At 59.9% G+C, this 115,343-nt stretch carries 101 protein-coding genes and 3 pseudogenes (1 of these 104 cut by a window edge); 54 read left to right on the top strand and 50 right to left on the bottom strand.

From position 1 onward, the window contains the following. Positions 1-168: 168 nt before the first annotated feature. The 5 genes from M0D66_RS25420 (at position 169) to M0D66_RS25440 (ending at position 4,146) form a co-directional block, all read left to right on the top strand. Positions 169-822: a protein-L-isoaspartate O-methyltransferase gene (locus M0D66_RS25420; protein WP_093636283.1), complete on the top strand. Its 654-nt coding sequence runs from the start codon at positions 169-171 to the stop codon at positions 820-822. Between the two features lie 68 nt (positions 823-890). Then, positions 891-1,214, top strand: coding sequence for a rhodanese-like domain-containing protein (locus M0D66_RS25425; RefSeq protein WP_054042884.1), 324 nt, complete (start codon positions 891-893; stop codon positions 1,212-1,214). A gap of 461 nt (positions 1,215-1,675) precedes the next feature. Continuing rightward, positions 1,676-2,158, top strand: coding sequence for a DUF2844 domain-containing protein (locus M0D66_RS25430; RefSeq protein ID WP_266211855.1), 483 nt, complete (start codon positions 1,676-1,678; stop codon positions 2,156-2,158). A 25-nt stretch (positions 2,159-2,183) separates the two neighbouring features. Then, positions 2,184-3,506 carry a DUF3443 domain-containing protein gene (locus M0D66_RS25435; RefSeq protein WP_266211857.1) on the top strand — a complete coding sequence of 441 codons (1,323 nt, stop codon included), beginning with the start codon at positions 2,184-2,186 and terminating at the stop codon, positions 3,504-3,506. 187 nt (positions 3,507-3,693) lie between these two features. After that, the gene (locus M0D66_RS25440; protein WP_266211858.1) at positions 3,694-4,146 is read left to right on the top strand and encodes a DUF2844 domain-containing protein; all 453 of its coding nucleotides are present in this window, start codon (positions 3,694-3,696) and stop codon (positions 4,144-4,146) included. 175 nt (positions 4,147-4,321) lie between these two features. On the opposite strand, the gene M0D66_RS25445 is transcribed toward M0D66_RS25440, so the two are convergent. Then, positions 4,322-4,501, bottom strand: a complete 180-nt coding sequence (locus M0D66_RS25445) for a hypothetical protein (protein ID WP_266211859.1) — start codon at positions 4,499-4,501, stop codon at positions 4,322-4,324. 17 nt (positions 4,502-4,518) lie between these two features. On the opposite strand from M0D66_RS25445, the gene M0D66_RS25450 reads away from it, so the two are divergent. Further along, positions 4,519-5,619, top strand: coding sequence for a DUF3443 domain-containing protein (locus tag M0D66_RS25450; protein WP_266211860.1), 1,101 nt, complete (start codon positions 4,519-4,521; stop codon positions 5,617-5,619). Positions 5,620-5,756: 137 nt separating this feature from the next. On the opposite strand, the gene M0D66_RS25455 is transcribed toward M0D66_RS25450, so the two are convergent. After that, complete coding sequence (locus M0D66_RS25455; RefSeq protein ID WP_167378421.1) at positions 5,757-5,894, bottom strand: hypothetical protein; 138 nt, start codon at positions 5,892-5,894, stop codon at positions 5,757-5,759. A 207-nt stretch (positions 5,895-6,101) separates the two neighbouring features. On the opposite strand from M0D66_RS25455, the gene urtA reads away from it, so the two are divergent. The 13 genes from urtA to ureG all read left to right on the top strand — a co-directional run bounded on the left by urtA (position 6,102) and on the right by ureG (position 18,623). Further along, positions 6,102-7,400 carry an urea ABC transporter substrate-binding protein gene (urtA, locus tag M0D66_RS25460; RefSeq protein ID WP_171926778.1) on the top strand — a complete coding sequence of 433 codons (1,299 nt, stop codon included), beginning with the start codon at positions 6,102-6,104 and terminating at the stop codon, positions 7,398-7,400. A gap of 144 nt (positions 7,401-7,544) precedes the next feature. Next, positions 7,545-9,170: an urea ABC transporter permease subunit UrtB gene (gene urtB, locus M0D66_RS25465; protein WP_266211861.1), complete on the top strand. Its 1,626-nt coding sequence runs from the start codon at positions 7,545-7,547 to the stop codon at positions 9,168-9,170. Position 9,171: 1 nt separating this feature from the next. After that, complete coding sequence (gene urtC / locus M0D66_RS25470) at positions 9,172-10,356, top strand: urea ABC transporter permease subunit UrtC (RefSeq protein WP_266211862.1); 1,185 nt, start codon at positions 9,172-9,174, stop codon at positions 10,354-10,356. Then, positions 10,353-11,216, top strand: a complete 864-nt coding sequence (urtD, locus tag M0D66_RS25475) for an urea ABC transporter ATP-binding protein UrtD (RefSeq protein WP_093636302.1) — start codon at positions 10,353-10,355, stop codon at positions 11,214-11,216. The genes urtC and urtD overlap by 4 nt, the downstream gene beginning before the upstream one ends. A 56-nt stretch (positions 11,217-11,272) precedes the next feature. After that, complete coding sequence (urtE, locus tag M0D66_RS25480) at positions 11,273-11,965, top strand: urea ABC transporter ATP-binding subunit UrtE (RefSeq protein WP_074286084.1); 693 nt, start codon at positions 11,273-11,275, stop codon at positions 11,963-11,965. A 162-nt stretch (positions 11,966-12,127) separates the two neighbouring features. Then, positions 12,128-13,009, top strand: coding sequence for an urease accessory protein UreD (locus tag M0D66_RS25485; protein WP_266211865.1), 882 nt, complete (start codon positions 12,128-12,130; stop codon positions 13,007-13,009). 226 nt (positions 13,010-13,235) lie between these two features. Then, complete coding sequence (locus tag M0D66_RS25490) at positions 13,236-14,039, top strand: transporter substrate-binding domain-containing protein (RefSeq protein WP_266211866.1); 804 nt, start codon at positions 13,236-13,238, stop codon at positions 14,037-14,039. A gap of 171 nt (positions 14,040-14,210) precedes the next feature. After that, entirely contained in the window at positions 14,211-14,513 is a 303-nt protein-coding gene (gene ureA / locus M0D66_RS25495) for an urease subunit gamma (protein WP_054041799.1), read from the top strand. Positions 14,514-14,530: 17 nt separating this feature from the next. Then, positions 14,531-14,836 carry an urease subunit beta gene (locus M0D66_RS25500; protein ID WP_063495015.1) on the top strand — a complete coding sequence of 102 codons (306 nt, stop codon included), beginning with the start codon at positions 14,531-14,533 and terminating at the stop codon, positions 14,834-14,836. A gap of 55 nt (positions 14,837-14,891) precedes the next feature. Then, complete coding sequence (gene ureC / locus M0D66_RS25505) at positions 14,892-16,598, top strand: urease subunit alpha (protein WP_093636312.1); 1,707 nt, start codon at positions 14,892-14,894, stop codon at positions 16,596-16,598. Positions 16,599-16,601: 3 nt separating this feature from the next. Beyond that, entirely contained in the window at positions 16,602-17,291 is a 690-nt protein-coding gene (gene ureE / locus M0D66_RS25510) for an urease accessory protein UreE (RefSeq protein WP_266211870.1), read from the top strand. Then, the gene (locus M0D66_RS25515; RefSeq protein WP_266211950.1) at positions 17,278-17,958 is read left to right on the top strand and encodes an urease accessory protein UreF; all 681 of its coding nucleotides are present in this window, start codon (positions 17,278-17,280) and stop codon (positions 17,956-17,958) included. The genes ureE and M0D66_RS25515 overlap by 14 nt, the downstream gene beginning before the upstream one ends. 11 nt (positions 17,959-17,969) lie before the next feature. Further along, the gene (gene ureG, locus M0D66_RS25520) at positions 17,970-18,623 is read left to right on the top strand and encodes an urease accessory protein UreG (protein WP_054041789.1); all 654 of its coding nucleotides are present in this window, start codon (positions 17,970-17,972) and stop codon (positions 18,621-18,623) included. Positions 18,624-18,627: 4 nt separating this feature from the next. On the opposite strand, the gene M0D66_RS25525 is transcribed toward ureG, so the two are convergent. The 5 genes from M0D66_RS25525 to M0D66_RS25545 form a co-directional block, all read right to left on the bottom strand. After that, entirely contained in the window at positions 18,628-19,335 is a 708-nt protein-coding gene (locus tag M0D66_RS25525; protein ID WP_244864153.1) for a Fic family protein, read from the bottom strand. A gap of 170 nt (positions 19,336-19,505) precedes the next feature. Further along, complete coding sequence (gene waaA, locus M0D66_RS25530) at positions 19,506-20,822, bottom strand: lipid IV(A) 3-deoxy-D-manno-octulosonic acid transferase (RefSeq protein WP_211703026.1); 1,317 nt, start codon at positions 20,820-20,822, stop codon at positions 19,506-19,508. A gap of 76 nt (positions 20,823-20,898) precedes the next feature. Further along, positions 20,899-21,783: a Kdo hydroxylase family protein gene (locus M0D66_RS25535; RefSeq protein ID WP_211632217.1), complete on the bottom strand. Its 885-nt coding sequence runs from the start codon at positions 21,781-21,783 to the stop codon at positions 20,899-20,901. Between the two features lie 61 nt (positions 21,784-21,844). Then, the gene (waaC, locus tag M0D66_RS25540) at positions 21,845-22,846 is read right to left on the bottom strand and encodes a lipopolysaccharide heptosyltransferase I (RefSeq protein WP_266211872.1); all 1,002 of its coding nucleotides are present in this window, start codon (positions 22,844-22,846) and stop codon (positions 21,845-21,847) included. 162 nt (positions 22,847-23,008) lie between these two features. After that, the gene (locus M0D66_RS25545) at positions 23,009-24,403 is read right to left on the bottom strand and encodes a phosphomannomutase/phosphoglucomutase (protein WP_093636327.1); all 1,395 of its coding nucleotides are present in this window, start codon (positions 24,401-24,403) and stop codon (positions 23,009-23,011) included. Positions 24,404-24,707: 304 nt separating this feature from the next. Here M0D66_RS25545 and M0D66_RS25550 point away from each other — a divergent pair, with 304 nt between their 5' ends. Genes M0D66_RS25550 through galE form a run of 4 tightly spaced genes read left to right on the top strand, consistent with a single transcriptional unit; the run spans position 24,708 to position 29,032 of the window. Continuing rightward, entirely contained in the window at positions 24,708-25,970 is a 1,263-nt protein-coding gene (locus M0D66_RS25550) for an oligosaccharide flippase family protein (protein ID WP_266211874.1), read from the top strand. Next, complete coding sequence (locus M0D66_RS25555; RefSeq protein WP_266211875.1) at positions 25,967-26,797, top strand: glycosyltransferase; 831 nt, start codon at positions 25,967-25,969, stop codon at positions 26,795-26,797. The genes M0D66_RS25550 and M0D66_RS25555 overlap by 4 nt, the downstream gene beginning before the upstream one ends. A 51-nt stretch (positions 26,798-26,848) precedes the next feature. Beyond that, positions 26,849-27,997, top strand: a complete 1,149-nt coding sequence (locus M0D66_RS25560; RefSeq protein ID WP_266211876.1) for a glycosyltransferase family 4 protein — start codon at positions 26,849-26,851, stop codon at positions 27,995-27,997. A gap of 12 nt (positions 27,998-28,009) precedes the next feature. After that, positions 28,010-29,032, top strand: a complete 1,023-nt coding sequence (gene galE / locus M0D66_RS25565) for a UDP-glucose 4-epimerase GalE (RefSeq protein ID WP_266211877.1) — start codon at positions 28,010-28,012, stop codon at positions 29,030-29,032. Positions 29,033-29,393: 361 nt separating this feature from the next. On the opposite strand, the gene M0D66_RS25570 is transcribed toward galE, so the two are convergent. Next, positions 29,394-30,017, bottom strand: a complete 624-nt coding sequence (locus M0D66_RS25570; protein ID WP_200574715.1) for a hypothetical protein — start codon at positions 30,015-30,017, stop codon at positions 29,394-29,396. Between the two features lie 510 nt (positions 30,018-30,527). Between M0D66_RS25570 and M0D66_RS25575 the strand changes: the two genes are divergently transcribed. From M0D66_RS25575 to M0D66_RS25590, 5 genes and pseudogenes are all read left to right on the top strand, one after another. Continuing rightward, the gene (locus M0D66_RS25575) at positions 30,528-30,788 is read left to right on the top strand and encodes a hypothetical protein (protein ID WP_266211878.1); all 261 of its coding nucleotides are present in this window, start codon (positions 30,528-30,530) and stop codon (positions 30,786-30,788) included. Between the two features lie 1,431 nt (positions 30,789-32,219). After that, entirely contained in the window at positions 32,220-33,290 is a 1,071-nt protein-coding gene (locus M0D66_RS25580) for an integrase domain-containing protein (RefSeq protein WP_266211879.1), read from the top strand. A gap of 119 nt (positions 33,291-33,409) precedes the next feature. Then, complete coding sequence (locus M0D66_RS25585) at positions 33,410-33,721, top strand: hypothetical protein (RefSeq protein WP_266211881.1); 312 nt, start codon at positions 33,410-33,412, stop codon at positions 33,719-33,721. A 336-nt stretch (positions 33,722-34,057) separates the two neighbouring features. Then, positions 34,058-34,328, top strand: a pseudogene (locus tag M0D66_RS37985) (UDP-glucose 4-epimerase); the annotation flags it as partial. A gap of 170 nt (positions 34,329-34,498) precedes the next feature. Continuing rightward, positions 34,499-35,929: a mannose-1-phosphate guanylyltransferase/mannose-6-phosphate isomerase gene (locus M0D66_RS25590; protein WP_266211882.1), complete on the top strand. Its 1,431-nt coding sequence runs from the start codon at positions 34,499-34,501 to the stop codon at positions 35,927-35,929. A 39-nt stretch (positions 35,930-35,968) separates the two neighbouring features. Here the strand turns inward: M0D66_RS25590 and M0D66_RS25595 are convergent, their stop codons facing one another. Then, positions 35,969-37,519 carry a methyl-accepting chemotaxis protein gene (locus M0D66_RS25595; RefSeq protein ID WP_266211883.1) on the bottom strand — a complete coding sequence of 517 codons (1,551 nt, stop codon included), beginning with the start codon at positions 37,517-37,519 and terminating at the stop codon, positions 35,969-35,971. A gap of 269 nt (positions 37,520-37,788) precedes the next feature. On the opposite strand from M0D66_RS25595, the gene M0D66_RS25600 reads away from it, so the two are divergent. Together M0D66_RS25600 and M0D66_RS25605 are read left to right on the top strand one after the other, a co-directional pair. Further along, on the top strand, positions 37,789-38,889 hold the full coding sequence (locus M0D66_RS25600) for a glycosyltransferase (protein ID WP_200564260.1): 1,101 nt from the start codon (positions 37,789-37,791) through the stop codon (positions 38,887-38,889). A 1,878-nt stretch (positions 38,890-40,767) separates the two neighbouring features. Then, a pseudogene (locus M0D66_RS25605) lies at positions 40,768-41,176 on the top strand (glycosyl transferase); the annotation flags it as partial. 45 nt (positions 41,177-41,221) lie between these two features. Here the strand turns inward: M0D66_RS25605 and M0D66_RS25610 are convergent. The 3 genes from M0D66_RS25610 to M0D66_RS25620 all read right to left on the bottom strand — a co-directional run bounded on the left by M0D66_RS25610 (position 41,222) and on the right by M0D66_RS25620 (position 43,535). After that, positions 41,222-41,776: a nuclease-related domain-containing protein gene (locus tag M0D66_RS25610; protein WP_266211885.1), complete on the bottom strand. Its 555-nt coding sequence runs from the start codon at positions 41,774-41,776 to the stop codon at positions 41,222-41,224. Positions 41,777-41,995: 219 nt separating this feature from the next. Then, positions 41,996-42,604, bottom strand: a complete 609-nt coding sequence (locus M0D66_RS25615; RefSeq protein WP_266211889.1) for a hypothetical protein — start codon at positions 42,602-42,604, stop codon at positions 41,996-41,998. Positions 42,605-42,866: 262 nt separating this feature from the next. After that, complete coding sequence (locus M0D66_RS25620; RefSeq protein WP_266211890.1) at positions 42,867-43,535, bottom strand: nuclease-related domain-containing protein; 669 nt, start codon at positions 43,533-43,535, stop codon at positions 42,867-42,869. 379 nt (positions 43,536-43,914) lie between these two features. Between M0D66_RS25620 and M0D66_RS25625 the strand changes: the two are divergent. Continuing rightward, positions 43,915-44,391: pseudogene (locus tag M0D66_RS25625) on the top strand (glycosyl transferase); the annotation flags it as partial. Positions 44,392-44,466: 75 nt separating this feature from the next. Then, positions 44,467-45,468 carry a glycosyltransferase family 9 protein gene (locus M0D66_RS25630; RefSeq protein WP_266211891.1) on the top strand — a complete coding sequence of 334 codons (1,002 nt, stop codon included), beginning with the start codon at positions 44,467-44,469 and terminating at the stop codon, positions 45,466-45,468. A 71-nt stretch (positions 45,469-45,539) separates the two neighbouring features. Here the strand turns inward: M0D66_RS25630 and M0D66_RS25635 are convergent, their stop codons facing one another. From M0D66_RS25635 to M0D66_RS25645, 3 genes are read right to left on the bottom strand one after another with little or no spacing between them, the layout of a single operon-like run. Further along, entirely contained in the window at positions 45,540-47,426 is a 1,887-nt protein-coding gene (locus tag M0D66_RS25635; protein ID WP_266211892.1) for a nucleoside-diphosphate sugar epimerase/dehydratase, read from the bottom strand. Between the two features lie 11 nt (positions 47,427-47,437). Then, complete coding sequence (locus tag M0D66_RS25640) at positions 47,438-48,460, bottom strand: glycosyltransferase family 4 protein (protein WP_266211893.1); 1,023 nt, start codon at positions 48,458-48,460, stop codon at positions 47,438-47,440. A 10-nt stretch (positions 48,461-48,470) separates the two neighbouring features. Continuing rightward, a complete protein-coding gene (locus M0D66_RS25645) occupies positions 48,471-49,430 on the bottom strand; it encodes an NAD-dependent epimerase/dehydratase family protein (protein ID WP_266211894.1) in 960 nt (319 codons plus the stop codon). A 461-nt stretch (positions 49,431-49,891) separates the two neighbouring features. Here M0D66_RS25645 and M0D66_RS25650 point away from each other — a divergent pair, with 461 nt between their 5' ends. The 10 genes from M0D66_RS25650 (at position 49,892) to M0D66_RS25695 (ending at position 61,822) form a co-directional block, all read left to right on the top strand. Continuing rightward, positions 49,892-50,881, top strand: a complete 990-nt coding sequence (locus M0D66_RS25650) for a glycosyltransferase family 4 protein (RefSeq protein ID WP_266211895.1) — start codon at positions 49,892-49,894, stop codon at positions 50,879-50,881. 2 nt (positions 50,882-50,883) lie between these two features. Further along, a complete protein-coding gene (locus M0D66_RS25655) occupies positions 50,884-53,526 on the top strand; it encodes a glycosyltransferase family 4 protein (protein WP_266211896.1) in 2,643 nt (880 codons plus the stop codon). Next, the gene (locus tag M0D66_RS25660; RefSeq protein ID WP_266211897.1) at positions 53,523-54,515 is read left to right on the top strand and encodes a glycosyltransferase family A protein; all 993 of its coding nucleotides are present in this window, start codon (positions 53,523-53,525) and stop codon (positions 54,513-54,515) included. The genes M0D66_RS25655 and M0D66_RS25660 overlap by 4 nt, the downstream gene beginning before the upstream one ends. After that, positions 54,502-55,641 carry a glycosyltransferase family 4 protein gene (locus M0D66_RS25665; protein ID WP_266211898.1) on the top strand — a complete coding sequence of 380 codons (1,140 nt, stop codon included), beginning with the start codon at positions 54,502-54,504 and terminating at the stop codon, positions 55,639-55,641. Before M0D66_RS25660 ends, M0D66_RS25665 begins: the two co-directional genes overlap by 14 nt. A 31-nt stretch (positions 55,642-55,672) precedes the next feature. Next, positions 55,673-56,587, top strand: a complete 915-nt coding sequence (locus tag M0D66_RS25670) for an NAD-dependent epimerase/dehydratase family protein (protein ID WP_266211951.1) — start codon at positions 55,673-55,675, stop codon at positions 56,585-56,587. A 149-nt stretch (positions 56,588-56,736) separates the two neighbouring features. Further along, complete coding sequence (locus M0D66_RS25675; RefSeq protein ID WP_266211899.1) at positions 56,737-57,783, top strand: glycosyltransferase family 4 protein; 1,047 nt, start codon at positions 56,737-56,739, stop codon at positions 57,781-57,783. A gap of 194 nt (positions 57,784-57,977) precedes the next feature. Beyond that, the gene (locus M0D66_RS25680; protein WP_266211901.1) at positions 57,978-58,970 is read left to right on the top strand and encodes a glycosyl transferase family 1; all 993 of its coding nucleotides are present in this window, start codon (positions 57,978-57,980) and stop codon (positions 58,968-58,970) included. Beyond that, entirely contained in the window at positions 58,963-60,021 is a 1,059-nt protein-coding gene (locus M0D66_RS25685; RefSeq protein ID WP_266211902.1) for a glycosyltransferase, read from the top strand. The genes M0D66_RS25680 and M0D66_RS25685 overlap by 8 nt, the downstream gene beginning before the upstream one ends. Positions 60,022-60,034: 13 nt before the next feature. Next, positions 60,035-60,625 carry a histidine phosphatase family protein gene (locus M0D66_RS25690; RefSeq protein ID WP_266211903.1) on the top strand — a complete coding sequence of 197 codons (591 nt, stop codon included), beginning with the start codon at positions 60,035-60,037 and terminating at the stop codon, positions 60,623-60,625. A 342-nt stretch (positions 60,626-60,967) separates the two neighbouring features. Continuing rightward, positions 60,968-61,822 carry a class I SAM-dependent methyltransferase gene (locus M0D66_RS25695; RefSeq protein ID WP_266211904.1) on the top strand — a complete coding sequence of 285 codons (855 nt, stop codon included), beginning with the start codon at positions 60,968-60,970 and terminating at the stop codon, positions 61,820-61,822. A gap of 297 nt (positions 61,823-62,119) precedes the next feature. On the opposite strand, the gene M0D66_RS25700 is transcribed toward M0D66_RS25695, so the two are convergent. Beyond that, on the bottom strand, positions 62,120-62,641 hold the full coding sequence (locus M0D66_RS25700) for a hypothetical protein (protein WP_266211905.1): 522 nt from the start codon (positions 62,639-62,641) through the stop codon (positions 62,120-62,122). A gap of 108 nt (positions 62,642-62,749) precedes the next feature. On the opposite strand from M0D66_RS25700, the gene M0D66_RS25705 reads away from it, so the two are divergent. Continuing rightward, a complete protein-coding gene (locus M0D66_RS25705; protein ID WP_266211906.1) occupies positions 62,750-64,693 on the top strand; it encodes a hypothetical protein in 1,944 nt (647 codons plus the stop codon). A 32-nt stretch (positions 64,694-64,725) separates the two neighbouring features. Here M0D66_RS25705 and M0D66_RS25710 read toward each other — a convergent pair whose 3' ends face one another. From M0D66_RS25710 to M0D66_RS25770, 13 genes are all read right to left on the bottom strand, one after another. Beyond that, on the bottom strand, positions 64,726-65,859 hold the full coding sequence (locus M0D66_RS25710; RefSeq protein WP_266211907.1) for a glycosyltransferase: 1,134 nt from the start codon (positions 65,857-65,859) through the stop codon (positions 64,726-64,728). 63 nt (positions 65,860-65,922) lie between these two features. Continuing rightward, a complete protein-coding gene (locus M0D66_RS25715; RefSeq protein ID WP_266211908.1) occupies positions 65,923-67,149 on the bottom strand; it encodes a glycosyltransferase in 1,227 nt (408 codons plus the stop codon). Next, positions 67,142-68,263: a non-hydrolyzing UDP-N-acetylglucosamine 2-epimerase gene (wecB, locus tag M0D66_RS25720; protein WP_266211909.1), complete on the bottom strand. Its 1,122-nt coding sequence runs from the start codon at positions 68,261-68,263 to the stop codon at positions 67,142-67,144. The genes M0D66_RS25715 and wecB overlap by 8 nt, the downstream gene beginning before the upstream one ends. Continuing rightward, the gene (locus tag M0D66_RS25725; protein WP_266211910.1) at positions 68,260-69,828 is read right to left on the bottom strand and encodes a polysaccharide deacetylase family protein; all 1,569 of its coding nucleotides are present in this window, start codon (positions 69,826-69,828) and stop codon (positions 68,260-68,262) included. The genes wecB and M0D66_RS25725 overlap by 4 nt, the downstream gene beginning before the upstream one ends. Beyond that, positions 69,825-71,207 (bottom strand): phenylacetate--CoA ligase family protein, encoded by a 1,383-nt coding sequence (locus M0D66_RS25730; protein ID WP_266211911.1) that lies wholly within the window; start codon positions 71,205-71,207, stop codon positions 69,825-69,827. The genes M0D66_RS25725 and M0D66_RS25730 overlap by 4 nt, the downstream gene beginning before the upstream one ends. A 211-nt stretch (positions 71,208-71,418) precedes the next feature. Continuing rightward, entirely contained in the window at positions 71,419-72,177 is a 759-nt protein-coding gene (locus M0D66_RS25735; RefSeq protein ID WP_266211912.1) for an ABC transporter ATP-binding protein, read from the bottom strand. A gap of 4 nt (positions 72,178-72,181) precedes the next feature. Continuing rightward, positions 72,182-73,000 (bottom strand): ABC transporter permease, encoded by an 819-nt coding sequence (locus M0D66_RS25740; protein WP_266211913.1) that lies wholly within the window; start codon positions 72,998-73,000, stop codon positions 72,182-72,184. Position 73,001: 1 nt separating this feature from the next. Next, a complete protein-coding gene (locus M0D66_RS25745) occupies positions 73,002-74,417 on the bottom strand; it encodes a mannose-1-phosphate guanylyltransferase/mannose-6-phosphate isomerase (protein WP_266211915.1) in 1,416 nt (471 codons plus the stop codon). A gap of 246 nt (positions 74,418-74,663) precedes the next feature. After that, the gene (gene rfbD / locus M0D66_RS25750) at positions 74,664-75,590 is read right to left on the bottom strand and encodes a dTDP-4-dehydrorhamnose reductase (protein WP_266211916.1); all 927 of its coding nucleotides are present in this window, start codon (positions 75,588-75,590) and stop codon (positions 74,664-74,666) included. Positions 75,591-75,601: 11 nt separating this feature from the next. Continuing rightward, positions 75,602-76,153, bottom strand: a complete 552-nt coding sequence (rfbC, locus tag M0D66_RS25755) for a dTDP-4-dehydrorhamnose 3,5-epimerase (RefSeq protein WP_266211917.1) — start codon at positions 76,151-76,153, stop codon at positions 75,602-75,604. Then, complete coding sequence (gene rfbA, locus M0D66_RS25760) at positions 76,138-77,031, bottom strand: glucose-1-phosphate thymidylyltransferase RfbA (protein ID WP_093636425.1); 894 nt, start codon at positions 77,029-77,031, stop codon at positions 76,138-76,140. Before rfbA ends, rfbC begins: the two co-directional genes overlap by 16 nt. A gap of 10 nt (positions 77,032-77,041) precedes the next feature. Beyond that, positions 77,042-78,103, bottom strand: a complete 1,062-nt coding sequence (gene rfbB / locus M0D66_RS25765) for a dTDP-glucose 4,6-dehydratase (RefSeq protein ID WP_266211918.1) — start codon at positions 78,101-78,103, stop codon at positions 77,042-77,044. Between the two features lie 297 nt (positions 78,104-78,400). Further along, positions 78,401-79,312, bottom strand: a complete 912-nt coding sequence (locus tag M0D66_RS25770; protein ID WP_266211919.1) for a GDP-mannose 4,6-dehydratase — start codon at positions 79,310-79,312, stop codon at positions 78,401-78,403. A gap of 226 nt (positions 79,313-79,538) precedes the next feature. Between M0D66_RS25770 and M0D66_RS25775 the strand changes: the two genes are divergently transcribed. Next, the gene (locus tag M0D66_RS25775) at positions 79,539-80,453 is read left to right on the top strand and encodes a symmetrical bis(5'-nucleosyl)-tetraphosphatase (protein ID WP_266211920.1); all 915 of its coding nucleotides are present in this window, start codon (positions 79,539-79,541) and stop codon (positions 80,451-80,453) included. 9 nt (positions 80,454-80,462) lie between these two features. On the opposite strand, the gene M0D66_RS25780 is transcribed toward M0D66_RS25775, so the two are convergent. The 8 genes from M0D66_RS25780 to M0D66_RS25815 all read right to left on the bottom strand — a co-directional run bounded on the left by M0D66_RS25780 (position 80,463) and on the right by M0D66_RS25815 (position 87,493). Next, positions 80,463-81,332: a 1-acyl-sn-glycerol-3-phosphate acyltransferase gene (locus M0D66_RS25780; RefSeq protein WP_266211921.1), complete on the bottom strand. Its 870-nt coding sequence runs from the start codon at positions 81,330-81,332 to the stop codon at positions 80,463-80,465. A gap of 38 nt (positions 81,333-81,370) precedes the next feature. Further along, positions 81,371-82,651: a dihydroorotase gene (locus M0D66_RS25785; RefSeq protein WP_266211922.1), complete on the bottom strand. Its 1,281-nt coding sequence runs from the start codon at positions 82,649-82,651 to the stop codon at positions 81,371-81,373. 92 nt (positions 82,652-82,743) lie between these two features. Next, complete coding sequence (locus M0D66_RS25790; RefSeq protein WP_120346234.1) at positions 82,744-83,769, bottom strand: aspartate carbamoyltransferase catalytic subunit; 1,026 nt, start codon at positions 83,767-83,769, stop codon at positions 82,744-82,746. A gap of 71 nt (positions 83,770-83,840) precedes the next feature. Next, the gene (pyrR, locus tag M0D66_RS25795) at positions 83,841-84,371 is read right to left on the bottom strand and encodes a bifunctional pyr operon transcriptional regulator/uracil phosphoribosyltransferase PyrR (protein ID WP_266211924.1); all 531 of its coding nucleotides are present in this window, start codon (positions 84,369-84,371) and stop codon (positions 83,841-83,843) included. Further along, the gene (gene ruvX / locus M0D66_RS25800) at positions 84,358-84,798 is read right to left on the bottom strand and encodes a Holliday junction resolvase RuvX (RefSeq protein ID WP_266211925.1); all 441 of its coding nucleotides are present in this window, start codon (positions 84,796-84,798) and stop codon (positions 84,358-84,360) included. Before ruvX ends, pyrR begins: the two co-directional genes overlap by 14 nt. Beyond that, complete coding sequence (locus tag M0D66_RS25805) at positions 84,795-85,373, bottom strand: YqgE/AlgH family protein (protein WP_054041678.1); 579 nt, start codon at positions 85,371-85,373, stop codon at positions 84,795-84,797. The genes ruvX and M0D66_RS25805 overlap by 4 nt, the downstream gene beginning before the upstream one ends. Before the next feature lie 275 nt (positions 85,374-85,648). Further along, positions 85,649-87,058 (bottom strand): hypothetical protein, encoded by a 1,410-nt coding sequence (locus M0D66_RS25810; protein ID WP_266211926.1) that lies wholly within the window; start codon positions 87,056-87,058, stop codon positions 85,649-85,651. A gap of 264 nt (positions 87,059-87,322) precedes the next feature. Beyond that, positions 87,323-87,493, bottom strand: coding sequence for a rubredoxin (locus M0D66_RS25815; protein WP_007178992.1), 171 nt, complete (start codon positions 87,491-87,493; stop codon positions 87,323-87,325). Positions 87,494-87,791: 298 nt separating this feature from the next. Between M0D66_RS25815 and M0D66_RS25820 the strand changes: the two genes are divergently transcribed. Beyond that, positions 87,792-88,652, top strand: coding sequence for a hydroxymethylpyrimidine/phosphomethylpyrimidine kinase (locus M0D66_RS25820; protein ID WP_054041676.1), 861 nt, complete (start codon positions 87,792-87,794; stop codon positions 88,650-88,652). A 544-nt stretch (positions 88,653-89,196) separates the two neighbouring features. Then, positions 89,197-89,823, top strand: coding sequence for an adenylyl-sulfate kinase (gene cysC / locus M0D66_RS25825; protein ID WP_200566652.1), 627 nt, complete (start codon positions 89,197-89,199; stop codon positions 89,821-89,823). A 144-nt stretch (positions 89,824-89,967) separates the two neighbouring features. Here the strand turns inward: cysC and groL are convergent, their stop codons facing one another. Next, the gene (groL, locus tag M0D66_RS25830; RefSeq protein ID WP_054041672.1) at positions 89,968-91,608 is read right to left on the bottom strand and encodes a chaperonin GroEL; all 1,641 of its coding nucleotides are present in this window, start codon (positions 91,606-91,608) and stop codon (positions 89,968-89,970) included. 54 nt (positions 91,609-91,662) lie between these two features. Beyond that, positions 91,663-91,953 (bottom strand): co-chaperone GroES, encoded by a 291-nt coding sequence (gene groES / locus M0D66_RS25835; protein ID WP_007178996.1) that lies wholly within the window; start codon positions 91,951-91,953, stop codon positions 91,663-91,665. A gap of 488 nt (positions 91,954-92,441) precedes the next feature. On the opposite strand from groES, the gene M0D66_RS25840 reads away from it, so the two are divergent. After that, a complete protein-coding gene (locus M0D66_RS25840) occupies positions 92,442-92,723 on the top strand; it encodes a hypothetical protein (protein WP_266211934.1) in 282 nt (93 codons plus the stop codon). A 38-nt stretch (positions 92,724-92,761) separates the two neighbouring features. Beyond that, entirely contained in the window at positions 92,762-93,166 is a 405-nt protein-coding gene (locus M0D66_RS25845) for a DUF2471 domain-containing protein (protein ID WP_256456098.1), read from the top strand. Positions 93,167-93,305: 139 nt separating this feature from the next. Here the strand turns inward: M0D66_RS25845 and M0D66_RS25850 are convergent, their stop codons facing one another. From M0D66_RS25850 to M0D66_RS25880, 7 genes are all read right to left on the bottom strand, one after another. After that, complete coding sequence (locus tag M0D66_RS25850) at positions 93,306-94,436, bottom strand: porin (protein ID WP_093636465.1); 1,131 nt, start codon at positions 94,434-94,436, stop codon at positions 93,306-93,308. Between the two features lie 340 nt (positions 94,437-94,776). Further along, the gene (locus M0D66_RS25855) at positions 94,777-95,538 is read right to left on the bottom strand and encodes an IclR family transcriptional regulator (protein ID WP_200622035.1); all 762 of its coding nucleotides are present in this window, start codon (positions 95,536-95,538) and stop codon (positions 94,777-94,779) included. Positions 95,539-95,660: 122 nt separating this feature from the next. Continuing rightward, positions 95,661-96,413, bottom strand: coding sequence for an amino acid ABC transporter ATP-binding protein (locus M0D66_RS25860; RefSeq protein ID WP_093636471.1), 753 nt, complete (start codon positions 96,411-96,413; stop codon positions 95,661-95,663). Then, positions 96,410-97,060 carry an amino acid ABC transporter permease gene (locus M0D66_RS25865; protein WP_266211935.1) on the bottom strand — a complete coding sequence of 217 codons (651 nt, stop codon included), beginning with the start codon at positions 97,058-97,060 and terminating at the stop codon, positions 96,410-96,412. Before M0D66_RS25865 ends, M0D66_RS25860 begins: the two co-directional genes overlap by 4 nt. Before the next feature lie 21 nt (positions 97,061-97,081). Continuing rightward, a complete protein-coding gene (locus M0D66_RS25870) occupies positions 97,082-97,798 on the bottom strand; it encodes an amino acid ABC transporter permease (protein ID WP_200652341.1) in 717 nt (238 codons plus the stop codon). A gap of 40 nt (positions 97,799-97,838) precedes the next feature. Continuing rightward, positions 97,839-98,672, bottom strand: a complete 834-nt coding sequence (locus tag M0D66_RS25875) for a transporter substrate-binding domain-containing protein (RefSeq protein ID WP_200652340.1) — start codon at positions 98,670-98,672, stop codon at positions 97,839-97,841. Positions 98,673-98,984: 312 nt separating this feature from the next. Then, on the bottom strand, positions 98,985-99,890 hold the full coding sequence (locus M0D66_RS25880) for a LysR family transcriptional regulator (RefSeq protein ID WP_093636484.1): 906 nt from the start codon (positions 99,888-99,890) through the stop codon (positions 98,985-98,987). A 99-nt stretch (positions 99,891-99,989) separates the two neighbouring features. Here M0D66_RS25880 and M0D66_RS25885 point away from each other — a divergent pair, with 99 nt between their 5' ends. The 3 genes from M0D66_RS25885 (at position 99,990) to M0D66_RS25895 (ending at position 105,536) form a co-directional block, all read left to right on the top strand. After that, on the top strand, positions 99,990-103,577 hold the full coding sequence (locus M0D66_RS25885) for an indolepyruvate ferredoxin oxidoreductase family protein (protein WP_266211936.1): 3,588 nt from the start codon (positions 99,990-99,992) through the stop codon (positions 103,575-103,577). Between the two features lie 286 nt (positions 103,578-103,863). Continuing rightward, positions 103,864-104,451 carry a hypothetical protein gene (locus M0D66_RS25890; RefSeq protein WP_266211937.1) on the top strand — a complete coding sequence of 196 codons (588 nt, stop codon included), beginning with the start codon at positions 103,864-103,866 and terminating at the stop codon, positions 104,449-104,451. Positions 104,452-104,531: 80 nt separating this feature from the next. After that, a complete protein-coding gene (locus tag M0D66_RS25895) occupies positions 104,532-105,536 on the top strand; it encodes a hypothetical protein (protein WP_266211938.1) in 1,005 nt (334 codons plus the stop codon). A 58-nt stretch (positions 105,537-105,594) separates the two neighbouring features. On the opposite strand, the gene M0D66_RS25900 is transcribed toward M0D66_RS25895, so the two are convergent. Next, positions 105,595-106,674: a glycosyltransferase gene (locus M0D66_RS25900; RefSeq protein WP_211702984.1), complete on the bottom strand. Its 1,080-nt coding sequence runs from the start codon at positions 106,672-106,674 to the stop codon at positions 105,595-105,597. Beyond that, on the bottom strand, positions 106,674-107,927 hold the full coding sequence (locus M0D66_RS25905) for an oligosaccharide flippase family protein (protein ID WP_093636496.1): 1,254 nt from the start codon (positions 107,925-107,927) through the stop codon (positions 106,674-106,676). Before M0D66_RS25905 ends, M0D66_RS25900 begins: the two co-directional genes overlap by 1 nt. A 349-nt stretch (positions 107,928-108,276) precedes the next feature. On the opposite strand from M0D66_RS25905, the gene M0D66_RS25910 reads away from it, so the two are divergent. Continuing rightward, positions 108,277-109,467, top strand: coding sequence for a glycosyltransferase (locus M0D66_RS25910; protein ID WP_200622021.1), 1,191 nt, complete (start codon positions 108,277-108,279; stop codon positions 109,465-109,467). Between the two features lie 99 nt (positions 109,468-109,566). On the opposite strand, the gene M0D66_RS25915 is transcribed toward M0D66_RS25910, so the two are convergent. Then, positions 109,567-110,715, bottom strand: coding sequence for an acyltransferase (locus M0D66_RS25915; RefSeq protein WP_200652335.1), 1,149 nt, complete (start codon positions 110,713-110,715; stop codon positions 109,567-109,569). 282 nt (positions 110,716-110,997) lie between these two features. On the opposite strand from M0D66_RS25915, the gene M0D66_RS25920 reads away from it, so the two are divergent. Continuing rightward, the gene (locus M0D66_RS25920; protein WP_211708297.1) at positions 110,998-112,491 is read left to right on the top strand and encodes an O-antigen ligase; all 1,494 of its coding nucleotides are present in this window, start codon (positions 110,998-111,000) and stop codon (positions 112,489-112,491) included. Then, a complete protein-coding gene (locus M0D66_RS25925) occupies positions 112,488-113,705 on the top strand; it encodes a glycosyltransferase (protein ID WP_266211939.1) in 1,218 nt (405 codons plus the stop codon). Before M0D66_RS25920 ends, M0D66_RS25925 begins: the two co-directional genes overlap by 4 nt. 111 nt (positions 113,706-113,816) lie before the next feature. Here M0D66_RS25925 and M0D66_RS25930 read toward each other — a convergent pair whose 3' ends face one another. Further along, on the bottom strand, positions 113,817-115,343 hold the 3' portion of the coding sequence (locus M0D66_RS25930; protein WP_266211940.1) for a glycoside hydrolase N-terminal domain-containing protein. Its footprint extends 894 nt past the window's final position; the window shows 1,527 of its 2,421 coding nt (coding positions 895-2,421); its start codon lies off the right edge, out of view; it ends in the stop codon at positions 113,817-113,819.

The following is a 115,343-nucleotide window of genomic DNA, read 5'->3' on the forward strand; positions in this document are numbered from 1 at the left end:
GAGGCTATACCCCGGAGGCTATACCCCGGAGGCTATACCCCGGAGGCTATACCCCGGAGGCTATACCCCGCGGGCTGTACCCCGGCGTTACACCCGGAGTCGCCCCCCGAGGCCGCCGGCCAGTGGCAAAGAATCGCAAACTCGCCAAACCACACTGCCGAATCCACCATGAACATCGAGCAAGCGCGTTTCAACATGATCGAACAGCAGATCCGCCCCTGGGAAGTGCTCGACCAGGACGTGCTGAATCTGCTCTCGATCGTCAAGCGTGAAAACTTCGTCCCCACCGCCTACCGCGATCTGGCCTTCGTCGACTTCGAAGTGCCGCTGCCGGCCGGCCAGCACATGCTGGCGCCGCGCGTCGAAGCCCGCGTGCTGCAGGAACTGGCGGTGAAGAAACACGAAAGCGTGCTCGAAATCGGCGCCGGCTCAGGTTACATGGCCGCCCTGCTCGCGCACCGCGCACAGCACGTGCTGACGGTCGACATCGAACCGGAACTGGCTGAACTGGCGAAGAACAACCTCATCGCCAACGGCGTGCTGAACGCCGAAGTCGTCACGGGTGACGCCTCGCGCGGCTGGGCCAACGCCGCACCGTACGACGTGATCTGCGTCTCCGGCGGCCTGCCGGTGCTGCCACAGGAAATCCTCGAACACCTGAAGATCGGTGGCCGCCTTGCGGCGTTCGTCGGCACCGCGCCGGTCATGAAGGCGCAGATCATCACGCGTATCGACGAGAAGCAGTACCGCATTGCCGATGTGTTCGAAACTTATGTCGAACCGCTGATCAACGCCGTGCAGCCGCCGCGCTTCAAGTTTTAAATCGCACGTTTCGCACGTTTTTCCGGACGGCCGGCACGCCGCCGTCCTCTGAACTGGATGTCCTGCTGATGCAAAATCTGACCGCTCCCGCACTCGCTGAATGGCTCGCCGATCAATCGCGCCCTGCACCCGTGCTGCTCGACGTGCGCGAACCGTGGGAAATCCAGACGGCGTCGATCGCCGGCGCCGTGTCGATCCCGATGCGTGAGATTCCCGCGCGCAGCGAAGAGCTCGACGACGACGTGCAAATCGTCTGCGTGTGCCATCACGGCGCGCGCAGCGCCCAGGTCGCGATGTTCCTCGAATCGCGCGGCCATACCAACGTCTTCAATCTGCAAGGCGGGATCGACGCGTGGTCGCGTCAGGTCGATCCGACCGTTCCCACCTATTGATCGCACGGTAACGATGATCCGTCGGCGGGTGCCGGTCCATGCGGCCGCTCTCGCGCTTCATTGCGCGGCTCTCGCGTTTATTCCGATCGTTGACTGTGCTTCCGGAGGTGCCGACTGTGCCACATCCGAGTGTTGCGGCTAAAGGTGCCGCCGGCAAGCTCGGGCGACGGGCTATGCCGAATGCGGCGGCTCCTCAGTAAGCCGGTTCGCTTATTTTTTCCTTCTCCGATTGACCCTCTGCCTGCGCGCGACATTTCATTCGTTGCGCGTGCTGTCTGCTGCTTGTCGCTGCGTGCCGACGCATGTGACTCTTCGCACATCCTCAGGGCGCTGATCGCTTTCGACCTCCCTGACACCACCCGTTCATTGCGCTCCTTCCGGTCTGCGCCGCAGTATTTTCCTAAAGTTTCCTGAGCTCAACCCGGGCACCATGCTCCGACCATTTTTGGAGGAGCAAGGTGATGAAGGTTTTGAAGATCGCGATGCTGACGGCAACGCTGTTGCCGTCAGCATCGTATGCGGTTTTAGGCGGCGCGCCGAGCTCCAGTTCATCCTTGCCGGTGATGCTGCGTGCCACGCCGCAGTCTACCGACGCTGCAAGCACGGGCACCGGCGCAGCCAACACAACCGCCACTGCTCCCTACTCCGTGCGCGAGTCGCGCGACGCCGACGGCGTCACGATCCGCGAATACGTGCTGCCCAGCAATGTCGTGTTCGCGGTCACCTGGGAAGGGCCGATACGGCCGGATATGAAGGCGCTGCTCGGCAGCTATTTCCCCAACTACGTGAACGCCGGTGAAAGCCGTGTGCGCGGACCCGGCCCCATGGTCGAAGGCAATGACGACTTTCGCGTCGAGTCCGCCGGCCGCCTCGGCCACTTCTTCGGCGTCGCCTATCTCCCCCGCCTGAAACCCGCCGGCGTCCGCCCGGGCGATCTGAAATAAGACGGCCACCGAGTTACGGAAAAATATGAAAACTATTCACAAAACGTTCTGGGCGGCCATGACGGCTGCCAGCGTTCTACTTGCGGCATGCGGCGGTGGCAGCGGCGGAAGCAGCGGTGACGGCAGTTCCATCGGCTGGAACGCCACGCCTGACTGGATCACCCCGCCCAACGGCTCCGGTGGCACCAGCGGCTCGGGTAACGCTGGCTATACGAGCAACATCAAAACCGACAAGAACAATACGGTCACTGTCCGCGTCGACAATTCGATGGGCAGCATCAACATGCTGTATGCGTCGATCCAGGTGTGCGCGCCCGGCACGCAGGGCAAGGGGCAGTGCGTAACCGTCGACCGCATGCTGGTCGACACCGGCTCGACCGGCGTACGCATTGCTGCCAGCGCGCTGCAGTCGCTCAATTCACAGTTGCTCACGCAAGTCGGTGCTCCCGACGACAATACCGGCGCCTTCCCGATCGCTGAATGCATGACGTTTGCTTCCGGCTTCACATGGGGTTCGGTCAAGCGCGCTGACATCACGATCGGCAACCGGACGGCGAGCAACATTCCGATCCAGGTGACCGGCGACGGCGCTTTTAGCACGCCAGCGGACTGCGCTGCACGCGGTGGGGCAGACCTCAGCACCGCGAGAAGTCTCGGCGCCAACGGTATCCTGGGAATTGGACATGGCGTTCAAGACTCAAAGGACGCGCTGCAGAAGGCGGTACCTGGACTCTACTACTACTGCCCATCGGCGAATTCCTGCGTCAGTACACGCATGACTGTTGCCAAGGAGGTGATGAACCCGGTTGCGGCATTCGACGCCGACTACAACGGCACGGTCATCCGCTTGCCGGCGATTGCAGCGGGAGGCCAGGCGGGTGTCTCAGGTCAGTTGATATTCGGCGTCGGCACCCAGTCGAACAATACGCCGCCGGCCAATGCCAACATCTTTGCGCTCGACGAGTACGCCACTATGACGACCCAGTATCACGGCACCGTGCTTAACTGGAGCGCCATCGATAGCGGCACGAATGCGTACTTGTTCCCCGACGACACGATTCCCACGGCTTCCGAGTGGGAGTGGTACACGCCGTCGAGCCCGCTCAACCTGACGGCAACAATGGAGCCCACCGACGGTTCCACTCCGCCGGTTAGCGTGACCTTCCCGATCGACAACGCCCTGAATCTGATGGCAAGCGGTAACGCTGCGTACAACAACGTCGGTGCGTACTCCACGCACAGCCGCATGTTCCTCTGGGGCTTGCCGTTCTTCTATGGCCGCAGCGTGTATACGGTGATCGGAAACTCCAAGATCGGCAAACTGACTGGACCGCTCGTCGCGTTCTGACGATTGCGTCGTGTGTTGTTTGGGAGGCGGCGTTGCGAGACGCCTGCCTCTAGTTTTCCTACCCCCTGCCGCCGCGCGGACGTAGCCGAATCGCATCGGCGTTTCCTACTTATCGTTAGGACGTTTCACAGCCTCTCATTAATCGCCCGCAGGCAACATGCTCCGACCTGTTTTTTGGAGCAATGTGATGAGATTTGTAAAGATCGTGCTGGCCGTGTCGGCTCTTTTGCCGCTCGCGTCGTATGCGGCGTTGGGTGGGGCACCGGGTGCGGGTTCAGCCCCGAAGTCCTTGCTCCAATCGGCAGCGCCCACTTCCCCTTCTGCTTCAACCACGACCTATACCGTGCGCGAGTCACATGACACCGACGGCGTCAGGATTCGCGAATACGTGCTGCCTACCAATGTCGTATTTGCCGTCTCGTGGCAAGGGCCGGTGCGCCCCGACATGGTTGCGCTACTCGGTAGCTATTTTCCGAACGCTGTCGCCGCCGGTGCGGGCCGCGCGCGCGGCACCGGTCCGTTGATCGAACGCAATGGCGATTTTCAGATCGAGTCGGCAGGCAGGGCAGGAAACTTCTTCGGCAAGGCCCTTCTGCCGCGCCTCGTCCCCGCGAATGTTCGTGTTGACGATCTGCAGTAACACGGCACATCGATTTCACGGAACACAAGAAACATGACAACCCTCAATAAGAAACTTTGCTTCGCGTTGCTAACGGCTAGCTTGGCTCTATCAGCATGCGGTGGTGGCGGTGGCGACGACGGCAATTCGGACGCGACTAAAGACAACGATAAGCCGGCGACGCCGACGCCGAGTCCTACGCCTTCGCCGAGTCCGACTCCGACGCCAACTCCGGCTCCGACACCAACTCCGACACCAACTCCAACTCCGGCTCCGACACCGACACCGACACCAACACCAACACCAACACCAACACCCACACCGACTCCGACACCCACTCCGACTCCGACACCGACTCCGACACCGACACCGACACCGACCCCAGTCGCCGACGTGAACACCGTGCCGATTGTCGTCGATCGGACGATGGGCGAGACAAACATGCTCTATGTGAGCGCAACCATATGCATCCCCGGCTCGCAAGGCAGCACCCAATGCTCGACTGTCGATCACATGCTGCTCGACACCGGCTCGGTCGGCGTGCGCGTAATGGGAAGTGCGCTAGGCTCAACGCTCGCTTCCCGCTTGCCGGCGCAAACAGGGGCCTCTAACGATCCGACCGGAGGCGCTCCAATTGCCCAATGCGCGATTTTTATGGGTGGCTATACGTGGGGCTCGATCAAACGAGCCGACGTAACTATCGGAGGCAAAACCGCGGGCAATCTGCCGGTTCAGGTGATCGGCGACGGCGCATATGCCATGCCGTCGGAGTGCAATTCCCGCGGCATGATCGATCTCAATACGGCAGCCGCGCTCGGCGCGAACGGTGTGATAGGCATCGGCCATTCGGCGCGCGACTATCCGCTCGCGGCTCGGCAAGTGCTGTCGGCGACCTACTACTACTGTCCCTCGACGAGTTCGTGCACGAGTACGCGCGTACCGCTCGACACGCAAGTCATGAATCCTGTCGCCGACTTTACCTCCGATAACAACGGCACCATCATCCGTTTGCCGGCCTTGCCCGCAGACGGTCAAGCCACGGCGACAGGTGAACTCGTGTTCGGCGTCGGGACGCGTCAGAACAATGCGCTGCCATCGATGGCGAATATCGTGCCGGTGGATCAGAACGGTTTCTTCACGACCGTGTACAAGGGCAATACGCTCACTGGCGTGTTCGACAGTGGCACGAATGTGTATAACTTCCCGGATGCCACAATTCCCTACGCGGGCGTCTGGTACACGCCGTCTCCCGCCCTTAGCCTGTCCGCCGTCTTGAAGGCCACTAGCGGAGTCGGCACACCAGTCACTGTGCCGTTCTCGGTCGGCAATGGGCTCAGCTTGCGGGCAAATCTGAACGCGGCCTACGACAGTCTCGGCGCGAAATTTTCCGGAGGTTTCATGTGGGGTCTACCGTTCTTCTTCGGCCGTAGTGTGTATACCGTGCTCGAAGGCGCCAAGATCGGTACGCAGACTGGGCCGTTCGTCGCCTTCTGACAATCGGCTGCAGCACAGACGTCGTGTACAAAGAAGAGGCCGGCGCCGCGAGGCGCCGGCCTCTTTTCTTGCCACCACTCCCCCTGAAATCCCGCCGAATCCCACACCGCGATATCCACGCTCGCGTTCGATAAACCTCATGCGCTGCCCGTCACCACGCGCAGCGTGAGCAGAGCACGCCCATGCACAACGGCGCAGCGACCATGCACCGCAGACGCCCGCTGGCCGATCAACACGCTTCGTTGCGGCGCGGCACGCACCTGAACGAGGCGCACGCCCCGCTCCTGCACCAATTTTGCGCCGCGTTGCGCATAACTTAGGCGGCACATCACCGCCTCACAGCACGGCATCCGTGGACTTCAAGTCGAAATTACGACATGGCATGTGCCTTGCAGTACACAAGCGGCAAGTCATGCGGGATAAGCCCTGCTGGCTGAAATCGACGCCCATAAACATTCACCATCAATGGCAAGGGGAAATACATGAAACGTCGTAGTCTGTTGAAGTTCGGCTCCATGTCGGGCGCATTGGCGCTTGCAGGTCAGGTTCCGTTTGCTCAGGCGCAATCGGGCAGCGGTCCGATCAAAGTAGGCGTTCTACATTCCCTCTCCGGCACGATGGCGATCTCGGAGACATCGCTCAAAGACACCGCGCTGATGACCATCGCGGACATCAACAAGAACGGCGGCGTCATGGGCCGCCAACTGCAGCCGGTGGTCGTGGACCCGGCGTCGAACTGGCCGCTGTTCGCCGAAAAAGCGCGTCAGCTGATCACTCAGGAAAAATGCGCGGTCGTGTTCGGCTGCTGGACGTCGGTGTCGCGCAAGTCGGTGCTGCCGGTGTTCGAAGAACTGAACGGCCTGCTGTTCTACCCGGTGCAGTACGAAGGCGAAGAAATGTCGCGCAACGTGTTCTACACGGGCGCCGCGCCGAATCAGCAAGCGATTCCGGCAACCGAATACCTGATGAGCGCGGAAGGCGGCGGCGCCAAGCGCTTCTTCCTGCTGGGCACCGACTATGTGTACCCCCGCACGACCAACAAGATCCTGCGCGCGTTCCTCAAGTCGAAAGGCGTGCAGGAAGCCGATATCCAGGAGGTCTACACGCCGTTCGGCCACAGCGACTATCAGACCATCGTCGCGAACATCAAGACCTTCTCGCAGGGCGGCAAGACTGCGGTGATCTCGACCGTCAACGGCGACTCGAACGTGCCGTTCTACAAGGAACTGGGTAACCAGGGGCTGAAGGCGTCCGACGTGCCGGTCGTCGCATTCTCGGTCGGCGAAGAAGAACTGCGCGGCATCGATACGAAACCGCTGGTCGGCAATCTCGCGGCATGGAACTACTTCATGTCGCTTCGCAACCCGGCCAACGAGAAGTTCAAGAAGCAATGGGCGGCATGGGTCAAGGACAACAACCTGCCGGGCGGCACCAAGCGCGTGACGAATGACCCGATGGAAGCGACGTTCGTCGGCATCCATATGTGGAAGCAGGCCGTCGAAAAAGCGAAGAGCACGGACGTGGACAAAGTGCGCGTGGCGATGGTCGGCCAGACGTTTGCTGCGCCGTCGGGCTTCACGCTCGAAATGGACGGCAATCACCATCTGCACAAGCCGGTGATGATCGGCGAAGTGCGTGCCGACGGCCAGTTCAACGTGGTGTGGCGCACCAAGACCGCGGTTCGCGCGCAACCGTGGAGCCCGTTCATTGCCGGCAATTCGAGCAAGCCGGATGTGGTCAGTTCGATTCCCGCATTCCTGAAGCGCTCGCGAGTCGCCTGAGCCTGAGTCTGAACCTTCTGGGCAGAGCCGGAACTGAACCACGGCTCTGTCCGGCAGGACATTGCAAGACGCAAGACAACGGCGTGGCACCGGTGCATCACCTTGATGCCGCGCCGCCTCGCCGGTTTTTCTTCAAAGGCCATCATGGCGTTTTCATTTCCGAAATTCGCACGACGCAGCATCGGCGGCCTCGCGCTCGCGCTTATCGTTAGCGCGCCGCTTGCCGCCTTCGCGCTCACGCCGGCCGATGTCGCGCCGCTCGCCGGTGACGACTTCGATGCGAAATCCGCGGCAATCGACAAACTGATTGCCAACCACGACAAGGAATCGCTCGCGGTGCTCAAAGCCCTGTCCGAAGACAGCGCGCTCGCCGCCGATTCCGGCGCAGTGCTGCTGCAAGACGGCGACACGGCACGCGATGCCGTCACTGGTAAAACGGTCGCCGCGGGCGACGCGCAGCCGGTCACTCTGAACAACCTGCTGCGCTCGAAAGTAGCGGGCGCACTCTCGGGTCTGCAACTCGACTCGCCCGATGCCGCCACGCGCGACGCCGCCGTCACCGCACTGCTGCAAAACCCCGATCCGTCGATTAAACCGCTCGTCGACGCGGCTCGCGCGAAGGAAACCGACCCGGCGCTGAAGAAGCGCCTCGACACGCTGTGGGCAATGACCGCGTTGCACGACGCCGACCCGGCCAAGCGTCTCGAAGCCGTGCAACTGGTTGCCGCGCGGCACGATCTCGACATGAACGAACTGCTGCGCCCGCTCGTCGCGAAGAAGCCAGACGGCACCTTCAACGAAGCCGACGATCGCGTGCGCTCCGCCGCGCAAAGCGGCATCGACGAACTCGATTCGATCCAGCGCCGCAGCCAGATCGCGGGCACCTTGTTCGCAGGCTTGTCGCTCGGCAGCGTGCTGCTGCTCGCCGCATTGGGTCTCGCAATCACGTATGGGCTGATCGGCGTGATCAACATGGCGCACGGTGAATTCCTGATGATCGGCGCTTACGCCACCTACGTCGTGCAGAACCTGTTCCAGCGCTTTGCGCCCGGTGCGTTCGACTGGTATCCGCTGCTGGCCGTGCCGGCGTCTTTCGCTGCAGCAGGACTCGTCGGCATCGTGCTCGAACGGCTGGTGTTGAAGCATTTGTACGGCCGTCCACTCGAAACCTTGCTGACCACCTTCGGTGTCAGCCTGATTCTGATTCAGGCGACACGTATGGTGTTCGGCGCGCAGAACGTGCAGGTGATCAACCCGGCCTGGATGAGCGGTGGCGTGACCGTGCTGCCCAATCTGATCCTGCCGTACAACCGGCTGGCGATTCTGGCGTTCTCGCTGATTGTCGTTGGGATTGCGTGGGCTGTCCTGACTAAAACCCGCCTGGGTCTGTTCGTGCGAGCCGTCACGCAAAACCGGCGGATGGCAGCATGCGTCGGTGTGAAGACCGCGCGTGTCGATTCGTATGCGTTCGCGTTCGGTGCGGGCATTGCCGGCCTAGGTGGCTGTGCGCTGTCGCAGATCGGCAATGTGGGCCCGGATCTCGGCCAGAGCTACATCATCGATTCGTTCATGGCCGTCGTGCTCGGCGGTGTCGGCCAACTCGCCGGCACGGTGATCGGCGGCTTCGGCCTCGGGTTGATCAGCAAGGCGATCGAACCGTTCTGGGGCGCGGTGCTCGCCAAGATCGCAGTGCTCGTGCTGATCGTGCTGTTCATCCAGAAACGTCCGCAGGGCATGTTCGCCCTCAAGGGCCGTAGCGCGGAGGCATGAGATGACATCGGCTACCTCTTCGGCTCACGTCGGCTCAGCGAGCAATGGCGCTATTGCCGGACGCGAAGCGCAGTCCGGCTTCGCGCTCGGCTTGCCGCCGCGTCCCGCACTGCTGTCACGACGCGCGTGGCTCGCGCTAATCGCACTGATCATCGTGTTCGGTCTTGGCGTGCCGTTCGCTACGCTGGTGGTCCCGGAGACAAGCGCGTTCCATCTGTCCGCGTACGCGATGACGATCACCGGCAAGTTCATGTGCTACGCAATCGCCGCGCTGGCACTCGATCTCGTGTGGGGCTATTGCGGCATTCTGAGCCTGGGACACGCGTTGTTCTTTGCATTGGGCGGTTACGCGATCGGCATGTACCTGATGCGCTCGATCGGCCACGAAGGCAAATACGGCAGCGACCTGCCCGACTTCATGGTGTTTCTCGATTGGCATCAACTCCCGTGGTACTGGGAAGGCACGCAGCATCTCGGGTATGCGTTGCTGCTGGTAGTGCTGGTGCCGGCGGTGGTCGCATGGGTGTTCGGCTTCTTTACGTTCCGCTCGCGGGTGAAGGGCGTGTACCTGTCGATCATCACGCAGGCGATGACGTTTGCCGCCATGCTGCTGTTCTACCGCAATGAAACAGGTTTCGGTGGCAACAACGGCTTTACCGATTTCAAACGTATCGGTGGTTTTCCGATTACGCATCCGGGCACGCGCACCGCCCTTCTGCTGATCACGTTTGCAGTGTTGATCCTGGCTTTCATCGGCGCGCGGGCAATCGTCACGTCGAAGCTCGGCCGTGTGGTCACTGCGGTGCGTGATGGCGAAACGCGTTTGATGTTCCTCGGCTACAGCCCGCTCGCGTACAAGCTGTTCGTGTGGACCGTCTCCGCTGTTTTGTGCGGGATTGCTGGCGCCTTGTATGTGCCGCAGGTCGGCATCATCAACCCGGGCGAGATGTCGCCGGGCAACTCGATCGAGATGGCAATCTGGGTTGCGGTGGGTGGACGCGGCACGTTGATCGGACCGATCATCGGCGCGTTCGCGGTGAATGGCGCGAAGAGCTTCTTTACCGCGAACTTCCCTGAATACTGGCTGTTCTTTCTTGGTCTGATTTTCGTGCTGGTCCCGCTGTTGTTGCCGAACGGCATCATGGGGCTGATCGAAATGGTCACGCGCAAGAGGAACCGCTCATGAACGAAAACCCGATGGTTCCTGATCTTGCATTGCCCGAAGAGCCTGCTGAACGGTCGCTGAGCGGTGTCGCGAGCATGGGGCACGCGGTGGTGCCGGGCGAGATCGATATTTCGCACGGGACGATTCTGTACCTTGACGACGTGACCGTGAGTTTCGATGGATTTCGCGCATTGAATGCGCTGACGTTATCGATCAACGCGGGTGAATTGCGCTGCATCATCGGGCCGAATGGGGCCGGCAAGACGACGATGATGGATGTCATCACCGGGAAGACCGAGCCGGATTCCGGCAAGGTTTTTCTGGGGCAGTCGATTGATCTGACGCGGATGAATGAGCCTTCTATTGCGCGCGCCGGGATTGGGCGCAAGTTTCAGAAGCCTACTGTTTTTGAACAGCATCCGGTGTGGGAGAACCTTGAGTTGGCCATGAAGGCCGACAAGGGATGGTGGGCATCTCTGCGTGCGCGATTGGATCGTGAGGCGCAAGCGCGGATTGAAGAAACGCTGGCCTTGATTGGCTTGGAGAGCGAAGCGCGGCGGCTGGCCGGTGAGTTGTCGCACGGACAGAAACAGCGGCTCGAGATCGGCATGTTGCTGATGCAAAAACCGGCGTTGCTGTTGCTCGACGAGCCTGCAGCAGGCATGACCGATGACGAGACCATGCAATTGGCTGAACTGCTCAATCATTTGCGCGGGAGTTGTTCGATGATGGTTGTCGAACACGATATGGAGTTTGTCGCGGCGCTGTCGGGTGAGAAGGGCAAGGTCACGGTGATGGCCGAAGGGCGAGTGCTCGCCCACGGCACGCTTGACGAGGTGAAGAGAGATGAGACGGTGATCGAGTCTTATCTCGGGCGGTAACGGCCACAATCAAATCACGGCCGCAAAAAGCCACCAGAATTCAAGGATCGATCGACATGCTAGAAGTAGAAAACCTCAACCAGTACTACGGCGGCAGCCACATTCTTCGTGACGTGAAACTCACCGTGCCCGACGGCAAGCTCACCGTGCTGCTGGGTCGCAATGGCGTGGGCAAGACGACCTTGCTTCGATGCCTGATGGGCGTCGTCCAAACCAAGAGCGGCTCGATCGCCTGGCGCGGCGCACCGATCACCAAGCTGCCGACCTACTCGCGTGTAGAGAAAGGCCTCGCCTATGTTCCGCAAGGCCGTGACATCTTCCCGCGGCTGACCGTCGAAGAAAATCTGTTGGTCGGTGCAGCCAGCAAAAAAGCGCCGAAGAAAATCCCGGATCGTATCTACGAACTCTTCCCCGTCCTGAAGGACATGCGCAGCCGCCGCGGCGGCGACCTCTCCGGCGGTCAGCAACAACAACTCGCAATTGGCCGCGCGCTGATGAGCGATCCACAGTTGCTGATCCTCGATGAACCCACCGAAGGCATCCAGCCGTCGATCATTCAGGACATTGGCCGCACGCTGCGTCAACTGGTCGAAGAAATGGGCATGACCGTGCTGCTCGTCGAACAGTATTACGACTTCGCCAAAGAGATTGCCGATCGGTATTGGGTGATGAGCCGTGGTGAAATCGTCGCGGGCGGTGAAGGCGCCAACATGGATACGGATGGCGTGCGCGCATTGATTGCCGTCTGAGCTGCGCAAACAGCACAAACGGCGCAGCATGCTATTCTCGCCGCATCCTGTGGCAACGCGGCTCGTCGTTGCCTAACGCGTGCGGGCACGCTGCGCATTGACGCGTCTGTTGCTGCGTCCGCTACTGTGCCCAATGCAGCTCCCAGCCGCTCATTCATTCGCATGTCGCTTCACGAAAACCACGCTGCACTCGCCACCGCGCAACCCACCGCGCACTCACAATGGCGCGCGCGCCTCGAACTCGGCTTCGTCAAAGACGGCGAACGGACGACGCTCAAGCATCGGCTGCATGATGGTCCGTTGCGCGTGCAACGGCCGCTCTATCCGGAAGGCCATGCGATCTGCCACGCAGTAATCGTGCATCCGCCGGGTGGGATCGCGGGCGGCGATCAACTCGATATCGACGTGGATGTCGGCGACAGCGCGCACGCCGTCATCACCACGCCCGGCGCGACCAAGTGGTACAAGTCCAATGGCCGTGCGGCACGGCAGAATATTGCGGTGCGTGTCGGCCCGCAGGCGAAACTCGATTGGCTGCCGCAGAACAATATCGTTTTCGATCAAGCCAACGCGATGCTGGATTTTTCGCTGACGCTTGGCGAAGGCGCTACCGCGCTTGGATGGGACGCGACTCAGCTCGGGCGACAAGCTGCTGGTGAGCGATGGTCAAACGGGCAGTTGCGAGCCGTATCGCGGATCGTTGGCGCGAATGGCGAGGCACTGTGGCTCGAGCGTGCGAGCCTCAGCGCGGAAGATTCATTGCGGGATGCCGCGCAAGGGCTTGCCGGGTTTCCTGCGTATGGCACGCTCTGGGCGGTCGGGACGGCCTGCGATGATGCACTCGCTGAAGCGCTCACTGCCCAGCTGCCGTTTGATGATTCGTTGCGGGCGGCGGCTTCCTGTGTCACTGAAGGGGTTTTACTCGTGCGAGCGGTGTCGCGGTCAATGGAGACGCTGCAGCGTGCGCTGACTCAATGCTGGCTTCAGTTGCGCCCAGTCGTGCATGGTGTAGACGCGATGCCACTCCGAATCTGGTCAACCTAATCCGCTCATCAGCAAAGGCGCCTCGCAGCGCGAGCGCGCCTTTCACCTTCGTAAGACGTCGTAAGCACCAATCCGGCGCATCCGACTGCTCCAAGTCGGTGCGACGTCGCATCTTTCGCCCCGCCAAGCCATGCTGCACCGCCATGGCACATACCTTGCGTCGGATCCCCACGATGCTGCCGCGTCCTGACGGCAGCCGACCACCCGCCACCACCGCTCGCACAACATGACCCGATCGACCCTTCGCCCTGCGCGTCGCGCCTGGCTCGCCGCACTGCTGCTCTCGCCCGTCCTCGCCATCAATGCGCCCGCTGCCCACGCGGATACGCTCGACAACATCACCAAAGCCGGCGTGCTGAAAGTCGCAGTTCCCGAAGACTATCCGCCGTTCGGCTCGGTCGGCGCGGATATGAAGCCGCAAGGCTATGACATCGATACCGCCGCGATGCTCGCGAAGTCGATGAACGTGAAGCTCGAACTCGTGCCGGTCAATAGCGCGAACCGCATTCCGTATCTGCAAACGGGTAAGGTCGATCTGGTGATTTCGTCGCTCGGCAAAACGCCTGAGCGTGACAAGGTCATCGACTTTTCGACGGCCTATGCGCCGTATTACCAGGGCGTGTTCGGTCCCGCCGACATCAAGGTCACCGGCCCCGCTGATCTCACCGGCAGGACGGTCGGCGCCACGCGCGGCGCGCTCGAAGAAATCGGTCTCACGCAAATGGCGCCGAACGCGACCATCAAACGCTTCGAAGATAACAACGCGACCATCGCCGCGTTTCTCTCGGGCCAGGTGCAGTTGATCGCTGCCGGCAATATCGTCGCCGCCGCGATCAATGCGAAGAATCCGCCGCGCCGTCCGGAACCTAAGTTCGTTATAAAGGACTCACCATGTTTCGTCGGCATGAACAAAAATGAAAGCCGGCTGCAGGCGAAGGTCAACGCCGCCATCGCCCAAGCGAAGGCGGACGGCACGCTCAACACGATGTCGAAGAAGTGGTTCGGCGCGCCCTTGCCGACCAGTCTGTAAGCGGGTCGTCAATTCAGCTTGATATCTTTGTAAGCTGATCTGGCAGTAAGCTTGTCGCGGTTTGTTTCGCGTCGCATTTCGAGCGGCCGCGACGGCGCACAACGAAGCGCGACCTCGATCGCATCCAACGCCTGTCCTCGCTGGGACAGGCGTAACCCAACCTGATATCCGATGAAGCTGACACCTCGCGAGAAGGACAAGCTGCTGATCTTCACCGCCGCGCTGCTCGCCGAACGGCGCCGTGCTCGCGGCCTCAAACTGAACTACCCCGAAGCGATCGCTTTCATCACCGCCGCGCTGATGGAAGCGGCCCGTGACGGCAAGACCGTCGCCGAGGTCATGCACTACGGCACCACGCTGCTGACGCGCGCCGACGTGATGGAAGGCGTGCCGGAAATGATCCCCGACATCCAGGTCGAAGCCACGTTCCCCGACGGCACCAAGCTCGTCACCGTTCATCACCCGATCCCCTAATCACGCAAGGCAGCCCCATGATTCCCGGCGAACTCCTCATCGACGACGGCGAACACGAACTCAACGCGGGCCGCGCCACCGTCACGGTGCTCGTGTCGAATACCGGCGACCGTCCGGTGCAGATCGGCTCGCACTACCACTTCTATGAAGTGAACGAGGCGCTCTCCTTCGATCGTGAAGCGGCGCGCGGCTTCCGGCTCAACATCGCAGCGGGCACCGCCGTGCGCTTCGAGCCCGGCCAGGAACGCACCGTCGAGTTGGTCGAACTGGCGGGCGACCGCGTCGTCTACGGCTTCAACGGCAAGGTGATGGGCAAACTCTGATGCGCGACCCGCGCACGCTTGCTCTGACCACCCTGCTCATTTCCGGACCCACACCATGACATTACGCATCGGCCGCCGCGCATACGCGGAAATGTTCGGCCCCACCACTGGCGACCGCGTGCGCCTCGCCGATACCGAGTTGCTGATCGAAGTCGAACGCGACTTCACGACTTACGGCGAAGAAGTGAAATTCGGCGGCGGCAAAGTGATTCGCGACGGCATGGGCCAGTCGCAACGCGTGCATGCCGACGTGGTCGATACTGTCGTGACGAATGCTGTGATTCTCGATCACTGGGGCATCGTCAAGGCCGACATCGGTATCAAGAACGGCCGCATCGCCGCGATCGGCAAAGCGGGCAATCCCGACATTCAACCGAACGTGACGATCGCGATCGGCGCGTCCACCGAAGTGATCGCCGGCGAAGGTCTGATCGTGACGGCGGGTGGCATCGATACGCACATTCACTTCATCAGCCCGCAGCAGATCGAAGAAGCACTCGCGAGCGGCGTGACGACGATGCTCGGCGGCGGCACAGGTCCGGCAACGGGCACGAACGCGACGACTTGCACGCCGGGCCCGTGGCATCTCGAACGCATGCTGCAAGCGGCCGATGGTTATCCGATGAATCTCGGCTTTCTCGGTAAGGGCAATGTGAGTCAGCCGCAACCTGCTTTGGAGCAGATCGCTGCGGGCGCGATCGGTTTGAAGCTGCACGAAGACTGGGGCACGACACCGGCTGCGATCGACAACTGTCTTTCCGTCGCCGACGATACCGACACGCAGGTCGCGATCCACACGGATACGCTGAACGAAGCCGGTTTCGTGGAAGCGACCGTGGCCGCGTTCAAGGGCCGCACGATCCACACGTATCACACGGAAGGCGCAGGCGGCGGCCACGCACCGGACATCATCAAGGTGTGCGGCGAAGCGAATGTGCTGCCCTCCTCCACCAATCCGACGCGCCCGTACACCGTCAACACGCTCGAAGAGCATCTCGACATGCTGATGGTGTGCCATCACCTGGACCCGTCGATTGCGGAAGATATCGCGTTTGCCGAGTCGCGCATTCGCCGCGAGACCATTGCTGCCGAAGACATCCTGCATGACCTCGGCGCGTTGTCGATGCTGTCGTCGGATTCGCAGGCGATGGGGCGCGTGGGCGAAGTGATCATCCGCACGTGGCAGACCGCGCACAAGATGAAGGTGCAACGCGGCGCGCTGCCTGAAGATAACGCACGTCACGACAATTTCCGCGCGAAGCGTTACGTTGCCAAGTACACGATCAACCCGGCGATCACGCATGGTATCTCGCATGAAGTCGGCTCGATCGAGCCGGGCAAGTGGGCCGATCTGGTGTTCTGGGAGCCGGCGTTTTTTGGCATCAAGCCGTCGCTGATTCTGAAGGGCGGCATGATCGCGATGGCGCAGATGGGCGACCCGAACGCGTCGATTCCGACGCCGCAGCCGGTCCACTATCGCGAGATGTTCGCGACGCGTGGCGGTGCGTTGGGACGTACTTCACTGACCTTCGTTTCGCAGTTGGCTGCGGACGCGGGTGTCGGCGAACGCTATGGCCTGAACAAGCGTATCGTTGCTGTGAAGAACTGCCGCAAGATCACGAAGGCGGACATGATTCACAACGCGTGGCGTCCGGCAATTAGCGTCGATCCTGAGACGTATCAGGTTATCGCTGATGGTCAGTTGCTGACCTGCGAGCCGGCCACCGTGCTGCCGATGGCGCAGCGTTACTTCCTGTTCTAAACCATGCGCACTCTCGACAAACTGATTGCGCCGCATTTGAAGCTCGCACCTGTTCTGGTGAAGCGCGCGCCGACTTTGACGCTTGCTTTTGATGACCGCCGTAAGAGCCGTCTAGCGGCAACGCTGGATAACGGCGAAGAGATCGCGCTGCTGTTGCCGCGCGGTACTGTTCTGCGCGACGGCGATGTTCTGGTCGCTGATGATGGTGGTTTGGTGCGCGTAGTCGCTGCTCCCGAAGCCGTGTTGGTTGTCCGCGCGAAAGATGCACTGACTCTGACGCGCGCCGCTTATCACCTCGGCAATCGTCATACACCGGTCGAAGTCGGTGCGGATTATCTGAAGCTTGAATATGATCCGGTGCTGGCCGATATGCTGAAGCGCATCGGCGCAAGCGTGGATCAGGTGTCGATGCCGTTCCAGCCGGAATCGGGCGCGTACGGCGGTGGTCACAAGCATGGTCACGATGAGACCTTTGCTGAAGACTATGCGTTAGCTCAGCAGGTGTTCGGCGAGCATCATGGGCATGAGCATCCGCACGATCATGAGCATGGGCACAGCCACGCGCACGGTCACTCGCATGACCATGACCATGACCATGACCACGGCCACGACCATTCGCACGATCCCAAAGACGACGATCACGTCCACGACGAATCGTGCGGCCACGGGCATCATCACCATGCGCATCGCTGAACTCACAGCGCTGCTGCATCTCGCGTCGCCGGCATTACCGATCGGCGCGTTCAGCTACTCGCAGGGTCTCGAAGCGGCGATCGAAGCGCAACTCATCACCGATGCGGATTCCGCACGCGATTGGATCGCAAGCGGTTTAACCGACGTGCTCGCGCGTGGCGAATTGCCGTTTCTCGCACATCAAATGGAACGCTGGCGCGCGCATGACGCAGACGGCTTGCGCGAAGCAAACAGCGAGTTCCTGGCAAGCCGTGAGTCCGCTGAGCTACGACGCGAAACGGAACAGATGGGCTGGTCACTGCGTCAGTTGTGCGTCTCGCTCGAATGGGGCGGCGCAGACCGACGTATGACGCTGGCATCGCTCAAACCCTTGGCTCAACCCACGGCTTTCGCATTCGCCGCTTTCGCCCACGACGCAGCGCCTGACGTCGCTCTTGCCGCCTACGCATTCAGCTGGGTAGAAAACCAGGCTGCCGCCGCATTGAAGGCGGTGCCGCTCGGTCAACTCGCGGGCCAACGCATCATCGTCGCGCTACGCGAGCCGATCGATGCCGCCGTCACACGCGCCTTGGCTACTTCACCCGACAACATCAACACCTTCGCGCCGCAATTGGGCATTCTGTCGGCGCGTCACGAGTCGCAGTATTCGCGGCTCTTTCGCTCATAAAGAAAACCATCATGAACGCACCTCATCACCCCGCTCACTCGTCTGTCCGCACGAAGAAACTGCCGCCGCTGCGCGTGGGCGTCGGCGGCCCGGTCGGCTCGGGCAAGACCACGTTGCTCGAAATGCTCTGCAAGGCGATGCGCGAACAGTACGACCTCGTCGCGATCACCAACGACATCTATACGAAGGAAGATCAGCGTCTGTTGACCGTAGCGGGCGCGCTACCGGCCGAGCGGATCATGGGCGTGGAAACGGGCGGCTGTCCGCACACGGCGATTCGCGAAGACGCATCGATCAACCTCGAAGCCGTCGACCGCATGTTGACACGCTTCCCTGACGCAGACATCGTATTCATCGAATCGGGCGGCGATAATCTCGCGGCAACCTTCAGCCCGGAACTGTCGGACCTGACGATCTACGTGATCGACGTGGCAGGCGGCGAGAAGATTCCGCGCAAAGGCGGCCCAGGCATTACGAAGTCGGATCTGCTGGTGATCAACAAGACTGATCTCGCACCGATGGTCGGCGCGAATCTGGAGGTGATGGCTTCTGACGCGAAGAAGATGCGCGGCGAGCGCCCCTTCGTGATGTGCAATCTGAAGGCGCTCGACGGACTGGATGTGGTGGTGAAATTTATCGAGAAGAAGGGGTTGTTGAAGGCTTAAAGCCTCACTCACCCGGATGGCATTCCAGTAGGAATGCCATCATCTCCGTCGCGTCTTTCGACAGATAAAATCGCACCATCTTCTCGTTGAAGTCGCCGGCGCGCTGCGCTGGGACACTGATGGCGTCGATACCATTCGACATCAATACGCCGTTCATCATGAAACGTGACGTGCGTTTGTTGCCGTCGAAGAAGAACTGCTGCAACGCGCCAAACAGGAAGAACGCGCAACCCCGTTCAAATGCATTAGAAACCTGATCGGTCAGCGCGCGCGTGCCAGCGGCAAAAACCCGGTTGAGTTCAGGGGCACCCGCCAAGGTCGGTAGCGGTGTGTGCCGTCCTGCTTCACCTAACGCCACATCCGGCGTGTATCGCGTTTCCTCGCCTTCACCGCGGAATGCGCCGCCGCACCTTGATATCTCATCTGACGTGACAAGGCGGAGCAGGTCACAGAACGTCGCTTTGCCGAGCGTGAACCGGCCGTCCCGAACGATTGCAAGCAGGTGTTTGGACGCGCGGATCAGACCTAATATTTGCCCTTGGTCGGATATCTGCCGACCACCAACCGTTACACCATCCAACAGCGTTTTTACTTCCGTGAAGGTGAGTGGATTTCCCTCAAGTACGCCCGCATCCCACACGAATTCCGCAAGCATCCGATGAAAACGGAAGCACGCCCGGTTGATCGAATAAGTTGGGATATTTTGTGGCATCGCACCACGGTCCCATCGAAATCCGAGGTCTGTGAAAAGCGTCATCGCAGGCCGTAGTCAAGTTGCTCGCGTCACACAGCGCCGTTGGTCCAAGAGCCGACTCAGGCTATCCCTGTGGTCGGCGCGCGAAGCGATAACGCCAGCATCGCCTTGGCAGCGCTCTCGAACGACTACTCCGGCAACACCGCCATCAACACATCAACAGTCCGTGCCGTCGCGCCACGATGGCGCGCGGCAAACGCCGAAGCCGCGCCGCCCATCGCGAGCCGCCTCGCTTTGTCGCCGAACAGCTCGCGCAACGCCCGCGCCAGATCAGCCGGATCCTGCACCTGCACTGCTGCACCCGCCGCGACCGCATCCGCAGTCGCTTGCGTAAAGTTGAACACATGCGGCCCGATCAGCACCGGCACCCCAACCGCGCATGCCTCAATCAGATTCTGCCCGCCCAACGGTAGCAAACTCCCACCGATAAACGCCAAATCCGAGGCGGCATAGTAAGCGCCCAACTCGCCCATCGAATCGCCGAGCAGCACATTGACGTTGGAAGGCAAAGCAGGCACCCCACCGCCCACAGCTGAAGCAGCACCCGACGCCACCGTCGCAGCAGGCGCCCAAGCCGAGCGCCGTTCAAGACGCAAACCAGCCTTCTCAACCAGCCCCGCGACTTCATTAAACCGTTGCGGATGACGCGGCACCAGGATCAGCAACGCATCCTCGATACCCAGCGCCGCGAACGCCTGCAGCACCAGTTCCTCTTCGCCTTCACGCGTACTCGCCGCGACCCACACCGGCCGCGTGCCGATCGCCGCACGCCACGCATGGCCACGCGCCGCCAGTTCCGGCGGCGTGCTCATATCGAACTTCAGATTGCCAAGCACCGCGACATTACGTGCACCAAGTGCAGTAAGCCGCTCCGCATCCGAAGGACTCTGCGCCAGCACACGCGCAAACCCACCGAACACGCCTTTGGTCGCATGACCGAACTTGGCCGCACGCTTATACGAGCGTGCCGACATCCGCGCATTGGTGAGCACCAACGGCACATCCGCGCGACGACATTCGTCGATCAGCGTGGGCCACACCTCAGTTTCCATCACCAAACCAAGCGACGGCCGCCACGCCCGCAAAAACCGCCGCACCGCATGCGGCATGTCATACGGCAGATAACTGCGCAATACACGGTCGCCGAAAATCTGCTCACCGGTGGCACGGCCACTCGGCGTCATATGCGTAAGAAGAATTCGCGCATCGGGACGCGCCTTCATCAACGCATCGATCAGCGGTTGCGCTGCACGCGTCTCGCCCACCGACACCGCATGCACCCAGATCAACGGCGCATTGTCTTCCGGCAACCGGCCGCGCGAGTAACCGAACCGCTCTGCGATATGCTCACGATAGCCACGCTCCTTGCGCGAACGAATCAGCAAGCGCAGCACGGCAAGCGGCGCGACGATCCACCAGAGCGCGTTATAAATCGCTCTCAGCATCGGGACTCCGCACGCTCGAGCGCGAACCCGAAAGCAAGCGCGCGTTTCACCGCGCGATCGAACCAGACAGCGGCGCTCAAACGAGAGCCCTGCCCTTCAGGCGCTCGAGAATGCCGAGCGGTGCGCAGTCCGGCTGCACCATCGCCTTGACCGGCAGGAAGAAGGTCTGCTCCAGCATGAACTGGCCGGACATCACCGCATGTGAAGTCTGGTCGGAGAAACACACCCAGACGCTACCCGGCGGAAACGGCATGGTCTCCTGCGGGCTCGACTTCTGATACTCGAGATCGGCCTTCATGCCGTCGTGCAGATTCAGCATCAAATGGTCGTATTCGCTGCGCGGCGATTTGGTCACATGCAGCAGGTTCAGCAGCCACGCCGAACCCGGCATCTGCGGTTTGATGCGCGGCAGGAAGCGCTTGGCCATATCCTCGAACGGTTCGCCGACGCGCCACACGCGCGGCGCGCCGTGCGGATTCACGTTGGTGAACACGCGCAAAATGCGCTCGCCGTAATTCGGCCGCGACGGAAAGGCATCGACATGCAGACGGCTATCGTCCTTACGCCAGGACGTCTCGCGCCCTTCCACCTGATGCAGCCGCAAGCTCGTCGGCGCGACGCGCAACTTGCTGTTGTATTCGGGAAAGAGCCCATCGACGAGCGTGCGCGCATTGGCCTGATAACGCGCGATCAACGCGCGCACTGCCGATTGCGTGACCGCATCACCGGCCACCCCATGCAGCGCGCCGCCATTCGGCTCAAGACTGATGTTCTTGCGATTCGGATCGGCCAATGCAGGATCGAGCAAGGCCTGTTCGCCGCCTTCGATGGCAAAGCGCAGATTCGGGAAATACAGCACCTTGCCGCGTTCGACGCCGGCCAGCAGCGTCTCGCGCGGCACGGACAGATTGCGTCCGTGCCAGTCGGCGTTCGCTACTTCGATGATCTGGGTTTCGTTCATGGTCGCCCTTAAAAACGGATGGAGCGTAAGGCGAAGCACACCGCATTACAGCGTTACGACATTAGAGCAGGCCGAATCCGGCCAACGCGGATTTGACCTCTTGCAGCGTGGGCGGCTTGCCAGCGGTGCCGAGATTGACAACGTTCGGCGACCAGTAGCCGCCAGTGCGCCACGCGGTGGCGAAATTGTACAACTCGACCGTCGGACGCTTCAGCGCCGCCGCAATGTGAACTAGACCTGTGTCAACGCCGACTGTCGCGGCGGCGCCGTCGATGAGGCCGACCACCGCCGGCAACGAGAGCTTGGGCGGCACGATCGCCGCGCCGCCGAATTCCTTCGCCAGACGCTCGCTGGTGACGCGTTCTTCCTCGCTGCCCCACGGCAGCACGATCGACGCGCCGCGCCGCACCAAAGACTGCCCAAGCTCGATCCAGGCGGTGTCGGGCCACTGCTTGTCGGCGCGCGAGGTGGCGTGCACGAACACCACGTAAGGCACCGGCAGATTCAGATTCGCTTCCGACAACGCCAGCGCCGCGCGCCCGGTGTCGATGCCGAAGTCGATGTCGTCGGTGGGTTGCGGCTGCGGGTCGTCCAGCGCGGCGGCCACCAGCTGGCGCGTGCGCTCGACCACATGGGTGCGCGGCTCGATCGGCACGCGCTTGTCGTAGAAGAAGCGCACCGGCCATTCGTAGCCCGCGCCGTCGGTACGGTTGGCGAGGCCGACCAGCGGCCCGCGCGCCATGCTCGCGACCCACGCGGTCTTGATGAGCCCCTGGCAGTCGATCACGAGGTCGTAGTTCTCGGCGGCGAGCGCGCGGCGAAACGCGCCGATCTCGCGCCAGTTGTCGACCGAGAGGATGCGCTTGCGCCAGCGCCGCAGCGACACGGGAATCGCCCGCCGCACGCCGCTGACGAGCTCCACGAGCCCCACGAAGCTTTCCTCGACGAGCCAGTCGATCTGGGCCTCGGGATGGCGGCGTCGGATGTCGGCGATCACCGGCATGTTGTGAACGACGTCGCCCAATGACGACACCCTCACGATTAGTATCTTTTGCACGCTCAAGTGTGGGAAAACCGGCTATCCGGCCCGAAGATGCTGTGAAAGGACGGCAATTCTATCGCGACACGAGTAAATGGCATGAAAAAACGCGGCGCGGTAACTGAAACCCGCGCCGCGTTCGATGGCAACCGCGGTTCACGAAGAACCGCGCCGCCGCTAGAGCTTTTAGAACGGCAGCTTCGCGTCCGGCTTCTCGGCCATGATCACACGGCGGAAGTCTTCCTGGATGCGCTTGAGCGCTGCGTCGCTATCGGCTTCGAAACGCATGACCACCACCGGCGTGGTGTTCGACGAACGCGCCAGACCGAAGCCGTCCGGGTACTCGACACGCAAGCCGTCGATCTTCACCACATCGTCCGCGCCGGTGAACTTCGCGTTTTGCTGCAAACGCGCGATCAGCTCGAAGTTTTCACCTTCTTCGAGCTTCAATTGGAGTTCCGGCGTGGAATTCGAGTTCGGCAGCGAGTTCAGCAGCTTGCTCGGATCCGCCACACGCGTGAGGATTTCCAAAAGACGCGCGCCCGTGTACAGGCCGTCGTCGAAACCGTACCAGCGGTCCTTGAAGAACACGTGGCCGCTCATTTCGCCCGCCAGCGGTGCACCGGTTTCGCGCAGCTTCGCCTTGACCAGCGAGTGGCCGGTTTTCCACATTAGCGGTTCGCCGCCCTTCTCCTTGATCCACTTGCCCAGATTGCGCGTGCACTTCACGTCGTAAATGATCTGCGCGCCCTTGTTGCGCGACAGCACTTCTTCGGCGAACAGCATCAACTGGCGGTCCGGATAAATGATCTGGCCGTCTTTGGTGACGACACCGAGGCGGTCGCCGTCGCCGTCGAAGGCGAAACCGATTTCAGCATCCGTTTCCTTCAGCGCGCGAATCACGTCCTGGAGGTTTTCCGGGTGAGCCGGGTCCGGGTGGTGGTTCGGGAAGTTGCCGTCGATTTCGGTGAACAGTTCAACCAGTTCGCAGCCGAGCTTCTTGAAGAGCTTCGGCGCGAGGCCGCCTGCCACTCCGTTGCCGGTGTCGACGACGATCTTGATCGGGCGCGCGAGTTTGACGTCGCTGGTGATGCGATCCAGATAGGCGTCGGCGATGTCGTACTCGGTGTACGTACCGCTGCCCGCAGAGAAGTTTTCGTCGACGATGCGCTGATGCAGCGCGAGGATCTGTTCGCCGTAAATGGCCGCGCCGCGCAGGACCATCTTGAAGCCGTTGTAGTCAGGCGGATTGTGGCTGCCCGTCACGACGATGCACGAATCGACGCGGCGCTCGCCGCCGTCGAGCTGCAACGGCACGCTGGCCGCGAAGTAGCCGACCGGCGTCGGCACCATGCCGACGTTGACCACGTCGACGCCGGCCGCACGCAGACCGTCCGATAGCGCCTGGATCAGATCGGGACCCGACAGGCGGCCGTCACGCGCCACCACCACGGCGTCGCCGCCTTGCGCCCGCACTTCGCTGCCAAAAGCGAGACCGATCGAACGCGCTGCGTCAGTGTCGAGCGTCTTGCCGATCACACCGCGAATGTCATACGCCTTGAAAATGGATTTGGAGATCATGATGGCTCACTTGCGTGCAATGGAAAATTTTGACCGGCGTATAGCCGAGGGATCGGTAAAACTACCTGCTAAACCGAGCGATGCGCCCTTGCCGGAAGCGATCCGGTTCCAACTTATAATTGCGCCTTCCGGACATGCCCTAATAGACGCCCATTCTAATGCTTAGACGCCCTGCTTTTGCAATGTTGCCGCGACAGTCGGCCAGGTCGGCTGTTACACATTGCGCCCTGGCGCACGTTGCGTCCCCCGCACAACACCTGCAACACCTACAACGCGTGCAACCGCATGGGCGAGTGTCCACCGGATGCTGACGCTCAAACGCTTCGCCAATCCCGACGTCACCCGCGCCTTCACCAACATCGTCTGGCTCGGGCTGGAGCGGCTCACGCAGATCGGCGTGGCGATCGCGATCAGCGGCATGCTGGCGCGCTACTTCGGGCCTGACACCTTCGGTAAATGGCAGTACGCGAACACGCTGCTGCTGGTGCTGTCGCCGATCACCTGGGTGTCCGGGGCGGAAATTCTGGTTCCCACCATCGTCGGCCGGCCGCCAACCCAGCTGGGCACGGTGCTCGGCAGCGCCTTTGCGCTGCGCTTTTCGGTTTCCGTCGCGGCGCTGCTGCTCACGTGGCTCGGCATTGCGTTGCACTTCTTCGACCCGCTAGTGGGCGCCATGCTCGCCGGCCTTGCGGTGACGATGCTGTTTCGCGAACCGTTCGTCGGCGTGATCAATGCGTGGCTGCAAAGCATGACGTACAGCAAGCCGCAGTTGCTCACCAGCATGAGCACCGCGGTGCTGAAGGCCGGCGTCGTCTATCTGATGGTACGCGCCATAGCAACGCCCGCGCGCTTCGGCTGGCTGTGGGCCGCGGAATCGGCGCTCATTGGCGCGGTTCTCCTGATCTATTACACCCGCCGGCATGGCGGCAAGCTCGACTGGCACGTCGACCGTTCGCTCTTCAAGCACTTCGCTACCGCAGGCACCGTGTTCTGGATCGGGCTGATCTGTATGTATCTGTTCCTGAAACTGGACCGACTGATGCTCGAGCGGGCGATTTCCTTCGCCGACCTCGGACGCTATTCCGCCGCGCAACAGCTCAACGAAAACTGGATCACGCTCGCGCTGATGCTTGCGCAGACGATTGCGCCCGCCTTCATCTACCGCGTGCAGGACGCCGCACAATTGCGCCGCAACGTGTGGCGGCTAACGGCCATGACCGCCGCGCTGATGGTGAGCGGTGCGATCGTGCTGGATCTGCTGGCGGGGATCATCATCCGCCGCGTGTTCGGACCGGATTTTGAAGGCGCCATCGAGATTTTCCGCTGGGCCGTCTGGCTTTCCGTGCCGGCCGGCATCGAAGCGATCGGCAATCTGATCGTGCTGAAATATCAGGCCAAATTCGTGTTGCTCTCGAAGTGGCTGCTGGCGCTGGCCGTCGCGTTCGTGGTCAATCTGCTGGCGATTCCGCGGCTTGGCGCCTACGGTGCGCTGGTGGGTCTCGCAGCCGGTTATCTCGCCGCCGCGTCAGTTAATCTTTATTACATTCGTTTCAAATTGCGCCCATGACGAATTCATCCGCCGCCGCGCAAATGTCTCTCGACGACGTCGCCGTCCTGATGCCCGCGTACAACGGCCAGGCCGACGTCGATCTCACGCTGGCCTCGTTCAGCGAAAGCGCGCTGATCCACGTATTGATCGTCGACGACGGCAGCACGCCGCCGATCGTCGCGCCGGCGATCGCCAACATGAAGACCGAAGTGCTGCGCATGCCGCAGAACGGCGGCATCGAGCGCGCACTGCAGACCGGCATCGACGCCCTTGCGCAGCGCGGCTTTCGCTACGCAGCACGCATCGACGCCGGCGACCGCAGCGTGCCACAGCGCCTCGCCAAACAACGCGTCTTCATGGAATTGCATCCGCAAGTGGCCGGCCTCGGTATGTGGACGCAGGTCGTCACGCGGGAAGGCAAGCCGCTTTTCATGCTGACGCCGCCCGCAGAACCGAACGAGATCCGGCGTCTGCGCTTCTTCCGCTCATGCCTCGCGCATCCTTCGATGATGCTGCGCATTGACGCGGTTCGCGCGGTCGGCAACTACCGTGCGGCCTATCCTTCGGCCGAAGACCTCGATCTGTTCGTGCGCCTGATGGCGCGCTACGACTGCGCGAACCTGCCGGAACTCGGGCTCTATTACGAGCTGAACGAAGGCGGCATCAGCGCGACCAAACGGCGCCGCCAGGTCAGTTCGACGCTGCGACTGCAACTGCGCTACTTCAACGTCACCAACCTGTACGACTGGCTGGGTCTCGCCAAAAATCTGCTGCACTTCGTGACGCCTTACCGCGCCTTGCAACGGGTCAAACGCACGCTGCTCGCGCCGCGTGCGGGCCATTGATTCCGTTACGCCGTCATTCACCCTGTTATTCACCGTCGAGCCCGTTCCCGCATGAAGCCTGCCTTTAAATCGACGCCCGCGCTACGCATTACACTCGTCTGTAACACCGCCTGGGCAATCTATACGTATCGGCAAGGGCTGATCCGCATGCTGGTTGGGCGCGGCGTCGACGTGACGGTGCTCGCGCCGCGCGACCGCACGTTCGAGCTGCTCACCGCGATGGGGTGCCGCTGCATCGAATTGCCGGTGGCCTCCAAAGGCACCAGTCCGCGCGAGGACCTGCGCACACTTTTGTCGTTGTATCGTCTGTACAGAAGCATCCGCCCGCACGTTGTGTTCCACTACACGATCAAGCCGAACATTTACGGCTCGGTCGCCGCGAAACTGGCGGGTGTGCAGTCGGTGGCGGTGACGACCGGGCTCGGTTACGTCTTTATCCAGCAGAGCCGCGCTGCGCAAGTCGCCAAAAAACTGTACCGTTTCGCCTTCCGCTTCCCGCGCGAGATCTGGTTTCTGAATCGCGACGACCAGGCCGCGTTTGTCGAGCAGAATTTGTTGGTGCATCCTGAACGTGCGCGTCTTTTGCATGGCGAAGGCGTCGATCTCGAACAATTCACCTTCACGCCGCTGCCGGAGCGGGCGGAATTCAAATTTGTGCTGATCGGGCGGCTCTTGTGGGACAAGGGCGTGGCCGAATATGTCGAAGCCGCGCGGCGCTTGCGTGAACGTTATCCTCAGGCGCGGTTCCAATTGCTCGGTCCGGTCGGCGTCGACAACCCCAGCGCGATCACGCGCGAAGAAGTCGCCGCGTGGGAGCAGGAAGGCATCATCGAGTATCTTAACGAGGCGCACGACGTGCGGCCTTTTATCGCCGATGCGGACTGCGTCGTCCTGCCTTCCTATCGCGAAGGCGTGCCGCGCACGCTGATGGAAGCATCGGCGATGGGCCGGCCGATTGTTACGACGGACGTGCCCGGCTGCCGTGAAGTGGTGGCGGACGGCGTCAATGGATTGCTGTGCGAAGTGCGCAATGCCGCGAGTCTCGCGGAGAAGCTGGCGCAGATGCTCGACATGAGCGGCGCCGAGCGCCGTGCAATGGCGGAACGCGGCCGACAGAAAGTCGCGGAAGAATTCGACGAGCGCGTGGTCGTCGAAACGTATAAAGACCTGGTGCAGAAAATGACGGGCGTTTTACTTTAACGGAGCAACAGCATGACCACGAAGGGTACGATTCTGGTAACGGGCGGTGCAGGATTTATCGGCTCGCACACATGTGTCGAACTGCTCAACGGCGGTTACGACGTCGTGGTAATCGACAATCTCGTGAACAGCAACCGCGAATCGCTGCGGCGCGTGGAGAAAATCACCGGCAAGGCCGTGAGCTTCTACGAGGCCGACGCGCGAGATGAAGCGGCGCTCAATCGTATTTTCGACGCACACCCGATCACCGGCGCGATTCACTTTGCCGCGCTGAAGGCGGTGGGCGAATCGGTCGCCAAGCCGATCGAGTACTACAGCAATAACGTCGGCAGTTTGCTGGCGCTGCTCGGCGTGATGCGCGATCGCAAAGTGAAGCAGTTCGTGTTCAGTTCATCGGCGACGGTGTATGGCGTGCCGAAGAGCTCACCGATCGACGAATCGTTTCCGCTGTCGGCAACCAATCCTTATGGGCAGTCGAAGCTGATTGCCGAGCAGGTATTGCGTGATCTGGAATTGGCGGATGCGTCCTGGCGGATTGCGACGCTGCGCTATTTCAATCCGGTTGGCGCGCATGAGAGCGGGTTGATTGGCGAGGATCCGGCGGGTATTCCGAATAACCTGATGCCGTATGTGGCGCAGGTTGCTGTCGGCAAGCTCGAGAAGCTGCGGGTGTTCGGCGGCGACTATGAGACGCCGGATGGCACCGGCGTGCGGGACTATATCCACGTTGTTGATCTGGCGCGTGGGCATCTGGCGGCGCTGGATGCGCTGGTTAAGCGCGATGCCAGCTTTGTCGTAAATCTCGGGACGGGGCAAGGGTATAGCGTGATCGACGTCGTCAAGGCGTTCGAGAAGGCTTCGGGGCGCCCTGTGCCTTATGAGATTGTGGCGCGCCGGCCGGGCGATGTGGCTTCGTGTTTTGCGGATCCGGCGGCGGCTTTGAATGTACTCGGATGGCGCGCTGAGTTTGGGATCGAGAGGATGTGCGCGGATCACTGGCGGTGGCAGGAGAGGAATCCGCAAGGGTTTGCCTGATAACACTGCGGCAATGGTTTGAAGATCGACAGCGGAAAGGCGAATCGCCACGCAGGGATTCCGTCGCCGTCGATTGCAGTATTGGACCCAGCGGGCAAGACCACGATGGAGTGGTCGTCAAGCCAAACTCATCGACGCGGTGAATTCTCATCGCGCGGCTCGGACTCGCGTTAAACAAAGGGCGTGCATGTCCGTAGCGCCTGGGGGGTGACGCGACACCTCAAGTGTCGCGTCGAGCTTCATACGTCCGGACATGGGCGCAGGGCGGTACAGCGACGAAGTCAAACCGTTTCTTCAGCATGCCAGGTCCCGCCCTGACCAAAATGAAAACGGCCTATCGGCGCCTGTCCGGAGTCCGCAGTCAGTTCAGTATCGTGAGCCCCGGAATGGCCTCATCGCGTGCGCGACCGCCAGTCAGCGCATGGCACACCGCCGCCGTCGTGGTACCGAGCGCGTAGGCCGCCCTCCGCAAGCTGCCTCGATGCTCTGTAAGCGCGGCCATTACTATGGCCTCCGTGAGTACCGGAATCGCGAGAAGCGTGTTGTCGTGTACCAGCGCCCCGCCAGGCGCTCGCGTATGTCGCGACCGCGATGCGGTTTCTCTCGGAAACAGGCTTAGGATTGGAAGCAACCCGAGCTTGTTGATCCACACGACGAATTCACGCCAGTGCCTCAGTCTCTCGGCGACTGCTTGTTCCGGCAGGCCTTCGGTTGACCAGCGGGACCTCAGATAGTGAAGATGCTTGCTCTTGAGGTTCCACGGGGTTTCGGGCGTGAAGCCACCCGCGCGCAGAACCCGAAACCCTTCGAGCAGAACGGCAACTCTCCGACATTGCACTTCGGCCGGAACCGCGTAACAGCGGCCTGTTCGCACATCTAGCGAAGAATCAATTCTATTTCTGACGAGCTTGCGGAACTCCCGCTTGAATACGGCAGGCAGGGTGCTGCATGTGATCACATATCGGTAGTCGTAGACGGCTTGCATGCTGTTTTCCCTTGAATGAGAAATTGGGCGGTCGACGCCGTGTGAGACGGCGACCCATGAGCAGTGCGCGCAGGATGCGGCACCACCCGGCTAGGTTGTGTGCGCTGTTTATCAGGCCGCGCGCGCCGTTCGCTATGGATATGACAAGCCGTCGCACGATGCCGACGACCGGTAAGACAGCGCGCAGTTGGCCGCAAGGGACCCGCAAATCCTCAAGAGGACGGTGGCGGGATACATGCAGTCACGCGGGGGAGAGGAAACAGGAGACGGCCTATACGGCGGACAGCACAAAGCTGGCCACAGATGGCGCCACAAAAATGAAGTAGGAAGAACGGGCGAGCGCCCTCTCCGTCAAGCCGGCCCAAGAAAAACGCGGCGGCTGTGGCGGTTAAAGTCGATGCGTCGAAGACGCTGAGCAGCAGTATAAATTCTGAATGGCGGGTGCGGCAAGCCCGCGTACTTTACAGCGCAATGCTATGCTACTTGCACCATAACAGCGGGAGAATAACCATGGACATCGGGTTGCTGGCATTGGGCATCGGATTGATGATGATGGGAATTCACTGGTCGATGAAACGAGGCCTCCGTGAGGAGCGGGAACGGCGCATTGCTGGCTTACAGCGTCCCGCCCAGGCGCATGCCCGTGGGCTGCATTGCCCGCACTGCGGCCACGAAATTGACGATGCAGATTTCAGGCATGAGCCCGCGCCATTTGTACCGCCTTCGCGGCGAGATTCGCCCTATTTCCGGCGCGATGGCAATCCGACCTGAGTACTCCGTAGACGTAGCTATCGCAGCAGGTACCCACGAGACCTCTGGACGACTTTTCGAAAGAGACGCCCCGGTATGTGAGCGCGGCTTGCCCAGTTACTCCATAGCGTTTCGCCAGAAAGACTTCTGACTCCTGGTCCGGTCCAAGAGTCCGGGAGCCGTTCGCACAGTTTTCCACTCCCAGGAGTGCTCGCGCGCGCGAGTTTGCTCTCTTCATTCTAACTCCGGGACCTGCGTCATTGCACTTCGCGCCTTACTGAATGAGAGCGGCGGGTTATCACCTTTTGCAGACGATCTTTAGCGGCCATAGAGATATTCCACGCTACCCTCTGGCGTCCGCTCCATTCCTATGATTTAATAACTTTTACAGGTATTGCCGTGCGACATGCACCGTTCGCTCACGTCACGAGCATCGACAACTACACCCTCTGTTTCAGGGGGTCTGGGGGAGGTTTTCCCCGATTTTTTGCAACACGCTCGTCAGCCCATGCTGGCATGCTCATTTCTGCAGCCGTAGGTCGAGGTGCGAAAGCCGAACCCGTTCGGCACCACTTGACGCTTCACAGACACATTTGAAGCGTCGACAAAGGAGCGTTCCGCGAGAAGTTCGGAAACGCTCACTGTTTGACTTGAGGGTTCCAAGCGAACCTCGCCAAGGTAAGTTTTGCGGTTTCGCTGCCAATCAAAGTTTATCGTTCACGATCCTTCGCTTCGATGCCAACTATCGCCACGCTGTTGAACTAGCTTTTCTCAACACGATTCGGCTTTAAGTTCAGCAAGCCATCCAACTTGACTGCGCGCATCAATATCCGGCCGACTCTTTAAAACTGTTCAAGTTAGATTCCTTTAGCCGCCCGCCATACGCCGCGCACAACGCGGCCTATGACTTCGCCTGGTTACCGCGCCAAGCACGGCGGCCACAGCGAAACTCTGATACAGAGTTTCACATTCGCCACATATGGTCTGCCTCGCACCAGTTAATGCTGCGCGAGGATTAGTCAACCGACCTCCTGTCCATTAGTAGCTAAAGCTAACGGAACCTAGGAGCGTGTCAAACGCCGACTTCGGCACTCAACCAGCCCAAGAGGCAGGTGTCTTACGGCACCTGGAAGCAACTCGCTTTCGCGCCTGTCGCTCACTCAGCAGCGACAGCGTCCTGTCCGGGCATCCATCTCCCCACCACTTGCAAACCGAAGGGCTCTATCCGTCACGGATCCCCAAGCTCAACGCCTCACCCGCCCTTCCAGCTCCTATCACGAACACATCCAACGCACGCGCCCGGCTCCTTCGCGCCCCCAGTCCGCCGGCACGTTATTGACGACATCGCACGACGATGAAGATAAGTCACGAACTGATCGTGACAGGGGCCCGTTCGCGCATCCCGCACACGCGAACGTAAGTTTTCTTGCGGACCACAAGGAGGCAAACGCGATGGGCATGATGTCACAAGCGATACACAGTGCAGCGGTCAGTAGCAAAAAGGCAGGTGGAAGCTATGGGACGCAGCAGAACAGACGTTTTGATACCACCGGTCTTCTGCGCTTTGCGAGGCAAGTCGGGGAACTACACGCTTCAATTGATCAACTGCCAACATGGGTAATTCATGCTTACGCCCAGTACTGCATGGCGCAGGGAAAGGCTGCCGGCACTCTGGCAAACATATTTTCGGCAATCCGGGTAACGTCCGGGACCGCGGGATGCGATATCGACGAAGCATGCGGCAACAGGAAACTCCGTTTGACACGAAGAGTGCGCAAAGGCACAAAGCGCGCCCAAACCGTCAGCGAAATTCAGGAACTGCTAGCGAGAGCGAGGCGTACAGACATTGGACTGATGCACCTGATCTCGCTTGCGCTGCATCTTGGCCTCCGGCGTAAAGAGGCGTTGATGTGCCCGCGTGACCTGCAAATGTGGCTTGACGCGCTCATGCGTGGCGAGAGCAGCATTCCGCTCATGAGAGGCGCGAAAAACGCGAGGCCAAGAGACGTGCGGATAGTCCAGAGCAACCGGAAAGATACGATCGAGGCAATCAGGTCAGCCTTGGCCTACTGCCAAGAGCACGATTTCGAGCTGATCTCTGGTAGCGGAAAAACGCTCAAGTCTGCGATGAACCGACTGAAAGCGCTACTTCGTCGTGCTGGGATGGTCGGCCAGGTAAGTTTCCACTCTCTCCGCTACACGTATGCGCTGACAGCCGCTTCCGAAATGCTGGACTCCGGGATCGCACCATACGAGGTACTGGTCCAACTCAGCGAATCGATGGGCCACGGACCTACTCGCACCCAGATGATTCTCGAACACTATTGTCAACCTATCAAAATCAGGTTCGAAGGCCATATTTCCCTTCCCCAGGACGAAGCTCACCGACGGCGCCCTGCGAATAAGCTCCCTCGCGCTGCTGCGCGCAAGGAGGCCAAGCTCCGACACAGCGCCCTTAGCGGCTATCCCGTTGGCCGATCGAATCTCGGGTGCGAACCGCATGATTCGCGTCCGAAGAGCTGACTACGGCTCGAATTCTAGCTAGCGCATACAACCACGACCATGGAGTTCTTTATATGCAGGAATCCTCACTTAAAGATCAGGTAATGCATTGCATCGATAAAATTGGAAGCAATAGCACCATGAGCACGATCATGCTGGACGCGTGGCTGTCGCTCGAACGGTTTCTCGTCCAGTGCGACAAACTTCCCTCTCGACTCGAAGACATCGACGCAGCGACATTGTCCGGCTTCGTAGAGCGCCAATCGTCGCAATGTATAAACGTCGAACTATTTTTGATGATGCTCGCGGGGATCAGGATGATTCTGCTGGAATCAGGTTGTGCCATGGAACAGCTCGCGCCATTGAGCGTGCACGTAAAGCGACAACGACTTGCCAACGATAAAAATGGCAATTACCGCTTCGTGAAGGTACTCGCCGCGGCAGTACGATAACTCGTGGCAACCCGCCATCTCTCGCCTCGATCAATCGTTAGAGTTTCGCAATGGAACCGCAGGCCGTCTTGCGGCCGGATGCTGGCGAGCTCCGCACCAGATCAACGTCAGGAAACAGGGACCAAGCATGTCGACTCGACATTTCGCCGGCCAGCGCCCGGATACTTTCGGAGGGCCCCAACACGCAAAAACCGAAACGATTACCAAGACCAACCGTTTTTCAATAAGGCCGGGCAACATAGTCCAATGGCTCTACGAGATTTCCTGATCCACTTATGTACATCCCCGCGAATGTATGATCTCGCCCCACGATCCCCGTTTGGAACGTGGCAGTTACGTGGGTATCTGGGCAGGCTCGATGCGATGGTCAAGCGCGGTGCCAGTTTGTCGCGGATCTTGGGACGGGCCAGGAGTATAGCGTTATCAACTTCGTGAAAACCTTCGGGCGACCTATGCCCTATGAAATTTTGGTTCGCAGGCCGAGCGACGTGGCTTCGTGTTTTGGCGATCCCGCGACGGCATTTGATATGCTCGGCTGGTGCGCGGGGGCTGGAATCGAACGGATGGTGCGAATCGCTGGCGGCGGCAGGTGGGGAATCCGCAGGGACCGCCTGCGTGTCGATCGAAACTCTGCGGTGGTGCGCTCTTGCAGTTGACATGCAAAGCGCGCGGGGCGCGTCGCCATTCTTGAGCAAAACCGTGACTCAATGCTTCGTCTTATGCTTGCGCTAAGATGGACATCTACAAAAAATAAACTCGACAGGAGGAAGTGAGACCATGAATATTCACCCAGTGATTCTTTGCGGCGGAAGCGGTACCCGACTTTGGCCGATGTCGCGAGGCGGATACCCGAAGCAGTACCTCAGGTTGACCGGCGAGAACACGCTGGTTCAACAAACTGTATTGCGCCTGCGCGGGATCAGGAACGTTGCGGCTCCCACCGTCGTCACGAACAATGACCAGCGCTTTCTGGTCGCTGAACAGTTGCGACAGGTGGATATTGCGCCGGCGTCGATCGTACTGGAGCCTGTCAGCCGTAACACCGCGCCTGCCATTGCAGTTGCCGCACTGGCAGCGATGCGCGAGTCCGCAGAAGCCATCCTGCTTGTTCTGCCATCGGATCATGTGATTACCGGAGAGGCGGCGTTCGTCGAGGCAGCCGAAGCCGCGGCTGAGATCGCCAAAGACGGTTATCTGGTCACCTTCGGCATTGCACCAACTGAGCCGCACACCGGCTATGGCTACATCCGTGCGGGTGCGCAGCTTGACGGCGACACCCATGCGTTCGCAGTGGACGCATTCGTCGAAAAACCGGATGAGGCCACGGCGCAGCGTTTCCTTCGTGAAGGAGGCTACTTCTGGAACAGCGGCATGTTCATGCTGCAGGCCTCTACCTTCATGGAAGAGCTACGCCGTTACGCGCCAGAAATAGCTGCACAGGCAGAACTTGCACTCGCAGGCGCGCAGCTCGACAACGACTTCACGCGTCTCGACGCGAAAGCCTTCGCCGCCTGCCCGAACGTGTCGATCGACCACGCCGTGATGGAGAAAACAAAACGCGCTGCGGTCATTGCCACCACGAACCTCGGTTGGAACGACATCGGGTCGTGGACTGCGCTTGCTGACATTGCAGAACACGATGCCCACGGCAATGCATTTCTCGGCGACGTCCTCACCGAAGCGATGAGCAACTCATACGTGCGCGCGGAGCATCGACTGGTGGCCGCCATCGGTCTCGACAATGTCGTCATCATCGAAACCGCTGACGCGGTACTGGTCGCCAATCGGGACCAGGTGCAGGACGTCAAGAAAATCGTTGCCCAGTTAAATGCGGCTGGCCGCCACGAATCAGTCACGCATCGTCGTGTGGCACGCCCCTGGGGCTCGTACGAAGGCATTGACGGCGGCGGTCGCTTCCAGGTGAAACGTATCGTGGTCCGCCCTGGCGCGCAGCTAAGCCTGCAAATGCATCATCACCGTGCCGAGCACTGGGTCGTTGTGAAGGGCACAGCACTCGTTACAAACGGTGACAACGAGATCATCCTGACAGAGAACCAGTCGACCTATATCCCACTTGGAATCACGCACCGCCTGAAGAACCCGGGCAAGATCCCACTCGAATTAATCGAAGTGCAATCCGGCGCCTATCTCGGCGAAGATGACATTGTGCGATTCGAAGACACATATGGGCGGGCGGAAAAGGCATAAGTGCCCAGATCCGGGGCCGGCCCACGGAGACCGAGCGCGCTAATCCGCCACCTGAAACACCGCGACTGCATCACGCAACGCAATTGCGTGCTCTTCCAGCGATTTGGCCGCCGCAGCAGCCTCTTCGACCAGCGCGGCATTGTGCTGCGTGACTTCGTCGATCTGCGAGACCGCCTTGTTGACCTGCTCGATGCCGTCACTCTGTTCGAGCGCTGACGCCTCGATCTCATTCATGACGCCGGTGACGCGCTGCACCGCGTCCATGGCTTCGTGAATCGTCTTCTGTGCGTCGGACACGAGCGATGCCCCCTGTTCTACCTTGGCGGCCGATTCGCCGATCAATTCCTTGATTTCCTTCGCCGCCGAGCCGGAGCGCTGCGCGAGGCTACGCACTTCCGAGGCCACCACCGCAAAGCCGCGCCCCTGCTCGCCCGCACGGGCTGCCTCGACGGCCGCGTTCAAGGCGAGGATGTTGGTCTGAAACGCAATCCCCTCGATCATGCCGATGATCTCAGCCACCTTGCGCGACGATTCGCTGATTCCATCCATCGTCTCAGTGACACGCGACACTACGGCGCCACCGCGCGTTACCGTGTCTAACGCACCCTGCGCCAACCGGTTTGCCTGCTTAGCGTTATCCGCATTCTGCTTCACCGTCGCCGAGAGCTGCTCCATGCTCGCCGCGGTCTGTTGAAGCGCCGCTGCCTGCTGCTCGGTCCGCGACGACAGATCGGCATTGCCTGCTGCAATCTCGTTGGCACCTTGCGTAATCGCCGTCGTACTGCCGCGCACCTTTGCCACCGTCTCAACGAGACCGTCACGCATCTTCGTCAATGCGCCGAGTAGTTGACCCATCTCGTTGCGTGACCTGCTTTTGATGGCGATCGTCAGATCGCCTGCGGCAATGCGCTCAAAGTGTTTAATGGTCACATTGACCGGCTTGATCACTGCCGCCGACAAGCCGACCCGCGCTATCACACCGATCACAATAGAAATCGCGCCGATCCCCGCAAACAGCAGCGTCGCCAGCTGGAACCGCTGGGCGCCCGTCTCGGCCTGCTTGTGCTGACTGTCCGTCTGCAAGCGCTGCAGCGCGTCGATGGCCTTCGAATAGGTCGTGTAGAAGGCGTTCGCGGTTTCGCCCTGGATGTTGCGGAAGGTATTGAAGTCGAAGTCGTTCAGCGCCTTGAACGCGGGCTCGATCGCCTTGTCGACGAGCGCGCTGCGCGCCTGCTCGACGTTCTGCGCGAGCTTCTTCTCGTCCTCGCTTGCGAACGGGCCGGTCATGTAATCGGCGAAGTCCTTGTTCGACTCGACCAGCACCTTATGCGCGGCCGGCAACAGGTCGTCGGTCTGCTTGCCGACGCTAAAGAGCGTCTGATAGGAGCCGAGCGCAAGCTGCACTTGCAGCAGCTTCTCCGAGCTCGCCTTCAGATGCGACAGCGCCGCGGCGCTGTGCTGGGTTTCGTCGAGGCTGCTATTTGCCAGTTTGAGCGCGCCGTAGCCGACGCCGATCACGGTCAGCAGGAAAGCGACGAACACGCTGATCACTAGCGTCAGGCCGCCACGAATGGTGATGTTGTTAAGCATTGGTTCTCCGGAACGTCTCATTGATCGGCGGCAAACCCCGTGATGCGTCGGCGATCGTCTTTTTCGCCGGCAACCAACACTTCACCGCATCTAGGTTAACGGTCCTCGCGAGACCCCGCCGCATAGGTGGAATCCATGACAGGCTTGGCTTTTCGGGCGGTCAAAGCTTCACTATCTGGGATTTTTCGCCGGTATGGCACGAGCGCTGCTTTTCTGGGCACCATGCGTTTCGTTTGTATAATTCGGCGTCTTCGCTCAGGCTCACTTTCATGCTTAGTTTTGCGCTCGGCTTTCTCGTTTCATTGCTGATCACGCTGTTGATCGTGCGCTATGCGCATTTGCATGAAAAATTCTCGACCGATACCGATCTGACCGGCGTGCAGAAATTCCACGTGCGCCCGGTGCCGCGCATCGGCGGGGCCGGGATTCTGGTCGGGCTAATCGTATCCGCCGTGCAGTTGCATCATGCGTATCCGGCTGTGTCGGGCGGCATCCTGGGGCTGATCGCATGCGGCATGCCGGCATTCGGTTCGGGCCTCGTCGAGGATCTGACCAAGCGCGTCTCGCCGCTCGCGCGACTCGTCTGCACGATGGCAGCCGCCGCTCTGGCCTACTTCCTGCTGAATATCGCCGTGACACGAATCAGCGTGCCGCCGCTCGACTTCCTTCTCTCGTACGCGGTGATCTCCTGCGCGGTCACCGTGCTGGCTGTCGCGGCGCTCGCCAACGCGATCAATATCATCGACGGCTTCAATGGCCTCGCATCGATGGTCGCGTTCATGATGTTCGCCTCGCTCGCTTATGTGGCGTTCCAGGTGTCCGATCCGATCGTGCTGTCGGCGTCGTTCATGATGATGGGCGCGGTGCTCGGCTTCTTCATCTGGAATTTCCCGGCGGGGCTGATTTTCCTCGGCGACGGCGGTGCGTATTTCATCGGCTTCATGCTCGCCGAACTGTCGATCATGCTGGTGATGCGTAATCGCGATGTGTCTGCTTGGTATCCGGTGCTGCTTTTCATGTACCCGATCTTCGAGACCTGCTTCTCGATCTACCGGAAGAAGTTTATTCGCGGGATGTCGCCAGGGATTCCGGACGGCGTGCATCTGCATATGCTGGTTTATAAGCGGCTGATGCGCTGGGCGGTGGGTGCGCGGACTGCGCGGGAGTTGACCCGGCGGAACTCGCTGACGTCGCCTTATCTCTGGCTACTGTGTCTGATTGCGGTTGTGCCGGCGACTTTGTTCTGGCGGCATACGCTGCATTTGTTTTGTTTTGTGGTGGTGTTTGCGGTGGCGTATGTCTGGCTGTATGTGAGTATTGTGCGGTTCAAGTCGCCTAAGTGGATGGTGGTGAGGAAGGGGCGGCGGTGAGCGCCGCCCCTTCCTCACCATATCGGCAGCATTAGGTCGGCTCAGCCTTGTCTGCGCGCGCGAGCTTCCTGTATGAGTCGCCGGTAATCAACGAGGGCTTCGGGGCGCGTGCCTGCGTGTTGCAGGACCACGTCGGCGATCGTGCGAATAAGCGGGCGCCCTGTCCCGGTGCGGATAAACTATTGCTGGCGCATCCGCAGGCGTCGATACAGTTCGCTACGCTCAGGTAATGCCGCTGGAAGCATGGTAGCCAACGCTACCGCTTCATGGAAAAGTGACCAAGCCCTTCAACGGCCCACAGCCCCGGCGGAAGGAGATTGCGCAGAAACCGAGGCTTCGCCGCGCTCCGCTTTATTGGCGAGGCGTGTATGAACCGCTGCCCGAAAACCGGCGTAAGCGTGACCGCATCGCCGGACTCACCGTGTGGGACCACACCAGTCCAATGCTTCGTTTCAACCACCAAGAACAATGCTCGATTCTGTCGGCCACATCTTCACATGTCCGCTGCTGCGTGGACCAGCGATTGATGACCACCGGCAAATGCTTGCTGTCTAAGTTCCACGTGTTTGCGTAGCGTATCCGCCTCTCAAACCCACCGATATGTCCGCCACACGGAGACATTGAGTTTCGGGCGGCACAGGATTCTTCCGGAGTAAGCCAATCATAAGTCCTGGTAACCGCAGCCTGGACAAGCCGGCAGAATTCCCTCCGGAATTCATGTTGCAGCCGGTCGCAGGCAATCACGTACCGGTAGCCGTGGAGAGCGGGTGCGGTTGGGGACCGCGTCGATCACCTCCGACAGATTCAAGGCCGAGATCTGCGATGATCTTGTCCCGCGTGATTGCCGAACTTGCGAATCAGACACCTGAGGGGACTATCGGATGTCAATGGCTACATACGCGGCACTTATGCGGACACGCGGCCGGTTTTGACGGTGCTGCACCCACAAGCATTGTCCGCAACGCGGTGAGACGTCGCTGCTGAGCAGGAACGAGATAAAACTGCTCACCGATGTCTGCAATGCGAGCGAGCCAATATGCTGGGCCGAAGTATTCCGAAGCATCGTCCGCGCGACTGTTGACGAAGTAACGGACCACCATTTCGAGATGCGCTATTTCCGCGTCAGCGAGCGCTGCCGGCCGCTTCAATCGATGTTGTTCATGCGCAATCGTTGCTTTCGGCTTCATCGGAGGGCGCCCTCCGACTGGCCCGAAGCCGGATAAAGCAACCCACAGCCAGACGCACCTCGATCTCGAGTGAAAACCCGGCCAGACGGTAAAGCTGCGACGCGCCCAGAATTGCGGATGTTGTGGCGAACGCCATCAGGAGGGTTGTCGCGAACGTCCTTATGACCGCCTCTGCGTTCCGCGCAACCCTCGCTCACGCCGGGACCGCGGCAATACAGTGTTTTGGAGTGCATGGCTCAATGAAATCGCTTTCGGTGATTTCATCTTGCCGAGATCAATGAGAAGTCAAGACAGCGCGGTGGTTAGACCGTCGCACGGAATATGAAGAACTGCAATTTGGCATCGAGCCCGGAAAACCGTAGCCCGGTCGAGCGTGCAGCCACAGTAAACAACGAATCTCGACGTCGCCACCTACCGGGTGTCCACGGCCGGGCGCCCGTAACACGCGTCCCGACCGTCTGAAAAAATGCTGGAGGCGTGAGTCGTGTCACAGCGGTCAGTTTGACGGCGAGGCGCGCCGTATGCCGCAGAAAGTGCGTGAGCGCTGCTGCGGCCATCGTGGAGGGGACTGGACGCACGTTGACCTACGGCGCAAAGGCTTGCGCAAAGATGGCAGCGGAGTCGTCCACGCGAGTTCCTCCAGCAGTCGCGTGAGCGACTGCCCGGTGTGGCGGCATCGCTCACGAGTACCGAACTGTCGATCATGCTGGTCGCGCGCAATCGCGGCATGTCCGCGTGGCATCCTGTGCTGTTCTTCGTGTGTCCGGTGTCGTCGAGACGTGCTTCTCGATCGACCGGAAGAAGTTTATTTGCCAGATGTCGTCAGGGATTCCTGACAGCGTCATCTGCATACGCTGGTTGTAGCGCCTGATGCGCTAGGCAGTGAGCTCGCGGACTGCGCGTGAGATCAGGCGGGGCTCGCTGACGTCGGCCTATCTCTGATTACTCTGCCTGATTGCGGTTGTGCCGGCGACGTCGTTCTGGCGACATACGCTCGCAATTGTTTTATGGGGGTGTTTGCGGTTGCGAATGTCTGGCCGTATGTGAGTATTGTGCGGTTCAGGTCACCTAAATGGATGATGGTGGGAAAGGAGAAGCGGCGAGCGCGGTTTATCCCTCCCCATATCAGCAGCGTTAGGTCCGGCTCAGCCTTGTCCGCGGGCGCGGGCCTCCTGTATGCGTTCCCGGTGCTCGGCCAGAGCTTCCGGACGCGTGTCTGCATGTTGCAGGATCACGTCGGCGATCGTGCGAATGGGCAGGCGCCCCGTCCCGGTGCGCGCAAACTGTTGCTGACGTACCCTCAGGTGCCGGTAAAGTTCGCTACGCTCGAGCAGCGCCGCTGGAAGCGTGGGAGCCACCATTGCCGCTTCATGCGAAAAGACACCTAGTCCTTCAACGATCCACAGGCGAGGTGGGAGCAAGTCGCGCAGAAACCGCACCTTTGCCGCGTTCTGCCGGAGTGGCGACGTGCGCACGAGCCGCTGACCATCAGCCGTCGTCAGCGTCAGCGTCTCATCGGTTTCGCCACGTGTCACGACACCGCTCCAATGCTTCGTTTCGATCACGAAAATTCCGAAGGGCGTGATCGCCAGATGATCTATTTCAGCGGTCGGAAACGTGCTTCCCGGCGCGTGGATCAGGATAAGACCGTCCAGTACTAACCAGTCGTCGCCACACAGGCGCGCGAGGTGCCACCGCAATTCGGCCTACACCTGCCTCTCGCCCTCCTGCCCGCGGTCCCGGGAAGAGGGCGTCCGCCCTTTCGAAGGGTCGGCATCGGGCAAAAGCTTATCGTTGAAGCTTACATACGCGCAGAACAACGCGGCCATCAGCCCGAAGACTGTTTGAATCAGCATGCTGGTTTCTCCTTTATTGACGTAGGTGAAACCAGCGTATCGAGTGCCAGAAGAAGTCAAGCGTCAGGTCAGGATTGTGAGCCCCGGAACAAGCTGCCTGTCTTGTGGACGACCTTCTCTGAGGGCCTCACATACGGAATGTGTCGTTGTCCCCAGCGCGCGAGCCGCCTTGCGCAGGTTGCCTCGGTGCTCCATGATGGCCTCCACGGCCTTATCACGTGTGAGCACCGGAATGTCTGGTCGCGAATAGGTAGCCGCATGCGAGCATCGGAGATATTCATTATGGACATTCGATGCACCTGTGATAAGAGTCGTATTGAGCAGGGCAATGAGCACGCGCTTTCTGATCCACAATAAAAACTGGCGCCAATGCTCGAGTCTCTCGGCCACCTCCTGAAATGTCATCTGCTGCACGGACCAAAGACTGATGAGAAACCGCAAATACTTGCTGGAGAAGTTTAGCGGCGTTTGTAACGCACATCCGCCGGCGCGCAGCCCCTCGAATCCCGCCAATACCTCTGCCACCCGCCGACATTGTGTTTCTGCCGGCACCGGCTCCTTGGCACCAGTGCGCCGATCATACGTCGAGGTGACTCGACCTCGGGCGAGCCTGCGGAATTCCCGCCTGAATTCAAGTGGCAGACTGCTGCAGGCAATCACGGCGAGATCCATAGCGTGGCTTCGTGCTATGACATGAAGCTCGCGATTCTCGATCATTCATTTGGGCATACTATTCAAAAATCACAAGCCGAAAAAGTCACGGAGAACCGCCCACGCCTCGTCTCGAACTACCGCACGTTGGCTACGGATATCGTCTTAGCTCTTGATCGCGCCTGCCCCCAAAGCATTAATGACATGCCGCAGAAGCTGGGTGAAGATCATGAAGCGTCACCAGGTTGCCTAATGACCGAAGCCAGTAAAGCAACATTTCGCCCTATTTATAGCTCTTGCCCCAATCCGCACATCGCAACTGTAAATATTTGCCGATTCTCTCGGAATCAAGGTATCGGCGATGGCTGTCGCGAAAGCGATTCAACCGCGTACGCATAAAATGATGGAACTCAGACGCTTGCAGAATTGTTTCCGGCAACGTGGGATCAAGCACACAGTGCGATGCGGCGAATACTGCAATGCATTCGACCGGGCAGCCGTATTCGGCCAGTAGGCCACGCAAATGCCGGAGAGCGGGCTTCGCCCTGCGTAATGGAGACGTCCGCACCGAAACAACACCAGGCTTTTCATGCACAAGGAGTTCGTCCTCGCTTATCGTACGCCTCACGGTCCCTGTCCAATCGTATCGATCAATGACAAACGCTCCAAACTCAGTCACAGCGAGACAGTCGATCCACGTCATCGGGTTGCGCGTGCCTGGTGCGTGCTCAATTATGACGCCGCGGCGTATAACGAACGCACGGTCGGACATTGCCCGCACCACTGCTGCCACGTTTTTTGTTAACGGAAGAGACAAACGGCGTTGACGCTCCACCCAGCCATCGCAGCCGCCGGTCGGCCCAGTGAAATCCCCAGCCGGTTCCTGCGGGCAGGCGATACTACGGGGTGTATCTGTACCCACAAGAGAAAACAGTGCCTCATTCTGTTTCATTTGCATTTCCTTTGTTGACTGCAGAGGGAACGGACAAGTTCATCTACCATCCGCAAGAATTATCAGCATATTATTTAGGATAACTTATAGTTTCATACGGATCGGTGAGGTGATTTAAGTCGTGATATCTTCAATAGCTGCAATTCGGCGCTCGAGAGAAGCTTCTCTCCGGACAGCCATGATCACCCCACACGGACCGACGAAGCGTCTCAACGCCTGCTAGCGCTCCAGTCTCGCGTCCGCCCGTCGGGTTGCGAAGTTCGACGGTGCCCGACCAAGACTGTCGGTTGACTGACGCAGGCAGGCATATGGTCATATCACAGGGCAGTATCTCGATGAGTTGAGCATGCCACGCTCAACAAGAAGTCAAGGGAACGCCTCTGTGTTGATTCTCCTTGGCGACGGCTGGGCGTATTCCATCGGCATCATGCTTGCCGAGCTGTCGGAAATGCTGGTGATCCGCAATCGCGATGTGTCGGCGTGGTATCCGGTGCTGCTTGTCATGTACCCGATCTTCGAGACCTGCTTCTCGATCTACCGGAAGAAGTTCATTCGCGGGATGTCGCCTGGAATTCCCGACGGCGTGCATCTGCACACGCTGGTTTATAAGCGCTTGATGCGTTGGGCAGTGGGTGCGCGTACCGCTCGTGAGCTGACGCGGCGGAACTCGCTGACGTCGCCGTATCTGTGGTTGCTATGCCTGATCGCAGTCGTACCGGCGACGTTGTTCTGGCGGCATACGCTGCATCTGTTCTGCTTTGTGGTGGTGTTTGCGGCGACTTATGTGTGGCTCTATATGAGCATCGTGCGGTTCAAGTCACCGAGGTGGATGGTGGTAAGGAAAGGGAAGCGATAGTCGAAGGACATATCTGCCTGAACGCAGTCTGCACGAATATCATCAGTTGCATCCATGAATCGCCAGGGGTCCGCAATGAACCGGACTTTTGGCGTTATCCCGACCGACATGATATCTATTTCGTCCGTCAAGCGAATCGCCTTGATGCTTCTCTCCGGCCAGCAGCTTTTGATAGCTGATGCCGCGCCACAAAAAGTCAAAAAATTACTCTGGTATTACGACTGGGCCACTATCGGTGACTCCATTATGGATCTGTCACAGAGGCTTCTGATCGACCCGCGCATATCCATCGATCTATGCATGCCACACGGTCCGGTGGAGCTTTTTGTGAGGGATACCCGGTTCCGACGCGTGTCCCGTTCGCTGGACGATTGCGATGCGCGGTATGACATGGTGATCGTCCAAAGCCTCACAACGAAAACCATCTTAAAGAAGATTCAATACCATCCGTTCACGCCGTGGTTTTCGATTATGGGGCACCACAGGGGCGAGAATTTTTCGAGGATTCAGCTTTCGTACGAACGGATTACGCGCGTGTTCAAACCGACGCACGAATCCGGCCCGATCGCACCCACGTTGACGATCTCCGACCGGGATGCCGGAAGCGCAGAAGTGTTTACGATTGCGGTCGCAGTGGGCGGCGGCGACAGGCGACGCACGTACGAAAACTGGGCGATGCTTATCAAGCAGATTTTGTCGAGCTGGCCTCAGCAGGTCCCGAGCCCGAGGTTCATTCTGCTCGGCACGGGTGAAATGGCGCTCGATACTGTACGAGCAGTCCGTGACGACATTGCTTGCGGCCATGTCGAGTCGCACGTAGACCTGCCGAATATCGCTGCGGCAGCCGAGTTGATCAAGCAGAGTTCCTTTTTTATCGGCGCGGATGGGGGGCTTATGCATATCGCCGCAGCACTCGGAAAGCCCGGTGTTGCGATCTTCTGTCAAATCAAGCCAGAGTGGCGACTCCATGCCCAATCGACGATACGGACCGTTTCCGCTGAGCAGGATATCGACAGCGTTCCGATCGAGAGAATCGCCAGCGAGGTGACTGAATATTGTCGCGAGTTGCTGCGGTAAACGAGGCTGAAACGGACGGCGCGCTCTGGGGGCATCCGCGGAACACGGCACCCCCAAAAGGCACGTACGATCTAGGATGCCCGCGTGACTTGCGTGACGCTACCGACACTGCGCAAAGCCGGTGCGGCGGCCGGTTGATATTCCGGCACCCAGCGACGCAGATCGCGGCGCACTTCATCGTCGCTCGGCACGCGATGCTGCATTAGCCAGGGCAGAAGGTTGTCAATGAAGCTGTCCGGCACTTCACGCGCCCGCGCGATGCGCAACTTCGGATGCGGCGTACGGGTAGTAGTTTCGTCGTCCGCCAGCAATTCTTCGTACAGCTTTTCGCCGGGGCGCAGGCCGGTGAACACCACACGAATCTGCTCTTCCGTAAAGCCATAAAGACGGATCAGATCATGCGCGAGGTCGGCGATCCGCACCGGCTTACCCATGTCGAGAATGAAGATTTCACCGCCGTGCCCCATGCTGGACGCCTGCAGCACAAGTTGCGACGCTTCCGGAATCGTCATGAAAAAGCGCGTGATTTCCGGGTGCGTAACCGTCACCGGGCCGCCGCGCGCAATCTGTTCCTGAAACTTCGGGATCACACTGCCGGCGCTGCCGAGCACATTGCCGAATCGAACGGTTTCAAACTGCGTACGTTTTGCGCCCTGCTGCAACGCTGAACAAGCCATTTCCGCAAGACGCTTGCTCGCGCCCATGACATTGGTCGGATTAACGGCCTTGTCGGTGGAAATCAAAACGAAATGGGCAACATCGTGGCGAATCGCTGCGCGCCCCACGCGATACGTGCCGAGCACGTTGTTGCGCACGGCCTGCCAGGTGTTCACCTCTTCCATCAGCGGCACGTGCTTGTAGGCCGCGGCGTGGAAAACGATATGCGGGCAGTAACGGCCCATCACCTGATCGAGAAGCAAGGAATCTTTCGCGTCGCCGATGATCGGCACTACCGATACTTCGGGATATTTATCGCGCAGCTCTTCGTTGAGGCGGTAGATCGAGAACTCGGAGACGTCGAACGCCACCAGTTGGACCGGCCCGTAGCGCAGAATTTGGCGGCACAGTTCGGAGCCGATCGAGCCGCCCGCGCCAGTCACCATCACGACACGGTTTTTAAGGAGCGCTTCGACGTGCTGCGTGTCGATCATGACCGGATCGCGGCCAAGCAGGTCTTCGAGATCGATCTGCCGTACGCGCGACAAGAAAGCCTGGCCTTGGGTAAGCGGCGTGAGCGCCGGCAGCGTCATGGCGCGTACGCCTGCGCGCACGCACAACGTGGCAATACGGCGATGCGCTTCCACCGAAGCCGAAGGCACCGCAATGATGACGTGCTCGACCTTCATTTCAGCCGTGATCTTGTGCAGATCGCTGATAGCGCCGAGCACACGGTAGCCGTAAATTTCGCGACCCTGTTTGACCGGGTCGTCGTCCAGCAGACCAGCGAGGCGCCATTCTCCGGAACGTTTCAGCTCTCGCACCAGATTCGCGCCGGCATTACCCGCGCCGAGCACCAGCACAGGCTTGCCCTGCCCCACTAGGCCACCGTAGCGATAGAACTCCTTGGCAGCGCGATACAACGCGCGCGAGCCGCCCATTGACAGGAAAAGCAACATGGGCGAAACGATCAGGACAGAGCGTGGCACGACCGGAGCCGGCTGCAACAGCGCCGAGCCAATGACGACCACTACCGCACCGACCCCAATCGCCTTGGCGATTCTCACGAGGTCGGGCAGGCTGGCGAAGACCCACATACCCCGATACAGCCCGTAGCTGCGGAACATCACGGCGTAGATCAGCAGCACCCACACCAATGCATGGAGTCCGCTCGACCAGAACGGGGCGGGCACGGGTCCGTTGAAACGGATTACGTAGGCCAGCAGCCAGGCCAGCGCCACCGCACACAAGTCGAACGCAAACGCACTGAACGAAAGCCATCGGGCTTTGAATCTTTTCATTGCGCAGAACCTCAAGATTGCCCGGAACGGGACACATGGCGCCGCCAGTAGCGATCAATGAAAAGCCCGGCGAGCACGAGCACAGCAGCCCATGCGACGACGACAAGCCATTGATAAACCACAGCAATACCTAGTGCCCATAAAGCAAGCATTATGCCCGCGACCATGAACAAATACCAAATTCGGGCCGTTGATGCGTGCCCGAAACCGCCCTGCACCAGTCTTTGATAGTAGTGTTCCCGGTGCGCCTGCCAAAACTTTTCACCACGGAGCAGCCGTTTAAGCAGAGTAACCGACGCATCACCGATAAAGGGAGAAAAACTTACCGCCGGGAACCAGATTGGCCACACGCCTTCGCGCCAACCCCAGTACCCGAGGGCACCAGCCAGGAAACCCAAGGGGATCGAACCCGCATCGCCGAGAAAAATTCGGGCGGGATGAAAATTGAACAGCAGAAACCCCGCTGCCGCCCCCGCCACCACCAGACAAGCCAGCGCCAGCGCGGCGTCCGGATGGGTTGAAATGGACGCCGCGATTGCGTAGCCGCCAAAGCCGAACAGGGCCATACCACCGGCAAGACCGTCCGAACCGTCCATGAAATTGTACAAATTGACCAGCCAGATGAGTAAGAACGCCAGGGCTGCCAGGGCCCACCAAGGCGCTGCGGCCGGGTAGACGACGATCAGCGCAACCACGGCCGCTGCGTGGCCGCCGAACCGAACTCGGGCGGGCAACCCGCGGCGGTCGTCGATTTGCGACAACGCGGCCAGCAGCGCCGCCAGCAGTGCGGGCAACCATATGACGGGCGCCGCGAGCCAGATCAGGATCACGACCACCGGCACGATGCCCCAGCCGCCTACGCGTGGCGTTGGGCGCGTATGCAGAGAACGGTCGTTGGGGATGTCGGTGGCGAGGCGCCAGGCGAGGCTCGTGTGCAGTAGAAACCATAGGATCCCCGCGCATGCGCACAGCGCTAATACGCCCCAAAGGAGCAGGTGCACGAAAGGAGCGGTAAGGAACAAAGCGATCGGCATTGAGGATGGTTTAGTGCGTTGAGCGATACCAGGCCGCCGTCTCCAGCAGGCCATGTTCGACGGTATAAGGCGGGTACCAGCCGAGGCGCTCGCGGATGTGAGAACTGTCGAGACGCAGCTCGCCGATCAAGCGGTCGACCTGGGCCGAGCGGCCGGTCAGGCGGCCGGCAAGGCTTAGCAAGCCGACGGGAACGGGTATCAGGCGCGCTGGTGCATGCAGTTGCGTGGCAAGTGCCCGGGCCAGATCTGAGACGCTGAGATCGCGGCCGTCGGTGACGTGGAAGGTCTCGCCAGCGGCGCGCGGGTCGGTTGTGCAGTGCACGAGCGCGTCGGCCAGGTTATCGACGAACAGGAGGCTGCGACGGGCTGCAATTGAGCCGAGGGGCAGCGGAACGCCGTTAGCAATGGCACTCATCAGCTGCAGGAAGTTGGCGCGCACGCCGGGGCCGTAGACCAGCGGCGGACGCACGATCACGATTTCGAGGCCCGATTCACGGCCGTAGTCGATCAGCGCCCGCTCGGCTTCGAGCTTGGAGATGCCGTAGGGGTCGACAGGGGCAGGCTCGTCGGACTCCCTCAACGGACGGCCCGCACCCACTTCGGCGATCGCCTTAATGCTGCTGACAAACACAAACCGACGCGCGCCAGCCGCGCGGGCCGCTTCCGCGCAACGCAGCGTCCCGCCGACGTTCGTCCCGCGATAGGTCGAAAGTGGATCAGAGCTGTCGTCACGCATGACGTGCACGCGCGCCGCAAGATGGATCGCGACGTCGCAGCGGAAGCCAATCGGCCAGCGAGCCTGAATGTCAGTGAAGTCGCTCGTCTGGAGCACCCACTCCCGGACACCCGGCGCCGTACTCTGGGCGCGGCGGACGAGCCCCAGCACCGAATCGCCCCGCTCCAGCAAAGCCCGCGATACGGCGCATCCAACGAAACCATTCGCACCGGTGACAAGTACAGTTAGCGACATAGATATCGGGTGTGTTTTCGCATGTCAGGGTTGGATCGTCCGTGCCCGAGGGACGCGTATTGTATGCGGAACACGGCTTAACCCGCGGATTGTGACGGGTTTTGCGCTAAAATTGCGAATTTTGGTGCGCCGCGCAATTTGGAAACAAACGGAAACCGTCCTTTCCACCCGTTCCCGAAGCAAGTACCATCCCGTAGCATCTGCGCTATCGGCGCCGGCCAGCACCTGCTTGGCACGCATACACCAAATTTAGACCCTAGCGCACATGATTCCCTGCACATATAAACGACTCGATGCCGGCCGATCGCACGTTCTTCCAAGCGTCGCCAGAGCACGCAGCTGCAGGCAACGCGGCGTAACCCTACGCAAATAGCCGCTCGCAGGCTTTCTCGCAAAGGCGCCCTTGGCGGCTGCGATGTTACGAACCGTTTACGCATGAGCGAAGTATTTAGGTTGCCACAATGAAAGTTCTTTTCGCCACCTACCCAATGGCCTTCCACACCCCGGGCGGTGGGGAAATACAACTGCTTGCCTACGAAAAGCACTTGCCGCAGCACGGGGTGGGAGTGACGCTGTTCGATCAATGGAAGCCACGCTTCCTCGAACACGACTTGGTGCACTTCTTCTCGTGTGTCGGTGGTTCGGTGCACCTCTGCCACTTCGTCAAGCAACTCGGCCTGCCGCTCGTGGTGTCATCGAGCCTATGGGTCACCGAAGAGACGAAGCATTTGTATCCCTGTGATGAAATTCGTCATCAATTTCTCCTCGCGGACCGGGTTATCGCTAACTCGAAAATCGAGTGCGAAACACTTGCGCGCACATTGGACTTGCCACGCGAGAAGTTCGTCTCCGTGTTGAACGGCGTCGACGACCTGTTCTTTGATCCGGTACCCCCCCACCGATTCCGGGACATCTTCAATATTACCGGCTCATTTGTTCTCAACGTCGGCAATATCGAACCGCGGAAAAATCAACTCGCCCTGATTCAGGCAATGAAACAGATGCCCGAACTGCAGCTTGTGCTCATCGGCCATGAGCGGGATCCGGCTTACGCGCAGGCCTGTCGTGAAGAGGGGGGCGACCAGGTGCGATTTCTTGGCCCGATCACCCACACCGATCCGCTATTGCGCTCCGCATATGCCGCATGCGAGGTCTTTTGCCTGCCGAGCACACTGGAAACGCCTGGCCTCGCGGCCCTCGAGGCCTATGCCGTCGGCGCGCATATTGCGATCACCGAGGTCGGATCGACGCGCGAGTATTTCGGGCATGCTTCCAACGTCCAATTCCTAGATCCCGCCAGCGTGTCCACCATTGTGGAAGCGATCAGAAGCGCGCGAGCTGAAAAAGACCGCGCGCCGTCGTCCCTATTGAACGACGCCCGAAGCCTGTCCTGGCGAAACATTACGAGCAATCTCGCCAACGCGTATACAACACTTTTGTCCGGGAAATGAAGATGGTGAACCCGCACGCCAATGTGCGTATCCAGCAAGAAATCGTCGAACAGTTGTTGACGCCCTCAGATAAGGCGATCAACGACACCGGGGCTCGACTGCCCAATGCCCTCCTGGGCTTGTGGGCCTCGCTCGGCTACGGATATCAGAAAATGTATCCGCTGAATGATATGAAGTCGGTGAACGATTTCATTTTCTGGTGGCTGCACTATGGCCAAAATGAGCATCCCGGGTTTAGGGCGCACATCAATCACTATCTGGTCGATGTGCTGCACGCCGACTCTCACGTCGTCCAGGGCGACAACCTGAAGCAGTCGACGTCCGCCCTGATGGATCTGATCTACAGCAAGCGCGACGACCTGAAAATACTCTACCCAATCGACGGCGAACGGCAGAAAGAGTCGTTGCTTGAATGGTGGTACACATTTGGATTCAGGGAATACAAGATTCCGAATTTCGGGCTTTCTCTGGATCTGATCGGCGCGCTGTCAGAAGTCGATCTGTTCGGAGATTTCGGCTACGGTGAGCAGTTCACGCGGGCGACTCGCTATCTCTATCAGTACGTCGGTGCATGGCGGCAGAAGCATGATCTGCAGAACATTCCGGGCGCGATACAGCTGATCCAATACATCCTCAGCGAAGTCGTTAGCAGCCCGGATGAAATCAACATTTTTTTTCTCCCCGCAGCAATCGACAACCTCGCAGAGCTGACGAACGATTTCACAGACTTCGAAACAGACGGGTTCAAACAGTACTGCTTCCGTTTTTGCACCTGGGGATTGGCCGCTCCGACCCAAACAATGGGCGAATGGTGGACGGCGTCCGGAAAGGAGCAGTGCACGAAATTCATCGGCGCGCTAAGAGGCCAGCCGGGCGGCGCCCAAGGCTACCTGAAACGGCACAACATGGCAGCGGGCCGGGCGGTAGCGAGGCTGCTTGAATCCGTCCGGGCAGCGGCTACACGCGCACATGCCAACAATCATCTGACCGCCGTCCCGACCGCCGACGACGCACCGGCGTCGGGCAAAAGCGCAAGCGATGATGCCGCGAACGCCGTCCTGCTCGAGACCTGGATGAAGGCGTTGGCCGAACCCGCAGGGTTTGGATCATTCGGCTACGGTGAGCAATTTACCGGGTTCACTCGCCATCTTTATTCCCAGGTCGAGGCATGGCGGCGCATCTACGACATCAACGTTCTCCCCGGCGCAGCAGGGCTCCTCAAGCATGCTGCCCTCGACTTGGAAAATGGCCCAGACGATCTTCTTCTGATCTTCACACCCGATGCGATCGAAATGCTGGCGTCATTGTCGAACGGGTTCAGCGACTTCAATACCACCGGTTTCAAGCAGTATTGTTTCGATCTGTCGAAGTGGGGCGAGCCCGTCGAAGATATCGAACTGGAAGCATGGTGGAAGGCGTTCGGCTATCCAGAATCCAGCCGTTTCATTCGCGCCCTTGCTTGCCTCAACCCAATGGGTCCCGCCGCCAGATATCTGCCGGGAGAGCGTGAATCCAGCGGTAGCGCGGCTGAGGGATCTTCCGTTGCGATGATCGGTTATCCACACGGTGCGTTTGGCATCGGGGAAGACGCTCGCCTTGTCGGCAAGGCGCTAGAGATCGCTGGGCTCAAGAGCGAAACGTACATGTCGGCGCGAAAGATCATTTCGGCGTCGCCTGAGTTTGAAAAATTCCCGCCTGTATCGAAGTACCAGGGCTCCGACGTCACGATCTTCTGCATGCCGGCTTTCGATACGCTCGCGCTGTTGCATGACTTCGGACCTTATCCGTTTACCACCGGCTATCGGATTGGTTTGTGGCAATGGGAACTGCAGGAATTCCCGACCGAAGCCTTCGCCGCATTTAGTCTCGTCGACGAGATCTGGACGATCTCCCATCACGCCGCCAGCTCGTTCAGAAAGAAAACGACCAAGCCCGTCCACGTAATTCCGCTGCCGGTATCTTCCGATTTGGTCACGCCGATTTCGCGCACAAGATTCGGTATTCCGGAAGACGCCTTCCTGTTCGGCTTTGCGTTCGACGGCGCTTCCTTCATTGCACGAAAAAATCCGCTTGCGCTGATCGAAGCATTCCAGCGGGCGTTCCCGAAGACAGACCGAAGTGTCTGTCTAATGGTCAAGGCGATGAATACGCAGAACGAAAGTATTTGGAAGGAGTGCCTGTATCGCGCGGACACTGACGCACGGATCGTCATCATCGACGAGGTTCTGTCACGCGGTGAAGCCAATGGCCTGCTGAATGCGTGCGACTGCATCGTCTCGCTGCATCGGGCCGAAGGCTTCGGTCGCGTAATGGCTGAAGCGCTTTACCTGGGCAAACCGGTCATTACTTCACGCTATTCAGGCCCGCTCGACTTTGTGTCGGACGACACAGCCTATCTAGTCGACGGCGAGCTGGTCGACATCAAGGCAGACGACTATCCGTTCTGGAAGGGGAACCAGTGGTTCCAGCCTGAGATTCAATTAGCAGCAGAGGAAATGCTCAAGGTTAGACAGAACCGCGAAGAGCGGGAAGCCAAAGCTGTGGCAGGTCGCGTGAGTATCCGGGAGAACTACTCTCTCGAAGCGTGCGCGCGGTTTTTGAGCGAACGGTTCCAAACTATTACAGGTGCTGGAGATCAACAGTGATATCCAAAAACAAAGCGTCGGTCATCATTCCGACCAAAAATCCGGGCGACATCATTAAGAAGGTGTTGCCAGTCGCGCTGTCGCAAAAGGCCGATTTTGCGTACGAAGTGCTTGTCATCGACTCCGGCTCCACGGACGGAACAGTCGAGTATTTGAAGGGAATCAAAGCTCCCAATTTCAGACTCGTTGAGATTCCGCCGGCTGACTTCGGGCATGGCAAGACCCGCAATCTCGGCGCTGAACTGACCGACGGTGACTACATTCTGTTCTTGACGCACGACGCCCAGCCAGTTAAAGACACGTGGCTCGCGGAGATGGTGCGCGTGGCGGATCAGGATCCGCTGATCGCAGGAGTGTTCGGCCGGCATATCGCCTACGCGGGAGAGAACGTATTCGTTGCGCGCGAACTGGACCTGCACTTCTCCGGCTTCCAAACCAATCCGATCACCTGGATGGACGACAAGGCCAGGTACGAAAATGACATCGGATATCGTCAATTCCTGCACTTCTTCTCGGACAACAACTCGCTACTCAGAAGAAGCGTTTGGCTCGTCCACAAATATCCCGACGTCGATTTTGCGGAAGATCAACAGTGGGCCAAAACCATCATTGAGGACGGTTGGAAGAAAGGCTATTCCCATGAAGGTGTGGTCTACCATTCGCACCACTACAAAGTCATGGAACGGCTGCGCCGCAGCTTCGACGAAAGCTACGCGTTCAAGCGCTACTTTGGATACGACCTCTGCTCCAGCAAAGGAAAGCTTTGGCGCGACTGGAAATACCTGACGTCTCGCGACATGGATTATTGCTTCAAGGACCGGGTGTGGAAGCGGGCCCCGGTGAATTGCGTGATCCAGCCGTTCGACAACTTCGCACGACTTCTCGGGCAATACCTCGGAAATCACGGCGATTCCATCAATTCCGCATGGCGGCATTTCCTGTCGCGCGATACAAGACTGTTTAAGGGGAGCAGCAATGGACGTAATTAAACACTTCGAATTTGTGACACCGGCTCCGTTTTCGACCCAGTCTTCGCACGGAGAAGCTAGGCCTAAGACGATTAACTGGTTCATCCCGCCGCTGGGCAAAGGCTCCGGCGGCCATTTGAACATCTTCCGGTTTGCGCGGAACCTGGAAGATCTGGGTTACGAGAACCGGTTTGTCGTCGTTGCGGAATCGCTGGTGCCGGAAGACAAACGGCTGACCAAAGAGGAAATCAAGGAAAAAATCACCGAATGGTTCATGCCGCTCAAGGCGGAGTGTTTCCGTGGCACCGCGGATCTGCCACCGGCCGAATATGCAATGGCTACGGGCTGGCAAACGGCGTACTACGTCGACGCGCTCAAGGACAAATGCCACAAGTGCTATTTCATTCAGGACTATGAGCCGTGGTTCTATTCGCGCGGAGCTGAGTATTTCTTGGCTGAAAACACCTACAAGCTCGGCTTTTCGGCAATCACGGCCGGTCAGTGGCTGGAAGGTTTGATGCGCAAAGATTACGGCATGGACGCCCATGCCGTTGGCTTCTCCTACGACAAGGAACTGTACCATCGCCCAGAGAAAGCTCCGGCATCGAACACCCTGTCGCCGAAAAAACAGCGCGTGTTCTTCTACGCCCGCCCGCCTACACCGCGCCGCGCGTTCGACCTCGGTGTGCTAGTGCTGGACGCCGTCACGAAGCGTATGCCGAACGTCGAAGTAGTCATGGCGGGCTGGGATCTGAGCCAGTACGAGTTCCCGTTCGAGGTGATCGATCACGGGATCATGGCGCTAAGCGATCTGCCCGCGCTTTATGCGACATGCGACGCCGCGCTTGTGCTGTCGTTCAGCAATCTGTCGCTATTGCCGCTGGAATTGATGGCCTGCGGCGTCCCGGTTGTCAGCAATGATGGCGCGTGGGTCGAATGGTTGCTCGACCAGGAGAACGCCTGTCTGTCTGAACCGACTATCCAGGGTTTGGCTGACGCGATCATCAAACTGCTCGGCGATGACGACGTGCGCGAGCAGCACGCGGTGAGAGGCCTGGAATTTGCTCAGAGCACGTCATGGATCAACGAGGCCCGCCGGTTCGACGCGGTCCTTGCGAAGATGGCCAATCGCGCGCCGGCCAAGTGATACGCGCTCAACGCGTTGATTGGAGTTACACATGAGATGCTTGGTATTGGGCGGTAACGGTTTCATTGGGACGCACCTCGTGCGCGCGTTGAAGCTCGCGGGCGTGCGCCCGCGGGTGCTCGACCGAGCGGGTAGTCTAAGAGGTGAAGAGCAAAGCGGTGTGGAGTATCTGTTTGGCGATTTCTCCGACCCGAGCATCGTTGCAGAAGCACTAATTGATGTGGATGTCGTCGCGCATCTGGTGAGCACGACTGTCCCCGGCAGTGCGAGCGCGGATCCTATCAGCGACATTTCCGGAAACCTGATTGGCTCCGTCAAATTCCTCGAACAGATGCGGTTGAGCGGCGTGCGTCGGATCGTGTACCTATCGTCGGGCGGAACGGTGTACGGAAACACGGATGAGGAAAGCTTACACGAGGAAAGCTCAACCAATCCGATTTCATCGTACGGCACAGTCAAACTCGCAGTCGAAAAGTATCTGGGTGTGTACGGCAGCCAATATGGCGTTCGCGCGACCATTCTACGCGTGTCGAACCCCTACGGACCGAACTCACGCCATATCGGCTTGCAAGGTGTCATTCCAACATTCTTCAGCCGCCTGATCGAAAAACAACCGATTCGTATATGGGGAACCGGCGAGAATATTCGCGACTACATCTATATCTCGGATCTGTCCAACGCAATCCTGAAAGCGATCGAGCAGGACAAGCCTGGGGTTTATAACGTAGGCAGCGGGATCGGCATCTCGATCAAGGAAATTATCGATATCGTAAGCGAGGTCTCCTCAATCCGTCCCGAGATCGAGTTCCTGCCCGACCGCCCATTCGACGTAAAGCGGGTTGTGCTCGACGTATCCAAGTTTTCAAAGACCTTCGATTGGGCGCCCACCGTCGAACTTCACGAGGGCTGTCGCATGTATTGGAATTGGCTCAATGGACCCGGCTGAGCGAATTATCCGTACATAGCCAAGTTGGCCGATCCGCTATTCGGCGTCACCTGGCCCCTGTTTTTATACGGCGCGGCGCACCGTCCGGTATTCGCGCGGTCTTTCCGCAAAAAATAAGATTGAGTAGTTCGCTACTGGAATATGTTGCTATGAGACTGATGATTTGCGCTCCTGATATATTTGCTGGCGATGCCGTCGGCAATCATTGTCTTGGCTTGGCGCGCGTCGCCGAGCGTCTCGGATATGCCGTCGAGGTCTATGCTCAGCGCTTTGACGATCCGACACGGGTTCAGCCCCTCGATCAACTGTTCGAACGCATTACCGATGACGATCTGCTACTCGTCAGCTATTCGATCGTCGATCCTTACCTTGATCGACTGCGTGCCCTTCCCGGCAAGAAAATATGCTATTTCCATGGAGTAACACCCCCGGAGTTGCTCCGGGAGTTTGAACCGGTGACGGCAGACCTGTGTGCGGCATCGATACTGCAATTCGCCGATCTGAAGTCGTTCGATTCGATAGTTGCGAACTCGGCGTTCACGGCCTCAAGCCTACCGCCTGAAATGAACACGTCATCTCTGCGTGTTATCCCGCCTGTGTTTGGAGACATGCCGGCTTTCCAGGCTCCCAAAATCCAGCGTTCTGCCAGCACGCAAACGAACAATATTTTGACCATTGGGCGCGTAGTGCCTCACAAACGCATCGAGGACGCGATAGATATCGTCGCGGACCTTCGTGCGGGCGGCATTGACGCCTCTCTGTCAGTCGTTGGAAGCGCGACGAATCTTCCATATGTGCAATTCCTCGTTGCACGAGCCGCAGAGCGCGGATTGTCCGAACATTTCGATCTGGCGGGTGCCGTCGACAATGAGACGCTCATTGCCTATTTTCGTCGTGCCTCCGCGCTCATTTCGGTAAGCGCGCATGAAGGCTTCTGCGTCCCCATTCTCGAAGGTATGCATATGGGTTTGGCGTCCTTCGCGCGAGAAGGCACCGCGGGTGCAGAAGTCTGCGTTCCCGCAGCAAGACTTGCACTCGACAATGCGACGGCCGCGCAAAGCATTTCACGTTTCCTGACGGAAAGCGACATGCTGGACAACCTGATCTCAGCGGGATCGAAGCGTGCCGCGGAAATTTTGCAAAGCACCCGAGACGAAGGCTGGCGGGAAGTATTCAGAGCCTCAATCCGCCACTGAAAATGATCAGATTAAACGTGCACGGCACTGCGGAGGTGCAGAAAAGGTCGCTTAGCAATATGGCGTAAAATTTCACTCACTTGCCAGCGCCGGACTGGAGACCACCTCGTGTTGGTAACTGCCGGATGCGCACTATGCGCCGACCAATACGCAAGAACATCGTCGCGATTCTCGACGAACGAAGGAGCCCTCCATTGACAGACTTCAAGATTCTCCTAACCACTCACAGCACGGCGTTTCTGACCAGCGGCGGGGGAGAGTCGGAACTCGTGCAGGTCGCGGAGCTGCTCAATAACGCCGGTGTGCAAGCGGACATCTACGGGATACGCAGCAGGCCTCTCCGCTTCTATGATGCCGTGATGCACTTCTCGCTCCATGCCGATGGAGAAGCTTTAATTCGAGAAACAACCCAGTTCGGGAAGAAGCTCCTTCTCTGGCCCAACGTCTGGTGGTTGAGCCCTCCCCCGGCTGACGAAATCAGACGGATCGAGGCGATTGCCCGGCAAGCGCATCGTCTGATGTTCAAGTCTCAGACTGAGCTGGAACATTTCGTTGCGTACATCCAGGTCGACATGCGTAAGTGCGCGGTCATTGCATCCGGGGTATCCGACCGGTTTTTGCTGCCGCCGGACATGGATCTACTTCCAACAGTCTGCGACGTTACCGATTACGTGTTGTGTCTGGGACTAATCGAGCCGGTCAAGAATCAACTCGAGCTCATCAGAGCGCTCAATCAGCTCGGACGCAACGGTCTGATGGCTGGCGGTTTCCGAGATGAAGCCTATTACCAGCAATGTGTGCGTGAAGCGCATAGGGGAATTCATTTTCTTCCGTTTCTTCAACCCTGCAGTGCGCTGTTGAGATCCGCGGTGGCCAACGCCGCACTCGTTGCGGAGCCAAGCTTTGACCCTCCAGGACGTTCCTGCCTCGAGGGCGCGCTAATGAGAAAGCAGTTGGTCATCGCCGATGGACTCTGGCAACGCGAACACTTCGGCGACAATGTCTGGTACACAGCCTCGACTAATGCAAAGGACATTTCCTTCGCGATACAGGCCGCATTAGACGATCCCGAGAAAGACGGAAGAATCGAGGCCAATTACAGCCTTGTTTACGCACGAAATTCCGCGAACACGGTATCAACAGATTTAATCAGACATTTGATCAATGCTGGACTTGAAAATGACTAGAATCCCCCGTCTGCTTGTTGTTCAGCGACGGTCCATGACCGACGGGAGAATGACGTCGCGCACCATTGGCGCGAGGTTCGCGCCACTGCTGTCGTATATGCAGCGACATCGATTGATCGAATGGGAACTGATCTCCGAGGAAGATATCGGGCTTAGCCATCTTCGCCGATTTGATGTGGTGTTGTTCAACAAGCACGTGTCCAGCCTTTCGTTAAAGATCATGCGAATGGCAAACGAGCTTAAGCTTCACACGATCTACGATCTGGACGACTGGCTTCTCGATTTGCCATCGTGGAGCGTCCTCGAAATGAACGAGGACGTCCTCTACAACGTGCTGGCGATGATCCGCGAAGCAAGTGTAGCCACGGCTTCAAATAAGTTACTGCAGGAGAGAATGCAGCGTGTTCGGCATTCAGAGGTCTTGATCGTTCCGAATGGCTTCGATCACGAAGCCTTCGATTTATCACCAGCCCTCTGGGCTGAGAAAAAGCCTCTGAAATTAATGTTTTCCAATCTTGATGGTATAAAACTCGTCAAGTTCAGGAAAAACTTTTTCGCCGAGCTTTGCGAGTTTTTGCTCGACAACCAATCTATATCGATCGATTTTTGGGGTGATCCGTTCCCAGAATTGCATAGCATTCCCAAGGTTACGCACCGGGGAAACCTGGAAAACCTCGAATACAAGCGGACCATCCGTGACGAGGGATATGTTTTCGCGATCGTGCCCTTGGGTGCAGAGGAAGACCCCGACACGCTGTTTTTCAACTCGTGCAAATCGCCCATCAAATATGTCGACTATGGGAGTCTCGGCATACCCGGAATTTATTCAGACTGCCCGACCTACCGGGAGACGGTCAAGCATTGCGTAACCGGTTATCTGGCGTCCAATGAAAGAAATAGCTGGAGAAAAGCTTTTGAGGAAATGCTGCACAATCAAACGCTTCGTCAATCGATTCGTGTCAATTCTTATGCGGACGTATTGAGTCATTTCAGCGCCCAACACATCTGCGAGACGATGTTGAAGGCATTGCCCACATCTCTGTCATCCTGAAGCTCGAGGCTCTATGGATTTGCTTTTAATTCGCCACGGCCAATCGGCCGGTAACGTCGCCGGACTGCTGAATTCAACTGAACAGGACGGTCTGACAGATCATGGTCTACTGCAGGCCTCCAATCTTCGATCCACGATGGACGAGCTGGGACTTAAAGCTGACCGCGTGTATTCCAGTCCTTGGAAGCGTGCGCTGCAAACCACTGAGGTGCTTTTCCACGACAAATGTTCATGGACCTTGGACCCCCGCCTCGGGGAGACCAATCCCGGACGGTTCGCAACATGGAAGGCAACGGAATTCCGCGAGAAGTACCCTGAATTCGGTAAGCGCCTCTCGGACCGCTACGAGGGTGGAGAATCACACTTGGAATTAGCCGCACGATCAATCAACTGGCTAGAGGAAGAATTTCTGTCTGTAGCAGACACCGCCGGCTTGCTGGTCGCCGTATGTCATGCGGGTCCTATTTCCGTTATCTCCCAATACCTTTTAAGCATACCGCTGTCGTTATTTCCGAGCGTACTCGTGCCCAATGCGTCGCTCACCCTGTTTAGACGTAACGAACACTCTCAAGGATTTCATCTCCAAATCGCGGGTTTATCGTGAATATTTCAGGCGTGTCGCTTGGCATTACCGAGATCCTTTTCAGCAGAGGTAACAACGCTATAGGACGGAAGCCGCTGCAGTCGCTGTAGTGGTCTCACTCCAGGCCACAGAAAAAAATCCGACGCTGCAATTCCGCAAAAGACGCCAATGCGTCCGCAGAAGATACCGGTCAATGCAAAGGGCTAGCTAGATGCGCTGATCGGTGCCCGAGAGTGCAAAATTGTTCATCCCAGTGAAGGTACGCCTATCTCGCTCGCCAACTACTGATTCTGACCGGGACTCACCCGATAACAACTGGTAAGATTTCGCCTATCCTATCCATCTACTGAAAAGAGTCTCGCAATGAACGCTCCCAAGGAACGAGATGTTGCATACTTCGACGGCCTTTCTGCCTATCTTCAAGGCGGAATTGAACAGGTTAAAGGATGGATTGAGCCAATTTCTGCCGTCTACATCGCGCATCTCTCGCTTGAGCAAGTACGATTCGGTCTTGTCGGCAACGTGGCTGAAATTGGGGTGCATCATGGACGCCTTTTTTTGCTTCTTGCGAACGCTACCACCTCCAGCGAAACGGCTTACGCCATCGACGTGTTCGGCGATCAGGAAAAGAACGTCGATCAATCGGGGCATGGCGACCGGGAAGTATTTGAACAGAATGTTCGGCATTTCGCCCCGACCGCAAATGTGAACATCATTCAGGAATCGAGTCTCGATCTGGGCAAGACGGGATTCATGGACAGCAAAATCAGAATGTTCTCGATTGACGGCGGCCACACTGCAGCTATCACGTGCAATGACCTGCAAGTTGCCGAGAAATGTCTAGTCGACGGTGGGATCGTGATCCTCGACGACGTTCTGAACCCGCACTGGCTTGGCGTTGTCAGTGGGTTGGCGGACTACGTCAGAACTGGCGGAAAGCTTGTGCCCTTCGCCGTATCGCCGAACAAGGTCTATTTGACGACCAATACTGATCACGCGCAGAAATATCGTGACTTCATGACTCGTGCATTCCCGCTATCGCGGGAGAAGGCCGATATCGAGTTCTTCGGACACAGCGTGGACTATTACGGATACCACGCCTACTACGAGCCGAACGGCGCTACCGGCGTGCGCCGTCAACGCGACGATCTTCAGCGAGAAGTCGAAAGCCTTAGGGCAAACCTCGATGAGGCGAACAAGAGGCTGGCAGTAATTTGAGCGAAATCCGCAGATCGTGACTTCAAAACGCGATCACTCGCAATATAGGGCCGGCTTCACAATGAAGAGCGCGTCATAACAGGGTTTGCCCCATTACTCTGATCGACGTGCCATGTTCCAAAGTCTTGCTAGGCACGGCCATCGTCAGAATCAACATTGCCGGCGTGTGACAGTAATCTGAACTCCTACTGAACAGTCGAGGCTCTAACCGGAGTTCCCGCCGGCCACGACGTATGCGGAACTACCGCCGCAATCGGCGAAGGTGTCACGACCTGCTCCTCGGACAGCGCATCGCTATCAATGCTCCTCGGCACCGTTTGCATAACATGCGTATTCTGTCTGCTCGAAGTCCCCATCCACCGTCGCGCACAGATCTTCCCGTTCGGAAGAGGGATTCTCAGAATATGTGAGAACCAAGACCGCTGGTGCGCTCCCGCTTTCTGACTCCGTCGACGACAAGTTGGATGCATTGGTCGAACCGGCCGCCGTGCTCCCTGCTCTGCAAGTCATGAAAGTTAATCCAAGCATGGTTGGCATCATCGTACGCGCTGCGTAACTGGACTTGCAGCTCTTGTCGCGGCAATCTATGCCGTGAGTAAGAAAGTGCACGTCGTCGCTACCCCACCCGCGCAAGTCACCGCAGCTCGCGACGGCAGCATTGATGGCGGCCACGACTTCCAGATTGCAATCGATCTTCTCGCTCACAATGCCACCAAAATGAAGCGCCTGATTACAAACGAATTGACTCTGGCGGATGTCGATCAGGCGTCCCGGCTCGCAGCCGACAAAACGAGCAACTCGATCACGGTACAGATGCATGTAACGCCCCCTTAGTAGTCTGTTTAAATGGCACTTGCTTTCCTTTGACCCGAGAATCCAAAAGCGACGATCAGCAGTGGTACCATCCCGCCATTCTGCGGGTGAAAAATGAAAGAAAAGCTGATTCCTCTCTTTTTGCTCTTTGGCCTTCTCTCGTGTGCTGCAGCCTCCGCAGCACCAGCATGCCGTTCAAGTCCCATTATTTCGGGATTCGTGTCGGACGTCTTCTACCAGGACCCCGAGAAGCTGGTCAAAGGATTCAAAGGCACGCCAATCAATACGATCGCGACGACGCTGGCTTGGTCCGTTGTCGAGCCGAAGCGCGGTCAGGTTGACCTGTCGATGTACTATGCGCAGCTGGACGCCCTTACAAGGGACGGGTACTGCCTGATCCTGCTGGTCGACACCTCCGGGCGCGTGATGCGATCCGAGGTGGCGCGCATGCTGGTCAAGGACGTCAACACGCTGCCGCCGACCAGTCAGCCGAACTGGATAGGGTCCCTTAACTCGGCGCCCAAATCGGTCGACTTCTTTGGCGCGCCCGCCGGGCCGCTCGACTTTGAGGACCGGGAATCTCAAAGAGCGGTGGAAGACCTGTATCGGGTTGTGTTGCCTCGCCTGAAGACGAGATACGGCGACTCAATCTATGCGATCGCGCCATGCGTGACAACTGAGTGCGAGGTTAAGTATTCACAGACGGGCTTCGCGTGGCAGTCTTACAGCCGTCACTCCCAGGCTGCATTCCGCGGGCGACTTGCCCGCAAAGGCATCACGCCAGCAGATATGCCGATGATGAATTACCCGAATCAGCTAGCCGGCGGAGCACCGCGTGTGCAGCCCCTTTACCCGGACATGCAATCGTTCCGCGAGGATTCGCTGCGCGATTATGTGTGCTCGCTGACTTCGATTATTCGGCGTACGGCGCTCAAAAGCATCGGGTACTTTGGCCAGACGTTCGCGTTTCCGGACGGCATCTACGCGACAGGTGTTATAGAAAAGACACGCGACTGCTTCGACATCGCCGCGATCGACTACAACTTTTACAACGGTTACGGCATTGAACTGAAGCCGGAGATACCGGCATTCCTGACCGACTACGCTCTTTCGCTCGGCTACCGTCAGGTGCTCGTCGGCCTGTACATGGAACGCTTTCGCGATCCGAAAACCAGCGTCGTCGATCCGACTGCCTATAAGGAACTTCGCGAGTCGTTCGCGCGTATCCGACCTGACGCTCGAATTGTCGGCACTGAGATTGGCAACCTCACTCAGGACGAATTCCGTAACGTTATCGGGATCGGCAGCCAAGTGCGCGCCATCACACAGCCGAAGCCGGGGGCAAACAAGGCGAAGCGCGTCGCGATTTACGCCTCAATGGCCAACTCATATCTGTGGGAAGGCGAATGGTCGAACGGCCGCCAGATCATGCAGGACGATCTGCTCGCCACCTACAGCTATCTGCGCTCGATGCCGGGCATCACAGTCGACATCGTTTCGGACGAGTCAATCCGCAAAAGCGGGTTGTCCGGCTACGCGCTGGTAGTTCTCCCGCACGTGTCGGCAATGCCTGATTCGGCCAGGAAAGCAATCGTGAAATATGAGGTGGCTGGCGGGAAAGTAGTAGCCGACATGCGCCCCGATGAGTATCGTCCGGACGGTTCGAATCAATCCGACATGGCGCTAAGGAATGTGCTGGGAATTGGTGCCGCGCAGGCCGTCTCCGGAGATATCAATCTCACCGGAAATCTGGTAATTGAAAGGCAAGCCCAGTATGTGAATGGTTTCCTGATGGCACCTTTGAAAGGATACCGGATCACTTATCCATCGCGATCAGGCAACGGAGAAGGTCTGATTTTGAGGGGAGAAAATACTGTCGTTTTCGGCTTTCTCCCCCTCCTTGTGGAAGGCAAGCAGCGCCTGTGGGCCAGAGATCAGTTCAAGTCGGAAGTGCTTCGACTGATTACAGGAGCGTCGACCTCATGGCTAGATGAAGCGAGTTCTGCCGGTTCGGGGTACGGCGGCAGACTGAGCCGTCGGCTCTTCCAGCGCGGATGACCGCAGCCCCACGACTCATCCGCCACCCACCTTCAAGCGTTTGCGACCACGTCCCGATAGAGCTTGACGTAGGCATCCCCGAGCGCTGGAGCGGAAAAAAGACGCTCATACCTCTGTCGAGCTTCGCGCCCCAATGTCGCGGCGAGCGTTGCGTCGGTGCCAAGTGTTTCGATTGCGGTAGCGAGTCGTTCGGGATCCTCCGGTGGCACAACATAGCCTGTTACCCCGTCGTCGTTGACATATGATGTGCCGGACCCCACTTCGCAGCAAATCAACGGCTTGCTGAACATAGCTGCTTCCACCAACACCATTCCGAACGCTTCGGAGCGCAAATGTGAAGACAACACGAGTGCGCGGCATCCGTCGAGCAAAGCGACCTTCTCCTCGTGCGACACCTGACCAGCAAAAATGACGTTAGCTGTACCCAGGCGATTGGCAAGCACCTTGAGCGCTTCGGACTCTGGCCCCGATCCCGCGATGACGATTTTGGCCGCTGTGCGACTGGCGGCTTCAATCAATGTATGTAGGCCCTTGTAGTAGCGCAGCACACCGAGCGCGAGGAAGTAAGGCTCATCGGCCACGCCAAGTCGAGTGAGAATCGATGACTGACTCCGAGCCTCGAGCGCTTCATCTCGGTAATCGAGCATGCCGAGAGGAATGGTCTTAAGCCGCGACGGGTCGACAATCTCCGTTAAGGCCGGGCTCGACCTAGCGTAAGCCGGCGAAGTTGCGACGACGGCTGACATCGAGCGCAGCATGAAGCGCATCAGCGGCGCATACACGACACCCAGCAACTGCTGGCGGACGATATCTGAGTGATAGGTCATTACGGCAGGCTTGCACGTTCCGCCGAGCAACTGCAAGACATCCGCAAATGGCCAAGGAAAATGAAAATGCAAAACATCGGCCCACTCGGCCATGGCCCGGAATTGCCGCAATGCATCGAGCCCTCCTAAATCGCAGGACGCCGGCGCTGCCCATGACAAGGAGCGAGTAACCATCGCTTCGGGCAAATCGATTTCCTTCGGGTCGGGCGTAGGCGACAATGTGAAGATACGCGTTTCGGCGCCGCGCTCACGTGTAGCAAGGCAAATCTGTCGTATTGCTTCTTGTAGGCCGCCGGGCGGGTCAGGAAAGTAAGTGCGATAGATGTGGAGAACTTTCACGCATCGACCTCGCACGCAAAATCCAACATCCCGCCGACCTCGCTAGCCGATACAAAAAAGTACTTAAACACGCTCAACGCCTTCTTCTTCGAGGTGAAAAATAATCGCGAGCATTTTTTCAAGCCGCCGCTCCCAAGTGTTCTCTCCCACCGCCGATGCCGCCTCGTCCGCGGTCAGCCGTCCCCGCGCGAGTTGCAGGTCGATTCCACGAATGAACGCATCGACATTTCCGCCAACCTCCAGTCCGGCAAGCGGCGCTTTGGCAAAGTCTAGCGGGGTCGATACCACGCGCAGTCCCGCAGCTAGGTATTCGTAGAACTTCATTGGAAACATCGAACGGGTGTATTCGTTCAACAATGTCGGCAACAGGCCAACGTTCATTCCTCGCAAATAATCGGGAAGCTGCTGGTAGCTGCGATAACCGAGAAAATGGACGTTCGGAAGCTCTGATAGCTGCGGCACAAACGCACTACGTTGCCCCTCGCGTTCTTCGCCGATGAAGATCCAATGCCAATTCGGCCGAGCTCGCGCAGCATCAAGGATGAGCTGGAAATCCACCTTGAAATCCGAGAGGACACCGTGATAGATAATCCGCGGCTCTGGAATCTCGGCGACATCCGCGGGAATATTGCCGGGCTGAGTCGCACGCCCGAAGTGATCCGCGTCGGCGACATTGGGGAAAAAGTACGTGTTCGGGTTGTGCAACAAACATCTTTCTTTTAATGCAGCTGCAGTGGTGAACACAGCCTCACTCTGATCCAGTAGCTCGCGCTCCGCTCGCTCGAACGCAACAACGTCCACACCGGGGATAGCGGTGAGATCGTCGACGCAATGATAGACGAGTGGTCCTCGCTCAAATTCCGCGACAGCCTCCAGCATGAAAGGGTGATAGGTCCAGACGACCGGTTCGGAGAATTTGTGTGCACGGGCAAACCGCGAAATACTCCATCGCAGGATAGCCTGATTGAATTTACGCACGATCGGCAGATGATGCTTCGACGGCAGCATCAACGGCGACAAAACCCATAGCCCCGCTTCGCCTCGCGGCGGCCCTATGACGACCGAGCGAAGACCGCTCCATAACCGACGCCAGATCCGCTTCCAGTCGCGCGCGCTGCCCAGCTTCGGGGACCGCAAGCCGACACTCTCAACATACAAAACGCGCCACCCACGCTGCGCGAGGATACGTGCGGTATGTTGCTTGTTTGTCCAATACGGTTCGCTCCAATCCGCCGTCGAAAACAGAATGCAGTCGCGCGGTTTCAGCACCGCATCTTTTGATTCAGCCACTAAACACCTCTACCGCGCGCCCTAACAGACTGTCCGCGATACGCTTTGATGCGAGTCCGTCGCCATAAGGGTTCGGACGGTTACGCAGCGCTTGACGCCGCTCCGGATCATCGAGCCATGAGGTGACGGCACGCTCGATACCCTCGACAGACTGCCCCGCCAGCGTCGCAAAGCCAGCATCGACGCCCTCCCTGCGCTCAGTGTGGTTACGCATGACGACGACCGGCACGCCGAACGTCGGCGCCTCTTCCTGAATACCGCCAGAATCGCTGACAACCAGCACGCTGCGACTGATCAGATGGAGACTAGTCGGATAGTCGACGGGCTCAATCATGGCGAGGTTCGGAATACCGTCGAGCTCTCGCAGAACAGGACCACGCACGGCAGGGTTCAAATGCACGGGGAACACCCATCGGTAATCGCTATACCGCTGGCTGAGATCGCGTAGCACTTTGCAGATGCCGCTCAGGACTTCGCCAAAATTCTCCCGCCGGTGGCACGTGACTAGGATGTGCGAGGCCTGCGCCCCCGTCCACGCCGGCAGAGGGCTCTGTGTCGGCGTGTGCTCCCAGCTCTTTCGTACAGCGAGGATCGAATCGACCACCGAATTGCCGGTGACGACAATACGCTCCGCAGGAATACCCTCACTGGCAAGGTTGTCCCGCGCCAGCGCGGTTGGCGCGAAATGCAGCGTGGCAATTCGACTGAGCAGGCTACGGTTGGCTTCTTCGGGAAATGGGCTCGCCAGATCACCGGTGCGTAGTCCGGCTTCGACATGACCGATTCGAATACCTCGATGAAATGCAGCGAGCGCTGCACAAAACGCCGTCGTCGTGTCGCCTTGTACCAGCACCCAGTCGGGCTGAACGTGAGCGAGCGTTTCGTCGAGCGCGCTCAACAGTCTCGCCGACAGTGCGTTAAGCGATTGACCGGGCCGCATCGTATCCAGCTCGACATCGGGCACGATATTGAAGAAGTCCAGCGCCTGGTCAAGCATTTCCCTATGCTGCCCCGTAGAGCATACGATTGTCTCCATTTCGGCTCGCAATGCCGTGACGATAGGGGCTAGTTTGATGACTTCGGGGCGAGTCCCCATCACGACCATGACTTTCATCGCTGCGCCACCCCAAGTTCAAGCGGCATGCGCTCACCGGCTAGTTCGACACACAGGGGAAACGGCGCCGCAGCGTTCGACAGATTCCATGATCGCAGCGCGCCGTTTTCCATCACCACCTGAGTAAGCGATTTGTATCGGAGAAAATCCATCGCGGTTTCCTCAGTCATGAAAAGCGGCTTCGCGGCGCGGCTCTTCATATACGCGACGAATTGTTCGTGCACGGCGATGCGCGCCGGTTCATCGGACCAGCCGTAGCTATAGCGGCTCGAGAACGGATGATCCAAGTAACCGAAAAGCGTATTTGTCTCGAACGCCAGGTCGAAGGCCTGCTTGAAGATAGCCAGCGGATCGCCTTGCGCGAGAACACAGTCTCCGTGCAGCATGCATTGCTGGCTGTGTCCAACGAAGCCCGCGGGCAAGTCAGCAAGCGCACCGCCACGGCCAATCACAAACTCGGGATCGTTGCGGATGATGCCGCCGATACAGCCGTCGTAGCCTGCGTCCGACAGGGCCTGCAACGCGTAAGGCGGCGTCTGGTGAAACGGGGACACTGCATAGCGAGGACGTTGACCGATCACGTCCTGAATCAATGCAGCCGAGGTAAGCCCTTCCTGCAGCGCGGCCTCGTAGCTACCGCCCCAGTTGGGCGCGTGTGTCGCCGTGTGGGAAAGCACGGCGCCGCCGTCTGCCAGCAGCTCACGGAGAATCGGGAAATGCTCAGGATTGCCCAGATTTTGCGTGTGGACAGCCAACGTGAACGGCACACCGAGGTGTCGGTACGTTTGCCACAGCGGCCGAGCCGATTGCACGTCCTCGTCACAATCAAGGCGTGAGGTAATGGCCGCGTCCGCTCCCCAAGGAATCTCACTAAGCACAGGATGACACGGCAGTTGCGACGTTCGATAGGCCGACAGAAAGTTCTCTACGACGCGCCACTCGAACGAGTCGCAGGGTCCGACCTTCCGGTTGAACCACAATACGCTGCTCGACCCAACATCCCATAGCGCCGCGTAAGAAAAACTCCGCTCGCCGTCAATGTGTACGGCCGCCAATTCAGTCTCGAGCGGGACCTGAGCCACCCCGGCAACGCTCCAAATTGAAGCGTCCGCGCGAATGGCGCCGAAGCCGAGGTTGTTCCACTCGTCAGTAAAGTCGAACCGTTCAAATGGTCGATGCCAGGGCTGCGCGCCCAACGTCTTTGCCAAAGGCGTGTATTGCACGGCAGCAGCGCTCTCGCGCCACTCGCGCGACGGAGCCGGTTCGCTGCGAGCAGCCGTTTGCAGGGCAGCCGGACCGTCGCTCACCTGATAGTCCAACAATCCCGCGAGCGCCTGCGGCATGCTGCCGAACACAATCAGTTTGCGGGGCCGGTCCTGCAGCCAGCGGGCCAGTTCCTCGCCCAGCGCATCAGATACATCTACGGCGATGATGGTGTCCGCCATCATCCCGATTGAGCTTCTGGATATACGTAGCACTTGCGCCGCACTGACGGAACGCTGAACCGCCGCCATGACATAGCGCCCCGCTTCAGCGGAATCGTTGGGAAACAGAACACCTATCATGAAGTCACCACGTGGCGAAATTTTGCTCTCCGGCCAACACGCACCAGATCGTCATGGCCGACGAAGGCCACTGCGAACGCGTCTTGCCAGAAAGCCTGCAGTTTTTTGGATATTTCTTCGGCATTGCCCCATGGCTCCAAGACAAGCCGAAGCGTTGGAGGTGCTGTGCGAAGATCGATCTGAAACTCCTGAATACCGCCAACACGGTGATCCAGAATGTCCTGAATGTGATGAGTGGGGTGATCGACACCATTGATCGGCACCACATCATGGATACGCCCCACAACGTCGGTCAGACAGAAACCATTGTTTGTTTCCTCGACGCGCGCAAGATCGCCGGTCGCGTACCGGATGAGCGGCATCAGCTTGTTGCGAAAGCCGGTGAACACTAACTCGTGGGCACCGTCAGGGTTATTGGGGGCCTGGCGGCTTTCCGGCCAGCCCTCCGAATCGAGAATCTGGAAGCCGCCTTCGTACCCGTCTAGCTCGTAAGCCATGACACCGAGCTCGGCGAGCCCGTAACGATTGATCACGCGACAGTTCAAGGCCGAGGCGATCATCTCGCGCTGATGCGGCTCCAGCAATTCGCCGCTCGACTCAAAGATCTCGAACGCCTTGCCGCCGCTGTACACGCGCTGTACGTAGCACGCGAGCGCATACATCGTCGATGGGTGCGAGTGGGCGAGATAGGGTTTGCGCCGCTTGAGCGTGCGCCACATTTCTTCGAGACCCGTGTCATCGATGCGATCGAAGAAAATGTTGCTGCGATTCATCGCAAAACACTTGAAGTCTTCTCGCGACGGCCAGTTCGGGATAGCGTCACCGGGGAAGCGGCATGCGAAGTGCAGTTCCGACCGTTGGCGAGACTTGCCGATCCGTTCACGCGCATAAGTCGTGACCGCCGACGAGTAGTCGGCCGCTACCTGGTCGTAGTAGATGGTAGTCGCAAGTCCGGTGGAACCACCCGTCTTGCACGCGTGTACGCGGATGTGCTCGAGAGGCTGCGACACCAGCCGCGGCGCGTGCTCGCGAATGATGTCCTTTGTCAGATAAGGAAGCTCTTCGATATAACGCGTATCTCGCCTGATCTTCGTGGGATCGAACTGCCGCGCGGCAAACAAATCACGATAGTACGGAACGTTCGCGCCGGCGAATTCGAGCATTGTCGCGAGTCGCTCCGACGCGATTCGCCGTCGCTCGGCAAGCGGCAATTTGTAATACGTTCGGAGTTCGTCAATCTTCGGGCGCACGACTCGCGTCTCCTGACGCTCCGCGATCGGATATGCGACGTAGCCGCTTGCAACTCCCTTGAGGGCGCGAAGCGGTTGCCTTGCAAACAGGAGCTCGCTATAGCGCAAGAAAGGATGATCAGCTCGCATGAGATGGAACACGTAAGTGAGTAGTCGAATGTCGATGACGGCACTAGTCGCGGGGCACGGCGTACCATGAGAGCAATACGCCGCATAATCAGCTCTGCCCACGTACGCGTTCTGCGACGACACATGGGCACGCGGCGGGTTCAGCGGAACGCCCCGGCACACGACCCATTTTCATCAACACAAGGTGTGCCTCACGCAGACGCCCAAGCCATCACAAACTGGACCCGACTCCCACGACCGGCTCAGGTGCAACAACCGGCTCATCCGCAACAATCTTGCCATGCTCAAGCGATAGTTTGCGATTGCACACACGGGCGATAAGTCCGGGATCATGCGTTGCCAGCACTAGGATCGACGACTGACCGACCAGGCTCTCCAAGCGTTGCGCGGCCTTGGCGGCGAATGCGGCGTCGCCAACGCTCAGCCACTCGTCCATGATCAAGATGTCCGCTTCGACGGTCGTGGAGATCGCAAACGCAAGGCGCAGCATCATCCCGCTTGAGTAAGTGCGAACAGGCAGGTTGAGGTAGTCGCCCAACTCGCTGAAATCTGCGATTTCCTCGATCTTCGAACGGATGTTCGCGGGCTTCAGCCCATCGAGAATGCCGCGCAAATAGATGTTCTCAAAACCTGTCGCATCGGGATCCAGCCCCATCGACACGTCGAGGAGCGAAGCAATCTTGCCATGCACGTGCAATTCGCCACGCACGGGAGAATAGACGCCTGACAGCGTGCGCAACAGAGTCGTCTTCCCCGATCCGTTATGACCCAACAAACCGACCCGTTCACCGTGCTCGAAGGTGAAACTCAAGTCATCGAGCGCTCTGACCACAGCATGTCTACCGGCGTCCTGACCTATGCGTCCGCCAGTTGTCAGATTCAGCACCGCCTTTTTCAACGATCGATGAGAGTTGTCATAGATCGGAAATTCAACGGAAATTTTCTGAGCAACAATTGATGAAGAACTCACAATATCAAAGCCAATAAGGAACGCGATTACGGAAGCGACGCATGAGAAGCTGCGAAAACACAAAGCCCACGACGAGCAGCCCTATGGACCATGCCCACGATTGCCACAGTATCGGGCGACCAATCAGCGGTGCCCGGATAGTCTCGATCAAGTGATAAAGCGGGTTGTACTCGGCGACCCAAGCACGCTCTTTCAAAATCTCGGGCGACCACATGACTGGCGTAAAGAAGAACACCACCTGGATAAGGTTCGCAACAATCGGGGGGATATCTCTAAAACGCGCGCACAAGACGCCAAGCATCACGCCGAGCCAGACACCTTGCAACAGCAACAGCACGAGCCCCGGCAGAACCAGCAGGCACTCCCAACCAGGCCACTGTCCGAAAGCGATGAGCATGACCACGACGACCGGCAAGCTATGGAGCAAGATGACAAAGTTGCGCCAGGCAATTCTGCAAACGTGAATCGTCAGTGGCAGCCGCACCTGTTTGATCAGACCCGCAGATCCAATGAAGGCAATACAGCCCTCGTTCGCAACAGCCGCCAAATACTGCCAGACGACCAGCCCAACAGCCAGGTAGGGCAAATAATGCTTGTACTCTTGCTTCAGCAGCGTCGCATACAACGCGCCCAGCACAACTACCATGATCACGGTACTCAGCGTAAACCAGAAGGGACCGATCACAGAGCGACGATAACGTTGCCGGATGTCATGCCAACCGAGCGTTCCCCATATTCGAACGGACTTCATTCCGACCGATATGTCGTTGTGCTCATTGTGGCGTGTCAGATCTTCTTTATCGTTTATGAAACTAATTTCCATCTCAAGTACGTCCGTAAATGTCTTCAAAGCGGACGATGTCGTCTTCGCCAAGATATTCGCCGCTCTGCACTTCGATCATCACGAGCTCGACCACGCCCGGGTTCTCGAGGCGATGTTTGTGACCCGCCGGGATGTAGGTCGACTCGTTGGTCGAAACGAACAACTCCTTCTCTCCGTTCACGACCTTGGCCATGCCGCTGACCACGACCCAATGCTCGTTGCGGTGATGATGCATCTGCAAGCTAAGACTTCCACCCGGCTTGACCTCGATGCGTTTGATCTTGAAGCGAGGGCCCTCTTCAAGCACCGAATACGTTCCCCAGGGCCGATGCACCGTGCGATGCACCTTGTACGTTTCGTGACCGCGCGACTTGAGTTCGGCAAAAATCTGCTTCACGTCCTGCGCCCGGTCTTTGTCCGCGATGAGCAGCGCGTCCGGTGTATCGATTACGATCAGGTTCTCGACGCCCACTGCGCCAATCAGCCGGTCGCCGCCACGCAGATAGCAGTTCTTAACGTCGAGCAGCAGCGCTTCACCTTCCACGCGATTACCGCTGCCGTCCGCCGGCGAGAGATCGCTGAGCGCCGTCCACGAACCGACGTCCGTCCAGCCGATGTCGCAGCGAACCACCGCCCCGTCCTCGCACTTCTCCATCACCGCATAGTCGAACGACACGTCCGGCACCGCGCCGAAGGAGCCCGGCTCGAGACGAACCTGCGCGCCATCCTTACCCGCGGCGGAAGGCGACTTCTCCATGCACTCGGCAGCAGTGCTGAGAATCTCAGGGCAATGCTGCTTCATTTCCTTCAGGATCGTGGCCGCGGTGAAGCAGAACATGCCCGAGTTCCAGACGAACTTGCCCGAGGCGAGATACTCGCGGGCCTTCTCGAGCGATGGTTTCTCGACGAAGCGCACCACCTTGTCGCCATCCGCCTCGATGTAGCCGTAGCCGGTTTCAGGCGTTTCCGGATGCACGCCGAAGGTCACCACCTTGCCCGCCAGCGCCAGCTTCTGCGCAGCCGCGACAGCCTGGCCGAACGCCTGCTGGTCGGTAATCAGGTGATCGGCGGCCAGCACCAGCATGACCGTTTGGTCGCCGTGCACTTTCGCCGTATGCAACGCCGCCGTGGCAACCGCAGCAGCCGTGTTGCGGCCAAACGGTTCGAGAATGAACGAGGTTGCACAGCCTTTCGCGTTCACTTCGCGGAAATCGTCCTCGGTCTTGAAGAACAGATCGCGGTTCGTTACCGTGAGCACTTCCTTCACGCCCGGCAGTGCCACCGCGCGCAAGAACGCCTTTTGCAGCAAGCTTTCGCCATCCGCAAGGCGGATGAACGGTTTCGGGTGCGACTCGCGCGAGACCGGCCATAGTCTCGAACCCGCCCCGCCACAAAGAATGATCGGTAACAAACTCACAGAGTCCTCTCAGTACCGTATTTATTACGGAAGTGCCATGACCACGAATAGTCAGCACAACCCAGAAAATCAATGGGCTGTGCGACGATCTGCGCGCCCTGAACGTTGACGTGCCAGGCCCACATTCGGGGCCGGCGCGAGCCTTCCAGACTGACCGATATTCTACCCCCGCCCCCTTTCACGATCGTCAGACAGCTAAGGCGCTACGCCGCCAGGCGAGCTTCGAGCGAGGGCGCGTGCTATGCGTTAAGAACGGGCTGCAGGCGACCGAGGAAAAGCGTCGGTCAGGCACAGCTTCAAGGCATCGCGCCAATGCGGCGCGGCAAGCCCGAACACCTGTGCCAGCTTCTCGTTCGACATGCGTGAATTGGACGGACGCTTTGCCGGTGTCGGATAGTCGGAAGCCGGAATCGGCAGCGCCTTCGGCCGGTTCGGCAGGTCCGCGAGCTCGAAAATGGCCGATGCGAAGCCGTGCCACGAAGTCGCATCGCCGGCGCACAGGTGATAGATGCCCGAGCGCTCGCTCCACCACGTGGCGCCGTCTTCCGCGGCAAAAGCCTGTGCGCTCAGATGCGCACTGAGCGTCGCGATCGTGTTGCTCCAGGTCGGCGCGCCGAACTGGTCGGCAACCACCTTCAACTCGGGCCGATCGGCGCCGAGACGCAGCATGGTGAGCAGAAAATTCTTGCCGCGGGTGCCGTACACCCAGCTCGTACGCAGCACCAGGTGATTCACGCCAGTCGCGGCGATGGCCCGCTCGCCAGCGAGCTTGGTGCGGCCGTAGGCGTTCTGAGGGTCGGTGGGATCGTCTTCGACGTAGGCGCCGTCTTTCTCACCGTTGAACACGTAATCGGTCGAGTAGTGAATCAACGCTGCACCGAGCTTTTTCGCTTCTTCAGCCAGCACGCCCGGCGCTTCGCCGTTGATGCGCATGGCGAGATCGAATTCCTCTTCTGCCTTGTCGACCGCGGTGTAGGCCGCCGGGTTGACGATCAGCGTAGGCCGCACGTCGCGAACAACCGCACGGACCTGGTCCAGATTGGACAGGTCCAGCGTGGCGCGATCAACCGCGACCACGTTGCCGAGCCCTTGCAGCGTACGCGCGAGCTCGAAGCCTACCTGGCCGTTTACACCGGTGACGAGAATCGTCCGCCTGGCATCATGTGCGCTCATGCGGCAACCCCTTAGGCGTAGACTTCAGCATCGGCGAGGCGCTTGCCTGCCGCATCCTTCGCAGCCAGCAACGGCTCGAAATCGATCTGCCATTCGATGCCGACCGACGGGTCATTCCAAACAATACTGCGCTCGTGTTCCGGAAACCAGTAGTCGGTAGTTTTGTAGAGGAACTGCGCAGATTCGGACAACACCACGAAGCCATGTGCAAAGCCAGGTGGAACCCACATCTGCCGATGATTTTCAACCGACAGCATCGCACCCACCCACTTGCCGAAATTCGGCGAACTCTTGCGGATGTCGACAGCAACGTCGAACACTTCCCCTTCAACCACGCGCACGAGCTTGCCCTGCGCGTGCTGAATCTGATAGTGAAGGCCGCGCAGAACGCCTTTCGCCGAACGTGAATGGTTGTCCTGCACGAACGTCACGTCTTTCTCCACGTGCTCCGCGAACTCCACCGCATTGAAGCTTTCGTAGAAATAGCCCCGGGCATCGCCGAACACTTTCGGCTCGATAATCTTGACTTCAGGCAGCGCCGTAGCGGTTACTTGGATGGCCATGCAACGTGGTCCGTAAGAAGGTTTTGCAGATACTTGCCGTACGCGTTTTTCGCCAGCGGCTTGGCCAGCGCGAGCAGTTGTTCACCGTCGATCCATGCCTGCCGGTAAGCAATCTCTTCCGGACACGCAACCACCAGACCCTGGCGCTTCTGCAGCGTCGCGATGAACGTCGCCGCTTCGATCAGCGAATCATGCGTGCCCGTGTCGAGCCACGCATAGCCACGGCCCATGATCTCGACATTGAGCGCGGCGTTGGCCAGATAACGCGAGTTGACGTCCGTAATTTCGAGCTCGCCGCGCGGCGACGGCTTGATGTCTGCCGCGATATCGCAGACCTGCTTGTCGTAGAAGTACAAGCCAGTAACGGCGTAATGCGAGCGCGGCTTGGCCGGCTTCTCTTCGATTGACAACGCGCGGAACTGCTTGTCGAATTCGACGACGCCATACCGCTCCGGATCGTGCACGTGATAGGCGAAGACAGTAGCGCCCTCGTCTTTCTCGTTCGCGCGTTCCAGCTGCTTCGCGAGATCGTGACCGTAGAAGATGTTGTCGCCGAGAATCAGCGCCGACGGATCGTTGCCCACAAAGTCGCGGCCGATGATGAACGCCTGCGCGAGACCGTCCGGCGAAGGCTGAACCGCGTACTGGATGTTCATGCCCCACTGGCTGCCGTCGCCGAGCATGGCTTCGAAACGCGGCGTATCTTGCGGCGTTGAGATGATCAGCACGTCGCGAATCCCCGCCACCATCAGCGTGGACAGCGGGTAGTAGATCATCGGTTTGTCGTAGACCGGCAGCAACTGCTTGGAGACGACATGCGTAATCGGATACAGGCGCGTGCCCGATCCGCCCGCGAGAATAATGCCTTTGCGCGCCATTGCCGTGCCCTTACGCGCGTTGCGCGTAGTTGGTCTCAACCCACTTCCGATACTCACCCGAAGCGACTTCGTCAGACCACACCTGATTGTCCAGGTACCACTGGACCGTCTTGGCGAGGCCTGTCTCGAACGTCTCCGCCGGCTTCCAGCCGAGTTCGCGCTCGAGCTTGCGGGCGTCGATCGCATAACGGCGGTCGTGGCCGGGACGATCCTTCACATAGGTGATCTGGTCGCGGTACGAGGCGCCTGCCTTCGGACGCAACTGGTCGAGCAGGTCGCACAGCGTATGCACGACGTCGAGGTTCTTCTTTTCGTTCCAGCCGCCAATGTTGTATGTCTCGCCCGGCGTGCCGCGCGCGAGTACTTCGCGGATCGCGCTGCAATGGTCGCCGACATACAACCAGTCGCGCACATTCTGACCGTCGCCGTACACCGGCAGCGCCTTGCCGCTGAGCGCGTTGGCGATCATCAGCGGAATCAGCTTTTCGGGGAACTGGTACGGGCCGTAGTTGTTCGAGCAGTTCGTGGTGAGCACCGGCAGGCCATACGTGTGATGGTAGGCGCGCACCAGATGGTCGGAACCCGCCTTGGTGGCCGAATAGGGGCTATTCGGCGCGTACGGCGTGGTTTCGGAAAATTGCGGATCGGTAGCGGACAGCGAACCGAACACTTCGTCGGTCGAGACATGCAGGAAACGGAACGCGGCCTTGTCGGCCTCGCCGAGCGTATTCCAGTACTGACGGGTGGCTTCGAGCAGCGTGAAGGTGCCGACCACGTTGGTCTGCACGAAATCAGCCGGGCCGTGAATCGAGCGATCCACATGGCTTTCAGCGGCAAAGTGCAGCACGGCGCGTGGCTTGTACTCGGCAAAGAGCGCATCCATCGCGGCACGATCGCAGATATCGGCCCGCGCGAACACATGGCGGGGATTGCCCTGTTGCGATTTGAGCGTACCCAGATTGCCGGCGTAGGTCAGTTTGTCTACGTTCAGCACCGCTTCGTCCGACGCATCGAGCCAGTCGAGCACGAAATTGGCGCCGATAAAGCCGGCACCGCCCGTTACCAGGATCATGAATTTCCCTTCTAGATGTTGGCGGCAAATCGGCATCGTTTCGCCGATCTACGCACCCCGCGTGGTGGAGTCCGAGTTTTTTCAACGCCCGGCGCCGCCCCTCACACTGCGGGCAGGCGCTCAGACGCCAATCTTATAAAGCCCTGATTATAAAGCCGCGCGGGGCAAAAACTAGAACCCTAACAACTTGAAACAGCTTGACAAGTTTGGTTTCCATTCCCACCAAGGGCATGGATTGGCGCGAGGCAGCGGCACAAGATAACGGCAGATACCCGCAGATACCGCTGGTTGCGCCAATTAAGCGGCCAACATCCAGCGTAGCGTATCCATGAAAGGAATCGCCTCGACCTTCGGCACCAGCGAGTGCAGCTTGGCGGGCGACCCGGCCAGCATCTTCACGTCGGTTTGTCGCACGAACGCCGGATTGATCCGGATTTCGAGTTCATGCCCGGTCAGATCGCTCGCAGCAGAGAGAATGTCCCGCAGCGTATAAGGGGTGCCGGTACAGACGTTGACCGTTTCAGCAGCGGCCTCCGAGTCGAGCAAAGCCTCATAGGCGTTCGCCACGTAGCGCACGTCTGAGAAATCACGCGCCACGTCGATATTGCCGAGCTCGATCGTCGGCTCGCGGCGCGCGAAATGCTCGACGATCTTCGGCACAAGGAAGTTCGAGGCCTGGCCACGGCCCGTGTAGTTGAACGGCCGCACGATCAGGATGGGCAGGCGGTCGAACCAGGTCCGCACCATCGTTTCCATGGCCGCCTTGCTGGCGGCGTAGTGGTTCACCGGGGTGACGGGGAAGGTTTCGTCGATGGCGTCGCTGGTGACATTGCCGTAGACATTCGCGCTGCTCGCGATCAACAGCTTGCGCGGCGTATGGCCGACGGCCGCACAGGCCTCCAGCAGATTCAGCGTGCCGATCACGTTGACGCGGTAAAAGTCGAGCGGATCGTTATGGCCCACGAAGCTGATCGCCGCCAGATGCACGATATAGTCGGGCCGCGCGGTTTCGATCACGCGCCGGCAGGCGTCGGGCGACGTAATGTCGAGCCTGAGGCGCGTCGGCGTTTCAGGCTCGTCGCGCCCAGCCACTGTTTCGATCACGGTATGGCCGCGGCCGAGCAGATTGTCGACCAGATAGCGGCCCGTGAAGCCACTCGCCCCGGTGACGAGCGTTCGGATAGGTTGATTCGCATGAATAGACGACATGCTTTCTCCGTTCACGAGGGTCATCCTGTTGTAGTGCAATATCGCGCGCGGCCCTTGCGGTGCGCCTGACAACGCCCCTGGGAATGCCACTTGCTTGCGGCTCCCGGCGGGGCTTGCCACGATATCCGTGCTTCAAACGGGCTATTATGTCACGCTAATTTGCTGCACCGCCCAACGCGGCCCGCCTTGTTCGTAACCGCGTGTATCGAACTGCACCGACTTTCCGATGACATCCTCCACCGCTTCCACCGTCGCCTCCCCTGCTGCGTTTAGTGCCGGATCCGCTGCCGTTTCAGAGCCGCACCTGCTACCGCTCGCTTTCGGTGACCTGCAGGGCTGCCGCACGCCATTCCAGCAATTGCTGGCCAAAGCCGCGCCGCCCGAAGGCACGCCGCTGTGGTTCGCGGGCGACCTGATCAACCGCGGCTCCGAATCGCTCGCCACGCTGCGCGACATCATTGCGCTGGGGGACCGTGCGGTGCCGGTGCTGGGTAACCATGACCTGCATCTGCTGTCGGTGTCGGCGGGGATTCGCAAATCGAAGAAAGGCGACACGATCGACGACATTCTCGCCGCACCGGATGCCGCCGATCTGCTCGACTGGGTCCGCCACCGTCCGATCGCGCATTTCGATAACGGCATGCTGATGGTGCATGCGGGCGTGCTGCCGCAATGGGATGCCACCATGACGATGGAACTCGCCGACGAATTGCAGCGGGCGCTGCGCGCACCGAACTGGAAGGAAACGCTCGCTGGGCTCTATGGCAACGAGCCGAATCGCTGGACGCCCGGCATCAAGGGCATCGAGCGGCTGCGCCTGACGTGCAGTGCGTTGACGCGCATCCGCTTCTGCAATGCCGAAGGCGTAATGGATTTCAGCAGCAGCGCTGGCCTGAATTCGGCGCCGCCGGGCAGCATGCCGTGGTTCGATGTGCCGTCGCGCAAGACCGCGGACATCACCGTGGTGTTCGGCCATTGGGCCGCGCTCGGCTTGACCCTGCGCGACAACCTGATCGGGCTGGATTCCGGCTGCGTTTGGGGGGAGAAGCTCTCGGCCGTGCGCCTTGCGCAGAATCCCGCGGAGCGCACGCTCACGCAGGTCGACTGCGAAACTTGCCGCGTAGCAGGCGGGGGTAATTAAGCTGCGCTGCTACGCCGACCGGCCAGATTGATCGACGGGATCGATCAGCGCCGGCAAAACGTTGGAAGCATCCGAGGCGTTGTGCGTGTTGTGAGCGTCTGCTGAAGAAATCGACGCCGCGATCGCAGCACCCGACCTCGTCATGCCGCCCTGCATCTCTAGCAGCGCCGCAGCAATCACCCCTTCCGCCTCCGCCGCCAGCATGCGCCGATCCGCACCCGGCGCAAGCGGCGCGCCGACATACACGTGCGCGGTCAACGGCCCGCCGCTCAACAGCATGTTCAGCGAATCAGCCAGCGTCAGATCGTCGATATACGCGGGCGCGGTGGATTGCCGGCCCTGCGCATCTTCGTACATGATGCACAGTGGCTGCACCGGCACCGAGGCCGACACGGCGGCCTGGAACATATTCGCGTGAAATGGCAGCAGCGCCAGACCGTTCGTCGTCGTCCCTTCAGGAAACACGCACATCAGCTCGCCCGCGCTCAGGCGGTCGGACAGTTCGTGCATGATCCGCTTCGCGTCGCTGCGCTTCTCGCGCTGGATGAACACGGTGTCGAGTTGCTGCGCCAGCCAGCCGACCACCGGCCACTGACGGATCTCAGCCTTCGAGACAAACGGCGTAGGCCGCCACGCATTGATCACGTAGATGTCGATCCACGAGATGTGATTGGCGACCACCAACGCGCCGCGGTCGAGCCGCGCGCTGTCGTTATGCACGACGAGCCGCATCCCGCATAGACGCAGCATTTTCAGTGACCATTCGCGGTTGAGCGTCTGCCGCCCCTCCGCACCGACCTTGGAAAAGCGCGTCGCAACGATCCACATGCCATGCAGCAGATGGGCGACGAGACGGGCCTTGCGTAACGCGAGCTTCATTTGTCGGAGCTTTCCGTAACTGGGCAATGCCGCGAATATTAGCGCTGTTCGAACGCAACGTGACCGGACACGATCGTCGCCCGCACGCGCGCCGGCAGTTCATAGCCGAGGAACGGCGTGTTGTGCCCCTGGCTCTTCAACGCACGCGGCTCGACGCGCCAATACGCGTTGCGGTCGAACACGCAAAGATCGGCGACAGCGCCCACGGCGATGCGGCCAGCCGCCTCCAGCTTCAGCACGTCGGCCGGCGCCGTGGTGATGCGGTTCAGCGCCTTGGCCAACGGCACGCCCGCTTCGTCGGCCCATTTGACTGTTAGCGACAGGAACAGCTCCAGGCCCGTTGCACCCGGCGTGGCTTCGGCGAATGGCAGCAGCTTTTCGTCGTCGTCGACCGGCGTGTGGTCGGAGCAGATCGCGTCGATCGTACCGTCAACGAGGCCCGCGCGGATCGCTTCGCGATCGCGTTGCTGGCGCAGCGGCGGATCGAGGCGGAACTGCGCGTCGAAGTAGCCGATATCGAGGTCGATCAGATGCACGTGGTTCACGGTGACGTCGCACGACACCGGCAAATCCTCGGCCTTGGCTGCGCGCATCAGCGCAATGCCCGCCGCCGACGACACGTGCGACAGATGCACCCGTGCGCCGGTCACGCGGACCAGTTCGAAAATCGTGTGCAGCGCGATCGTCTCAGCTGACACCGGCACGCCGGACAAACCGAGCCGCGACGCCAACGCGCCGCTTGCGGCCACGCCGCCCTTGCCGAGATAGGCATCGACCGGACGCAGCCACACCGTGTAGCCGTAAGTCTTCGCGTACTGCAACGCACGCATCAACACCTGTGTGTCGACCACCGGCACATCGGCTTGCGAAAAGCCGATACAGCCCGCCTCGGTCAACTCGACCATCTCGGTGATGACCTGGCCTTTCAGGCCAACGGTCAACGCGCCGAGCGGATACACATGCGCCTGGTCCAGATTGCGCGCGCGGAACTTGAGCATCTCGACGAGGCCAGGTTCATCGAGCGTCGGATCGGTGTCCGGCGGACACACGAGACTCGTCACGCCGCCTGCGAGCGCCGCGGCCATTTCGGATTCGAGCGTCGCCTTGTGCTCGTAGCCCGGTTCGCGCAAGCGCGCGGACAGGTCGACGAGGCCTGGCGCAATATGCAGGCCTTTAGCGTCGATCGTCTTCGTTGCGCTGAAATCAGCAGGCGCGTTGCCGATGGCGACGATCTTGCCCGCTTCGATAAAAATGTCCTGCTGCTGTTCGGTGCCCGCTGCCGGATCGATCAGCGTGCCGCCTTGAATAAGAATCTTCATCCGCTGCCTTAATGTTTAGCCAAGCGCTCAGCTAAGTTCTGCGTGTCTTGTCGCGTTTGCTGGTGAGTGTGTGGGTGTGAGCCGTGGCGAGATCAATCGTGATTGCCCGCAACGATTCCCATCACCGCCATCCGCACTGCGATGCCGAACGTCACCTGGTTCAGAATCACCGATTGCGGACCGTCGGCCACCTGCGAATCGATTTCGACGCCACGATTCATCGGCCCCGGGTGCATCACAATCGCATCGGGTTTGGCGAGCGCAAGGCGCTCCGGCGTCAAACCCCAGCTCTTGAAGTACTCCTGCGCCGACGGCAGCAGCGCGCCGCTCATCCGCTCGTTTTGCAGACGCAGCATGATGATCACGTCGACGTCTTTCAGGCCTTCGTCGAGGTTGTGGAATACGCGCACGCCCATTTGCTCGAGACCGCCCGGCAGCAACGTGCGCGGACCGATTGCGCGTACTTCCGGCACGCCAAGCGTGGTCAGCGCGTGAATGTCCGAACGCGCGACCCGCGAATGCAGAATGTCGCCGACGATCGCCACACGCAGATTCGTGAAGTCCTTCTTGTAGTGGCGGATCGTGTACATGTCGAGCAGACCCTGGGTCGGGTGTGCGTGACGGCCGTCGCCGGCATTGATCACGTGCACGTGCGGCGCGCAGTGCTGGGCGATCAGGTACGGTGCACCGCTCGATGCATGACGCACAACGAACATATCGGCATGCATCGCCGAGAGGTTGTTGATCGTGTCGAGCAGCGACTCGCCCTTGCTCGTCGAGGACGCATTGATGTTCAGATTCAGCACATCGGCCGACAAACGCGTCGCGGCGATTTCGAAGGTCGTGCGGGTGCGCGTCGAGTTCTCGAAGAACAGGTTGAACACCGACTTGCCGCGCAACAGCGGCACCTTCTTCACTTCGCGATCCGTCACGCTGACGAACTGGTCGGCGGTATCGAGAATGTGATTGACGATCGCCTTCGGCAACCCTTCGATCGACAGCAAATGTTTGAGCTCGCCGTTCTTCGTGAGCTGCGGATTGCCCTTCAGAAAGCCATAACGGAAGCGCTCGGTGGCGCTGTCGGCGGAATCCTGGGAGGCCTGGGTGGCGGTGTTCATTGTGTACCTGCTTCAAATACGGGCTTCAACGTGTTCGCCGTCGACGCCTTGCTCAATGCGCAAAGCTGCGTTCAATCGACGCGTGCTTCGGTGTGAAAGGTGAAACGCTGATTGCCGTCGGCGCCGCCTGCTTCGCGGGCAAGCACGAGCGTCGCGTCGGCCGGCACATCCACCACGCCGCCGACAAAACGCGCCGCCACCGGCAACTCGCGTCCACCGCGATCGGCGAGCACCGCCAGTTCGACCGATGCCGGACGGCCGTAGTCGTACAGCTCATTCAACGCCGCGCGAATCGTGCGGCCGGTGTACAGCACGTCGTCCACCAGCACGATGCGGCGCTTGTCCACGGAAAACGGCAGCGAGGTCGGGCTTGCCTGCGAGTGCAGGCCTTTTTTCGCGTAGTCGTCGCGATGCAGCGCGACATTCACCACGCCGAAGCTCGGCGCTTTCAGATCGCGCGCAAGGCGCTCGGCGAGCCAGGCGCCGCCGCTGTAGATGCCGGCCAGCACGGGGCCATCGGCAGCGCTGAAGGCGTCGCCATACGCCGCGCGAACCTGGTCGAGCACGGCGCGATAAAGCGCTTCGGCGTCAATGGAACTCATGATCGTCGGAAAGTCCGTCTAGATATTGCTGGAGGATGATGCTGGCGGCTTCGGCGTCGAGCATGTCGGCGCGGCCGTTGCCGGCGCGGATTTCCGCCTTCGCCTCGACCGACGAATAGCGCTCGTCGATCCATGTCACCGGCAGATTGAAGCGGCCATTCAGCTGATTGCCGAAGCGCTTCGCGAGTTGGGTCATTTCGTGCGGCATGCCGTCCGGGTGCATGGGCAAACCGACTACCAGCGCGTCCGGCTTCCACTCGCTGATCAGCTTGCCGATCGCCTCGAAACGGTATTCGCGGCTGCGGTTCTGCACGATCACGAGCGCCCGTGCGCTGCGGGTGAGCGAATTGCCCACTGCCACGCCGATCCGCTTTTCACCGTAGTCGAACGCAAGCAGCGTCGCTTCACGTCCGGCTGCCAGGCTCATGCGTGACCTGCTTCGCCCGACAGCATCGACAGTGAAATGCCGAGCAGCGCGAGCGCCGCTTCCAAACGCTCTTCGGCGGGCACGTCGAACACGATTTTCGGGTCGGCTTCAACCGTGAGCCAGCCGTTCTTCGAAATCTCTTCTTCGAGCTGACCCGCGCCCCAGCCGGCATGGCCGAGCGTGAGCAGAAAGCGCTCCGGACCAGTGCCGCTCGCGACGGCTTCAAGCACGTCTTTCGACGTGGTCATCTCGAGCCCGCCCGGCACCGACATGGACGACGTATACGCATTGCCGTCTTTCGGATCGTGCAGCACGAAGCCGCGCTCGGTTTGTACCGGGCCGCCGAAATACACAGGCACATGGAGAAGGGGTTCGATCTCGAGCTTGAGATCGATGCGACTGAAGAGCGCTTCAAGGTCGATATCGGTCGGCCGGTTGATCACGAGGCCGAGCGCACCGCGCTCACTGTGATCGCAAAGGTAGACCACCGTTCCTGAAAACGTGGGATCGGCCATGCTCGGCATGGCGATCAGGAACTGGTTGGTCAGATTGATGCGATCGGTACTCTTGGACATAGTTCGGATTTTAGCAAAGACGGTGCGGGATGGCGGGCTTTGAGCGCGTGACCGCGATGTGCGCGATGAAGTGCGCCGCGAGCCATCGACGGCGAATCAAGTTGCACTCTATCACGCACGCAGACCTTGTCCATGGTGCGCTCAGCGGTGTTTACGACACGCATATCGCGTGCCTCCGGGTTCGAACATTGCGCCTCGCGTTGATAGCTGAGGATGTGTGCCGGTGCGCAGGGCATGCTGCTGATTGATAACGCAGTGATGCCGCAGCCAGCAGTTCAGGCGCCGCCCTGCTCGATCGAACGCGTCAATGCGGCCAACGCAGCGTTGCTGCTTGTCGGCGCGACGCCCGCGGCGACTTTGTGCAGCATCGCACGCAACGCTTCGGCAGCCTGCTCGAGCGTGCTCGCCGCTGGTGCACCGACGATGACATGGGAGCGCACCGCCGGCGTCGATACGCCGGCGTGCGCGCGGCGGCGCCAGGCGAGCCCGAGCGCATCGGCAACCAGCGCCACGTGGCCGAGGCCCAGCGCGCACGCGGCGGCACCGAGCCGGTAGGCGGCGTCGCCCGCCTGCAACGCTTCGCTCGGATCGGCTTTCTCCGGCTGGTCGGCCGCACGGGCGTGCTCAGTCAGCGCCGAAACCGACGCATCGGCCGTTTGCAGGAAATCTTCATACGCATGCGCGTTGACGGTTAACACGCCCAGCTCGCGCGTCAGCGTGCTGCGGGTCGCGCTGACCGCCTGCGCCTGCACGGCGCCAGCTTCCCAAAGCATTTCGGATGCCTGGGTGCCCGCGACGTGCCAATCGACCGTCAAACCATAGTCGTGCAGCACTTCGACCTGATCGGCGTCTTCCGCTGCAGCGCCGAACAGCGCGTAATCGCGCCACAGCAGCGCCAGCGTTGCGCGCACCAGCGAACGCGGCGCGCGCTCGATGCCGTGCGCATGATCGGCCAGGGTGAGGTTGCAGCGCGCATAGAAACGCCGCGCGTCGGCATCTCCGGTGGCGCGGCCGCTGACTCGCAGCGCCTTGGCGCAAGCTTTGGCGAGACGCCAGAAATCGTAGGGGTCCGGGCCGGCAAGTTCGGTAAAGACGGCGTCCAGCTCGTCGAGCGCCGCGTTCGTGAACGCCAGCGCAGCCCCACTGCTATCCGGCTGCGATCGCAACACCGGCAGCAGCGCGCGCTCGTAGCGCGCCCGCAAATGGGCGAGTTGATCCGCGGACTGGCTATGCAGCGACACCGGCGGCACCGGGCGCGCGCTCAACGCGAGATCTTCGAACGCGACGGTCGAACCCGGCGTGTGCTCCGACAGATGGGCACACAGCGCGTGATAGTGATGGAACAGCGTGGACGAGCAGGACAGTTCGCGCAGATTGTGGCGCTCGAGCGCCGCGCGGAAATCGTGCAATGCGGCGCCGAACACGCGCCGCGCGCTCTCCGCGTCAGCCGGATCGCCTTCGGCGAGAGGCGAGAGCCGCACCAGCGCGTCCGCGAAGCGCTGCGCGCTCAGCCAGCCGGCCTCGCGCAACGCATGTGACGCACGCAGCAGCGCCGTGGTGCTCTCTCTATGTTGTTCGAACGCCAGCAACGCCTCTGCCAGCGCCAGCTCCGCAGGTCGGACAGCGCCGCCGCGCGGATTGGGCAATGCATCGAAGGAATCGGGTGCAGCGGATCGAAGAGTCATGGGCAGGCGACAGGAAGCTGACGGGCCGCCGCTTCGGCGCTGCACGAGAGACTGATCGGCTAACGCGCGAACTGGCGACAGGACAATGACAGATTACCGCTGCGACACGGTGCAACCGGGGATGTTCCGCGCCACCGCGTTGGGGCTGCGCGCCGAGCGCATGGACCGCTTTCGATCCGGCCGACGCCGCCGGCAAAACGCCGCGCCGCAACCACACGGCATGGCAAGGCGCTCAGCTGGAGACCGCCGTTTACCCCTTGGACCTCAGATCTGGACCATCTCGAAGTCTTCCTTGCGCGCGCCGCATTCCGGGCAGGTCCAGTTAATGGGAACGTCCTCCCAGCGCGTGCCCGGCGCAATGCCTTCCTCCGGCAAACCGGCTTCTTCGTCGTAAATCCAGCCGCAAATCAGGCACATCCAGCTTTGATATTCCATTCTTGTGTCGCGTCGTAGAGTCCGTGGAAACGGGAGCCATGATGGTACCGTGTTGCCGCCCCAATGCCTAGCAAACAGAAACGTGCAATCGTAGTGTGCGGCGGCCTTTGGCTAGAGGGTTGCGTCGGTTTGGTTGGCGCTTACGCGTGGGGGCGCGCCAGGTTGCCGCTTACGTGCTGCCGGCTTGCGGCAACCTGCCGAAGAATGCGAAAAAACGCCCTCATGACAGTTTAGGCCGCATAATTGAGCCGATTGCGCACCCTCTGCGCCTAAATACAGCTCCTTTTTGTAAATCTTCATGCCCAGCGATACGCCTCCGATCGTCCTCACCTTCGGCCTTTCCGATCCCACCGGCGGCTCCGGCCTGCAAGCAGACCTGATGACCCTTGCCAGCATGGGCTGCCATGGCGTTTCCGTGCTCACGGGCTATACCGTGCGCGACTCGGCAAGCTGCGATGAAGTTACCGGGCTCGATCCTGAAGTGGTCGCAACCCAGGCCCGGATGCTGCTCGAAGACATGCCGATCGCCGCGTTCAAGGTCGGCGCATGCACGCGCGCGGAAGTAGTGAGCGCGATTGCCGAGGTGGTCGCCGATTACGACGACATCCCGCTGATCCTCGCCCCCGATTTCACGCTCGACGACGAACACGTGCTCGCCGCCGACGAACTGCGCGAAGCGATCGCCGACCTGCTGGCGCCGCAAACCACCTTGCTGGTCGCCGATTCGGCTACGCTGCTCGCGCTCGCCCAGCCAGACGGCGACGCCGAGGCACCAAGCCTCGACGCGGCAATCTCGCATCTGCTGTCGCAAGGCTGCGAATACATTCTGTCGACGGAAACCGGCACGCACCGGCTCGTTAATACGCTGTTCAGCGAAGACGGCCAACTGCGCCAGGATATGTGGGACCGTGGCGCCCATCGGATCATGGGCATTACCGACACACTCGGCGCCGCGATTGCCGCCTTGCTGGCTAACGGCCAGGAGCCGGCGGAAGCTGTGCGCGAGGCGCAGGAGTATCTGTATCAGGCGATGCGCAACGCGTTTCGGCCGGGCATGGGCGCCTATCTGCCGGACCGCTTTTTCTGGGCCCGCAGCAGCGACGACGACACGCCGCCTGCAACGGGCAAGGACGCGGCACCGGGCGAAGCACGGCATTGATTTGACGGCTCGGCTCGACGCGTCTGCTGCGCAAGCGGCAGGCGCCTGGAGAGCGTTTCCACTTCACCGGCGGCCCGACAGCCCCGGTAAAAAACCCGCATTTCTGCGGGTTTTTTGTTTTGAGAAACAGGCCTCCGGAAGGCTTGACCCGAACTCGCCTTTCTCCGTCTTAACCGATGTTCGACCTGGAAAGCTTCGCGCCTGCGGACACGCCCTGCCCCTGATCTCTCCCTCAGGCCTCGTCTCAGCACGCGGCCGGGCTCGACTTCCTCGCGAAACCGGAAGGACCCGCCACCCCTTTCATCACGCCAACATACGTTTGAACTTGTAATCAAACGTTACAGCATCGGCGTAATCGCCAAGCTAAACTTTACATTTCGTAAAACTGTCATATATCCCCATGCCTTCGCCGACTCGCATCCCCCTGCCCGTGGGCCCTTCGGACGGCGCTCGTGTCATGGTCGAAAATCGACACTTGCCCCTGCAAAACGCCGGAGTCCGGCAGCAGCGTTCACACTGCGTCTGAAAGCGAGCGGAAATCACAATGGGACAGTCTCACGCCTTCCTGAAACGTTTCCAAGGCTCAATTACCGCCCGCGACAGGATGGAAATATTCCGCCAGAAACCAGTCACGATCTGGCTGACCGGATTATCCGGGGCCGGCAAATCGACCATTGCTTTCGAACTCGAACAGCAACTCGTTTCACTAGGCCGCGCATGCTATGTACTCGATGGCGACAATATTCGCCACGGCTTGGCGCGCGACCTCTCCTTCGACCAGAAAGATCGCCGTGAAAATATTCGCCGGGTGGCGCACGTCGCCCAATTGATGAACGACGCAGGTCTCATCGTCATCACGGCACTTATTTCGCCAATGCGTGAAGACAGAGCGATGGCGCGCGAAATTATTGGCGCCGGTAACTTCATCGAGACTTATCTTTCCGCCTCGGTCGATACATGCGCCGATCGTGATCCGAAAGGTCTTTACGCCAAAGCCCGAGCCGGAGAAATCGCGTCGTTTACTGGCGTATCAGCAGCCTATGAAGCGCCGGCCGATCCTGAATTGAAAATAGACACCGCAGCGCTGACGCCGGCTGAAAGCGTGGCGAATATATTTACCTACTTGCGCGATAACCACCTCACGAATCTCGCTTGCGTGGAGCGCTCGTAATACCGGATCGCCTAACCGCTTGCCCCAGAACAAAAAACCCGCATTTCTGCGGGTTTTTTGTTCTGGGAAGTACGCCTCGCGACGCACCTCCCCATGTGTTTCCAACTGAGCCTCAAACGAGGCCAAGTGAGGCTCAATCGGAAATTACATGTCCATGCCCATGCCGCCCATGCCGCCGGGCATACCGCCGCCCATCGGAGCATCTTCCTTCGGCAGTTCGCAAACAGCTGCGTCGGTGGTCAACAGCAGGCCAGCGACCGAAGCTGCGTTTTGCAGCGCCGTGCGCGTCACCTTCGTCGGGTCCACGACACCTGCGTCAACCAGGTCGACGTACTCGCCGGTTGCAGCGTTGTAGCCGTAGTTGCCCGTACCAGCAGCAACAGCTGCCACCACGACGCTGGCTTCTTCGCCACCGTTCGTGACGATCTGACGCAGCGGCTCTTCCATCGCGCGCAGCACGATCTTGATACCTGCGTCCTGATCGGCGTTAGCGCCCTTCAGACCAGCGATTGCCGTACGTGCACGGATCAGTGCGACGCCGCCGCCAGCAACGATGCCTTCTTCCACAGCTGCGCGCGTTGCGTGCAGTGCGTCTTCGACACGTGCCTTCTTTTCCTTCATTTCGACTTCGGTCGCAGCACCGACCTTGATCACTGCAACACCGCCAGCCAGCTTGGCCACGCGTTCTTGCAGCTTTTCACGGTCGTAGTCCGACGTAGCTTCTTCGATTTGCGTGCGAACTTGCTTCACACGTGCTTCGATGGTTGCTGCTTCGCCAGCGCCGTCGATGATCGTCGTGTTTTCCTTGCCCACTTCGATGCGCTTCGCTTGACCCAGTTCAGCCAGCGTTGCCTTTTCGAGCGTCAGGCCGGTTTCTTCAGCGATGACTTGACCGCCGGTCAGGATCGCGATGTCTTCCAGCATGGCCTTACGACGATCGCCGAAGCCCGGAGCCTTGACAGCAACAGTCTTCAGGATGCCGCGGATGTTGTTCACAACCAGCGTAGCCAGCGCTTCGCCTTCGACGTCTTCTGCGATGATCAGCAGCGGACGGCCAGCCTTAGCGACTTGCTCGAGGACCGGGAGGAGGTCACGAATGTTCGAAACCTTCTTGTCGTGCAGCAGCACGAACGGGTTTTCGAGCACAGCAACTTGCTTGTCCGGGTTGTTGATGAAGTACGGCGACAGGTAGCCGCGGTCGAATTGCATACCTTCGACAACGTCCAGTTCGTCTTGCAACGACTTGCCGTCTTCAACGGTGATGACGCCTTCCTTGCCAACCTTGTCCATCGCTTCAGCGATACGGTCGCCGATCGACGAGTCGCTGTTTGCCGAGATCGAACCGACTTGAGCGATTTCCTTGTTGGTCGTGCACGGCTTGCTGATCTTGCGCAGTTCTTCGATCGCTGCGAACACAGCCTTGTCGATACCGCGCTTCAGGTCCATCGGGTTCATGCCCGATGCAACGTACTTCATGCCTTCGCGGACGATCGACTGAGCCAGAACCGTTGCGGTCGTGGTGCCGTCACCTGCGTTGTCGCTGGTCTTGGAAGCAACTTCCTTGACCATTTGTGCGCCCATGTTCTGGAGCTTGTCTTTCAGTTCGATCTCTTTCGCGACCGAAACACCATCCTTCGTGACCGTCGGGCCGCCGAAGCTGCGTTCCAGGACAACGTTGCGACCCTTCGGGCCCAGCGTGACCTTCACAGCGTTCGCGAGGATGTTCACGCCTTCAACCATCTTGGCACGGGCGGAATCACCGAATACGACGTCTTTAGCTGCCATCTTCTAACTCCTTGAATTCTTTGGGATATGACCGGGAAAAGTAGCGACTGGCGCTTACTTCTGCACCACGGCCATGATGTCTTCTTCGCGCATCACGAGCAGTTCGTTGCCGTCGACCTTGACGGTCTGGCCTGCATACTTGCCGAACAGGACGCGGTCACCAACTTTCACGTCGAGGGCGATTTGTGCGCCTTTGTCGTCACGCTTGCCCGGGCCGACTGCCAGAATTTCGCCTTGATCCGGCTTTTCTGCTGCGGCTTCGGGGATCACGATGCCCGACGCGGTCTTGGTTTCTTGATCCAGACGTTTGACGATCACGCGATCATGCAAAGGACGAAGGTTCATACATACTCCTCTCTTGATTGAGACTGAAGAACGCTGAGAAAACCCGGCTGGCTGAGCCAACCGGCGATGTTGTTAGCACTCTCGTGCAGCGAGTGCTAATTATATGGACGGGTGGTGACAAATTCAAGAAGGGATGTCGCTTTGACAGTTGACGATGTCGACATTCGCTCACGCCTGAACCTTGCACCGCAGCGAAAACTGAAGATGCCTGAAGGATCACCTTTAAATACAGCAGGTTATCCGTGCGCACTCGCCGCCATCAGGTTGCGCGCTGCGCGCTTCCGGACGGCTATTCCTCAGCTACGTACGCGAAATATGTGCGTAATCCCTGGACCAGGGAAATCCCTTGACCCGCCGGCAATCGAAATATCTCGCTCCAACTCGGACACGATGGCCGTTCGGCTAATGGAGTAGACCTGCAAATTGACTTGCATCCCGATCAAATACTGTATAAATTTACAGTACTGTGTTTACATACAGGACCGGTCATGAACCAGCTCATCCGCATCTTGAACGACGGTGATCGCGAAACGCTTGCGTGGTTGCGCAAGCATGTCGGAGACGTACGCGTGGCTGACGCGGCGCGACATCTGGGAGGCAACGGCAAACCCTATCTATCAGCGGTGTGCCGCTACCTCGGCGTACGTCCACCAACGCCTCATCAACATGTCCGGCCTGTTGAAGACTGCACGGTCGGCGACAACTATCTTGCCCAGATCCGCCAGTTATTGGCACAGCGAAACCAGGCGTTGTTGAAGCATCAGATTTGATGCTGCGAATTGCGGCGAGTCCTCAGGAAAATAACAGTATGAATAACGACTCCGCTCTTGATATGGATGTCCAAGACATCAATCCTGTCGCCCTCGAACGCGCACTTCGCAGCGCGTCGCTCGACCTCCAGCAGATCATTGCCACGGTCGCAGGTCGTCACCTCGACAGTGGCCGTCGCCGTTACTCAAGCAGCGCGCAATTGCCGACCTGGCGCACGCTGCTGACAATCGACGAACAGGTCTTTGAGAATCGGGGCTTCCAGGCGCGGCACAGCGAGGCAGTGCGCTCTACGTTTATCCGATTTGAGGACAGTCGTTTGTCCGGAATGGATTTCGACGAACCCGTCGACTGGCGACGTGACGACGACAACTTGCCAGCCGTGTACCTGCTCGTGCGCGCATTGGTACAGGCCGACGCTACCCATGCGGCCGCTCAGGACTAATGCGCCGATTCAACTTTGAACTCCCGATCTGCGCCCAGCCGCCATCGAAAAAATAAGGTTTCAATATCGCCGATCCAGAGTTCTGTCGAGCAAACAAAAAAGCCCGCATCACGCGGGCTTTCTTTAGTGCATCTATCGATTAGAACTTGTGGCGAATGCCAACAGTCACAGTAGCCTGCTTGTTGGAACCCGAGTCGCCGGTTGCCGAGCCGATAACAGCAACAGCGGCCGTACCCGACGAGTCTTGTGTTCCCGATGCGGTCGTGTAGCCAGCAAATGCGTAGACATCCGTACGCTTGCTAAGCGAGTAGTCCGCTGCAACAGCGAACTGGTTGTACTTTGCCGACGAATTGCCGCTCGACTTCATGTACACGTAGCCAATCTCGGTCTGCAGCGGCGCCGATACCTGCCACACTGCGTACACCGAACCCGTGTTGTACTTTTCCGTCTGCGTGAATGTCGAGCTGGCGTCTGCAGTGTATTCGGCATGGCTGAAGTAGCCGCCCAGGGTCACCGAGCCGAACACGTAGTTGCCGCCGATACGGGCATTGTTGATCGACGCCGCAGTGGAGTACGCCGCGTTGACCGATGTGTTGAACAGCGAATCCCACGTCGTCGTACCGCGGTTCGTGCCGTTGCCGTTGCTCAGGTGATAGTAACCTGCGGCCAGGTTGACCGGACCGTTGCTGTATGCAGCTGCGGCAGCGTAGCTCTGACCCGAGCCCGTCGCGCCGGCCACCCCACCCAGCGAGTACATGGTTTCGAACTGGAAGCCGGACCAGGTCGGCGACGTGTACTTGAGCGAGTTATTGACCCGCGCGCTGTTGTCGGCGTTGTCGATGTCGCCCGGCGAGATGAACACACCACCGAGGAAGCCGTCGCCCTGCACCGGCTGCACCAGATCAACCAGCGGATCGTATTGACGTCCGGCCGTGAGCGTACCCCACTTGTCGCTGCTCAGACCAACGAACGCCTGGCGACCGAACATGCGGCTACCCTGGCCGAGCTTGCCGTTCGTCGAATTAAAACCGTTCTCCACCTGGAAGATTGTTTTCAGGCCACCACCGAGGTCTTCTGAGCCTTTCAGGCCCCAGCGGCTACCCGACTCGTTACCCGACGACATGCTGATCGACTTGCTGCCGCCGTCGTTCGAAACGTAGGTCAGGCCGGTATCAATGATGCCGTACAGCGTGACGCTGTTTTGTGCGTGAGCTACGCCGGTTGCGCCAAGCATTACCAGCGAAAGAGTTGCCAGTGTGGTCTTCTTCATCTGCGTCCTTAAGTTTGTGTTGATGAGCCTGCGGAGCGCAGAATAACTGGCGGTAAAACGTGATTGAAAATAGTGTTGGGTAAACACGACCAAAAATTAGGAATGGGAACTTTCTGCATCTTTCCCTTTCCGCATCTTTCTCGCAGGCAAAAAAAAGCTATGCAACTTCGCATAGCTAAGGTCTGGACCTGCGTGGATTACAACAAAAGAAAAGTCATCCAGACGGCCGCAAATTTAATGTCCGAGTTCTGGGAAGTAAATAGCCGAAACGGGTAACTTCATTTCCAAAACTTCCCACCCTTCCCTCGCCCCTTCCGACCGCGAGCGAACCACTCGGCATTTACAAGCGGGTATAAGGTTGCGACAACGCCTTCGCCGATCTGATGAGGTCTTCCAGCATCATCGCCCGCTTCTCCGGATCCGTATCGCGGCTTGTCATGAAGCAGAGCGCTGCAACAGGGAGACCGGTGCGATCGCGTATGGGTGCCGCCATGCAGAGTCGAAAAGTATGGGACAGACCCTCGGTGCAACAGTAGCCCTGATCAGCGGCGCGTTGGACATCGCAAAGAAAGTCCTGAAATTCAACGCGTCTGCCGTTGTCGAGGATAAAGTCTTCGTCTGGGATCAAGCTGCGAATTTCCTCCGCCCGCATATGGGCGAGCAGCAGGCGGCCCGATGCGGTCCACGGAATCGGCACCTTCACGCCGATGTCGGAACTGATGTTGAATGGTCGCGAGCTGTTCTCCGATAGAACCACGGTGTACTTGTTGCCTTCGAGCATGCACAACTGCGCGGTTTCGTCGTGCGTTCGGACGAGCGCGAGGATCGCCTGGTGGGCGCGACTGATCAGGTCGTTATGGACGGCATAGTCGGAGCCGTAGTAATGCATCTCGCGGCCAAAAAACACGCTCCCGTCGACACTCGTCTCGAGCCATCCGGCTTCAGTCAGCATGGTGACTAATTCGTAGATGCTCGAGCGTGGCGCGCCGGTCGCTTCAATCAACTCGCGCATCGTCATCGGACGCCGCGCGATATGCAACTGCTTGAGAATGCCGATGACGCGGTCCACCCCCCTGGCCCTCGATGATTCCGATGCAGACATTCCTTCAACTCCGTCGGCGATAGTGATCGCAGTTTATCTTTTGTGTGACGCGAGTTTAGCGCGTAAAGGGCGACACCTTGCCATCACGCAGCACGAAGACGCCTGACGCCCTTCACGGGTGCTCAATGGTCGAGCACACGATGCAGGAACTGTCGCGTACGTTCGTTCTGCGGGTTCACGAAAATCTGCTCCGGGGCGCCCTGTTCCGCGATGACGCCTTTGTCCATAAACACGACGCGGTCGGCGGTCTTGCGCGCGAAGCCCATCTCGTGTGTGACGACGACCATGGTCATCCCGTCGCGCGCCAGTCCGCGCATGACTTCGGTCACTTCGCCGACGAGTTCCGGATCGAGAGCGGACGTGGCTTCGTCGAAGAACATGATGCCCGGCTCGACAGCCAACGCTCTTGCGATCGCGACCCGCTGCTGTTGGCCACCGGAGAGCTGACTGGGGTAGTGTTCGGCCCGGTCGGCAAGTCCCACGCGGTCGAGCGCATCCATCGCACGTTTGCGTGCGTCTGCGGCGCTCATCTTGCGTGCCTTGATCAGGGCAAGCGTCACATTACCCAGCGCACTCTTGTGCGGAAACAGATTGAATTGCTGGAACACCATGCCGACATGCCCCCGGATTTCCTTCGCCCGGCGTGCATCGTGCAGCGGCACTTCGTTGACCCAGACTTCGCCCGCATCGGCCGTCTCCAGACCGCTCATGATGCGTAGCACCGTGCTCTTTCCGGAGCCCGACGCCCCGATCAGCACGAGTACTTCGCCCGGCCGTACATCAAGGTTGATCTCCTTCAGGACCTGCGTAGCGCCGAACGACTTGCTGACGCCAGTGAGATTGATGATGGGCTTCGACGTAGTGACGCTGGTCATGACAGCAGGCTCCTTCTTCGGTCATGGTGCCGCACCCACTGCGACAGTGGAAAGCACACGATGAAATAAAGCACGGCAACGAGTCCATAGATTTCCACCGGTTTGCCCACCCGGTCGACGATAGCCTGACCACCATGCATCAGTTCCGACATACCGATCATGCTGACGATCGACGTGTCCTTGATAAGCGACAAATACTGGCCGACGAGCGGCGGAATCACGATCTTTCCGGTCTGCGGCAAGATCACGGAAAAGAACGCCTGGATCCTGCTAAGCCCGAGGATCTGCGACACCTCCCACTGGCCTTTCGGTACTGCTTCAATGCCTGAGCGGAACACCTCGGAAATATAGGCACCCTGATAGATGCTCAAGCCCACCACACCCGCTGCGAACACATCGATCGCGTAGCCGAAGTACGAAACGCCGAAGTAAATAAACATCAGCGTGATCAGCACCGGCGTACCGCGAAACAGCTCGGTATAGAGCCTGGCGATGCGCGGCGTACCCCACGGCCCGAATGAGCGTAATACCGCCGCCAGCAGTCCGATCAGCGTTCCACCAACGATCGACGCTGCGGACAGAAGCAGTGTTGCCAGCAGTCCCTGAAACAGGATCGCCAGGCTGGTCATTAACAATTCTTGCGACATGGCCGGTCTCCGGTTGGGTGCTCAGGTGCGATCGGCCTGTCGTGCGACAAGGAACCACCGGCGCGTGCGTTTCTTCATGACGAGCGGCGGATGAAAGACACGCACGCCGATCTGGCTCGCCACCCATGACAGCAGGTTGCTCAGGAACAGGTAGGCAATCAGGGTGATAGAGAAAGTCTGGATATAGAGCAGCGTGCGTGCGTTGATCACCGTCGCCGTTCCGCTCAACTCGGGTAGCGCGATCGCCGAAAGAAGCGACGTGCCGAGCAGTAACTGAATCAGGTTGTTGACGATCGCCGGATAGACGGCGCGCGCCGCCTGCGGCAGAACCACCTCGACGAAAATCTGCGAACGTTCCAGACCGAGAATCGAGGCCGCTTCAAGCTGACCGCGCGGTACCGACTGGATACCCGCACGAAACACTTCCGCCAGATATGCGCCGACATTCACCCCTAACGCGATCACGCCTGCCGTATACGCATTGAGGGTGATGCCAAGCGACGGCAACCCGAAGAACACGATGAAGATCTGCAGCAGGACCGGCGTATTGCGGATCGCTTCGATGTACGCCCGCGCGATCGCCCGCAGCAGCCCGACGCGCGATGCGCTCGCGAGAGCGGTGAGCAAGCCGAGCAGCATCGCGAGGAGGAAGGCCAGAAGCGTGATCTGGAGTGTCAACCACGCTGCGCGAACGAAATCGCTCCAATAACCCGCAAGGGTCACCCATTCATAGCTCATGGCTCCTCCGTCGGTCGAGCAGTGCGGCGCTAGTGGGGTTTCAGTACTGCGGATTCAGCGGAAAACGCGGCTCGGCGCCAAACCACTTCTTGTATAGCTGTGCGTTCTGCTTCGATGCGTTGATGTTGAACAGGAACAGGTTCAGGTAGTTGAGCCAGACCTGATCTCCGGACTTCACACCGAACGCGTTGTATTCGAGCGGAACCAGTGCTTCATTGGTGACAGTCAGCTCCGGATCGAGCGATGCCTGGTAAGCGAGAAAGTTGTTGTCCTCGATCATCGCGTCGGCCTGACCCTGCTTGACGGCGAGGATTGCAGCCTGCGAGCTGTCGAACTCCTGGATCTTGACCTGCATGTTCAGCGAGCGCACTTCGTCGCCATTCGTCGAGCCCTTGACGGTTGCAATCGTGCGGTTCGACATGTCATTGATGGATTTGATGCCGCTGCTCTTCTTGACCAGCAGCGCCTCACTCGCGACCACGTACGGATTCGTAAATGCGATTTCCTTCGCTCGCTCGAGGTTGCGGGTGAAATTGCAGAACACCACGTCAACCTTGCTGGTTTGCAGATTCGGAATGCGGTTCGCGCTCGTCGTGTTCACGACTTCGAGCTTGACGCCCATCTGCTTCGCCAGTTCTTTCGCCAGGTCGACGTCGTAACCATCGGGTTGGCCATCCTTGTTGTAGAAACCGAACGGCGCAAAGGTCAAGCAGTCGCCTACCCGCAGTGTGCCGCGTTGCAGCACCTGCTTCAGCGTCGAATCAACTGCGGCGCCTTGTTCTGGCGGGGCGACTTTCGTGCAGCCGGCGAGCATCAGCAGACCGGTTAAGGCGAACAAACAAGTGAACTTTGCGCTTTCCCTGACAAATTTCATTTTTCAGTCCCGATCTGGTGTGAGAAGTCCGTGCGTGGACGGAAGCGGCGCTTAGCAAGCCCTTCGCGGCATGCGCGCCAATGCTCGACTGTCTGGTATATCGGACTCATGTCCGACACAGCAGATGAAGCGCAGTGTTTCACGGGAAAAAAATAGTTGCAATGGGGTTTGCCCCGCCGCGACTGGGGTCCGGATCAGGAATGCAAAATTGCTTATCTGGCCGTGTCCCATGTCGTCTTGCGGTTGCAAGCGTGACTACGCGGACGGCGTCGGAAAACTGAAGTGGTATGTGAAAAACGGATAAGCGCCGGCTTAGCTGCCGCACGCATGAATCAGGAACTGCTGGAACGCCAACGCCGGCGCATCGAGCGTTGCACCCTTGCGCCACAACATCCCCGCGTCCATCTGCGGGATCGCATTGAGAATCGGCCGGGCATCGATCCGCTTGCCTTCCAGCGACCATGGCCGAAACACCATGTCCGAGAGGATCGTTACGCCAAAGCCATGCGCCACCAGTCCGCGCAACGCCTCCATTGAACTCGTGCGAAATGCGATGTTCGGCTCGACGCCGTTTTCTTTCCAGTAACGCAGCGTCGCTCGTTCGCTCTCGTCGACGGTAATGAGGATATACGGATACGCCGCAATGTCCGCGAGCGACGGCGAGTTCACCTGTGCCAGCGGATGCGTCGGCGCGGTCCACAACTGACGCCGTGAACGGATCAGCACGTGATGCTGAAACCGTTTGAGATGATCCACATTCGATAGCAACGCCACACCTAGATCGATGTCGCCATCGAGTATGGCCTGCTCGATCTCGGGACGATCGGCATCGCGCAGATCCAGCTCGACGTGTGGGTAAGTCGCACGAAACCGCCCCAACAGTTCCGGCAGGAAATAACCGAGCAAGGTGTACGAGGCAGCAATACGCACCGTGCCCTTAAGGTCGTGCGAACGAAACGGCGCCTTGTAGATCGCGTCGCGTACCGAATCGAGGATGTGACGCGCGTGATTGAGAAAGTCCTGCCCGTCCGGCGTCAGCGCGACACCTTGCGGAAGGCGTTCAAAGAGCCGGGTTCCCAGAGTCTCCTCCAGCGCAAGTACCGCATTGGTAATCGCGGATTGCGACACGTGTTCGGTCGCCGCCGCCATCGAAAACTGCCCGTTTTGCGCGGCCGCAACGAAGTAACGCATCTGCCGCAATGTGACGTCTTTTGACATGTGTTTTTCGCATAGCAGGGTTCGGTATTTGTGATTTTACGATGGGAATTCGGCTTCCTATACTCGCCAGGACAATAAAGCTTCCGGAGACGCCGCCCCATGAACGCCCCCCTATCGCCCCCGCTGCACGACGCCCTCGCCACCGTTTCACTCGACGACAAATACACGCTTGAGAAAGGCCGCGTTTACATGAGCGGTACCCAGGCGCTGGTCCGCTTGCCGATGCTGCAGAAAGAGCGGGATCGTCGCGCGGGACTGAACACGGCGGGTTATGTATCGGGCTATCGCGGCTCTCCGCTCGGCGCATTCGACCAGGCACTGTGGAAAGCGAAAAAGCATCTGAAGGAACACGACGTCGTGTTCCAGCCAGGGGTTAACGAGGATCTCGCCGCCACCGCGGTGTGGGGAACACAGCAACTCAATCTGTGGCCCGACGCGAAAGTCGATGGCGTATTCGGCATGTGGTACGGCAAGGGACCGGGCGTCGATCGCACCGGCGACGTCTTCAAGCACGCCAACTCGGCAGGCACCGATCCGCATGGCGGCGTGCTGGTGCTGGCGGGCGACGACCACGCGGCGAAGTCGTCGACCGTTGCGCACCAGTCCGAGCACATGTTCGTCGCGAGCGGCATTCCGGTGCTCTATCCGGCGAGCGTGCAGGAGTATCTCGACTATGGCCTGCACGGCTGGGCCATGAGCCGCTATTCCGGTCTGTGGGTTGCGATGAAATGCGTGACGGACGTCGTCGAAGCCAGCGCGTCGATCGACATCGATCCGGACCGTTTGCAGATCGTGTTGCCGGATGACTTCGACATGCCCGAAGGCGGCTTGAACATCCGCTGGCCCGATCCGCCGCTCGCACAGGAAGCGCGTCTGCTCAACCACAAGTGGTATGCAGCGCTCGCCTATGTGCGCGCGAACAAACTGAATCGCGTGGTGATCGATAGCCCGACGCCGCGTCTGGGCATCATGACCGCGGGCAAAGCGTACCTCGACGTGCGTCAGGCGCTGGCGGACCTGTCGCTCGACGACGACACCTGCGCACGGATCGGCATTCGTGTGCTCAAGGTCGGTTGCGTGTGGCCGCTCGATGCGCAGAACGCACGCGACTTTGCTACAGGACTCGACGAGATTCTGGTGGTCGAAGAGAAACGCCAGATCCTCGAATACGCGCTGAAGGAAGAGCTTTACAACTGGCGCGATGACGTGCGCCCGAAAGTATTCGGCAAGTTCGATCAACGCGACGACGCAGGCGGCGAGTGGTCGGTCCCGCGCGGCCAGGCGCTGTTGCCGATGCAATACGAACTGTCGCCGGCGCTGATCGCAAAGGCGATCGCGCGGCGTCTTGCGAAAGCCGATTTGCCTGCGGACGTACGCGCCCGCATCGAAGCACGCATCGCCATCATCGAAGCGAAGGAACGCGACGCAGCCACGCCGCGCACCGTCACCGAACGGCAGCCGTGGTTCTGCTCGGGTTGCCCGCACAATACGTCGACGCGCGTCCCCGAAGGCTCACGTGCGCTGGCCGGCATCGGCTGCCATTACATGACCATCTGGATGGACCGCAACACGGAGACCTTCAGCCAGATGGGCGGCGAAGGGGTGGCGTGGACGGGCCAGATGCATTTCACCAACGAACGTCACGTGTTCGCGAACCTGGGCGACGGTACTTACTTTCACTCGGGTTTGCTGGCAATCCGCGCCTCGATCGCGGCCGGTGCGAATATCACCTACAAGATTCTCTATAACGATGCGGTCGCGATGACCGGCGGCCAGCCGATCGACGGCGTGCTGACCGTGCCGCAGATCGCGTTCCAGGTGACGACCGAAGGTGCGAAGCAGGTGCTCGTCGTCACCGACCAACCCGAAAAATACGCTACGGGCGTGCGCTTGCCGGAAGGCGTGAAGGTGTATCACCGCGACGAGCTCGATCGTCTGCAACGCGAGTTGCGCGAGGTCGCGGGCACCACGATCCTGATCTACGACCAGACCTGCGCGACCGAAAAGCGCCGGCGCCGTAAGCGCGGCACCTACCCGGATCCGGCCAAGCGGGCGTTCATTAACGACGCCGTCTGCGAAGGCTGTGGCGATTGCTCGGTGAAATCGAATTGCCTGTCTGTCGAGCCACTGCAAACGCCGCAAGGCACCAAGCGCAAGATCAATCAGTCGTCGTGCAACAAAGACTTCTCATGCGTGAACGGCTTTTGCCCGAGCTTCGTCACCGCTGAAGGCGCGCAGTTGAAGAAGCCGGCGAAGGCAGATCGTGGCTCCGCGCTTCCCGACTTCACCGCGCTACCGCGCCCGGCGATCGCCGGCCTTGCCAAACCCTATGGCGTGCTCGTCACGGGTGTCGGTGGTACCGGTGTCGTGACGATCGGCGGCCTGCTCGGCATGGCCGCGCATCTCGAGAACAAAGGCGTGAGCGTGCTCGACATGGCGGGCCTCGCGCAAAAAGGCGGCGCTGTACTGAGCCACGTGCAGATCGCAGCCACGCCGGACGAGTTGCACGCAACCCGTATCGCGACCGGCGAAGCGCGCCTTGTTCTAGGCTGCGACGCGATCGTATCGGCGTCCGCCGAAGTGCTGGCACGCACGCAACGCGGTGTCACCAAGGCCGCGATCAACAGCGGCGCAACGCCGACCGCGCAATTCGTGCGCGATCCGCAGTGGGCCTTTCCCGGCGACCAGATCCAGGGCGACTTGCGCGACAGCATCGGCGAGGACTGCGACTTCATCGACGCCAATCGCCTCGCGCTCGCATTGCTTGGCGACACGCTATACGCCAATCCGCTACTGCTAGGTTTCGCATGGCAACGCGGCTGGCTGCCGGTCAGCTACGAAAGCCTCGACCGTGCCATCGAACTGAACGGCGTGGCGGTCGACAAGAATCGCCTCGCGTTCGAATGGGGCCGCTTTGTCGCACAGAACGGCGAAGCAGCGGCCGATGCATTCGCGCCGCGCGCCAATCAGCAACAGGCAATCGTTGTGCAGATGCCGGAGTCGCTTGAGCGGCTCATCGAGCGCAACGTCGAACTGCTGGGCCTCTATCAGAATGAGCAGTATGCCGCGCGCTATCGAGCGGTAATCGAACAGATGCGAGCCAAAGAAACCGCGCTCGCCGCGGGCTCGAAGCTACGCCTCACACCGGTGGTGGCGCGCAATCTGGCCAAGCTGATGACCTACAAGGACGAATATGAGGTTGCACGTCTCTATGCCGACCCGGCGTACTTCGACAAACTGCGTGCACAGTTCGAAGGCGAACCCGGCCGCGACTACAAGCTCGGCTTTTACCTCGCACCGCCCCTGCTGGCGAAACGCGACGAACACGGTCACCTGAAAAAGCAACGCTTCGGGCAATGGACCCTTCCGATGTTCCGCGTGCTCGCGAAGCTCAAATTCCTGCGCGGCGGTGCGTTCGACGTGTTCGGCAAGACCGCCGAGCGGCGCGGTGAACGCGCCCTGATCGACCAGTACATCGCGTTGATCGACGAGTTCTGCAGCACGCTGGACAACAGCCGTCTGGACGTCGCGATGCGGCTTGCCAATCTCCCTGACGAGATTCGCGGTTTCGGTCACGTCAAGGAGCGCAACGTCCTGGCCGCGGCGACGAAACGCGACAAATGGCTGGCGGAATATCGCAACGCAACTGACCAGGCGGATTTCCAACCGGTGAGAAAAGCGATCTGACAATCTGGTCTTTCAGTCAGCGTGGCGGCACGCGGCGTCCAGGTAATTCCCCTGGCTTTTCGCCGCGTTTGCCGCCCTTTCACGCTGGAGTGTCGTGATTCGACTGCAGGATGGCGTTTTCGCGCGCTATACGACGCCTTGCGCCGACGTTCCCCGGTGCTACCCTCAAGAAAGCAGCCTTCGCGGAAGTGAGCCGCCGTTCAGCGGCAAAATCAGCAGCTACGAGAACATACCGCGAAGCGCGATTGCCGGCGAACGGCGAAACATCGCTGCGGGAGCGACTGCGATGGGAATCAAAACATATACGGCATTGACGCTATGGGTGTTTAGCAGTGCTGCTTTCGCATGGCAGCCACTCGTCTATCCCATCCGAAGTCAAAGCGCTTATCAGCGCAGCATCGACACCGCGATGTGCTACGCCACTGCCAACAAGCAGACGAAGATCAACATCGCGCACGAATCGCAGCTTCCACCGCGCAAACCTGCGGCAACCAAAACGTCGTCGACGGGTGCCCCGTCGCGGCCACCCTTGCCCCAAAGCAGTTTTTCGGCGACCCCGCCTGGCGCAAGCATGCCCGCAGCCGCAACCGCGCCTGCCGCAAGCGGGGCCGGCGTGAGCACGGCAACGACCGCTGCAGCGACCAAGTCAGCAAGCTCGACCACGGCAACCGCAACGACCGCGGCCGCCACGCCGGCATCGGCAACCAGCGCGAATAACGGCGCCTCGGAGACGGCAGCAGCCGGCGCGGCACAGACGGCCGCGGCATCCGGCGTGAAGCTGCCGCCGCTGCCGGCGCCTGAACCGCCAATGACACAGTATTGGGCCGCTTATGGCGCGTGCATGCAAGCGCGGGGTTACGTCGTCGCACAGTAATCCCGCCTGCAAGCCTCGCTGCCGTGCCTGGTTCTTTTTGATTGTGGCGCCGGCATTCGACGCCCCTTTGCGAAACGGCAATGCTTAGCGACGTTACTTCCGATCAGCATGATTACCCCCAATGCGAGCACTGCGGTGCGTCGCTAGCCGGTCGCTTTACGCCGTGCACCGAGTGCGGCGCGCGTCCGGTCGATTCGCTCGGCGCGCGCCGCACGCCGCCCCCCTCCTTGAAAATACCGCTGGGCGACCCTCAGCCGATGCTGGCAACCCGGCTGATGACGCCGCGAATCTGGCGCCCGTCTTCGAGAGCGCTAACCAATCCGTATGCCGTCACTAGCGAGACACCGGTCGCCGCCCCCGTCGTGCACAGACTGCGCCAGCCGGTCGTGCTCGGTGTCTCGATGCTGCTTGTTGCGTCCGCCGTGTACCTCGGCTTCATTCATACCAACGACTCGGAAGACGGCACCCCTATCGCGGTGTCCGGCAAGGTGAAGACCCAGCACGTCAAACCGCCGGTTGTCGTCGCTCAGCGGTCCGCCCCGGTCTTCGTTGCTCAACGGCCCGTGAAGCCCGCGCCCGTGCGATCGGCTCCGGTCCCGCCAATCGCGGCGCCGCCGCCGGCGCCGCGGCGCGTGGTAACTGCGTCGGCCGAGGCGAAGCGCAACCCGGGTGGCCAGACCTACAATCCGCCCGTCAAACCTAACGTAGACGCTTCAAAGCAGATCAGGTCCGCTCGCGCCAATCTGCAGCAGAACAATCTGTCGGCGGCGAAAGCGCGCCTGGTGGCAGCCATGGCGGCCCAGCCGGACAATCCCGACGCGCTGCGCATGCGCGAAACCGTGACCGCGCGTGAACAACAGCGGGACGCACTTTTGAGCGTGGCGCGAGGTTGTGGCTATGTCGCACGATGGGCGTGCGTCTGGCACAAAGCCGGCGACGCGCTGCAGGTCGACTCAAGCAGCAAGGAAGCCCAACGCCTGTTGACTCTCGCGATGCGCGAGTCCGAACTGGCAAGCGCGTGGCCGTCGACACCCGCGCCCGAATCGACGCCCGACGAACGCGGCCTCTCAATCAGCCATCATTGAAAGTCGGGGGTTCCGGCGCAAGCAACAGGCCGGAAACAGGCAGGGTCAAACCGAAGAACTATCGGGCCGGCACGGCGAGACGGCTGCTGACCTGATGCGCGATTGCCCGATAACGGGCCGCCGTATCCCTGAGCGTCAGACCGGCAAGCGAGCGTTGCGCCCGCGCCTGCCCTAGCGCCGCGACCACGGCATCCGCATAGCACGGCACATCGTCCGTATCGACTAACTGCACACCGGGAAAGCCGTTCGCGAAGGCAAACGACGGAATCCGGCTCGCGACGATCGGGATACCGGAAGCCAACGCTTCAAGAAACGCGACGCTGTGCGCCTCGGAACGCGAGGGCATGACAAACACGTTCGACTCTGACAGCACGCTCGCCACATCGGTACGCGGACCGGCCACCACGACGCGGTGCGCGATCCCCAACTCCTGCGCGAGGCCAATGACAGTGCGCTGATACTCCGGATCTTCGACCACGCCGTACAAGACGAGGCGCGCGTCCGCCACCTGCTCGAGCACCTGGCCGAAGGCACGCACCGTCAGAAGCTGATTCTTCACCGACGCATACCGCCCGATCTGCACGACCTGAGGTGCCCGGCCGTTGTGCGCGGCGCCGTCCGTGAACGCGAAGCGGCCGAGGTCGACCCCGTTGGGCACCACGGTCATCGCAGGATGCGGTCCGATGGCCTGCACGTAATCGGTCATGCCTTGTTGCGACACGCTGATCACGACCCGGGCACGTCCGGACAGAATGTGCTCGACGCGCCTGAACAATGGCCGCTCGAAATCGTTGGTCGCCGAATGCATGACGTAGACGACCGGCACTCGCAGCGGCAACGCGCGCGCATAAAACGAAGGGATCGTGGCGTGCGCGAAAATCACGTCCGGTTTAAATCGCCGCACCGTGAAGAACAGATTCCACAGTTTGCCCGCGAGGCGCCTGCGCCGTGAAGGAAACCAGCACTGCACACCATGCCGCTGCAGCTCGTCCTGCAAGGGCAGGAATTCGGCGTGCACAGGCAACAGCGAGGCCATGCATACGGCCATGCCTTCGGCGCTCTGATCGATAGCGAGATCCTTGGCGAGGACTTCGGCGCCCGACAAACGCGGCGCCAGAACCAGATGTAAAACGCGCATCACGAAGTCCTTGCGGTCAGCGTTCTGAACAGCATCCACGCCGCGGCGCAGCCAAGGCCAAGGGTCATGGACCAGGCAATACCCGTCACGCCCCACCAGTGAACCGCTGCAGGCACGCTTGCCAGCAGCACGACAACCTGAATCAGCGACGCATGCACCGTCGCCTTCGCGTCACCCACCGCGCGCAGATAAGCAACCAGCACGGCAATCAACGCGCCGATCGCCATATTGATCACCAGAATCCTGAACAGCGGCACCGCAGGCAACCAGGCCGCGCCGAGAATCAGCGAGAAGAGCGGCTCGGCGATCAACCTCAGCACCGCGACGAACCCCGTCAGCCCGATCGCGATCACGAGCAGATAAATCTTGATCAACCGCGATGCGGCCTGCGGACTCCGCCGATGGCGTGCCGCGAAGGTGGGAAAGAGGTATTGCGACATCGCGATAGCGGCGTCGGCGAGCAGCATCTGCGCGAGCCGCGACGACATCTGATAGCCACCGAGTTGCGCCGGGCCGAGCAGTTTGCCGACTACGACCTTGTCGAACTGGTTGAGCAGCAGGTTGATCACGCTGCTCGCCCAGATCCAGCGGCTGAAGCCGACGTAATGACCGATACCCGACCACACGGCGCGCATCGGCGGACGCGGTTTCATCGTCGCCCAGGTCAGGATGCTTTTCAGGCTCTCGCCGGCCACGAGGCCGAGCAGCACCGAAGCCGCACCGGCGCCGAAATACGCGAGCCCCAGTCCGACCGAACAATCGACAAAGGCCGCCCCGACCTCGACGCCGGCAATATGCTGGAAGCGCCGCTCGCGCTGCACGAGGTAATAAGTGGGCGAAGCGAGACCGCGTAACAGCGGCAGCAGCGCGGCAAGCTGAATCAGCACCAGTGAGCCGTTCAGATGAAACTGATTGCTCAACAATGGTGCAAGCGCGACCAGCAGCAGTGAGATGAGCACGCCGCGCGCGGTCAGCGTCGTCCACACCGCGCCGAGTTGCGAACGCGACGGTGGATGTTCGCCTTGAATGACCGCCTGCGCGAGACCGGTGTCCGACAACGCCTCGGCAATCGCCACCGCGAGCAAAGCCACGCTCACGCTGCCGATCGCCGCCGGCCCGAGCATCCGGCCGATCGCAAGAAATTTGATCGCTACAAGTCCACGCACAGCGAACTGCTGCAATAGCACCCACGTCGCCGCGCTCGCGCCGAAGCTGGCCGCTATCGAGAGCGCCGGAAGCCTGATCGCCCGCAAGCTGTTTCTCCGTCGAATCGGAGCGCCGTTGAGTCGGTCATAAGCAGCGATTCAATACATCGCTGCGAAACACCGCCGGCGCATAAATTGTTAGATTGCACCAGCAAGCTGGCGAGTTTTTTCATCGAATTCCATATACGACCTTACAGCGAGAGAATCGGCAACAACCGCCATCAGCTAGGTCAGTTCAGCCGAAGCCATTGCGCGCTAGTACGTTTACCCACAGAACGGGTCAAATAGACGGATTCACTGACGCCGCCGATGCTAACGTTGTTCAGCTAGCGCCTCAGACAGCCGGCGCAAGGGTGCTTTTCCACAACGCATTCGACCACTGAAGACCACTGAATCGATGGAACAAGACTACGTCCTGATTGTGGAACCCAACCTCACCGGCCACCGCTGGCGCTATGTCGAATGGACCATGCAGGCCTGCACGGAAGCCGGCTATCCGTGCATTCTTGCGACGGAATCCGCCAACGAGGACCACCGGCTCGCGAGACAGATCGTCGCCGCGAACCGCGCGGATCTGCAGATCGCGTTCGTCGATCCCGAGGAGCGGCCCCGCGGGCTGTTGCCCCAGTCGAACCAGTATTCGCGCTTTCACCGCTATTTCAAGCGCGTGCATCGCATCGTCAGCCACGCGCAGCCGATCAGGCTGGTGGTCGTGCCCTATGTGGACTACTTCTTTTATGGATTGCCGTTTCTCGGTTCGCCTTTTCGTAAGACACCCTGGATCGGCATCACGATGCGCTCGACCTTCCATCATCACAAGGTCGGCATCAAGTCGCCTGATCGACCGATTGTGAATGCCGTCAAGGCGCTCCTTTTCAAGCGTGCAATCCGCTCTGCCGGGCTGCGCACACTGCTGACGATCGACCCGACTCTGCCGGAATGGGCCGCCCACAATACTTCAAAAAACAGCGCCGCGGTCGCCTATGTCGCGGACCCGTTTCCGGACGAGCGTGCGGAAAATCCCGTGCTGGCCCGTGAGCGTCTCGGGCTGGACCCCACGCAACGTTATCTGCTGGTGTACGGCTCGATCACCGAACGAAAGGGCATCTACGAACTGGTCCACGCGTTGACGCGTCTGGAGCATGCGCCCACGCTGATCGTTGCCGGTGAGCAGGATGCGGGCACGCGCCATTTCATGCGCAATCATGTGCGCAGCCTCACGCCCGCGCCGCTGGTGCTCGATTCGTTCATTGCAAACGACGTCGAGCGCGATCTGTTCTCCGCCTGCGACGCAGTCTGGCTAGGCTACAAGGGACACTACGGCATGAGCGGCGTGCTCGTGCAGGCGTACCGCTTCGGCAAGCCCGTCATTGCAACGGAAGATGGACTGATCGGCTGGTTCAGCCGGCGCTGCGAACTGGGGCCGATTCTGAAGGACCTGAGCTCCGCCTCGATCGGCAAGGCGATTACCGAGACCATGACCTCGTGGCCGCACGAGCCCGAGGCCGTTCCGGCCGCACGCGAAGATCTGCTGTCACGGCATACGCTCGGGCAATTCAAGCAGACCTTGCTGCAGCAGATGGCCTGATCCGGCAACACGCCTTCTTCGACACACCCTCATCTCGGCGGCAGAAACTCTGAGCGCCTGGCGCGAGGCCAGGCCGCTCATGGTTGAACTTGAACGTACTCAGGACAACTGGCCGCCAGCAACTGGCACTTCTTCCCGCACCGAGCTGTTGCGCTTTGCCGGGAACAGCGCATTGCGCATCAGCAGGAACGGATACTCGATCGCGCGCGTGGTCACGTAGCCGATCGCAATCGCGAACGCAAACTGCGCGGCAAGCGCCACGATCCAGATGACGCTCGGCGCAAGACCCATGGCGGTCATTTTGCGAATCAGCATGTCGCCCGGGGCGAGCGCAAGCGAATGCCACAGGTAAATACCGTACGAATAGAGGCCGATCCAGGCAATCCCGCGATACACCCACGATGTCTTGAACGATCCGGAATACTCCAGCACGAACACGATCAGTGCGGCAAAACCGAGCGCCTGAATCGTATAGCCGATGCTTTCGTCGAGCGCGATGTGTTTCGTCGCAAGGGCGAGCCACGCGCACAGCACCACGACGCTGGCGATCAGCAGCCATTTGCGCTTCGCGATCTGATGATAGACGCCTGGTTTCATCCAGTAGATCGCGGACAGAATCACGCCGACCAGCAGACTGTCGATGCGGTATTGCGTGTACGCGAATGCGCCTTCCAGGTTACCGCCCGCCACCGCGAAGCAGCGCGCCGTGAGCACCACCGCGCAGATTCCCGTGAGCACGCCGACGATCGTCCACGCACTGAGGCGCCAGCGCGCGAACAGCAATAACAGTGCCGGCAGCACAAGATAAAAGTGTTCTTCGACCGCGAGGCTCCAGGTCTGCGTAATCGAGGTGCCCAGATAGTTCTGCAGGTGGGTCAGGTTCTGGACCAGAAAGGTATTCCACGGATGGCGCCCGGCCAGCACATGAAACGCGATCAACACGTAATACGCGGGCCAGATGCGGAAAATCCGCCGGACAATAAAGCGCTTGGCGTCGACGTTACCGGTTTCGGCGTACTGTCGAAGCAACAGGCCGCCAACCAGAAAACCGCTCAGCGTAAAGAACAGATTGACGCCTTCCCGCCCGAAATTCTTCAGGGGATATTCAACGATCTCAATCAGGAAATTGCCGGTCTGAACGGCATGAAAGTGAAACCCCATCACCATGATAATGGCGATGCCCCGCACGAAATCCAGCTCGATGGCTCGCCCGGCTGTTGAGGGTCTCGCCCCGCCGAATAATTTCATGTTGTTCTCCCCTGTCACCATTCGTGGGCGCATGTCCCTTTTTGCATCTTCGGTGGCGGCACGCGTGCGTGCGCGCCAACATCAAGGCATTGGCCGACAACATCAGCAAGTGTGCGCGCGTCTTGCAGGGAGCGCCCTTGCCACTGTCGCCAGAACCCAGGCAAACGGCGACGAAAAGGGGTGCGCAGAGCGGCCACGCGGGGATATTCCCGCACAATGACCCGATGCGAGACCGTCCGCTTTAGACCGACGGCGGATCGACAGCACGGGGAGGAATCAGCAATGCGCCATCAGTATGCGACGCTCTGGATATGGTTATTTCTGTTACCGCTTGCGCTGGACTATAAAGCGCCCGACGCCAACGTAGGCCACTTCGTCCAGTTCATATTCGTCATTCCCGTGATCGCCGCGGGGCTCGCTCTCGCCCTGATCGCGCCACGCTTTCACAACGGCTCGCGGCTGCGCTCGGTGGTCACCTTTAGCGTGCTGCTATGCGTGCTCGGCAGCATCGTCGCCCAGTTTGTTCAGGATAACGACACCGGCAACTATCTGCGCGTTCTTCTGCCGTTCCTGCTGTTTTTGCTGGGCTATCTCGTAGCCTGCCGTCCGTGGAGCGAATACAGAATCACGCAGTTCGAGAAAGCGCTGTTTGTCGCCAACGTGATCTGTCTCCTGTTTACCTTCGTCTACGGCCTCGCCACAAGCGGCGATCTCGAGGATGCGCGCTTTCGTATCATCTCGGTGACGTTGCTCGGGCTGCAAGGCGTGCTACTGCACGAATTCGTCGTCGCCAAACGCTTTTCGTTTTTCACCGTCTCAGTGTTCGCAGTCAGCGTGATCGTCGAACTGCTGAGCGTGACGCGCAGTTTGCTGGTGGGTACGGTCCTGCTGTTCCTGATCGCCATGGCACTGAGCGCACCGTCGATCCAGCTTATCTGGCGTACGGCCGCCCGCAGCGTAATAACCGGCGCGGTGCTGGCCGGCGTAGTCGGCATCGTGGCAGTGAGTTTTCCGACTGTCACCGAGCACTGGACGCAGCGCATTTTCGCGTCCGAAGAAACCGTCACCGGCAAGGATCCAACCACGATCACCCGTCTCGCCGAGATGCGCGATCAGTATGACCAGGTGACGTCGTCGCCGGAAACGCTGCTGTTCGGCGAAGGCTACGGACACTACTACCGCTATTCCCCCGTCTATCTGCCGGACCTTGCCGGCCAGATCAGCGAGAAAGACTTTTACGCGATCAACGAATGGCCGGCGGGTCACAATTTCTGGGTCTATCAGCTCTTCGCGGGTGGACTGCTATTCGGCATCGCCATGCCTTTGGCGAGCCTGGCCGCACTGGTAATCTGCTTTTTCTCCTACCGCTACTGGCGCGTGGTGGTTCCCGACGCGCCCATGCTTCCGGTGCTGGGCCGCGCCATCATGCTGTTCGCCGCGCTGCCGGCTACGTCGATCGGCGGCAATCCGCTCGGGCCGCGTTTTTCCGGGCTGATATTCGGTATCGCCCTGGGCCTGATGATCGCCACGCACGCGCGCTTGCAGCGCGCACTGCCGGCTCGTGTGAAGCGCGCACCTAAGCCCCCGCATTTGCACCCGGCCGCCATGCCTGAATTGCCGGGCAGAATCCAGCCCGGCATGGGTCGCGCGGATCTCGCGACGACCCTCGGCATGTCGCACGCGGCAAGCACCGCGCCCGGCTCCAGCCAGTTCGGTGCCCTCGTGTCGCACACCACGTCGACGCGAAACACCAATCGACGGAATATCGTCCGATGAAAATTCTCCATTTGCTTGCAAGCGTCGATCCCCGCGCCGGCGGCCCGGTTGAAGGCGTTCGCCGCAGCGGCGCGGCGATGCAGGACGCTGGACACGAAATTGAAGTGGCCACCTGCGACGCGCCCGGCGACACCTACCTCGCGTCCTTTCCGTTTCCCGTCCACGCGTTTGGCCCCGTCACCAGCCGCTATAGTTATAGCGCGCAACTCGCACCGTGGATCGCGACCAACGCGAAGCGCTTCGATGCGGTCATCGTGCACGGCCTGTGGCAATACCACGGCTTCGCAGCATGGAAAGCGCTGCGTCAAAGCGACGTGCCCTATTACGTGTACGTGCACGGCATGCTCGACCCCTGGTTCAAACAGGCTTACCCGCTCAAGCATCTGAAGAAGTGGCTGTACTGGCCGTGGGCCGAATACCGCGTGCTGCGCGATGCACGCGCCGTCATCTTTACGACAGAGGAAGAGCGTACGCGTGCTCGTCAATCGTTCTGGCTGTACCGCGCGCATGAGCGCATCGTGCCGTACGGCGCGACCGTGCCGCCGCTCGACGCAGAGCCCCTGCGCGAAGCGTTCCTGCAAGCCGTGCCCGGCTTACGCGGCAAACGCATCGTATTGTTTCTCGGCCGCGTGCACGCGAAGAAGGGCTGCGATCTGCTGATCGACGCGTTCGCGCGTATCGCCGGCCGCGACCCGTCGCTGCATCTCATGATCGCGGGTCCCGACGAGACCGGCTGGGTGGCCAGCTTGCGCGCTCAGGCTCAGGCAGCCGGCATCGCGCACCGCCTCAGCCTGCCGGGCATGCTGCAAGGCGATCTCAAGTGGGGCGCGTTCCATGCAAGCGACGTGTTCGTTCTACCCTCGCATCAGGAGAACTTCGGCGTTGCGGTTGCCGAAGCGCTCGGCTGCGGACTGCCGGCGCTGATCTCCGACAAGGTCAACGTGTGGCGCGAGATCGAAGCGGACGGCGCGGGGATGGTGGCCGCCGATACGGTCGACGGTACGGAAAAGAATCTCGTGCGCTGGCTCGAACTCGACGACACCGCGCGCGCCGCCATGCGCGCTCAGGCAGTTCACACTTTCGAAGCACGCTTCCGGGTCGAGACCATGGTCAACGCGTTGACCGCGCTGCTGGAAACGAAAGGCAGCATTGGCGAAACGCGCGAAAACACGCTCAGCACGCTGCGCGGAGCCACGACTCAACCAAGCCAGTGACGTTGGGATAACGGCGCGCGCCGCGAGGCGCGCACCGTCACAAGCTGCTCTTCAATACTCCTTCAACGGCGTCAACGTCGCGGCTGTGATCGGCAGGGTTTCGACTTGGGGCTACCAGGAAACCGGCTGCAGTCTGCCGTCGAACTTTGCCGTGCCATTCGCAGGGATCACGACCGCACGCGAAGCGTTGCCGTAGTACAGGTTTGTCCGCGTCCCTCCCACGCTGGTGAGCTTGACGGACGACAACGCGCCACTGCTCCACGCCAGGTCCACCGCAAACCCGCCTTTCGCCCGCAACCCCTTGACGCTCCCTGTGCCCCATTGCGACGGCAACGCGGGCAGCAGCGTGATGCGATCCATCCTGCTTTGCAGCAGCATCTCCAATATCGCCGCCGGACCGCCGAAGTTCGCATCGATCTGGAATGCCGAAGAGTTGCTCGACAGCGCGTAGGCGTCGAACATGTTGGCAAACGTGCCGTTCACCCCGTCGTTGCCCGCTGAGTAGTTCAACAGCTTCGGAATCATCGAATAGCAGGTGGCGGCATCGTGGAAATGCGCCCAGCAGGCGATGCGCCATGCCAGTCCCCAACCGAACGAGTTGAAACCACGCGCGGTGAGCAGCGCCTTCACGCCTGCCACGAGCGTCGGATCGCTGTCGAGCGTGATGCGCTCGCCTTCAAACCACCCGATCAACGGCGACAGGTGCCGGTGCCCCGTTTCGCCGACGACGCTGTCGCTCATCCATTCCTGAAGCTGGCCGGTCGTCGGGCTCACTTTCGGCAGATAGAGGTTCGACTTCAGCGTCGCAAGTGTCTGCGCGAAATCCGCGTCCTTGCCAAGCAACTGGCTCGCCGCGACCGTGTTGGTGAACAGGTCCCAAACGAGTTCCTGCGCATAGGTAATACCGAGCTGCTGGTGAGGTCCCTGCTCCGGCGACCAGTCCTTGTCGTCGATGAGCAGCCCCGTCACCGGGTCCCGGATCAGGCGCGCCTGCCAGAACTCGCAGGCGGATTTCATCACGGGGTAGATGTTCGCCAGATAGCGCTTGTCCAGCGTGTACTGGTAGTGATTCCACAGCGTACGGCAATACCATGCGCTCGCCGGCGGGCTCCAGTCCCAGCCGAGCGAGCCGTAGATGCCGGTCGAAATCGCCACCGTCCAGCCCGCCACCTTGCCGTTCGAATTGCTGTAATTCACGTTGGCGGCATCGTTGAAATGATTCCGCGTGGACTGGACCCACGACGGATATTGCCCGGTGACGTAATCGGCAAACGGCAACTGGCACTCCGGCAATCCCGCGCGATCGGCGAGCCAGTAGTTCATCTGCACGTTGATATCGGTGTGGTAGTCGGCCATCCACGGCGGATTGTTCGTCGTACTCCACAAGCCCTGCAGATTCGCAGGCATCGAGCCGCGCGACGACGAGATCGTTAGGTAGCGTCCGAACTGCACGTACATCGCTTCGAGTTCGGGATCGGCCAGCGCAGGGTTCGCTCCGCGCGCCTGCAACCGGGCCGGGATTGTCAGCGCCCTCTGCGCGGCGCTCGAGGTGCCGAGGTTCAGCTCCATGCGCCCGAAGAGACCGCGATAGTCGCGCACATGGCGCCACAGCAGATCCCAGTAGCCCCGCGCCGCGGC

Source organism: Paraburkholderia sp. SECH2, assembly GCF_030464795.1.
Classification (GTDB): Bacteria; Pseudomonadota; Gammaproteobacteria; order Burkholderiales; family Burkholderiaceae; genus Paraburkholderia; species Paraburkholderia aspalathi.

Excerpts from the sequence above, each read along its gene's own strand:
- M0D66_RS25890 (WP_266211937.1), top strand. The coding sequence starts at position 103,864 with ATGGGAATCAAAACATATACGGCATTGACGCTATGGGTGTTTAGCAGT.
- M0D66_RS25485 (WP_266211865.1), top strand. The coding sequence starts at position 12,128 with ATGTCGCTTCACGAAAACCACGCTGCACTCGCCACCGCGCAACCCACC.
- pyrR (WP_266211924.1), bottom strand. The coding sequence starts at position 84,371 with ATGAGTTCCATTGACGCCGAAGCGCTTTATCGCGCCGTGCTCGACCAG.
- ureE (WP_266211870.1), top strand. The coding sequence starts at position 16,602 with ATGCGCACTCTCGACAAACTGATTGCGCCGCATTTGAAGCTCGCACCT.
- M0D66_RS25695 (WP_266211904.1), top strand. The coding sequence starts at position 60,968 with ATGAACGCTCCCAAGGAACGAGATGTTGCATACTTCGACGGCCTTTCT.
- M0D66_RS25590 (WP_266211882.1), top strand. The coding sequence starts at position 34,499 with ATGAATATTCACCCAGTGATTCTTTGCGGCGGAAGCGGTACCCGACTT.
- M0D66_RS25675 (WP_266211899.1), top strand. The coding sequence starts at position 56,737 with ATGAGACTGATGATTTGCGCTCCTGATATATTTGCTGGCGATGCCGTC.
- M0D66_RS25730 (WP_266211911.1), bottom strand. The coding sequence starts at position 71,207 with ATGCGAGCTGATCATCCTTTCTTGCGCTATAGCGAGCTCCTGTTTGCA.
- M0D66_RS25920 (WP_211708297.1), top strand. The coding sequence starts at position 110,998 with ATGCGCCATCAGTATGCGACGCTCTGGATATGGTTATTTCTGTTACCG.
- M0D66_RS25690 (WP_266211903.1), top strand. The coding sequence starts at position 60,035 with ATGGATTTGCTTTTAATTCGCCACGGCCAATCGGCCGGTAACGTCGCC.
- wecB (WP_266211909.1), bottom strand. The coding sequence starts at position 68,263 with ATGAAAGTCATGGTCGTGATGGGGACTCGCCCCGAAGTCATCAAACTA.
- M0D66_RS25870 (WP_200652341.1), bottom strand. The coding sequence starts at position 97,798 with ATGAGCTATGAATGGGTGACCCTTGCGGGTTATTGGAGCGATTTCGTT.
- M0D66_RS25650 (WP_266211895.1), top strand. The coding sequence starts at position 49,892 with ATGAAAGTTCTTTTCGCCACCTACCCAATGGCCTTCCACACCCCGGGC.
- urtA (WP_171926778.1), top strand. The coding sequence starts at position 6,102 with ATGAAACGTCGTAGTCTGTTGAAGTTCGGCTCCATGTCGGGCGCATTG.
- M0D66_RS25815 (WP_007178992.1), bottom strand. The coding sequence starts at position 87,493 with ATGGAATATCAAAGCTGGATGTGCCTGATTTGCGGCTGGATTTACGAC.
- M0D66_RS25550 (WP_266211874.1), top strand. The coding sequence starts at position 24,708 with ATGCTGACGCTCAAACGCTTCGCCAATCCCGACGTCACCCGCGCCTTC.
- M0D66_RS25525 (WP_244864153.1), bottom strand. The coding sequence starts at position 19,335 with ATGCCACAAAATATCCCAACTTATTCGATCAACCGGGCGTGCTTCCGT.
- M0D66_RS25600 (WP_200564260.1), top strand. The coding sequence starts at position 37,789 with ATGCTTAGTTTTGCGCTCGGCTTTCTCGTTTCATTGCTGATCACGCTG.
- urtC (WP_266211862.1), top strand. The coding sequence starts at position 9,172 with ATGACATCGGCTACCTCTTCGGCTCACGTCGGCTCAGCGAGCAATGGC.
- M0D66_RS25670 (WP_266211951.1), top strand. The coding sequence starts at position 55,673 with ATGAGATGCTTGGTATTGGGCGGTAACGGTTTCATTGGGACGCACCTC.
- groES (WP_007178996.1), bottom strand. The coding sequence starts at position 91,953 with ATGAACCTTCGTCCTTTGCATGATCGCGTGATCGTCAAACGTCTGGAT.
- M0D66_RS25810 (WP_266211926.1), bottom strand. The coding sequence starts at position 87,058 with ATGACTCTTCGATCCGCTGCACCCGATTCCTTCGATGCATTGCCCAAT.
- M0D66_RS25685 (WP_266211902.1), top strand. The coding sequence starts at position 58,963 with ATGACTAGAATCCCCCGTCTGCTTGTTGTTCAGCGACGGTCCATGACC.
- rfbA (WP_093636425.1), bottom strand. The coding sequence starts at position 77,031 with ATGGCGCGCAAAGGCATTATTCTCGCGGGCGGATCGGGCACGCGCCTG.
- M0D66_RS25615 (WP_266211889.1), bottom strand. The coding sequence starts at position 42,604 with ATGGATCTCGCCGTGATTGCCTGCAGCAGTCTGCCACTTGAATTCAGG.
- M0D66_RS25780 (WP_266211921.1), bottom strand. The coding sequence starts at position 81,332 with ATGAAGCTCGCGTTACGCAAGGCCCGTCTCGTCGCCCATCTGCTGCAT.
- M0D66_RS25900 (WP_211702984.1), bottom strand. The coding sequence starts at position 106,674 with ATGCGCGTTTTACATCTGGTTCTGGCGCCGCGTTTGTCGGGCGCCGAA.
- M0D66_RS25425 (WP_054042884.1), top strand. The coding sequence starts at position 891 with ATGCAAAATCTGACCGCTCCCGCACTCGCTGAATGGCTCGCCGATCAA.
- galE (WP_266211877.1), top strand. The coding sequence starts at position 28,010 with ATGACCACGAAGGGTACGATTCTGGTAACGGGCGGTGCAGGATTTATC.
- M0D66_RS25655 (WP_266211896.1), top strand. The coding sequence starts at position 50,884 with ATGGTGAACCCGCACGCCAATGTGCGTATCCAGCAAGAAATCGTCGAA.
- M0D66_RS25585 (WP_266211881.1), top strand. The coding sequence starts at position 33,410 with ATGAGCACGATCATGCTGGACGCGTGGCTGTCGCTCGAACGGTTTCTC.
- M0D66_RS25805 (WP_054041678.1), bottom strand. The coding sequence starts at position 85,373 with ATGTCCAAGAGTACCGATCGCATCAATCTGACCAACCAGTTCCTGATC.
- M0D66_RS25895 (WP_266211938.1), top strand. The coding sequence starts at position 104,532 with ATGCTTAGCGACGTTACTTCCGATCAGCATGATTACCCCCAATGCGAG.
- M0D66_RS25725 (WP_266211910.1), bottom strand. The coding sequence starts at position 69,828 with ATGATAGGTGTTCTGTTTCCCAACGATTCCGCTGAAGCGGGGCGCTAT.
- M0D66_RS25845 (WP_256456098.1), top strand. The coding sequence starts at position 92,762 with ATGAATAACGACTCCGCTCTTGATATGGATGTCCAAGACATCAATCCT.
- M0D66_RS25435 (WP_266211857.1), top strand. The coding sequence starts at position 2,184 with ATGAAAACTATTCACAAAACGTTCTGGGCGGCCATGACGGCTGCCAGC.
- M0D66_RS25705 (WP_266211906.1), top strand. The coding sequence starts at position 62,750 with ATGAAAGAAAAGCTGATTCCTCTCTTTTTGCTCTTTGGCCTTCTCTCG.
- M0D66_RS25665 (WP_266211898.1), top strand. The coding sequence starts at position 54,502 with ATGGACGTAATTAAACACTTCGAATTTGTGACACCGGCTCCGTTTTCG.
- M0D66_RS25555 (WP_266211875.1), top strand. The coding sequence starts at position 25,967 with ATGACGAATTCATCCGCCGCCGCGCAAATGTCTCTCGACGACGTCGCC.
- M0D66_RS25490 (WP_266211866.1), top strand. The coding sequence starts at position 13,236 with ATGACCCGATCGACCCTTCGCCCTGCGCGTCGCGCCTGGCTCGCCGCA.
- urtD (WP_093636302.1), top strand. The coding sequence starts at position 10,353 with ATGAACGAAAACCCGATGGTTCCTGATCTTGCATTGCCCGAAGAGCCT.
- M0D66_RS25630 (WP_266211891.1), top strand. The coding sequence starts at position 44,467 with ATGAACCGGACTTTTGGCGTTATCCCGACCGACATGATATCTATTTCG.
- M0D66_RS25915 (WP_200652335.1), bottom strand. The coding sequence starts at position 110,715 with ATGAAATTATTCGGCGGGGCGAGACCCTCAACAGCCGGGCGAGCCATC.
- M0D66_RS25535 (WP_211632217.1), bottom strand. The coding sequence starts at position 21,783 with ATGAACGAAACCCAGATCATCGAAGTAGCGAACGCCGACTGGCACGGA.
- M0D66_RS25875 (WP_200652340.1), bottom strand. The coding sequence starts at position 98,672 with ATGAAATTTGTCAGGGAAAGCGCAAAGTTCACTTGTTTGTTCGCCTTA.
- M0D66_RS25595 (WP_266211883.1), bottom strand. The coding sequence starts at position 37,519 with ATGCTTAACAACATCACCATTCGTGGCGGCCTGACGCTAGTGATCAGC.
- M0D66_RS25430 (WP_266211855.1), top strand. The coding sequence starts at position 1,676 with ATGAAGGTTTTGAAGATCGCGATGCTGACGGCAACGCTGTTGCCGTCA.
- M0D66_RS25560 (WP_266211876.1), top strand. The coding sequence starts at position 26,849 with ATGAAGCCTGCCTTTAAATCGACGCCCGCGCTACGCATTACACTCGTC.
- urtB (WP_266211861.1), top strand. The coding sequence starts at position 7,545 with ATGGCGTTTTCATTTCCGAAATTCGCACGACGCAGCATCGGCGGCCTC.
- M0D66_RS25865 (WP_266211935.1), bottom strand. The coding sequence starts at position 97,060 with ATGTCGCAAGAATTGTTAATGACCAGCCTGGCGATCCTGTTTCAGGGA.
- M0D66_RS25850 (WP_093636465.1), bottom strand. The coding sequence starts at position 94,436 with ATGAAGAAGACCACACTGGCAACTCTTTCGCTGGTAATGCTTGGCGCA.
- M0D66_RS25580 (WP_266211879.1), top strand. The coding sequence starts at position 32,220 with ATGGGCATGATGTCACAAGCGATACACAGTGCAGCGGTCAGTAGCAAA.
- M0D66_RS25515 (WP_266211950.1), top strand. The coding sequence starts at position 17,278 with ATGCGCATCGCTGAACTCACAGCGCTGCTGCATCTCGCGTCGCCGGCA.
- groL (WP_054041672.1), bottom strand. The coding sequence starts at position 91,608 with ATGGCAGCTAAAGACGTCGTATTCGGTGATTCCGCCCGTGCCAAGATG.
- M0D66_RS25820 (WP_054041676.1), top strand. The coding sequence starts at position 87,792 with ATGCCCAGCGATACGCCTCCGATCGTCCTCACCTTCGGCCTTTCCGAT.
- rfbB (WP_266211918.1), bottom strand. The coding sequence starts at position 78,103 with ATGATCCTGGTAACGGGCGGTGCCGGCTTTATCGGCGCCAATTTCGTG.
- M0D66_RS25885 (WP_266211936.1), top strand. The coding sequence starts at position 99,990 with ATGAACGCCCCCCTATCGCCCCCGCTGCACGACGCCCTCGCCACCGTT.
- M0D66_RS25420 (WP_093636283.1), top strand. The coding sequence starts at position 169 with ATGAACATCGAGCAAGCGCGTTTCAACATGATCGAACAGCAGATCCGC.
- M0D66_RS25775 (WP_266211920.1), top strand. The coding sequence starts at position 79,539 with ATGACATCCTCCACCGCTTCCACCGTCGCCTCCCCTGCTGCGTTTAGT.
- M0D66_RS25790 (WP_120346234.1), bottom strand. The coding sequence starts at position 83,769 with ATGAACACCGCCACCCAGGCCTCCCAGGATTCCGCCGACAGCGCCACC.
- M0D66_RS25860 (WP_093636471.1), bottom strand. The coding sequence starts at position 96,413 with ATGACCAGCGTCACTACGTCGAAGCCCATCATCAATCTCACTGGCGTC.
- M0D66_RS25910 (WP_200622021.1), top strand. The coding sequence starts at position 108,277 with ATGGAACAAGACTACGTCCTGATTGTGGAACCCAACCTCACCGGCCAC.
- M0D66_RS25785 (WP_266211922.1), bottom strand. The coding sequence starts at position 82,651 with ATGAAGATTCTTATTCAAGGCGGCACGCTGATCGATCCGGCAGCGGGC.
- ruvX (WP_266211925.1), bottom strand. The coding sequence starts at position 84,798 with ATGAGCCTGGCAGCCGGACGTGAAGCGACGCTGCTTGCGTTCGACTAC.
- ureC (WP_093636312.1), top strand. The coding sequence starts at position 14,892 with ATGACATTACGCATCGGCCGCCGCGCATACGCGGAAATGTTCGGCCCC.
- M0D66_RS25620 (WP_266211890.1), bottom strand. The coding sequence starts at position 43,535 with ATGAAACAGAATGAGGCACTGTTTTCTCTTGTGGGTACAGATACACCC.
- ureA (WP_054041799.1), top strand. The coding sequence starts at position 14,211 with ATGAAGCTGACACCTCGCGAGAAGGACAAGCTGCTGATCTTCACCGCC.
- M0D66_RS25575 (WP_266211878.1), top strand. The coding sequence starts at position 30,528 with ATGGACATCGGGTTGCTGGCATTGGGCATCGGATTGATGATGATGGGA.
- M0D66_RS25640 (WP_266211893.1), bottom strand. The coding sequence starts at position 48,460 with ATGCCGATCGCTTTGTTCCTTACCGCTCCTTTCGTGCACCTGCTCCTT.
- M0D66_RS25545 (WP_093636327.1), bottom strand. The coding sequence starts at position 24,403 with ATGATCTCCAAATCCATTTTCAAGGCGTATGACATTCGCGGTGTGATC.
- rfbD (WP_266211916.1), bottom strand. The coding sequence starts at position 75,590 with ATGAGCGCACATGATGCCAGGCGGACGATTCTCGTCACCGGTGTAAAC.
- rfbC (WP_266211917.1), bottom strand. The coding sequence starts at position 76,153 with ATGGCCATCCAAGTAACCGCTACGGCGCTGCCTGAAGTCAAGATTATC.
- ureG (WP_054041789.1), top strand. The coding sequence starts at position 17,970 with ATGAACGCACCTCATCACCCCGCTCACTCGTCTGTCCGCACGAAGAAA.
- urtE (WP_074286084.1), top strand. The coding sequence starts at position 11,273 with ATGCTAGAAGTAGAAAACCTCAACCAGTACTACGGCGGCAGCCACATT.
- M0D66_RS25700 (WP_266211905.1), bottom strand. The coding sequence starts at position 62,641 with ATGCATCTGTACCGTGATCGAGTTGCTCGTTTTGTCGGCTGCGAGCCG.
- M0D66_RS25440 (WP_266211858.1), top strand. The coding sequence starts at position 3,694 with ATGAGATTTGTAAAGATCGTGCTGGCCGTGTCGGCTCTTTTGCCGCTC.
- M0D66_RS25880 (WP_093636484.1), bottom strand. The coding sequence starts at position 99,890 with ATGTCAAAAGACGTCACATTGCGGCAGATGCGTTACTTCGTTGCGGCC.
- cysC (WP_200566652.1), top strand. The coding sequence starts at position 89,197 with ATGGGACAGTCTCACGCCTTCCTGAAACGTTTCCAAGGCTCAATTACC.
- M0D66_RS25500 (WP_063495015.1), top strand. The coding sequence starts at position 14,531 with ATGATTCCCGGCGAACTCCTCATCGACGACGGCGAACACGAACTCAAC.
- M0D66_RS25770 (WP_266211919.1), bottom strand. The coding sequence starts at position 79,312 with ATGTCGTCTATTCATGCGAATCAACCTATCCGAACGCTCGTCACCGGG.
- M0D66_RS25635 (WP_266211892.1), bottom strand. The coding sequence starts at position 47,426 with ATGAAAAGATTCAAAGCCCGATGGCTTTCGTTCAGTGCGTTTGCGTTC.
- M0D66_RS25570 (WP_200574715.1), bottom strand. The coding sequence starts at position 30,017 with ATGCAAGCCGTCTACGACTACCGATATGTGATCACATGCAGCACCCTG.
- waaA (WP_211703026.1), bottom strand. The coding sequence starts at position 20,822 with ATGCTGAGAGCGATTTATAACGCGCTCTGGTGGATCGTCGCGCCGCTT.
- M0D66_RS25840 (WP_266211934.1), top strand. The coding sequence starts at position 92,442 with ATGAACCAGCTCATCCGCATCTTGAACGACGGTGATCGCGAAACGCTT.
- M0D66_RS25645 (WP_266211894.1), bottom strand. The coding sequence starts at position 49,430 with ATGTCGCTAACTGTACTTGTCACCGGTGCGAATGGTTTCGTTGGATGC.
- M0D66_RS25855 (WP_200622035.1), bottom strand. The coding sequence starts at position 95,538 with ATGTCTGCATCGGAATCATCGAGGGCCAGGGGGGTGGACCGCGTCATC.
- M0D66_RS25740 (WP_266211913.1), bottom strand. The coding sequence starts at position 73,000 with ATGGAAATTAGTTTCATAAACGATAAAGAAGATCTGACACGCCACAAT.
- M0D66_RS25925 (WP_266211939.1), top strand. The coding sequence starts at position 112,488 with ATGAAAATTCTCCATTTGCTTGCAAGCGTCGATCCCCGCGCCGGCGGC.